Origin of the sequence: Pseudomonas sp. BF-R-30, from assembly GCF_019956175.1 — a bacterium.
Classification (GTDB): Bacteria; Pseudomonadota; Gammaproteobacteria; order Pseudomonadales; family Pseudomonadaceae; genus Aquipseudomonas; species Aquipseudomonas jessenii.
Genome location: NZ_JAHBDE010000076.1, coordinates 1 through 111535 on the forward strand (window position 1 = coordinate 1; position 111535 = coordinate 111535).

The 111535-nt window shown below is 59.3% G+C and carries 111 protein-coding genes and 3 pseudogenes; 58 read left to right on the forward strand and 56 right to left on the reverse strand.

Going from position 1 to position 111535, the window contains the following annotated elements:
* The 8 genes from KGB20_RS27950 to KGB20_RS27985 form a co-directional block, all read left to right on the forward strand.
* On the forward strand, positions 1-143 hold a 143-nt coding region (locus tag KGB20_RS27950; protein WP_151215141.1), incomplete at its 5' end, for an NAD(P)(+) transhydrogenase (Re/Si-specific) subunit beta.
* Between the two features lie 213 nt (positions 144-356).
* Positions 357-1850, forward strand: a complete 1494-nt coding sequence (locus KGB20_RS27955) for an acetyl-CoA hydrolase/transferase family protein (protein WP_154860821.1) — start codon at positions 357-359, stop codon at positions 1848-1850.
* 319 nt (positions 1851-2169) lie between these two features.
* Positions 2170-2385, forward strand: a complete 216-nt coding sequence (locus tag KGB20_RS27960; protein ID WP_008018491.1) for a DUF1127 domain-containing protein — start codon at positions 2170-2172, stop codon at positions 2383-2385.
* Positions 2386-2642: 257 nt separating this feature from the next.
* Positions 2643-2852, forward strand: a complete 210-nt coding sequence (locus tag KGB20_RS27965) for a DUF1127 domain-containing protein (protein ID WP_150812630.1) — start codon at positions 2643-2645, stop codon at positions 2850-2852.
* A 142-nt stretch (positions 2853-2994) separates the two neighbouring features.
* Positions 2995-3315: a DUF2388 domain-containing protein gene (locus tag KGB20_RS27970; RefSeq protein ID WP_057712572.1), complete on the forward strand. Its 321-nt coding sequence runs from the start codon at positions 2995-2997 to the stop codon at positions 3313-3315.
* A 108-nt stretch (positions 3316-3423) separates the two neighbouring features.
* Positions 3424-3741 carry a DUF2388 domain-containing protein gene (locus KGB20_RS27975; protein ID WP_154909701.1) on the forward strand — a complete coding sequence of 106 codons (318 nt, stop codon included), beginning with the start codon at positions 3424-3426 and terminating at the stop codon, positions 3739-3741.
* Positions 3742-3769: 28 nt separating this feature from the next.
* Positions 3770-4090: a DUF2388 domain-containing protein gene (locus KGB20_RS27980; protein ID WP_057712574.1), complete on the forward strand. Its 321-nt coding sequence runs from the start codon at positions 3770-3772 to the stop codon at positions 4088-4090.
* A 32-nt stretch (positions 4091-4122) separates the two neighbouring features.
* On the forward strand, positions 4123-6048 hold the full coding sequence (locus tag KGB20_RS27985) for a DUF4105 domain-containing protein (protein WP_263286688.1): 1926 nt from the start codon (positions 4123-4125) through the stop codon (positions 6046-6048).
* Between the two features lie 153 nt (positions 6049-6201).
* Here the strand turns inward: KGB20_RS27985 and trpA are convergent, their stop codons facing one another.
* Positions 6202-7014, reverse strand: a complete 813-nt coding sequence (gene trpA, locus KGB20_RS27990; RefSeq protein ID WP_015092933.1) for a tryptophan synthase subunit alpha — start codon at positions 7012-7014, stop codon at positions 6202-6204.
* Entirely contained in the window at positions 7014-8234 is a 1221-nt protein-coding gene (gene trpB, locus KGB20_RS27995; RefSeq protein ID WP_008002146.1) for a tryptophan synthase subunit beta, read from the reverse strand. Before trpB ends, trpA begins: the two co-directional genes overlap by 1 nt.
* Before the next feature lie 124 nt (positions 8235-8358).
* Here trpB and KGB20_RS28000 point away from each other — a divergent pair, with 124 nt between their 5' ends.
* Positions 8359-9252 carry a LysR family transcriptional regulator gene (locus KGB20_RS28000; RefSeq protein ID WP_154909705.1) on the forward strand — a complete coding sequence of 298 codons (894 nt, stop codon included), beginning with the start codon at positions 8359-8361 and terminating at the stop codon, positions 9250-9252.
* Here the strand turns inward: KGB20_RS28000 and KGB20_RS28005 are convergent.
* Positions 9249-9572 (reverse strand): YqjD family protein, encoded by a 324-nt coding sequence (locus KGB20_RS28005; RefSeq protein WP_057712578.1) that lies wholly within the window; start codon positions 9570-9572, stop codon positions 9249-9251. The two genes, KGB20_RS28000 and KGB20_RS28005, sit on opposite strands and share 4 nt — an antisense overlap.
* A gap of 157 nt (positions 9573-9729) precedes the next feature.
* On the opposite strand from KGB20_RS28005, the gene KGB20_RS28010 reads away from it, so the two are divergent.
* Together KGB20_RS28010 and KGB20_RS28015 are read left to right on the forward strand one after the other, a co-directional pair.
* Positions 9730-9945 carry a dodecin gene (locus tag KGB20_RS28010; RefSeq protein WP_057712579.1) on the forward strand — a complete coding sequence of 72 codons (216 nt, stop codon included), beginning with the start codon at positions 9730-9732 and terminating at the stop codon, positions 9943-9945.
* A gap of 122 nt (positions 9946-10067) precedes the next feature.
* Positions 10068-10289: a DUF1161 domain-containing protein gene (locus KGB20_RS28015; RefSeq protein ID WP_008045869.1), complete on the forward strand. Its 222-nt coding sequence runs from the start codon at positions 10068-10070 to the stop codon at positions 10287-10289.
* Positions 10290-10355: 66 nt separating this feature from the next.
* Here the strand turns inward: KGB20_RS28015 and KGB20_RS28020 are convergent, their stop codons facing one another.
* On the reverse strand, positions 10356-11357 hold the full coding sequence (locus tag KGB20_RS28020; protein WP_154909707.1) for an LLM class flavin-dependent oxidoreductase: 1002 nt from the start codon (positions 11355-11357) through the stop codon (positions 10356-10358).
* A 239-nt stretch (positions 11358-11596) separates the two neighbouring features.
* Between KGB20_RS28020 and KGB20_RS28025 the strand changes: the two genes are divergently transcribed.
* Both KGB20_RS28025 and KGB20_RS28030 read left to right on the forward strand, forming a co-directional pair.
* Positions 11597-12028 carry an OsmC family protein gene (locus KGB20_RS28025; RefSeq protein ID WP_154909709.1) on the forward strand — a complete coding sequence of 144 codons (432 nt, stop codon included), beginning with the start codon at positions 11597-11599 and terminating at the stop codon, positions 12026-12028.
* A 179-nt stretch (positions 12029-12207) separates the two neighbouring features.
* Entirely contained in the window at positions 12208-12441 is a 234-nt protein-coding gene (locus KGB20_RS28030; protein WP_057712581.1) for a DUF1161 domain-containing protein, read from the forward strand.
* Positions 12442-12445: 4 nt separating this feature from the next.
* On the opposite strand, the gene KGB20_RS28035 is transcribed toward KGB20_RS28030, so the two are convergent.
* Both KGB20_RS28035 and KGB20_RS28040 read right to left on the reverse strand, forming a co-directional pair.
* On the reverse strand, positions 12446-12865 hold the full coding sequence (locus KGB20_RS28035) for a hypothetical protein (RefSeq protein ID WP_057712582.1): 420 nt from the start codon (positions 12863-12865) through the stop codon (positions 12446-12448).
* Positions 12866-12905: 40 nt separating this feature from the next.
* Positions 12906-13328 carry a hypothetical protein gene (locus KGB20_RS28040; protein ID WP_090452343.1) on the reverse strand — a complete coding sequence of 141 codons (423 nt, stop codon included), beginning with the start codon at positions 13326-13328 and terminating at the stop codon, positions 12906-12908.
* Positions 13329-13387: 59 nt separating this feature from the next.
* Here KGB20_RS28040 and KGB20_RS28045 point away from each other — a divergent pair, with 59 nt between their 5' ends.
* Entirely contained in the window at positions 13388-14485 is a 1098-nt protein-coding gene (locus KGB20_RS28045; protein WP_150812636.1) for an aminopeptidase, read from the forward strand.
* On the opposite strand, the gene KGB20_RS28050 is transcribed toward KGB20_RS28045, so the two are convergent.
* The 4 genes from KGB20_RS28050 to KGB20_RS28065 all read right to left on the reverse strand — a co-directional run bounded on the left by KGB20_RS28050 (position 14467) and on the right by KGB20_RS28065 (position 18578).
* Entirely contained in the window at positions 14467-15696 is a 1230-nt protein-coding gene (locus KGB20_RS28050; protein ID WP_057712585.1) for a nucleoside recognition domain-containing protein, read from the reverse strand. The two genes, KGB20_RS28045 and KGB20_RS28050, sit on opposite strands and share 19 nt — an antisense overlap.
* A gap of 189 nt (positions 15697-15885) precedes the next feature.
* Positions 15886-17217: a glutamate/aspartate:proton symporter GltP gene (gene gltP / locus KGB20_RS28055; protein WP_057712586.1), complete on the reverse strand. Its 1332-nt coding sequence runs from the start codon at positions 17215-17217 to the stop codon at positions 15886-15888.
* An 836-nt stretch (positions 17218-18053) separates the two neighbouring features.
* Entirely contained in the window at positions 18054-18218 is a 165-nt protein-coding gene (locus tag KGB20_RS28060) for a DUF1328 domain-containing protein (RefSeq protein ID WP_003177151.1), read from the reverse strand.
* Between the two features lie 72 nt (positions 18219-18290).
* A complete protein-coding gene (locus KGB20_RS28065; protein WP_102669537.1) occupies positions 18291-18578 on the reverse strand; it encodes a hypothetical protein in 288 nt (95 codons plus the stop codon).
* A gap of 438 nt (positions 18579-19016) precedes the next feature.
* Here KGB20_RS28065 and algB point away from each other — a divergent pair, with 438 nt between their 5' ends.
* The gene (algB, locus tag KGB20_RS28070; protein WP_057712588.1) at positions 19017-20363 is read left to right on the forward strand and encodes a sigma-54-dependent response regulator transcription factor AlgB; all 1347 of its coding nucleotides are present in this window, start codon (positions 19017-19019) and stop codon (positions 20361-20363) included.
* A gap of 10 nt (positions 20364-20373) precedes the next feature.
* Positions 20374-22164: a KinB sensor domain-containing domain gene (locus tag KGB20_RS28075; RefSeq protein ID WP_090452335.1), complete on the forward strand. Its 1791-nt coding sequence runs from the start codon at positions 20374-20376 to the stop codon at positions 22162-22164.
* Between the two features lie 7 nt (positions 22165-22171).
* On the opposite strand, the gene KGB20_RS28080 is transcribed toward KGB20_RS28075, so the two are convergent.
* From KGB20_RS28080 to KGB20_RS28110, 7 genes are all read right to left on the reverse strand, one after another.
* Entirely contained in the window at positions 22172-23785 is a 1614-nt protein-coding gene (locus KGB20_RS28080; RefSeq protein ID WP_057712590.1) for an EAL domain-containing protein, read from the reverse strand.
* Positions 23786-23861: 76 nt separating this feature from the next.
* The gene (locus KGB20_RS28085) at positions 23862-24641 is read right to left on the reverse strand and encodes an N-acetylmuramoyl-L-alanine amidase (RefSeq protein ID WP_057716533.1); all 780 of its coding nucleotides are present in this window, start codon (positions 24639-24641) and stop codon (positions 23862-23864) included.
* 103 nt (positions 24642-24744) lie between these two features.
* The gene (locus tag KGB20_RS28090) at positions 24745-26700 is read right to left on the reverse strand and encodes a GGDEF domain-containing protein (RefSeq protein ID WP_154909711.1); all 1956 of its coding nucleotides are present in this window, start codon (positions 26698-26700) and stop codon (positions 24745-24747) included.
* Positions 26697-27575, reverse strand: a complete 879-nt coding sequence (locus KGB20_RS28095; protein ID WP_057712592.1) for an endonuclease/exonuclease/phosphatase family protein — start codon at positions 27573-27575, stop codon at positions 26697-26699. Before KGB20_RS28095 ends, KGB20_RS28090 begins: the two co-directional genes overlap by 4 nt.
* Before the next feature lie 14 nt (positions 27576-27589).
* Positions 27590-28231 carry a thiol:disulfide interchange protein DsbA gene (dsbA, locus tag KGB20_RS28100; protein ID WP_090452332.1) on the reverse strand — a complete coding sequence of 214 codons (642 nt, stop codon included), beginning with the start codon at positions 28229-28231 and terminating at the stop codon, positions 27590-27592.
* A gap of 199 nt (positions 28232-28430) precedes the next feature.
* Entirely contained in the window at positions 28431-29060 is a 630-nt protein-coding gene (locus KGB20_RS28105) for a c-type cytochrome (protein WP_056726709.1), read from the reverse strand.
* A 45-nt stretch (positions 29061-29105) separates the two neighbouring features.
* On the reverse strand, positions 29106-29396 hold the full coding sequence (locus KGB20_RS28110) for a c-type cytochrome (RefSeq protein WP_008002190.1): 291 nt from the start codon (positions 29394-29396) through the stop codon (positions 29106-29108).
* 191 nt (positions 29397-29587) lie between these two features.
* On the opposite strand from KGB20_RS28110, the gene yihA reads away from it, so the two are divergent.
* On the forward strand, positions 29588-30232 hold the full coding sequence (gene yihA / locus KGB20_RS28115; RefSeq protein WP_057712595.1) for a ribosome biogenesis GTP-binding protein YihA/YsxC: 645 nt from the start codon (positions 29588-29590) through the stop codon (positions 30230-30232).
* 502 nt (positions 30233-30734) lie between these two features.
* Here the strand turns inward: yihA and polA are convergent.
* Entirely contained in the window at positions 30735-33539 is a 2805-nt protein-coding gene (gene polA / locus KGB20_RS28120) for a DNA polymerase I (protein ID WP_154909713.1), read from the reverse strand.
* Positions 33540-33613: 74 nt separating this feature from the next.
* Between polA and KGB20_RS28125 the strand changes: the two genes are divergently transcribed.
* Together KGB20_RS28125 and KGB20_RS28130 are read left to right on the forward strand one after the other, a co-directional pair.
* A complete protein-coding gene (locus KGB20_RS28125; RefSeq protein ID WP_057712597.1) occupies positions 33614-33901 on the forward strand; it encodes a DUF2782 domain-containing protein in 288 nt (95 codons plus the stop codon).
* A 60-nt stretch (positions 33902-33961) separates the two neighbouring features.
* Positions 33962-34912 carry a homoserine kinase gene (locus KGB20_RS28130; RefSeq protein WP_154860828.1) on the forward strand — a complete coding sequence of 317 codons (951 nt, stop codon included), beginning with the start codon at positions 33962-33964 and terminating at the stop codon, positions 34910-34912.
* 109 nt (positions 34913-35021) lie between these two features.
* Here KGB20_RS28130 and znuA read toward each other — a convergent pair whose 3' ends face one another.
* Entirely contained in the window at positions 35022-35942 is a 921-nt protein-coding gene (gene znuA / locus KGB20_RS28135; RefSeq protein WP_191628307.1) for a zinc ABC transporter substrate-binding protein ZnuA, read from the reverse strand.
* Positions 35943-36008: 66 nt separating this feature from the next.
* Between znuA and zur the strand changes: the two genes are divergently transcribed.
* The 7 genes from zur (at position 36009) to KGB20_RS28170 (ending at position 41691) form a co-directional block, all read left to right on the forward strand.
* A complete protein-coding gene (gene zur, locus KGB20_RS28140) occupies positions 36009-36491 on the forward strand; it encodes a zinc uptake transcriptional repressor Zur (protein ID WP_008045818.1) in 483 nt (160 codons plus the stop codon).
* Entirely contained in the window at positions 36491-37276 is a 786-nt protein-coding gene (gene znuC / locus KGB20_RS28145; protein WP_007989407.1) for a zinc ABC transporter ATP-binding protein ZnuC, read from the forward strand. Before zur ends, znuC begins: the two co-directional genes overlap by 1 nt.
* Positions 37269-38057, forward strand: a complete 789-nt coding sequence (gene znuB, locus KGB20_RS28150; protein WP_057712600.1) for a zinc ABC transporter permease subunit ZnuB — start codon at positions 37269-37271, stop codon at positions 38055-38057. The genes znuC and znuB overlap by 8 nt, the downstream gene beginning before the upstream one ends.
* A 37-nt stretch (positions 38058-38094) precedes the next feature.
* Positions 38095-38811 (forward strand): PA5502 family lipoprotein, encoded by a 717-nt coding sequence (locus tag KGB20_RS28155; protein ID WP_154909717.1) that lies wholly within the window; start codon positions 38095-38097, stop codon positions 38809-38811.
* 367 nt (positions 38812-39178) lie between these two features.
* Positions 39179-40186 carry a methionine ABC transporter ATP-binding protein gene (locus tag KGB20_RS28160; RefSeq protein ID WP_057712602.1) on the forward strand — a complete coding sequence of 336 codons (1008 nt, stop codon included), beginning with the start codon at positions 39179-39181 and terminating at the stop codon, positions 40184-40186.
* Positions 40186-40860 carry a methionine ABC transporter permease gene (locus KGB20_RS28165; RefSeq protein ID WP_057712603.1) on the forward strand — a complete coding sequence of 225 codons (675 nt, stop codon included), beginning with the start codon at positions 40186-40188 and terminating at the stop codon, positions 40858-40860. The genes KGB20_RS28160 and KGB20_RS28165 overlap by 1 nt, the downstream gene beginning before the upstream one ends.
* Before the next feature lie 60 nt (positions 40861-40920).
* Positions 40921-41691: a MetQ/NlpA family ABC transporter substrate-binding protein gene (locus KGB20_RS28170; RefSeq protein WP_102669524.1), complete on the forward strand. Its 771-nt coding sequence runs from the start codon at positions 40921-40923 to the stop codon at positions 41689-41691.
* Positions 41692-41865: 174 nt separating this feature from the next.
* Here KGB20_RS28170 and KGB20_RS28175 read toward each other — a convergent pair whose 3' ends face one another.
* From KGB20_RS28175 to KGB20_RS28195, 5 genes are read right to left on the reverse strand one after another with little or no spacing between them, the layout of a single operon-like run.
* Positions 41866-42501: an SCO family protein gene (locus tag KGB20_RS28175; protein ID WP_057712605.1), complete on the reverse strand. Its 636-nt coding sequence runs from the start codon at positions 42499-42501 to the stop codon at positions 41866-41868.
* The gene (gene cyoE / locus KGB20_RS28180) at positions 42498-43397 is read right to left on the reverse strand and encodes a heme o synthase (RefSeq protein ID WP_008045805.1); all 900 of its coding nucleotides are present in this window, start codon (positions 43395-43397) and stop codon (positions 42498-42500) included. Before cyoE ends, KGB20_RS28175 begins: the two co-directional genes overlap by 4 nt.
* Complete coding sequence (locus tag KGB20_RS28185; RefSeq protein WP_150812643.1) at positions 43385-44455, reverse strand: COX15/CtaA family protein; 1071 nt, start codon at positions 44453-44455, stop codon at positions 43385-43387. Before KGB20_RS28185 ends, cyoE begins: the two co-directional genes overlap by 13 nt.
* A gap of 10 nt (positions 44456-44465) precedes the next feature.
* Complete coding sequence (locus KGB20_RS28190) at positions 44466-45059, reverse strand: hypothetical protein (RefSeq protein ID WP_154909721.1); 594 nt, start codon at positions 45057-45059, stop codon at positions 44466-44468.
* The gene (locus KGB20_RS28195; RefSeq protein WP_090452326.1) at positions 45025-45765 is read right to left on the reverse strand and encodes an SURF1 family protein; all 741 of its coding nucleotides are present in this window, start codon (positions 45763-45765) and stop codon (positions 45025-45027) included. The genes KGB20_RS28190 and KGB20_RS28195 overlap by 35 nt, the downstream gene beginning before the upstream one ends.
* Before the next feature lie 71 nt (positions 45766-45836).
* On the opposite strand from KGB20_RS28195, the gene KGB20_RS28200 reads away from it, so the two are divergent.
* A complete protein-coding gene (locus tag KGB20_RS28200; RefSeq protein ID WP_154909723.1) occupies positions 45837-46040 on the forward strand; it encodes a twin transmembrane helix small protein in 204 nt (67 codons plus the stop codon).
* An 8-nt stretch (positions 46041-46048) separates the two neighbouring features.
* Here KGB20_RS28200 and KGB20_RS28205 read toward each other — a convergent pair whose 3' ends face one another.
* From KGB20_RS28205 to coxB, 4 genes are all read right to left on the reverse strand, one after another.
* The gene (locus tag KGB20_RS28205) at positions 46049-46936 is read right to left on the reverse strand and encodes a cytochrome c oxidase subunit 3 (RefSeq protein ID WP_090452324.1); all 888 of its coding nucleotides are present in this window, start codon (positions 46934-46936) and stop codon (positions 46049-46051) included.
* A gap of 25 nt (positions 46937-46961) precedes the next feature.
* A complete protein-coding gene (locus KGB20_RS28210) occupies positions 46962-47513 on the reverse strand; it encodes a cytochrome c oxidase assembly protein (protein ID WP_056726726.1) in 552 nt (183 codons plus the stop codon).
* A 129-nt stretch (positions 47514-47642) separates the two neighbouring features.
* Positions 47643-49235 (reverse strand): cytochrome c oxidase subunit I, encoded by a 1593-nt coding sequence (gene ctaD, locus KGB20_RS28215; protein WP_057712611.1) that lies wholly within the window; start codon positions 49233-49235, stop codon positions 47643-47645.
* 82 nt (positions 49236-49317) lie between these two features.
* The gene (gene coxB, locus KGB20_RS28220; protein ID WP_090452322.1) at positions 49318-50445 is read right to left on the reverse strand and encodes a cytochrome c oxidase subunit II; all 1128 of its coding nucleotides are present in this window, start codon (positions 50443-50445) and stop codon (positions 49318-49320) included.
* Between the two features lie 369 nt (positions 50446-50814).
* On the opposite strand from coxB, the gene KGB20_RS28225 reads away from it, so the two are divergent.
* Positions 50815-51465, forward strand: coding sequence for a hypothetical protein (locus KGB20_RS28225; RefSeq protein ID WP_057712613.1), 651 nt, complete (start codon positions 50815-50817; stop codon positions 51463-51465).
* A gap of 119 nt (positions 51466-51584) precedes the next feature.
* Here the strand turns inward: KGB20_RS28225 and KGB20_RS28230 are convergent, their stop codons facing one another.
* The 3 genes from KGB20_RS28230 to KGB20_RS28240 all read right to left on the reverse strand — a co-directional run bounded on the left by KGB20_RS28230 (position 51585) and on the right by KGB20_RS28240 (position 55237).
* Positions 51585-53111 (reverse strand): SulP family inorganic anion transporter, encoded by a 1527-nt coding sequence (locus KGB20_RS28230; RefSeq protein WP_057712614.1) that lies wholly within the window; start codon positions 53109-53111, stop codon positions 51585-51587.
* 91 nt (positions 53112-53202) lie between these two features.
* A complete protein-coding gene (locus tag KGB20_RS28235; protein WP_008045785.1) occupies positions 53203-53934 on the reverse strand; it encodes a carbonic anhydrase in 732 nt (243 codons plus the stop codon).
* A 244-nt stretch (positions 53935-54178) separates the two neighbouring features.
* Entirely contained in the window at positions 54179-55237 is a 1059-nt protein-coding gene (locus KGB20_RS28240) for a PA0069 family radical SAM protein (protein WP_154909725.1), read from the reverse strand.
* Positions 55238-55461: 224 nt separating this feature from the next.
* On the opposite strand from KGB20_RS28240, the gene KGB20_RS28245 reads away from it, so the two are divergent.
* The 3 genes and pseudogenes from KGB20_RS28245 to KGB20_RS28255 all read left to right on the forward strand — a co-directional run bounded on the left by KGB20_RS28245 (position 55462) and on the right by KGB20_RS28255 (position 57152).
* Entirely contained in the window at positions 55462-55764 is a 303-nt protein-coding gene (locus KGB20_RS28245) for a hypothetical protein (RefSeq protein WP_150812647.1), read from the forward strand.
* Positions 55765-55849: 85 nt separating this feature from the next.
* Positions 55850-56398 carry a hypothetical protein gene (locus KGB20_RS28250; RefSeq protein WP_154909727.1) on the forward strand — a complete coding sequence of 183 codons (549 nt, stop codon included), beginning with the start codon at positions 55850-55852 and terminating at the stop codon, positions 56396-56398.
* 109 nt (positions 56399-56507) lie between these two features.
* Positions 56508-57152 (forward strand): annotated as a pseudogene (locus tag KGB20_RS28255) (tyrosine-protein phosphatase).
* Between the two features lie 41 nt (positions 57153-57193).
* Here KGB20_RS28255 and KGB20_RS28260 read toward each other — a convergent pair.
* On the reverse strand, positions 57194-57481 hold the full coding sequence (locus tag KGB20_RS28260; protein ID WP_154909729.1) for a YheV family putative zinc ribbon protein: 288 nt from the start codon (positions 57479-57481) through the stop codon (positions 57194-57196).
* Positions 57478-59529, reverse strand: coding sequence for an oligopeptidase A (gene prlC / locus KGB20_RS28265; RefSeq protein ID WP_150812650.1), 2052 nt, complete (start codon positions 59527-59529; stop codon positions 57478-57480). Before prlC ends, KGB20_RS28260 begins: the two co-directional genes overlap by 4 nt.
* 88 nt (positions 59530-59617) lie before the next feature.
* Between prlC and KGB20_RS28270 the strand changes: the two genes are divergently transcribed.
* Together KGB20_RS28270 and KGB20_RS28275 are read left to right on the forward strand one after the other, a co-directional pair.
* Positions 59618-60163, forward strand: coding sequence for a gamma carbonic anhydrase family protein (locus KGB20_RS28270; RefSeq protein ID WP_150812651.1), 546 nt, complete (start codon positions 59618-59620; stop codon positions 60161-60163).
* Between the two features lie 25 nt (positions 60164-60188).
* Positions 60189-60839: an HAD family hydrolase gene (locus tag KGB20_RS28275; RefSeq protein WP_150812652.1), complete on the forward strand. Its 651-nt coding sequence runs from the start codon at positions 60189-60191 to the stop codon at positions 60837-60839.
* Positions 60840-60966: 127 nt separating this feature from the next.
* On the opposite strand, the gene KGB20_RS28285 is transcribed toward KGB20_RS28275, so the two are convergent.
* From KGB20_RS28285 to KGB20_RS28325, 9 genes are all read right to left on the reverse strand, one after another.
* A complete protein-coding gene (locus KGB20_RS28285) occupies positions 60967-61590 on the reverse strand; it encodes an ABC-type transport auxiliary lipoprotein family protein (protein ID WP_154860833.1) in 624 nt (207 codons plus the stop codon).
* On the reverse strand, positions 61587-62525 hold the full coding sequence (locus tag KGB20_RS28290; RefSeq protein WP_090452304.1) for an MlaD family protein: 939 nt from the start codon (positions 62523-62525) through the stop codon (positions 61587-61589). Before KGB20_RS28290 ends, KGB20_RS28285 begins: the two co-directional genes overlap by 4 nt.
* Before the next feature lies 1 nt (position 62526).
* Positions 62527-63330: an ABC transporter ATP-binding protein gene (locus KGB20_RS28295; protein ID WP_057712625.1), complete on the reverse strand. Its 804-nt coding sequence runs from the start codon at positions 63328-63330 to the stop codon at positions 62527-62529.
* Positions 63327-64475 (reverse strand): ABC transporter permease, encoded by a 1149-nt coding sequence (locus KGB20_RS28300; protein ID WP_150812654.1) that lies wholly within the window; start codon positions 64473-64475, stop codon positions 63327-63329. Before KGB20_RS28300 ends, KGB20_RS28295 begins: the two co-directional genes overlap by 4 nt.
* A gap of 54 nt (positions 64476-64529) precedes the next feature.
* Positions 64530-65558 carry a DUF5924 family protein gene (locus tag KGB20_RS28305; RefSeq protein WP_102669507.1) on the reverse strand — a complete coding sequence of 343 codons (1029 nt, stop codon included), beginning with the start codon at positions 65556-65558 and terminating at the stop codon, positions 64530-64532.
* Between the two features lie 186 nt (positions 65559-65744).
* Positions 65745-67121, reverse strand: coding sequence for a M16 family metallopeptidase (locus KGB20_RS28310; protein WP_154860834.1), 1377 nt, complete (start codon positions 67119-67121; stop codon positions 65745-65747).
* A 56-nt stretch (positions 67122-67177) separates the two neighbouring features.
* Positions 67178-68836 carry a Na/Pi cotransporter family protein gene (locus KGB20_RS28315; protein WP_150812656.1) on the reverse strand — a complete coding sequence of 553 codons (1659 nt, stop codon included), beginning with the start codon at positions 68834-68836 and terminating at the stop codon, positions 67178-67180.
* 286 nt (positions 68837-69122) lie between these two features.
* Positions 69123-69890 (reverse strand): TerC family protein, encoded by a 768-nt coding sequence (locus KGB20_RS28320; protein WP_150812657.1) that lies wholly within the window; start codon positions 69888-69890, stop codon positions 69123-69125.
* Positions 69891-69975: 85 nt separating this feature from the next.
* Positions 69976-71283, reverse strand: coding sequence for a CitMHS family transporter (locus tag KGB20_RS28325; RefSeq protein WP_008045759.1), 1308 nt, complete (start codon positions 71281-71283; stop codon positions 69976-69978).
* Positions 71284-71701: 418 nt separating this feature from the next.
* On the opposite strand from KGB20_RS28325, the gene KGB20_RS28330 reads away from it, so the two are divergent.
* A complete protein-coding gene (locus KGB20_RS28330; RefSeq protein WP_150812658.1) occupies positions 71702-72103 on the forward strand; it encodes a GFA family protein in 402 nt (133 codons plus the stop codon).
* On the opposite strand, the gene KGB20_RS28335 is transcribed toward KGB20_RS28330, so the two are convergent.
* Positions 72104-72430, reverse strand: a complete 327-nt coding sequence (locus KGB20_RS28335) for a DOPA 4,5-dioxygenase family protein (protein WP_154860835.1) — start codon at positions 72428-72430, stop codon at positions 72104-72106.
* Between the two features lie 86 nt (positions 72431-72516).
* Between KGB20_RS28335 and KGB20_RS28340 the strand changes: the two genes are divergently transcribed.
* Positions 72517-73179 carry an NAD(P)-dependent oxidoreductase gene (locus tag KGB20_RS28340; protein WP_154860836.1) on the forward strand — a complete coding sequence of 221 codons (663 nt, stop codon included), beginning with the start codon at positions 72517-72519 and terminating at the stop codon, positions 73177-73179.
* On the opposite strand, the gene KGB20_RS28345 is transcribed toward KGB20_RS28340, so the two are convergent.
* Positions 73176-74126, reverse strand: coding sequence for a choline sulfate utilization transcriptional regulator (locus tag KGB20_RS28345; protein WP_150812660.1), 951 nt, complete (start codon positions 74124-74126; stop codon positions 73176-73178). The two genes, KGB20_RS28340 and KGB20_RS28345, sit on opposite strands and share 4 nt — an antisense overlap.
* Positions 74127-74240: 114 nt before the next feature.
* Between KGB20_RS28345 and betC the strand changes: the two genes are divergently transcribed.
* The 3 genes from betC to KGB20_RS28360 all read left to right on the forward strand — a co-directional run bounded on the left by betC (position 74241) and on the right by KGB20_RS28360 (position 78481).
* The gene (gene betC, locus KGB20_RS28350) at positions 74241-75755 is read left to right on the forward strand and encodes a choline-sulfatase (RefSeq protein ID WP_057712635.1); all 1515 of its coding nucleotides are present in this window, start codon (positions 74241-74243) and stop codon (positions 75753-75755) included.
* A 16-nt stretch (positions 75756-75771) separates the two neighbouring features.
* On the forward strand, positions 75772-76692 hold the full coding sequence (gene choX, locus KGB20_RS28355; protein ID WP_154860837.1) for a choline ABC transporter substrate-binding protein: 921 nt from the start codon (positions 75772-75774) through the stop codon (positions 76690-76692).
* 220 nt (positions 76693-76912) lie between these two features.
* Complete coding sequence (locus KGB20_RS28360) at positions 76913-78481, forward strand: SulP family inorganic anion transporter (RefSeq protein WP_057712637.1); 1569 nt, start codon at positions 76913-76915, stop codon at positions 78479-78481.
* 107 nt (positions 78482-78588) lie between these two features.
* Here the strand turns inward: KGB20_RS28360 and aroE are convergent, their stop codons facing one another.
* Both aroE and hemF read right to left on the reverse strand, forming a co-directional pair.
* Entirely contained in the window at positions 78589-79410 is an 822-nt protein-coding gene (gene aroE, locus KGB20_RS28365; protein ID WP_090452288.1) for a shikimate dehydrogenase, read from the reverse strand.
* A gap of 13 nt (positions 79411-79423) precedes the next feature.
* On the reverse strand, positions 79424-80338 hold the full coding sequence (hemF, locus tag KGB20_RS28370; protein WP_057716534.1) for an oxygen-dependent coproporphyrinogen oxidase: 915 nt from the start codon (positions 80336-80338) through the stop codon (positions 79424-79426).
* A gap of 163 nt (positions 80339-80501) precedes the next feature.
* On the opposite strand from hemF, the gene KGB20_RS28375 reads away from it, so the two are divergent.
* Positions 80502-81479, forward strand: coding sequence for an NADPH:quinone reductase (locus KGB20_RS28375; protein WP_154946667.1), 978 nt, complete (start codon positions 80502-80504; stop codon positions 81477-81479).
* Positions 81480-81577: 98 nt separating this feature from the next.
* On the opposite strand, the gene KGB20_RS28380 is transcribed toward KGB20_RS28375, so the two are convergent.
* The 3 genes and pseudogenes from KGB20_RS28380 to KGB20_RS28390 form a co-directional block, all read right to left on the reverse strand.
* On the reverse strand, positions 81578-82135 hold the full coding sequence (locus KGB20_RS28380) for an L-threonylcarbamoyladenylate synthase (RefSeq protein ID WP_150812662.1): 558 nt from the start codon (positions 82133-82135) through the stop codon (positions 81578-81580).
* A 54-nt stretch (positions 82136-82189) separates the two neighbouring features.
* Positions 82190-83296, reverse strand: coding sequence for a DNA-processing protein DprA (gene dprA / locus KGB20_RS28385; protein WP_154909731.1), 1107 nt, complete (start codon positions 83294-83296; stop codon positions 82190-82192).
* A gap of 81 nt (positions 83297-83377) precedes the next feature.
* Positions 83378-84130, reverse strand: a pseudogene (locus KGB20_RS28390) (peptidoglycan-binding protein); the annotation flags it as partial.
* Positions 84131-84372: 242 nt separating this feature from the next.
* Between KGB20_RS28390 and def the strand changes: the two are divergent.
* The 5 genes from def to KGB20_RS28415 all read left to right on the forward strand — a co-directional run bounded on the left by def (position 84373) and on the right by KGB20_RS28415 (position 89086).
* A complete protein-coding gene (def, locus tag KGB20_RS28395; RefSeq protein ID WP_150812665.1) occupies positions 84373-84879 on the forward strand; it encodes a peptide deformylase in 507 nt (168 codons plus the stop codon).
* Between the two features lie 69 nt (positions 84880-84948).
* Complete coding sequence (gene fmt, locus KGB20_RS28400) at positions 84949-85908, forward strand: methionyl-tRNA formyltransferase (RefSeq protein ID WP_154909735.1); 960 nt, start codon at positions 84949-84951, stop codon at positions 85906-85908.
* Entirely contained in the window at positions 85905-87215 is a 1311-nt protein-coding gene (rsmB, locus tag KGB20_RS28405) for a 16S rRNA (cytosine(967)-C(5))-methyltransferase RsmB (RefSeq protein WP_090452281.1), read from the forward strand. Before fmt ends, rsmB begins: the two co-directional genes overlap by 4 nt.
* 22 nt (positions 87216-87237) lie before the next feature.
* Positions 87238-88614 carry a Trk system potassium transporter TrkA gene (gene trkA, locus KGB20_RS28410; RefSeq protein WP_057712646.1) on the forward strand — a complete coding sequence of 459 codons (1377 nt, stop codon included), beginning with the start codon at positions 87238-87240 and terminating at the stop codon, positions 88612-88614.
* Between the two features lie 157 nt (positions 88615-88771).
* Positions 88772-89086, forward strand: a complete 315-nt coding sequence (locus KGB20_RS28415; protein WP_102669489.1) for a tetratricopeptide repeat protein — start codon at positions 88772-88774, stop codon at positions 89084-89086.
* A 1-nt stretch (position 89087) separates the two neighbouring features.
* Here the strand turns inward: KGB20_RS28415 and KGB20_RS28420 are convergent, their stop codons facing one another.
* The 3 genes from KGB20_RS28420 to tag all read right to left on the reverse strand — a co-directional run bounded on the left by KGB20_RS28420 (position 89088) and on the right by tag (position 90974).
* Positions 89088-89327 (reverse strand): PilZ domain-containing protein, encoded by a 240-nt coding sequence (locus tag KGB20_RS28420; protein WP_154909737.1) that lies wholly within the window; start codon positions 89325-89327, stop codon positions 89088-89090.
* Between the two features lie 161 nt (positions 89328-89488).
* Complete coding sequence (locus tag KGB20_RS28425) at positions 89489-90376, reverse strand: lysophospholipid acyltransferase (protein WP_057712648.1); 888 nt, start codon at positions 90374-90376, stop codon at positions 89489-89491.
* A gap of 40 nt (positions 90377-90416) precedes the next feature.
* A complete protein-coding gene (gene tag, locus KGB20_RS28430) occupies positions 90417-90974 on the reverse strand; it encodes a DNA-3-methyladenine glycosylase I (RefSeq protein WP_057712649.1) in 558 nt (185 codons plus the stop codon).
* Between the two features lie 81 nt (positions 90975-91055).
* Here tag and glyQ point away from each other — a divergent pair, with 81 nt between their 5' ends.
* The 5 genes and pseudogenes from glyQ to KGB20_RS28455 form a co-directional block, all read left to right on the forward strand.
* On the forward strand, positions 91056-92009 hold the full coding sequence (glyQ, locus tag KGB20_RS28435) for a glycine--tRNA ligase subunit alpha (protein WP_003187265.1): 954 nt from the start codon (positions 91056-91058) through the stop codon (positions 92007-92009).
* On the forward strand, positions 92006-94060 hold the full coding sequence (gene glyS, locus KGB20_RS28440) for a glycine--tRNA ligase subunit beta (protein WP_057712650.1): 2055 nt from the start codon (positions 92006-92008) through the stop codon (positions 94058-94060). Before glyQ ends, glyS begins: the two co-directional genes overlap by 4 nt.
* A 4-nt stretch (positions 94061-94064) precedes the next feature.
* Positions 94065-94604, forward strand: a complete 540-nt coding sequence (gene gmhB / locus KGB20_RS28445; RefSeq protein WP_167362881.1) for a D-glycero-beta-D-manno-heptose 1,7-bisphosphate 7-phosphatase — start codon at positions 94065-94067, stop codon at positions 94602-94604.
* 83 nt (positions 94605-94687) lie between these two features.
* Positions 94688-95467, forward strand: coding sequence for a lysophospholipid acyltransferase family protein (locus KGB20_RS28450; RefSeq protein ID WP_057712652.1), 780 nt, complete (start codon positions 94688-94690; stop codon positions 95465-95467).
* Between the two features lie 281 nt (positions 95468-95748).
* Positions 95749-95931 (forward strand): annotated as a pseudogene (locus KGB20_RS28455) (helix-turn-helix domain-containing protein); the annotation flags it as partial.
* A gap of 60 nt (positions 95932-95991) precedes the next feature.
* Here the strand turns inward: KGB20_RS28455 and gyrB are convergent.
* From gyrB to dnaA, 4 genes are read right to left on the reverse strand one after another with little or no spacing between them, the layout of a single operon-like run.
* Positions 95992-98409 carry a DNA topoisomerase (ATP-hydrolyzing) subunit B gene (gyrB, locus tag KGB20_RS28460; RefSeq protein WP_102669486.1) on the reverse strand — a complete coding sequence of 806 codons (2418 nt, stop codon included), beginning with the start codon at positions 98407-98409 and terminating at the stop codon, positions 95992-95994.
* 5 nt (positions 98410-98414) lie between these two features.
* Entirely contained in the window at positions 98415-99518 is a 1104-nt protein-coding gene (gene recF / locus KGB20_RS28465; protein ID WP_007969883.1) for a DNA replication/repair protein RecF, read from the reverse strand.
* A 20-nt stretch (positions 99519-99538) separates the two neighbouring features.
* The gene (dnaN, locus tag KGB20_RS28470) at positions 99539-100642 is read right to left on the reverse strand and encodes a DNA polymerase III subunit beta (RefSeq protein WP_007969885.1); all 1104 of its coding nucleotides are present in this window, start codon (positions 100640-100642) and stop codon (positions 99539-99541) included.
* 39 nt (positions 100643-100681) lie between these two features.
* On the reverse strand, positions 100682-102202 hold the full coding sequence (gene dnaA, locus KGB20_RS28475; protein WP_154909739.1) for a chromosomal replication initiator protein DnaA: 1521 nt from the start codon (positions 102200-102202) through the stop codon (positions 100682-100684).
* Positions 102203-102768: 566 nt separating this feature from the next.
* On the opposite strand from dnaA, the gene rpmH reads away from it, so the two are divergent.
* The 9 genes from rpmH (at position 102769) to KGB20_RS28520 (ending at position 111479) form a co-directional block, all read left to right on the forward strand.
* Complete coding sequence (rpmH, locus tag KGB20_RS28480; RefSeq protein WP_003213577.1) at positions 102769-102903, forward strand: 50S ribosomal protein L34; 135 nt, start codon at positions 102769-102771, stop codon at positions 102901-102903.
* Between the two features lie 16 nt (positions 102904-102919).
* Complete coding sequence (gene rnpA / locus KGB20_RS28485; protein WP_056727027.1) at positions 102920-103321, forward strand: ribonuclease P protein component; 402 nt, start codon at positions 102920-102922, stop codon at positions 103319-103321.
* On the forward strand, positions 103314-103559 hold the full coding sequence (gene yidD, locus KGB20_RS28490; protein WP_010207715.1) for a membrane protein insertion efficiency factor YidD: 246 nt from the start codon (positions 103314-103316) through the stop codon (positions 103557-103559). Before rnpA ends, yidD begins: the two co-directional genes overlap by 8 nt.
* Before the next feature lie 2 nt (positions 103560-103561).
* Positions 103562-105241, forward strand: coding sequence for a membrane protein insertase YidC (gene yidC, locus KGB20_RS28495; protein WP_057712656.1), 1680 nt, complete (start codon positions 103562-103564; stop codon positions 105239-105241).
* A gap of 79 nt (positions 105242-105320) precedes the next feature.
* Positions 105321-106691 (forward strand): tRNA uridine-5-carboxymethylaminomethyl(34) synthesis GTPase MnmE, encoded by a 1371-nt coding sequence (mnmE, locus tag KGB20_RS28500; RefSeq protein WP_057712657.1) that lies wholly within the window; start codon positions 105321-105323, stop codon positions 106689-106691.
* Between the two features lie 550 nt (positions 106692-107241).
* Complete coding sequence (mnmG, locus tag KGB20_RS28505; RefSeq protein WP_150812671.1) at positions 107242-109140, forward strand: tRNA uridine-5-carboxymethylaminomethyl(34) synthesis enzyme MnmG; 1899 nt, start codon at positions 107242-107244, stop codon at positions 109138-109140.
* On the forward strand, positions 109137-109781 hold the full coding sequence (gene rsmG / locus KGB20_RS28510; RefSeq protein WP_150812672.1) for a 16S rRNA (guanine(527)-N(7))-methyltransferase RsmG: 645 nt from the start codon (positions 109137-109139) through the stop codon (positions 109779-109781). Before mnmG ends, rsmG begins: the two co-directional genes overlap by 4 nt.
* 18 nt (positions 109782-109799) lie before the next feature.
* A complete protein-coding gene (locus tag KGB20_RS28515; protein WP_046038783.1) occupies positions 109800-110597 on the forward strand; it encodes a ParA family protein in 798 nt (265 codons plus the stop codon).
* A gap of 9 nt (positions 110598-110606) precedes the next feature.
* Positions 110607-111479 carry a ParB/RepB/Spo0J family partition protein gene (locus KGB20_RS28520; RefSeq protein WP_057712660.1) on the forward strand — a complete coding sequence of 291 codons (873 nt, stop codon included), beginning with the start codon at positions 110607-110609 and terminating at the stop codon, positions 111477-111479.
* Positions 111480-111535 lie beyond the last annotated feature (56 nt).

Consider the following 111535-nt stretch of genomic DNA (forward strand, 5'->3'; position numbering starts at 1 on the left):
CCAAGACCATCATCGTCAACAAGCGCTCGATGGCCAGCGGCTACGCCGGCCTGGACAACGAACTGTTCTACCTGGACAAGACCATGATGGTGTTCGGCGACGCTAAAAAGGTCATCGAAGACATGGTTAAAGCCGTCGAGTAACCCTCTGCGGCACACGGAACGCCCCGACTCGTCGGGGCGTTTTTGTTTGCGCAAATCGTCGGACAAACTATCCTTTTGTTACCGATCCGGTAACGGTGTTTTGCTTGAAAGGCCCGGAATAGACGCCTTGATTGCGACCTTGGTAGCGGGACAGAAGCCGGCACAATTCACTAGACTGCACGTCCTGCTACCTGTTGCCCGAGATAACAATCCATGTACCGTGACCGTATTCGCCTGCCTTCGTTGTTGGACAAAGTGATGAGCGCTGCCGACGCTGCCGCTCTGATTGAGGACGGCATGACCGTCGGCATGAGTGGCTTTACTCGCGCAGGTGAAGCCAAGGCCGTCCCCCAGGCGCTGGCCGAGCGTGCCAAGGTCGCGCCGCTCAAGATCAGCCTGATGACCGGCGCAAGCCTGGGCAACGACCTCGACAAGCAGTTGACCGAAGCTGGCGTGCTGTCGCGACGCATGCCGTTTCAGGTCGACAGCACTCTGCGCAAGGCGATCAATGCCGGCGAAGTCATGTTCATCGACCAGCACTTGTCGGAAACCGTGGAGCAATTGCGCAACCAGCAATTGAAGCTGCCGGACATTGCCGTGATTGAAGCCGTGGCGATCACCGAGCACGGGCATATCGTGCCAACCACCTCGGTCGGCAACTCGGCCAGCTTCGCGATTTTCGCCAAGCACGTGATCGTCGAAATCAACATGGCGCACAACCCGAATCTCGAAGGTCTGCACGACATCTACATTCCGACCTACCGTCCGACCCGTACACCGATTCCGCTGGTCAAGGTCGACGATCGCATTGGCAGCACCGCCATCCCGATTCCACCGGAAAAAATCGTCGCCATCGTGGTCACCAACCAGGCTGACTCGTCCTCCACTGTGCTGGCGCCGGACGTCGAGACCCAAGCCATTGCCGACCACCTGATCGACTTCTTCAAACAGGAAGTGGCAGCCGGGCGCATGACCAACAAGCTCGGCCCGCTACAAGCCGGTATCGGCACCATCGCCAACTCGGTGATGTGTGGCCTGATCGACTCGCCGTTCGAAGACCTGACAATGTATTCCGAGGTGCTGCAGGACTCGACCTTCGACCTGATCGACGCGGGCAAGCTGAGTTTTGCCTCGGGCAGTTCGATCACCCTGTCGAGCCGGCGCAATGCCGACGTGTTCGGCAATCTGGAGCGCTACAAGGACAAACTGGTTCTGCGTCCGCAGGAGATCTCCAACCACCCTGAAGTCGTGCGCCGCCTTGGCATCATCGGCATCAACACGGCACTGGAGTTCGACATCTATGGCAACGTCAACTCCACTCACGTCTGCGGCACGCGGATGATGAACGGCATCGGCGGCTCGGGCGACTTCGCGCGCAACGCACACCTGTCCGTGTTCGTGACCAAGTCGATCGCCAAGGGCGGTGCGATCTCCAGCGTGGTGCCGATGGTCAGCCATGTTGACCACACCGAACATGACGTCGACATCCTCGTGACCGAAGTGGGCCTGGCAGACTTGCGAGGCCTGGCGCCTCGGGAGCGTGCCCGGGTCATCATCGACAAGTGCGTGCACCCGGATTACCGCCAGGCGCTGAATGATTACTTCACCACCGCGTGCGCCATCGGCGGGCACACCCCGCACATCCTGCGTGATGCCCTGAGCTGGCACATCAACCTGGAAGAAACCGGGCAAATGCTGAATAAGTAATTGGTACAGATAGCAGCTGACGCAAACACAGTTTCGTCAGCTTGCTCTTGTTGCTTCACATTATGGAAAAAACTGTACTACTGTACCGGTCATTTCCTAAGGAAAATTCCTACCTCGTCGAGTCAAAACAGCAATTTTGCACCTTAACAGTGCAGACAGGTACAGTTGCCTCAAATTCGACCAGTACACCCCCTATAAACAGTTAACTGAGCTCGCACAATACAGGTGAACTGTATCTACAGAGACTAGGCAAACGAGAGGATCATGGGCACCAGTTAAGCCACTACCTAATCCCGCCATAAGCGGAAGGATGAAAACCATGGAACGTACACTCAGTTCCGAACTGTTCTTCGAAGACACCGCTGCAAAAACCCAGGCTTCCCTGCCTCTGCGCGTTATCGCCAACTTGATGCTGTGGCAGCGCCGCATCACCAGCCGCCATCAACTGGCTCGTCTGGATTCGCGTCTGCTGGCTGATGCCGGGATTAGCGAAGCACAACGCTACGAAGAGCTGAGCAAGCCGTTCTGGCGCTAAGTTAGCGTCGCTGGCTCTGACCTGAAGGTCCACCGCCAGCAACCCGAATTGAAAAAACAAAACCCGTCGTGGGAAGCCACGACGGGTTTTGTCGTTTTGGCCTGTCAAATCCACTTTTACAGTAGGGAACCCTGAGCACCAGTACAGTTTGCAAAAACTACAAACTGGATGAGTACAATATCGTCGCAGTGTGTCTGCAATGGATATTCGACCGGTGTCAGCATGGAGCCTCCACTTATCAGGACAGGGAACGCGCCATGAGTTCTTTACAGGATGTTTCGACCCCATCAATTCGATCAAGACCTTTCTTGCACTGGGTCAGAGATCTGCTGACTGGATTCTTCGCTAGCCTGGAAAGGGCGAGAACACGACGTTTACTGGCTCAACTCGATGATCGTCAGCTATCGGATCTTGGCATCAGCCACGCTGAGCGCATCAATGAATTGGATAAACCGTTCTGGCGCTGACTGCCTGTTTGCATGACGGGCTGTTCGAACTGACACACTCAGGCCTAATATCAAGTCAGAACGTGGCGAGCGCCAAGCGCCTGGCGTCTGACTTTGCAGACACTGCGCCATTTTTCAACTGGTTTACCCAAAGGAGTTACCCATGTCCCGTCTCCGCCTGCTCAGCGCTGCAGCCCTGTTTGCCGTGGCAGCCAATGCCAGCGCAACCAGCTTCATCGTGACCACCGACGCTGTAGTTAACGCGCTCAAAGCCACATCCGATGCGACCTCCGACGTCATATCGTCGTCCTTCAAGGATGACAAGATCGTCCTCGCGGCCCGTGATGACGCTGCCAGCTTCGTCGCCAGCGAAGGTTCCATTCGCGGAGTGAAACTGGAAAGCGCCATCGACCACATTCACCGCCAGGCGCCACAGCTGAACGCAACCGACGCACAACTGGCGCAGGCGATCCTGACGATCTAAACGACTGCACAAGGCATGGGGCACGCCCGACGTGCCCCAATGTTTCGGCGCTGGCTCTAGAACGGGCCTTGCGCTAGCCTTGGGACTCACTCTCAACTGTCGAGTCTCATGCGTTTTCCTTCAAGTTTCTTGATCGCTCCAGCCTTTCTTACCCTTGGTTACTGCGGATCTGCCCACGCTTATGACGCCTTCAACCTGTCCACCCAAGGCATCGTCGCCAGCGTTTACGCCACAAGTTTGGTGACCTCCGCCCCCTTCGACCATAAACTGCTGCTCGCTGCCCATGATGACGCCGCGGCATTCATTGCCAGTGACGGCCAACTGAGAGGCGCACGACTGGAGTCGGCCTTGCGGTATCTGCGTCGAACCCAGGCAAAACTTCATGCCAACGACCTTGAACTGGCACAAGCAATTCTCGTCCAATAGTTATCCCTGTTTTTTCTGGAGTCATTCCATGCGTAACCCGCTGATTGCTGCCACCTTAGGTCTGCTGCTGTTGGCCGATGTGGCCCAGGCACATACTCTGGTTGCCACCAGTAATATTCTGATCCGTGCTACCCAGCGCACCCTCGATTTCACCTCCGACACCACCACGTCCATTCGCGATTCGAAAATCGTGCGCGAAGCCCAGGACGATGCCGCCAGTTTCGTTGCCAGCAATGGCGACATTCGTGGCGCTCACCTGGAATCCGCCTTCGATTTACTGCGTACCCGTGTGCCGGAAGCTCGTGACGCCAGTGACCAGGATCTCGCCGAAGCCATCCTCGCACTGTGAAGCGTCAAGGTGCCTGGCTGCTGGCCGGGGCCATGTTGCTGCTCGGCAACATGGCCCACGCTGGCCTTCAATTACAGCTCAAGACCGAAGGTCTGACTCCCGCGCAACAGCAAGCCAGCCAGGCGTTGCTCGATGAAGCCATGCAGGCACTGCCGCCACGCTTTATCGAGCAACTCGATCGACGCATCGACGTCGACTGGACGGATGACATGCCGGGCAACGCCTACGGTCAGGCGTCACTGGTGTCCGAACTCGATCTGAACCGCAACCTGCTGGCCAGCCTCACCGATGGCAGCGCCGCGACCAAGAAAACCCTTCGCCCCCATGGCACCGTGCGCCGGGAAATGCTGGCCACGGTGGTGCACGAGCTGACTCACATCTACGATCGCTCGCGCCTGTGGCCGGATGCCGAACGCAAGCTGATTCAGCGCTGCACCCAGCGCAACAACAGCTCAGGGCTGGTTGGCATTCCCGACCAATGCCGGGGCCAGTCCGATCGGCGTTTTACCCTCAGTGACGATCCGCGTCTGCTCGACCTCGCCGGCTGGCAGCAATACGTAGGCCGTCGCGGTGAACGCGAACAGCACAATCGCCAGATTGCCCGCAGCCCGGACATCTACGAGACCAGCAGTCCAAAGGAGTTCGTCGCGGTCAACATGGAGTATTTCCTCCTCGACCCGAGCTACGCCTGCCGCCGTCCCTCGCTGTATCGCTACTACCAGGAACATTTCGGCTGGGCGCCTGCCGCCAAAGACACCTGCAGCAAGACCTTCGCGTTCCTCAATGCCGGCAGCGACTTCGCCAAGACACCTTTGGGCCAGGTCGATCCGGAGCGAGTCTATGCCGTTGACTATCTGCTGGCCGAGGCCAACCAGAACCTGTTCAGCCGCTGGGGTCACAGCATGTTGCGCCTGGTGATCTGCGCGCCTGGCCGACCACGCGGACCGGATTGCCGATTGGATCTGGACCAGCATCTGGTGCTGTCTTACCGCGCCTTCGTCGGCGACGTGCAGCTGTCGAGCTGGGATGGCCTGGTCGGTAAATACCCGTCGCGACTGTTTATCCTGCCGCTATCCCAGGTCATCGACGAATACACCAAGACCGAATTGCGCAGCCTGGCCTCCGTGCCCCTGAACCTGTCGCGCAGAGAGATTGAAGACGTGGTCGGACGTGCCGCCGAGATGCACTGGAGCTACGACGGCAACTACTTCTTCCTGTCGAACAACTGCGCGGTAGAAGAGCTGAAGTTACTGCGTGGCGGCACCAATAACCCGCAATTGGTGGGACTCGACAACATCATGCCCAACGGTTTGCTCGAAGTGCTGAAGGGCCGCGGACTGGCGGACGCCAGTGTGCTGGACGACCCACGAGAAGCCTTGCGCCTGGGTTATCGTTTCGACTCCTTCCGCGAGCGTTATCAGGCGATGTTCGAGATCCTGAAAAAGCACTTGCCGATCAAACAGGAAACCGTCGAAGACTGGCTCGAATTGAAAGCGGCAGAGCGTCGGCAATGGTTCGAGCAGGCCGATTTGCGCACCAGCGCGGCATTGCTGCTATTGGAACAGGCCAGCTTCCGTCAGCAGTTGCTGCTGGCCCAGGATGAAGTGAAGCAGCGCTATCTGGGCGCCCGAGAACTAAAGAATGGCGGCATGGACAAGGCCAACGAGACGCTCAAGGACATTCTGGCCAACAGTGGCTTTCTCAGCCGGCCGGCAGAACTGCTGGGCACCAAGGGTTATGGCCTGCCGCAACCGAGCGAGTGGGAGCATCTGGAATCGGAAAGCAGCCAGCGCCAGAAGCAGCTCCTGGCGCTGTCCGGGGATCTGGACAAGGAAGTGAGGGCATTGCTTGAACCGGGCCGCGCCGCCGAAATGGCCGCCAACGAGGCCAACGTGAAGCAGATTGGTGAACACCTGCGCAAACTGCACAAGGCATCAGGCGGGATAGAGTTGCCTTGATACCGCAACCTGTGGGAACGAGCTCGCTCCCACAAGAATTACAGCGTTTAGCCACACATAGCAAAAAGGGCTTCAGAACTCAGTCCTGAAGCCCTTTTTGCTGTTCAGCCTGTGCCGCGCGGCTCTAATTCCACTGTCTCAGGCACTTTACACTCAGCTGACGCGGGCCTTACGCACGCCTTCGGCCAACGCTGAGCACAGGCTCAACACGCCATCCACGGCTTGTTCCGGGGAGGTGGCATTGGCGATGTGATCGATCAACGCCGAGCCCACCACAACACCGTCGGCCAGACGCGCGATGGACGCCGCCTGTTCCGGAGTCCGGATACCGAAACCGATGCTGATCGGCAGGTCGGTATGGCGACGCAGACGGGCGACCGCTTCCTCGACGTGTTCCAGCGTGGCAGCGCCGGCACCGGTCACACCGGCCACCGATACGTAGTAGACGAAGCCGGAGCTGCCGTTGAGAACGGTCGGCAGGCGCACATCGTCGGTGGTTGGCGTGGTCAGGCGAATGAAGTCCAGGCCCGCGGCCTGCGCCGGGTCGCACAGTTCGCCGTTATGCTCTGGCGGCAGGTCGACCACGATCAGGCCGTCAACGCCGGCTTCCTTGGCTTCGGCGATGAAGCGCGGTACGCCGTACATGTGGATCGGGTTGAAGTACCCCATCAGCACCAGCGGTGTTTCGTTGTTGTCCTGGCGGAACTCGCGAACCATTTGCAGAGTTTTCGCCAGATTCTGCTTGGCACCCAACGCACGGATGTTGGCGAGCTGGATTGCCGGGCCGTCAGCCATCGGATCGGTGAAGGGCATGCCCAGTTCGATCACATCGGCGCCAGCCGCCGGCAAGCCCTTGAGGATAGCCAGGGACGTGTCATAGCCCGGGTCGCCGGCTGTCACGAAGGTCACCAGAGCGGCACGGTTCTGTTCCTTGAGTTCGGCAAAACGCGTTTGCAGGCGGCTCATCAGTGTTTCTCCTGCTTAGATTGTTCCATGTGGTGCATCACGGTCTGCATGTCTTTATCGCCACGGCCGGACAGGTTGACCACCATCAGGTGATCCTTTGGCAGGGTCGGGGCGCGCTTGAATACTTCAGCCAGGGCATGGGCGCTTTCCAGGGCAGGGATGATCCCTTCCAGGCGGCAGCACTGGTGGAACGCAGCGAGGGCTTCGTCGTCGGTCACCGAGGTGTACTGAACTCGGCCGATGTCATGCAACCAGGCGTGTTCCGGGCCGATGCCCGGGTAGTCCAGGCCGGCGGAGATCGAGTGGGCATCGATGATCTGGCCATCGTCGTCCTGCAGCAGGAAAGTACGATTGCCGTGCAGGACGCCTGGAACGCCGCCATTGAGGCTGGCCGCATGCTTGCCGGTCTCGATGCCATAGCCGGCGGCTTCAACGCCGATGATTTCGACACTCTTGTCGTCGAGGAACGGGTGGAACAGGCCCATGGCGTTGGAACCACCGCCGATACACGCCACCAGGCTGTCCGGCAGGCGACCTTCCTGGGCTTGCAGCTGCTCGCGGGTTTCCTTGCCGATTACGGCCTGGAAGTCGCGAACCATCGCCGGGTAAGGGTGCGGACCAGCCACGGTACCGATCAGGTAGAAGGTGCTGTCGACGTTGGTCACCCAGTCACGCAGGGCTTCGTTCATCGCGTCTTTCAGCGTGCCGGTACCGGCTACCACCGGGATCACTTCGGCACCCAGCAGCTTCATGCGGAACACGTTGGCCTGCTGACGCTCGATGTCAGTGGTGCCCATGTAGATCACGCAATCCAGACCGAAACGCGCAGCAACAGTGGCCGTGGCCACACCGTGCATGCCGGCGCCGGTCTCGGCGATGATGCGCTTCTTGCCCATGCGTCGCGCCAACAGGATCTGGCCGATGCAGTTGTTGATCTTGTGCGCGCCGGTGTGGTTCAGCTCTTCACGCTTGAGGTAGATCTTCGCGCCGCCGCAGAACTCGGTCAGACGCTCGGCGAAGTACAGCGGGCTTGGACGTCCGACGTAGTCGCGCTGGAAGTAGGCCAGTTCTTCCTTGAATGCAGGATCTTCCTTGGCCAACTCATATTCGCGGGCCAGGTCGAGGATCAACGGCATCAGGGTTTCGGCAACGTAGCGGCCGCCGAACGCGCCAAACAGGCCGTTGGCATCAGGGCCGTTGCGCAGATTAGTCTGGGTCATGGGGCGCTCCAGTTGAATGCATGAAGTGATGCATAAAGAGATAGTGGGCTTCACTCTACCCCTGACGCCTCGGCCTGAAAACCGATAAGATCGCCACAACCTGTCAGGAAAACTCACAGATCAAATGAGCCATGACCTTCCTCCCCTGAACGCGCTTCGCGCCTTCGAAGCCACTGCCCGCTTGAACAGCGTCAGTCAGGCGGCCGAACAGCTGCACGTCACCCACGGCGCAGTCAGTCGGCAACTCAAGTTACTTGAAGAACACCTCGGCGTAAGCCTGTTCATCAAGGACGGTCGCGGCCTGAAACTCACAGATGCCGGGTTACGCCTGCGTGACGCCAGCAGCGAAGCCTTCGAGCGCCTGCGCGGCGTATGCGCCGAACTCACACAAAGCTCCGCCGATGCGCCATTCGTGCTCGGTTGCTCTGGAAGTCTGCTGGCGCGCTGGTTTATTCCAAGACTGGGGAGACTCAATGCCGACCTGCCGGACTTGCGCTTGCACCTGTCGGCCGGAGAAGGCGATCTGGATCCGCGAAGACCGGGGCTGGATGCCTTGCTCGTATTTGCCGAGCCACCCTGGCCGGCGGACATGCAGGTTTTTGAGCTGGCCAGCGAACGTATCGGCCCGGTCATGAGCCCGCGGTTCGCCGGCTATGAACGGCTCAAGCAGGCGCCGGAAACTGCCCTGCTGAACGAACCCTTGCTGCACACCACCTCACGCCCGCAAGCCTGGCCGAACTGGGCGCAACCACGCGGGCTCGACGCCAGGGCGCTGAAGTACGGTCAGGGATTTGAACATTTGTATTACTTGCTGGAAGCCGCCGTCGCAGGTCTGGGCGTGGCGATTGCCCCCGAACCCTTGGTGACGGAGGACTTGAAGGCCGGCCGCCTGGTTGCGCCTTGGGGCTTCAGTGAAACCCCGGCGCAACTGGCGTTGTGGCTACCCAAGCGCGCCGCGGACGGACGCGCCCGGCAACTGGCGCAGTGGCTCAAGAACGAGCTGCGTCGCGCGGATTAATCACGCTTGCACAACAGATAAGCGGCCAGCAAGCCTAATGCACCCACGGCGACACCAGCTGTTGTCCAAGGATGTTCCTGGGCGTAGTCCCGGGTGGCAATCCCGGTTTCACGGGTTTTGACCTTGACCTCTTCATAGGCATCGCCAAGCAAATGGCGCGAGTGCTTCAAGGCATTCTCGGCGTTGCTTTTCAGGGTCTTGAGGGTTTTACGCGACTCGTCCGAGGCGTCGTCCTTCAGGCTTTCCAAAGACTTGAGCAGACTCTCGATCTCGGCTTCCATGCTTTGCAATGAGGCTTTGCGTAACGAGGTGTTGGCCATGGTGGCTCTCCTGCATTGGTGATGAGTGGCGTGTGTTGGTTGGGACTTCATGGGTTCGAGAAAGTGCAGAAAATCTGAACCTCACCCTCAGAACGACCAACAGAAGAAATAGGAAAAATCACTGCTAGTCTGTAATTCACACGCCGAGGAGAACGCCATGTCTGACCATCACACCTACAAGAAAATCGAGCTGATCGGCTCGTCCACCAGCAGTATCGAAGATGCGATCAACAACGCGCTGGCCGAAGCCAGCAAAAGCATCAAATACATGGAATGGTTTGAAGTGACCGAGACCCGTGGGCACATAAGGGACGGCAAGGCTGCGCACTTTCAAGTGACCTTGAAAGTCGGGTTCCGGATTGCCAGCAGCTGACTTTGGGCTAGTCTTCTGAACTTGCACGCCGGTCGAATGCCATAGGGAATGGCAAAGCACTACATGAGTGCGTCCGGCTGACGGCTGGTTACCCCCTATGATCCGACCAGGGAATGCAACCGATGAAGAAGTTTATGTTGGCAGTAGGTTTGTTGAGCCTTGCGGGGAGCGCGTTGGCGGGCGGCAAGCCATGCGAAGAGCTGAAAGCCGAAATCGCAGCGAAACTTGATGCCAAGGGCGTTTCCGGTTACTCGCTGGAGATTGTCGACAAAGGTGCCGCTGCCGGCGGGAAAGTTGTTGGCAAATGCGAAGCGGGTGCCAAAGTGATCGTCTATAAAAAGTAGGCAGAATTCCGCCTGAAAAAAAGCCGACACCACGGTGTCGGCTTTTTTACGCCTGCCGTTTGAGCATCAACCCCGCATGACCTGCGCCAGCAGTTCGTAGGAATGCACGCGATCGGCATGTTCGTACAGGTCACAGGTGAAAATCAGCTCGTCAGCCTGGGTCTGTTCGATCAGGACCTCGAGTTTGGCGCGGATTTTCTGCGGGCTGCCGATCATCGCCAGGCCAAGGAAATCGTGCACGGCATCTCTCTCATGGGGCAGCCACAGGCCGTCCATGGTCTTCACTGGCGGACGCTGTACCAGGCTTTGGCCACGCATCAGGGCGAGAATCCGCTGGAACACCGAGGTCGCCAGGAAATCGGCCTGCTCGTCGGTATCGGCGGCCACCAATGGCACGCCGAGCATCACGTAGGGCTTGTCCAAAACGGCTGACGGCTTGAAGTGATTGCGGTAGACCCGAATCGCTTCATGCATGTAGCGCGGTGCGAAATGCGATGCGAAGGCGTAGGGCAAACCGCGCTCACCGGCCAGTTGCGCACTGAACAGGCTCGATCCCAACAACCAGACCGGCACATTGGTCCCGGTCCCCGGCATGGCGATGATGCGTTGGTCCGGGGTACGTGGCCCAAGGTAGCGCACCAGTTCCGCCACGTCTTCCGGGAAATCGTCGGCGCTTCCGGAGCGTTCGCGGCGCAGCGCACGTGCGGTCATCTGGTCGGAACCGGGGGCACGCCCCAGGCCCAGATCGATCCGGCCCGGATAAAGGCTTTCCAGGGTGCCGAACTGTTCGGCGATCACCAACGGTGCGTGGTTGGGCAACATTACCCCGCCCGAACCGACTCGAATGGTCGACGTGCCACCGGCCAGGTACCCAAGTAGCACCGAAGTCGCGGAACTGGCGATGCCATCCATGTTGTGGTGCTCAGCCACCCAGAAGCGGTTGTAACCGAACTTCTCGACATGCTGCGCCAGGTCCAGCGAGTTGCGCAGCGATTGGGCCGCGCTGCCGTTCTCGCGAACGGGCACCAGATCGAGGGTCGAGAACTTGATATCGGACAGTCGTTTCATAAACCTGCTTCTCCAATTGAGGGCGCAGGTTTGTTCTTGCGAACGCAAACCTGCCGAATCCAAAAGCGTATTCATGCAATGTGGGCATATACCCGAGTTTCAATAGCCCGGTAAAAAATCCCGCGAAAAAAGCAGACTGATCGGACGTGATGAACTTTGCGCCACTGTCTATCCTCACAACCCTGGCAAGTGAAAACCACGAAGGCGCGACGTTTCGCGCCAATCTTGAGGTGACAGGCATGGCTATCGTTAAGAAAGCATCGGCCCATTGGGAAGGTGATCTGAAAACCGGCATCGGCTCGATTTCCACAGAAACCGGCGTGCTCCGGGAAGCTCCCTATGGCTTCAAGGCGCGCTTCGAGGGCGGCCGGGGCACCAACCCGGAAGAGTTGATCGGCGCGGCCCACGCCGGCTGTTTCTCCATGGCGTTTTCCATGATTCTCGGTGATGCCGGCCTGAAGGCCGATAGCATCGACACCCAGGCAGAAGTCACTCTGGATCAAGTGGACGGCGGTTTTTCGATCACCGCAGTGAAATTGATTCTGAAAGCGAAAATCCCCGGGGCAACGCAGGCGCAGTTCGAAGAACTCAGCAACAAGGCCAAAGAGGGCTGCCCGGTATCCAAAGTGCTGAATGCGAAGATCAGCCTGGAGGCAACATTGATCGGCTAGATTTTATTTGAAACGAAAAGATCGCAGCCTTGCGCAACCTGCCGGGATCATTTGGCAAAAGGTGCTCAAGGCTGCGATCTTTTTTGCGTCGCGACAGACTCGCCCGCTAAAACTGTGGTCGAATAAATGACAGCAGCGAAAACCACGATTGTGCGTGCTGCCTCAAAGGAGCTTCAACCATGAAACGTTTTGCCTTGGCGGTTATCTGTTGCGCACTGGCCACTTCGGCCTTGGCGGCACCGAAACCCTGCGAAGAGCTCAAGGCCGAGATCGAAGCCAAGATCCAGGCCAGCGGCGTATCCTCCTACACGCTTGAAATCGTCACCAACGACGAGGTCCATGACCAGAACATGGTTGTGGGCTCGTGCGAAAACGGCACCAAGAAAATCATCTACCAGAAAAACGACCGCTGACCGCTCACATCAGGCAGTAGGATTCCCGGTCTTCAGCAACGATTTCGCGCTTGGCATTGTACAGCCGGGCACCGGGGGTAAAGGCGATGGAGCGGCCTTCGAGCACATAACGCTGACCGGCTTCGAAATGATCGTAATTGATGGTCAGGTAGCACAGCCGTTCCGAGGGGCCTCCCATCATCCCCAATCCGCCACCGGGTACTTCAAAGTCGAAACGCACGATCAGTTCATGGCTTCCCGGCGTGACCTCGAAAAAACGCCCGTCGCGCAGGCGTTGTTTATCCAGTCGTTCGGCCATCAACAACTTGTCGTTAGGGAAGGGCGTCGAGAATTCGACCCAGGCCATCTGTGGATTGGGTGTCGGCATCGGGCTTTGGCAGCCCGCGACAACACCGACGGCGAGTAACAGCATCAACCTGCGCATGATGGATGTCCCAAGGGATATGCATCCAGCATAACGCCGATCAGGTGTGTTGACAGCCTGCCGGTGTGCCTTGGCCAATCACTTTGCGCTGTTGATCGTAGAGTTTCGCCCAAGGCCGAAAACCGATGTTCCCCGCCTGTAGTTGATAACGCTCACCCGCGTTGAAGTCGCTGAATTTCACGCTCAACTGACAATCGCGCCACAACGGCTCGGCGTCCGGGCCGATATTGGTGGGCTGGACTGCGAATTGGTAGCGGACCGTCAACTCATGGCTACCGGGATGAACCTGGAAATAGCGTTTATCGTCAGTGATTTTGTCATCGACCTCCAGCGCCTGCAGCGCCGTATCTTCCTGCTTCGAATCAAGGTCGATCCAGGCTTGCGCAGGATCATGGCGGGGTATTCCGAAACCAGCACAGCCGGCCAGCATCAGCAGGCCTCCTGACAGTATCAACATGCGCATAGCGGAGCTCCAGTCTGGCGGGATAGTCTTGTGGAAAGACTCTCCAAGGAAGAATTATTGTGATCAGGCCGCTTCCTAGCCTTGGGTTACTTGATCGCGTTTTTCGCGTTTTGTTTCCGAGCCTGCTGTTTTTGTTGCTCAACGGCTGCACCAGCACCAGCTATTACAGCCAACTGGCCAGCGGCCAACTGCAGTTGCTGCGGGCGAGGGAGCCTGTTTCCAGCGTGATTGCCGACCCGGCGCGCGATCAAAAACTGCGTACACACCTGGAGCAATCGCAAAAGGCCCGAACCTTCGCCAGCCAGCAATTGCACCTGCCGGACAACCAGAGCTACCGCCTGTACGCGGACATTGGGCGCCCCTTCGTCGTCTGGAATGTCTTCGCCACACCGGAATTTTCCCTCAAGCCCGTAAACCACTGCTTCCCCATCGCCGGTTGTGTTGCTTATCGCGGTTACTACAGCCAGAGCGCAGCCCGCGGCGAAGCGGCCTTGCAACGCTTGCAAGGCATGGACGTGTCGATTGGCGGCGTCGAGGCCTATTCGACACTTGGCTGGTTCAACGACCCGATCATCAGTTCGATGATGGGCTGGGGGGATGAGCGACTGGCCACGCTGATCTTTCACGAGCTCGCCCATCAGCGTTTCTATGTGAAGGACGACACGGAGTTCAACGAATCCTTCGCCACCTTCGTCGAGCAGGAAGGTACTCGCCAATGGCGCGCCTACCGCCACATGCCACCGGATAACAATGCGCAGGCACGTCAGCGCGACCAGTTCACTGAGCTGGTACTCAAGACCCGCACCCGACTGGAAAAGCTCTACACCTTGCCGTTGCCAACCGAACAGATGCGCCAGCGCAAGGCGGCCGAGTTCGAGCGCTTGCGCAGCGAATACCGGCAGTTGCGTGACAGTCAGTGGGCCGCAGACAAACGCTACGACGCGTGGATTCATGCCCCCATGAACAACGCCCGGTTATTGCCGTTTGGTTTGTACGACCAATGGGTGCCGGCTTTTGCCGCGCTGTTCCATCAGGAGGGTGGCGACTGGCTCAGATTTTACACCGCCGTGGAAAAGCTCGGCGCCTTGCCGACGGGCGAGCGCAAGGCCGCGCTGAAAGTGTTGGCTGGCGGGGCCGATCAACCAAAGAACCAGTAGCAAACCCCGATAGCACCCAGCACCCCGGCAAGCTCTGCCAGCAATGCGCAGCCAACCGCATGGCGTGCGCGCTGGATGCCCACGGCACCGAAGTACACCGCCAGCACATAGAACGTCGTTTCGGTACTGCCCTGGATTGTTGCTGCCACCAGCGCCGGGAAGCTGTCCACGCCCGAGGTCTTCATGGTTTCAATCAGCATCGCCCGGGCGGCGCTTCCCGAGAAGGGTTTGACCATCGCCGTCGGCAGCGCATCGACGAAACGCGTGTCCCAACCGGCCCATTCCACCAGATGACGGATCCCGTCCAGACCGAAGTCCAGTGCCCCGGATGCCCGCAGGACACCCACCGCGCAGAGCATCGCCACCAGGTAGGGCAGCAAGTTCTTGGCGACATCGAAACCCTCTTTGGCACCTTCAACGAAGGCCTCGTAGACCTTCACTTGGCGCAGCGCGCCGATCACTAAAAACAGCATGATCAGGCCAAACAGCGTCAAGTTGCCGAGGATCGATGACAGGCCGGCCAGAGCGGTCGCCGAAAGGGTCGCCAGCAACGCCATGAAGCCACCGAGGGCGAGGGCGCCGGGGATCAGGTAGGCCAGCACCACGGGGTCCCAGACGCGCAGGCGCTGCATGAACGCCACCGACAGGAATCCGACAATGGTCGAGCAACTGGTCGCCAGCAGGATCGGCAGGAACACCAGCGTCGGGTCCGGCGCACCTTGCTGGGCGCGATACATGAAGATGGTCACCGGCAGCAGGGTCAGCGAGGAGGCGTTGAGCACCAGGAACAGGATCTGTGCATTGCTGGCGACGGTAGCGCTGGGATTGAGCTCCTGCAGTGCCTTCATGGCCTTGAGGCCGATCGGTGTGGCGGCGTTGTCCAGGCCCAGGCCGTTGGCCGCGAAGTTAAGGGTGATCAGGCCGATGGCTGGATGACCCGGCGGGACTTCAGGCATCAGGCGCAAAAACAGTGGCCCCAGGGCCCTTGCCAGCCATTCGACGATCCCGGCTTTCTCGGCAATGCGCAGAAAACCCAGCCAGAGGGTCAGGGTGCCGAACAGCAGCACCATGACTTCGACCGACAGCTTGGCCATGGCAAAAATGCTTTCCACCATCGCCGCGAATATCCCGGCGTTGCCCCCGATCAGCCACTGGGCCAGCGCCGATACAGCTGCCACGATGAAGAAGCCAAGCCACAGGCCATTGAGCATCAGTCAAATCCCCCCAAAAGATCCGCGAATGATAGCGGGGTAGCCAGAAACGACAAACCCCGGATTTCTCCGGGGTTTGTTGTAGGAGCGAGCTTGCTCGCGATGGACGTCAATGATGATGCGGGCATTCTGGATAAGCCCGGTGCTCCTGCCACCATCGCGAGCAAGCTCGCTCCCACAGGTTTTGCATCAATTGCTGGAGGTTTCACCCGCCGGCAGTTTTTCCTTGCTGCGCCAGTGCGGCAGGGAGTTCCAGTAGCGCTGGCCCTTGGCGTCGTCGTACATGCCTTCCCAACGAGCGATAACCAGAACGGCCAGGGCGTTGCCGATCACGTTCAGTGCGGTACGAGCCATGTCCATGACGCGGTCGACACCAGCGATGAACGCCAGGCCTTCCAGTGGAATACCGACGCTGCCCAGGGTGGCCAGAAGTACCACGAAGGACACGCCCGGTACGCCGGCGATGCCTTTGGAGGTGACCATCAACGTCAGTACCAGCAGCAGTTGCTGGCTGATCGACAGGTCGATGCCATACAGCTGGGCAATGAAGATCGCCGCGATGCTTTGGTACAGGGTCGAACCGTCGAGGTTGAACGAGTAACCGGTCGGCACCACGAAACTGCAAATGGCTTTCGGCGCGCCGTAGGCTTCCATCTTCTCAATCACGCGCGGCAGCACGGTTTCGGAGCTCGCGGTGGAGTAGGCCAGTACCAGCTCATCCTTGAAGATGCGCATCAGCTTGATCACCGAGAAGCCGAACAGGCGAGCGATCAGGCCCAGGATCACGAAAGCGAAGAAGGCGATGGCGACGTAAACCAGGATCACCAGTTTGGCCAGCGGTATCAGCGACGCGAAGCCGAAGTTGGCAACGGTCACCGCAATCAGTGCGAACACGCCGATCGGGGCGTAGTTCATGATCATGTGAGTGACCTTGAACATGCTTTCCGATACGCCCTGGAACATCTTCACCAGCGGCTCGCGAAGGTCCGCCTGCAGGCTCGACAAACCGAGACCGAACAATACAGAGAAGAAGATGATCGGCAGCATTTCGCCGCGAACCATGGCCGCAAAGATGTTCGACGGGATCAGGTTGAGGATGGTTTCGATGAACGCATGTTCATGCTGAACCTCGGCCGCCGTGGCCTGGTACTTGGAAATGTCCACAGTGCCCAGGGTGCTCATGTCGATGCCGGCACCCGGATGGAACAGGTTGGCCAGCAGCAGACCGACCACGATGGCGATGGTGGTGACGATTTCGAAGTAGATGATGGTCTTGAAGCCGATGCGCCCCAGCTTCTTGGCGTCACCGACGCCGGCAATGCCGACGATCAAAGAGGAAATGACGATCGGGATCACGATCATCTTGATCAGACGGATAAAGATATCGCCTGCCGGTTGCAGGACGTTGCTGATCCACCAGGCTTTTTCGGCACTGAAATGGTTGAGCAGCGCACCGATTGCAATCCCCAATACCAGACCGATGAGGATCTGCCAGGCGAGGCTAAGCTTTGCCTTCTTCATATCTTTACCCTTACTTGTTGTTTGACTCAGGGAGATGCGCGAACTGGAACGCTTGTGGCGAAAAAGTCCAGTGCATCTGCCCCCCGTATAAGGTGCCCCGGAGCGCGTGTTTACGGCTCTCTGGCAGGCGAAAAAAGGCGCAACTATTCCGATGCAAGGAAGCGCCGTCTAATGCCGTAAACGCCTACCCTATGCCGAATCGGCATGAGGTTTTTTTACCGAAACGCGCGTCCCAACCGGTTCGAATACGACATTTCGGCAGGCATAAGTGCCGTGAACCGGCCATCACAGAGCAGATTGAGTATTTTTCGAGCAGTGGCCGAGCGTTGATTTTTCAGCAAAATCGCGCAGGACGAAGGGAAAAATCGCGGCCAAAGAAAGGTGATTTTTCTCGATATACGGTCGCAGATGAAACACCGGGAAAAGTATTTTCCGACGTAACACGGACAAGGACGGGATAACACTGATGAAATCGAGACGAGCGCTCTATTTCAATGTGTTGCTTGATCAAGCCCTTGGCAAGTCCGTCGAGCCTTGGCGGTCCGACGAACTTGCGCAGCAGCTTTTCCTGACCCGGCCCTTGCGCAGGTACTCCCTGTACCCGTAGGTCACTCCGCCCCTGAAACAGGCAGAACGTCCCGACCCCTTGGTCATGCGCCGGCCTTCCTCAGGTGGCGCAGGTAGAAAGAGGCGCTGGCCTCCTTCGTGTACAAATTCTGTTCTATCAGCAGGCCCTGAATGGGCCTCAGGCATGTCGGGAAAACGCCAGCCCGCATGCCATGGCACTACCGCCCAACAGCAGGGCGGCTGCCAGTGTCTTGAACAACGCTCTCATATCAGCCTCGACCGCGACGGCCAAAGAAGAAGGAGGCAATGAACATCACCAGGAACACGACAAACAGAATCTTGGCGATACCCGTGGCGGTGCCCGCGATACCACCGAAGCCCAGTACCGCGGCGATGATGGCAATGATCAGGAATGTGATTGCCCAGCTCAACATGGTGATTCTCCTTACGCTTGTGTTTAGAGGTGCTGCGTTTTCCCGGCGCATGGGGTGCGTCGGAAGTTTTGCCTAGAACACCCAACGCTCTTGATGACGTATCTCACCCACAGGCCCGGCCTGGTCGACATCCATCATGCGCATCGGTGGGCTATCGGCCTGACTGCTGCTGACAGCGCTGAAATGGGTTTGGACCGGATGCGGAATCGACAGGAATGGCACTTCCGGCTGCCGGCTCTGCTCCCAGCGCAGAAACTGCTGGCCGCCGATCAGGGTGATCAACAGCGCCAGAACCGCAAACAGTCCTTGCTGGATATACACAGGCGAGAGGTGCAGGTTGGCGACACGTTGACGGTTCATCCTGGATCTCCTGCCACTGGGGGCGGTATTCGATAGCGGGCGCTTGTTTTTGAATGCCTTGGTTAACCAGAAGATTGCAGAGCGCATGCCAGCTTTGATTAGAACTAATTTCCTTTAATATCAATATGTTATTAACTACAAAGAAACCACTTCGCGCGCATCCTGCACGATGTCCCTTGTGCAATCGTGCGTATTGCACGACTGGTTTGAGGGAAGGCGTAAATTTTTTGAATTGAGAGGAGGGTGCGCAGGTCAGAAATTCACGCTGGCCGCTGTCAGAAACCGGGTATCTATTAAAGGACCCGCAAAATCAGGTGGCTAACCAATGCATTGGATGAGAGCTACCCTGCCATGACAGGAATGGCTCAGAATCAATCATGCAACTTGCCCGATTTCTCCGGGACTAAATTAAGATCATTCATTAAGGAGCGTAGGAAAATGGAATCCGCCACTGAGCATCAAGGCCGCATTCTGCTGGTGGATGACGAATCCGCCATCCTGCGTACTTTCCGTTATTGCCTTGAAGACGAAGGCTACAGCGTGGCCACCGCCACCAGCGCCGCGCAGGCAGAAGCCCTGTTGCAACGACAGGTCTTCGACCTGTGCTTCCTCGACTTGCGCCTGGGTGAAGACAACGGCCTCGATGTGCTGGCCCAGATGCGTATCCAGGCGCCCTGGATGCGGGTGGTGATCGTCACTGCGCACTCTGCCGTCGACACGGCGGTGGATGCGATTCAGGCTGGCGCCGCCGACTATCTGGTCAAACCGTGCAGCCCTGATCAATTGCGGCTGGCAACCGCCAAGCAACTGGAAGTGCGGCAATTGTCGGCGCGACTGGAAGCCCTGGAAGGCGAGGTACGCAAGCCCATGGATGGTCTGGACTCCCACAGCCCGGCCATGAAAGTGGTACTCGAAACCGCCCGCCAGGTTGCCACGACCGATGCCAATATCCTGATTCTGGGTGAATCCGGTACCGGCAAGGGCGAACTGTCCCAAGCCATTCACGGCTGGAGCAAACGCGCGAAGAAATCCTGCGTCACGATCAACTGCCCGTCGCTGACCGCCGAGCTCATGGAAAGCGAACTCTTCGGCCACAGCCGCGGCGCCTTCACCGGCGCCAGCGAAAGCACCTTGGGCCGAGTCAACCAAGCTGACGGCGGAACGCTGTTTCTCGACGAGATCGGCGACTTTCCCCTGACATTGCAGCCGAAGTTGCTGCGTTTTATTCAGGACAAGGAATATGAGCGCGTCGGTGATCCGGTGACCCGCCGTGCCGATGTGCGCATCCTTGCGGCCACCAACCTCAACCTTGAGGACATGGTGCGCGACGGTCGTTTCCGTGAAGACCTGCTCTATCGCCTGAATGTCATTACCTTGCACCTGCCACCGCTACGCGAACGCCGCGAAGATATTCTCAACCTGGCCGACCGTTTCCTGGCACGCTTCGTCAAGGAGTACGCCCGTCCCGCGCGCGTCTTCAGCGACGAGGCCCGGGAAGCACTGCTGGGCTATCGCTGGCCGGGCAACATCCGTGAACTGCGCAACGTGATCGAACGGGCGAGCATCATCTGTCCGCAGGAACGGGTCGAGATCAGTCATCTGGGCATGGCTGAAACCCCGGTCAACAATGCACCGCGCATCGGCGCGGCACTGAGCCTGGATGAGCTGGAGAAGGCCCACATCGGCGCGGTCCTCGCCACCGCCGATACCCTGGATCAAGCGGCGAAAACCCTGGGCATCGATGCCTCGACGCTGTACCGCAAACGCAAGCAGTACAACTTGTGAGCAATCGCCGATGAAACTGGCGATGAAATTGCGGACCCGGCTTTTCCTGAGCATCTCCGCACTGATCACCGTCGCGTTGCTCGGGCTCTTGCTCGGGCTGGTCAGCGTGATGCAGATGGCCGGCAGCCAGGAAGCACTGATTCGCAGTAACTTCATCACCCTGGACCTGGGGCTCAAGCTGCGTCAGACCCTGGGTGATCAACTGATCATCATGCTCAGCGAGAAGCCTGACTCCGCCGCTTTCGCTGCCTCGAAGCAGCGTTACTTCGAACTGCTGGAGGAGGGCATCGCCCAGGAACCGGAGGAAACCGCAAGCGAGCACGGTTTCAGAAAAGCCAAGGCCGACTACGAGCGTTTTATCCAGGCTTATGAAGCGTCCCCGGACCCGTCGAAGGTGCTCAGCAGCCACGACAACCTGACGGAAAAATTCAATGCGCTACGCAATGGCCTGATCGCCGAGCACAAGCGCGCGCTTGATAACATCAGCGATACCGAGCGCCAGGCCCGGGAGCAGGCGCTGCTGTTTGCCGGGTTGCTTGGCCTGGTGGGGCTGGCGGTGCTGATCATCGGCTTCGTGACCGCACAAGCCATCGCCCGGCGTTTCGGGGAGCCCATCGAGGCCTTGGCCAAGGCGGCGGACAATATCGGCCAAGGCAATTTCGATGTCACCCTGCCGATTTCTTCGGCGGTGGAACTGAACCAGCTGACCCGGCGTTTCGGGATCATGGCCCAGGCGCTGCGTGAACATCAGGCCACCAACGTAGATGAGCTGCTGGCCGGTCAGCAGCGCTTGCAGGCCGTGCTCGACAGCATCGACGACGGACTGCTGATGATCGACCGTCAGGGCCATCTGGAACACCTTAACCCTGTAGCCCAGCGTCAGTTGGGCTGGGAGTCCGATCGTCTGGGTCAGGGGCTGGGTACGGCGCTGGAGCGCCCCGAGCTCGATGAGCAGCTGCAACTGGTGCTGCGCGGCGGCACGCTGGAGCGGGCGCCGGAAGACTTGAGTGTCGAAGTCGATGGTGAGTCGAGACTGCTCACCTACAGCCTGACCCCGGTCAGCCATACCCAGGGCCATATTCTGGGTGCCGTGATGGTACTGCATGACGTCACGGAGCAACGAGCGTTCGAACGGGTACGCAGCGAATTCGTATTGCGAGCCTCCCATGAATTACGCACACCGGTCACCGGCATGCACATGGCCTTCGGATTGTTCCGTGAGCGCGCTCACTTTGCCCCGGACTCCCGGGAAGCCGACCTGCTCGATACCGTTAACGAAGAGATGCAGCGGCTGATGCAGTTGATCAATGACCTGCTGAATTTCTCCCGTTACCAGAACGGTTTGCAGAAACTCACCCTGACGCCGTGTTCCATCGAGGCGTTGCTGGAACAGGCTCGGTCACGTTTTGCCACATCGGCCGAAGAGAAGGAAATCAATCTGCTGGTGGAAGTGCAGGGGCCTTTGCCGCGGTTGCAGGCCGACCAGCCACAACTGGAGCGGGTACTCGACAATTTGCTCGACAACGCCTTGCGTCACACCGGCTCCGGCGGGCGGATACGCTTGCAGGCCCGGCGTCACGGTGACCGGGTCATCATCAGTGTCGAAGACAACGGCGAAGGTATTGCCTACGGTCAGCAGGGGCGGATCTTCGAGCCCTTCGTGCAGGTTGGACGCAAGAAGGGCGGGGCCGGGCTCGGCCTGGCCTTGTGCAAGGAAATCGTGCAATTGCATGGCGGACGGATGGGTGTCTATTCACGGCCGGGGCAAGGTACTCAGTTCTACATGACGCTGACCGTTTAGGTCACCCTCACGCTTCGTCATCCAGGCGCCGGCCGGCTCGACGCCGTCCCCGGGTAATCAATTCAGTGAACTGCACTGCGCTCAACGCGCGGGCGAACAGCCAGCCCTGGCCGAACTTCACGCCTTCACTGCACAGGAACGCGGCCTGGGCCTCATGTTCGATGCCCTCGGCAATCACCTTCAGGTGCAGCGACTGGGCCATATGAATGATATGCGGCGCCACGCCGCTGCTGGCGGCGTCATGGCCCAGCGCATCAATGAACGCCTTGTCGATTTTCAGACAATCGACCGGCAGGGTTTGCAAATAGGCGAGGCTGCAATAGCCGGTGCCAAAATCATCGATCAACACCTGATGCCCGACATCCCGTAGCGCTTGCAGGTTTTCCCGAGCCACCACCACATCGACCAGCCCGCGCTCGGTGACTTCAAAAGCAATTTGCCGCGCAGCGACGCGATGCAGGGTCAGCAGCCGCGCCATCACCTGGCCAATCCGCGGAACCATCACATCACACGCAGCGAGATTGACCGAGATGTACAGCTGCGGGTTCGCACGCAGCAACTGGCCGAGTTGCTCGAGCAGGCGCTGCAAGACGAAGTCCGTCATCTGGCGAATCTGCCCGGTGTTCTCCGCCATCGGAATGAACAGGTCGGGACTGGTCAGGGTACCGTCCGGCCTGCGCCAGCGCAGCAGTGCTTCTGCCCCGACACAGTTGCGGCTATCAAGGTCGAAGATCGGTTGGTACAGCACCTGCAACTCGCCACGGCGAATCGCGCCGGCCAGCTCGGCGTCCAGCGACTGCCGTTGGCGCACCAGCAAAAACACCAGGAACCCAACGCATATGCCCAGCGCAAGGCTGGCCGGCAGCAACCACCACCAGACCGCCGGGATATGCATGCCGGTGCGCGGGCTGATCAACACCAATTGATATTCCGGGTTGTCGGTGGGCATCCGGTATATCAGGCGTGCCTGGGTGATCTGCAGCGCATCACGGTTTTTTGGTGGCCAGGCCTCGGCCGGCGGCCAGACCTGAGAAGCGCCCAGCACCGGAATCGCGCGCGCGCCATGGTCCAGAACTACCAGCAGGCTGCTGCCCGGCGACAGGTCGACCATATCGGTCAAATGCCCGCGAGAGGTCGCCACCCGGAAATTCCCGCGCCCGAGCATCAGCGCGGCACGGTTTTCATCGGGTTCAGTGGTGGTATTGAGCCAATAGCTGTAAGTCGGGCCTTTGATGTCTGGCGATCGACTCAGCGACAGCCCTTCCTGACGAGGGCGATTGGAGCAGATTCGTGAAGAGTCCATGTAGGCGGCTTCGTAGACGAAGCGATAATTGAACGTAACCTGTTGCAAGGTCGCGATCATTTCAGCATCGCAGCCGCGCAACGGTTGCGCTTCAAGGTCATCAAGGCTTTCACGCAGCTGCCCGAAGAGCTGTTCGAGGCGGGCGAGGAAGCGTTCGCCCTGAGCATTCATTTCTTCGCTTTCGCTTTGCTCGACCTGGTGTATGGCGACGAACAGGCTGCCGGCCATCAATAATGTTGCGCTCAAGACAGTAGACATCAGCCCCAGGAACCAGGGGCGATGGAACCAACTACGGAAGGTCTCTCGAGCAGCAGTCATTGTGCAATATCCGATGTATTACCAATGAGTTATAGCTGCTGATTGGAAAAAAGCCCTGACCGTCGGGCGGGCGTCATTATTTTGTCTGGTTCAACACCCACAGTAGCGCGGCGGTTTGCGCATCCGGAGTGCCATCGAAACGCGCCGGACGGAAATGCATCTGAAATGCCGCTATCACATGTCGTGTCGCGACATCGAGCTCGCCGGTCTGTGGCGAGGCATAACCCAGGCGGGCCAACTGCGCCTGAAACCAACTGATGCTCGGCAACTGCTCGGCGAACAACATTTGCTGGCGCGCCACCGACTGTTCATTCGGCCAGATGCCCAAGCCTTCGGCGGCCAGACGCTTCCAGGGGAACAGCGGCCCCGGGTCCAGCTTGCGCAAGGGAGCAATATCACTATGGCCAATGATCTCGCGAGGTTTTATGCCGTGACGTTTGCTAATGTCCTTGAGCAACACGATCAGCGACTGGACCTGGTCTTCGGTGTAGGGATACCACACGCGTCCGGTCGGGGTGTCCTCGAAGCCCGGGTTGACGATTTCGATACCGATGGAACTGGAGTTCAGCCAGGTGCGGCCATTCCACTCACTCTCCCCGGCGTGCCAGGCCCGCACATTTTCATCCATCAGCTTGTAGATGGTGGCGCCCTTGTCGTCGCCGATCAGGTAATGGCTGCTGACCTCACCGTGGGTCAGCAATTGCAACGAACGCTCCAGCGAAGCATTGGTGTAATGCACCACCACAAATTGCACGCGGCTGTCGTAATTGGCCGAAGAGTGGCTGGTGTTGAAACGGGGGCCGCTGGCGCAGCCGGCAAGCACAATCAGCGATAAGATCAGAGCAAAATATTTCATGGCGAAAGGCAGTACACGCAAGACAATAATGCAACAGTGTAACGTAATGCCTTGCGGGCGGACGGCAATCCCATCGAATTAAACAAAATGGAACAGATCACCGTCAGCTCGGTTCCACTCGGTTGCGGCCGGCATTTTTTGCGCGATACAGCGCCTGATCGGCTCTTTTAAGTACCTGATCGCTATGTTCACCCGGCCTGAACGCCGTCATTCCGATAGACACGGTGATGGTCACCGGCTCTCCCTTGAAGTGGAACGGACAGGCTTCAATGGAGGCCCGCAAGCTTTCCAGCATCTTCAGCCCCGCCGCCGGCACCGTGGATGGCATTAACAGCACAAACTCCTCGCCGCCGAACCGGGCAATGAAATCCGTTCCGCGCAGCCGCTTGCGCAACACGCTGGCGATGATTTTCAGCACTTTGTCACCGGCCAGGTGCCCGTAGTTGTCATTGATGCGCTTGAAATGATCGAGGTCGAGCATGGCCAGCAACAGCGTGTTGCCATGTTGTTGCCATTGTGTGACTTCATGACCCAGGCGCTCGCTCCAGGCCGCGCGGTTGGGCAGCCCGGTCAACGGGTCGACCAATGCCTTCTGTCGTTGCTCTTCAAGGTGCTCGCGGTAACCCTGGGCCTCCTGCTCCATATGGGCGACCCGCTCGGCCAGGCTGTGCAGGCGCGCAGCGACCTCCTGCTCGCGCTCATCGCGCTGTTTCTGGTGCTGGTCCATGGTGCCCAGCAAGCCTTCGAGATGGTTTTCCAGTACGTGCTTGAGGTCTTCCAGGTCCGCGGCTTCCTGCATGCTGCTTTGCAGGCCATCGACCTGTTCGCGGATCTGCGTGTCCATCTGTCGCGCAGCCGAACGGTTGTCGGCGTGTCCCGCGGTGGCGGCCTGCAAGTTGCTCTGGAACGATTCGAGACGCTCGTTCAGTCGTTGCAGATAGGCTTCGAACTCATGCTGGCCACTGTCGGTAATGGCCAGCATCAATGTGGCGAAGTCGTCGAGAATCGGCAGCAATTCGTACCAGTTCAGACCGTTTTTCAGACGATCGCGCATGGATTCGGCTTGTGGACGATGACGCTCGGGCAGTGTCAGGTCGTCGAGCAGCCCCAGCAACGTGTCTTCGATGTGGCTGGCCACCGAGCTGTAGGAGGGCTCGGGGGAATCCGGAAGTGCGTAGAGAATGTCGTGTTCGGATGGCGTCTGATCGACGACGGCGTCCTGCATCGGAATCGGAGGTAAGGGCAAGCTATCGGGCGATGCTTGCGCGGTCAGCTCGTCGGGGTTCGCTTGCGACTCAGGTGATGTCGCGATGGTTTCCGGGATCGGTTTCTCGGCCGATTCGATTTCCGCCGCGGCTGCACTGGGTGGTTGAGGCTCCGCAGCCGGAGGTGCAAAAGCCACGGCTGGCTCGGTTGGCGCGAACTCGTCTTCGACTCGCTCAACAGCGGGTACCTCGCAGCTTGCCGCAGGGCTCTCGGCTACAGGGGCAGCCAGCGCAGGAGCAGCGGCCGTCGATGCCTCCGTCTCCTGCGCTTCACGACCGCCGAACAACCGCTGCAGCAAGCCCGGCCGGCCGTTCTCCGTTGGGGTCTCCAGCTGGCTCAGGGCCTTGCCCTGCAAGCCACTCAGCTCGCTGAGCAGCAAGGGCATCTCGCGCGCCTGACTGACCCGCGCATCCAGGTGCTTGGCGAAATTCTTGAGTGGCCGACTCACATCCCGTGGCAATGGCAATGTTTGCAGTTGCGTGACCAGCGCAGTCAAGGCGGCACTGGTCTGGTTGACTCGGGTTTCCCGACGCTGTTCGGAGTCGAGCACGGCTTTTTCCAGGCGTGGAATCAGCGCAGCCAGGCCGGCGTCCATGTCATCGGTACGCACGACTTCGCGCATTTCCTTCATGCATTGGTCAACGGCGCGGTCCGTACCTTCCGCTGCCAGGGTGCTGCGCACCAGCCCGCGACGCAGCAAGTCGAGCCGCGCGTCCCAACGACGTTCGAGCTTTTCCTGTTGTTCGATGCTTTTGAGGTATTTCTCTTTCCAGCGCTGTGCTTCGTCGCTCATTCATGGGATCCGCGAGGGGCAGGACTCAACGCGGGCAATGCATCGGCCGTGAGCGAACCCGGCAAACGAATCTCTACCGCGACCGGCAGGTGATCGGAAATGGGCTGTGCCAGCACCTCAACCTTTTCCAGGGTCAGGCTCGGGCTCAGCAGGATATGGTCCAGGCAGCGCTGTGGGCGCCAGCTGGGAAACGTCGCTTCCAGTTGCGGCGCGAGCAGGCCGAGATCGCGCAACGGGGAATGTTGCAGCAGGTCACTGGCATGGGTGTTCATGTCGCCCATCAGTACTTGATGCTTGTAGTCGCCGATCAACTCGCGGATGTAGGCCAATTGCAGACTGCGTGCCCGGGCGCCCAACGCCAGGTGCATCATGACCACCACCAGCGCTTCCGGGCCTTCGCCGAACCGTACCAGAATGGCTCCGCGACCCTTTGGTCCCGGCAACGGATGATCCTCAATTGCCCACGGACGCAATCGGCTGAGCACGCCATTGCTGTGCTGGGCCAGGCGACCGAGATTACGATTGAGTTGTTGATACCAGTAGGGAAAGGCGCCGAGCTGGGCCAGGTGTTCGACCTGATTGACGTAGCCTGACCGCAGGCTGCCGCCATCGGCCTCTTGCAAGGCGACCAGATCGAAGTCGCCCAGCAGATTGCCGATTTTCTGCAGGTTATCGGCACGCCCCGTATGCGGCAGCAGGTGCTGCCAGCCCCGGGTCAGGTAATGCCGATAGCGCTCGGTACTGATGCCGACCTGGATATTGAAACTGAGCAAGCGCAGACGACTGTCTGCGGGCAGGCCCGTGGACTCCAGATGATGCTCGTTGACCCGCGGATCATGCAGGCCAACGATGCGTTCAGTACCCCATCGGCGCATGGCAGTGACTGCCCTTAGTTGGCGGCAGCCTTGTTAGCCGCTCGCTCTTTGTCGATCAGTTTGTCGGCCAGTTGCAGGGCCTGTTCGGCACCGCCGGCAGAACCCACGTCGAAGCGATACTTGCCGTTGACGACCAGGGTTGGAACGCCGGAGATTTCATACTTCTTGGCCAGCTCACGGGCTTGAACAACCTGGCCCTTGATAGCAAAGGAGTCGAAGGTGGCCAGGAATTTATCCTTGTCTACGCCCTGGGTAGCCAGGAAGTCAGCCATGTCATTCTTGTCGATCAGCTTCATTTTTTTGTTCTGGATCGCGTCGAATACCGCGGCATGAACCTTATGCTCAACACCCATGGACTCAAGGGTCAAGAACATTTGGCCATGAGCATCCCAAGCTCCGCCGAACATGGCCGGAATACGCTTGAAATTCACATCGGATGGCAGCTTTTCAGCCCAAGGATTGATTGTCGGTTCAAAATGATAGCAATGCGGGCAGCCGTACCAGAACAGCTCCACCACTTCGATCTTGCCAGGCACGGCAACCGGAACCGGATTGGTCAGCTCGACATAAGGGGCGGCTGGGGCGTCGGCGGCCTGGGCAGTCATGCCAAACAGGCTGGCAGCGGCAAAAACGGCACTGATGATCAGATTACGCATGCTTTACTCCTGGACAAATTTTTTCGCCGCGCGCGATTGTTTTCAGACAAATCCTGGCGGGCTTGAGTTCTGTAGTGTAACGGCAGCGGCCACAAAAAAGGGCGGCCAAAGCCACCCTTTTTATACTTGCCGAGACGGATTAATCGAGCGTTAACGTTGCAGGCGATCAGCACGCCGTTCAACGCCCGATCCAGCGGCCTTAGTGCAGGCCTTGAATGTAGCTGGACACCGCGGCGATGTCTTCGTCGCTCAGCTTCTTGGCAATGCTCTGCATCGGTTTGGTATCGCCGTCGTTGGTGCGGCCACCTTCTTCCTTGCGGAAATCGACCAGTTGCTTGCCGACGTATTGAGCGTGCTGGCCACCCAGGTGCGGGAAACCGGCAGCCGCGTTACCTGCGCCATTTGGCGAGTGGCAACCGGTGCAGGCTGGCAGGCCCTTGGCCAGGTCACCACCACGGAACAGGGCCTCACCGCGAGCGACGATCTTCGGATCGGCGGCACCGACGCTGCCTTTCTGGCTGGCGAAGTAGGCGGCGATGTCTGCCAGGTCCTGATCGCTCAGGTTGGTCAGCAGGCCGGTCATTTCCAGAACGGTGCGCTTGCCCGACTTGATGTCGTGCAATTGCTTGGTCAGGTAGCGTTCACCCTGACCTGCCAGTTTCGGAAAGTTTGGCGCCATGCTGTTGCCATCCGGGCCGTGGCAGGCGCCACAGACGGCGGCTTTGGCCTGGCCGGCTTTTGCATCACCCGGTTGTACTGCCTCACCTGCAGCATGGGCCATGCCGGAGATGCCCACGGTCAACAGCAGACTCACGATCAATTTCTTCATCAGCTAATCCAACTACGGCTAAGGGTTAAGAGTTATGGACCGGGCTTACTCGCTCATCCAAAGGATGATGGCTTGGTAATCCTCGGCACTGCAGTCCATGCACAAACCACGCGGCGGCATCGCCTTGAAACCCTGGGTCACGTGTTGCACCAGCGTCTCCATACCTTTCGCCAACCTCGGCGTCCAAGCTTCCTGATCGCCTTTTTTCGGCGCCATGGGGAGTTGGCCGGAATGACAGGCACCACAAACACGGTTGTACACAGCTTCCGGATCCTGTGTAGCCTGAGCGCTGTAAAGCGGCATCAATACACCGGCAGCTAGCAGCCATTTCGTCATAAAACGACCTTTTCAGGGTTGAGAGCGAGCTGCGTTCTAGTGCGCAATCAAGGTCTGTCGCTCTCGTGAACTTCGTCCTACGCTGGGACAAAGCGCACACAAAATCTGCGGCATTATATACTGGCGTCACTGAAACGGAAGCGACACTGCTTGCCGCACCCATTCCTGGCGCCGCCCACATCGGAAATCCCATGCAACTCAAGAATCCCATCCTCGGTCTGTGCCAACAGTCCACCTTCATGCTCAGCGCCGCCAAAGTCGATCAATGTCCAGATGACGAGGGCTTCGAAGTCGCCTTCGCCGGGCGTTCCAACGCCGGCAAGTCGAGTGCCTTGAACACCCTGACCCACGCCAGCCTGGCGCGCACCTCGAAAACCCCGGGACGCACGCAGCTGTTGAACTTCTTCAAGCTAGACGATGAACGCCGTCTGGTCGACCTGCCGGGCTACGGTTATGCAAAAGTACCGATCCCGCTCAAGCAACACTGGCAGCGTCACCTGGAGGCATATCTGGGTGGTCGCGAGAGTTTGAAGGGTCTGATCCTGATGATGGACATCCGCCATCCGATGACCGATTTCGACCTGCTGATGCTCGACTGGGCCGTGGCTGCAGGCATGCCGATGCACATTCTGCTGACCAAAGCGGACAAGCTGACCTATGGCGCGGCCAAGAACACCCTGCTCAAGGTTCAGGCGGAAATCCGCAAGGGTTGGGGCGATCTGGTGACAATCCAGCTGTTTTCGGCCCCCAAACGCATGGGCCTGGAAGATGCCTACACCGTACTGGCTGGCTGGATGGAGCTGGCGGACAAGGGTGCCGAAGCAGAGATTCAATAAATATCAAAAGCTGTTTGTGGTGCGCTCAGGCAAGGCAAAAGCGCGGCTCGAAAGCGGAGTTTAGGGGCCTAAATGAGCATTTCGAGCCGCGCTTTTAACGCAGCCTGAGCGCATCACAGACAGTTTTTCTCGGGGCAAAAAAAACCCCGGGCTTCATATGGGGAGGGAGAAGTTCCGGGGTTGAAGCTCTAGACCGCTAGGGCGGGGTCCAGATATCTGCCAACACTTAACACAACATAGGAGCATCGAAGGGCTTCACCAGCCATTCAGTAACTCTGAGTGGTGGTGCGCAAGATTAGTTCAGATTTTTTTCAGATAGCTTTGAAATTACTCTGATAGCCCTCCGGACCAAGCTGTTTTTTTTGCGCCCTTCTACCGCGGCACTATGCCGCAGCAGAACTCGACAATTTTCTGTAGGAGCGAGCTTGCTCGCGATGGAATTTCAGTCGAAATCGATGTGTCTGACACTCCATCGCGAGCAAGCTCGCTTCTACAAGAAGGCTCAGTGAGCCTCATCCCAGTTATTTCCAACACCCACTTCGACCAGCAACGGCACATCCAGCTTCGCCGCCTCGCTCATGTGTACGCGAATTTCATCGCGAACCTGGTCGACCAGGTCTTCACGCACCTCGAGCACCAGTTCATCGTGCACCTGCAAGATGACTTTGGCGTCGAGGCCCGACGCGGTCAGCCAGTTATCCACCGCGACCATGGCTTTCTTGATGATGTCCGCAGCGGTGCCTTGCATCGGTGCGTTGATTGCCGTGCGTTCGGCAGCGGCGCGCTCTTGCGGCTTGTTGGAGTTGATGTCCGGCAGGTACAGGCGACGGCCGAAGAACGTCTCGACATAACCTTGCTCGGCGGCCTGGGCACGCGTGCGGTCCATGTACTGGCGAACGCCGGGGTACCGGGCGAAGTAGGTATCGATGTAGGCCTTGGCGGTCTTGGTGTCCACGCCGATGTCCTTGCCGAGCTTCTGCGCGCCCATGCCGTAGATCAGGCCGAAGTTGATCGCCTTGGCGCTGCGGCGCTGGTTGGAGGTCACTTCGGCCAGTTCGACCTTGAACACTTCGGCGGCGGTCGCGGTGTGTACATCCAGATTGTGGCGGAAGGCATTCATCAGCCCTTCATCCCGGGACAGGTGCGCCATGATCCGCAGTTCGATCTGCGAATAGTCCGCAGCCAGCAGCTTGTAACCGACCGGGGCCACGAAGGCCTGGCGGATGCGACGCCCTTCGGCGGTGCGCACCGGGATGTTCTGCAGGTTCGGATCGCTGGAGGACAGCCGCCCGGTGGACGCCACCGCCTGGTGATACGAAGTATGGATCCGCCCGGTACGCGGGTTGATCTGCTCCGGCAGACGGTCGGTATAGGTGCTTTTCAGCTTGCTCATGGAGCGATATTCCATGAGCACTTTCGGCAATCGATAGTCGTCTTCTGCCAGTTTGGCCAGCACTTCTTCGGCGGTCGATGGCTGGCCCTTGGCGGTTTTCTTCAGTACCGGCAGGCCGAGCTTCTCGTATAGGATCACACCAAGTTGCTTGGGCGAACCGAGGTTGAATTCCTCGCCGGCAATCTCGAAGGCTTCACGCTCCAGCGCCACCATCTTGTCGCCCAGTTCGATGCTTTGCACGCCCAGCAAGGCGGCGTCGACCAATGCCCCCTGGCGCTCGATACGCGCCAATACCGGCACCAACGGGATTTCGATGTCGGTCAGTACGCCGGCCAGGCTCGGAATAGCCGAGAGTTTTTCGAACAGGGCATGGTGCAGACGCAAGGTGATATCTGCATCTTCGGCGGCGTAAGGCCCGGCCTGCTCCAGGGCGATCTGGTCGAACGTCAGCTGTTTCACGCCTTTGCCGGCGATGTCCTGGAAGCTCACCGTGGTGTGGTCCAGATACTTCTGCGCCAGGCTGTCCATGTCATGGCGGGTGGCCGTGGAGTTGAGCACGTAGGACTCAAGCATGGTGTCGAAGGCGATGCCACGCACGGTAATGCCGTTGTCCTGATCGCCGCCGATGGCGCAGTTGGCCAGGATGTTCATGTCGAACTTGGCGTGTTGGCCGACCTTGAGCTTGTTCGGATCTTCCAGAATCGGCTTGAGCGCACGCAGGACCGTGTCACGATCCAGCTGCTGCGGCACACCGATGTAGGAATGAGTCAACGGGATGTAGGCCGCTTCGTTAGCCTGAACCGCGAACGACAGGCCCACCAGTTGCGCCTGCTGCGCATCGATGCCGGTGGTTTCGGTGTCGAAGGCAAACAGTTTGGCGTTGTTCAGTTTTTCCAGCCAGGCATCGAACCGCGCTTGATCGAGGATGGTTTCATAGGCGGCTTCAGCAGCGACGGCCGGTGCTTCGGCCTCTGGTTCGCTGAACAGATCGGCGGCCGGTGCTGGCTCGGCGGCAGCGCTCAGTTCCAGGCGTTTGGCGTCGCGATCAAGGTCGTTCAGCCAGCTCTTGAACTCCAGCAGGGAGTACAACTCGTAGAGTTTCGCAGGATCTTCCGCGCCCATTTTCAGGTCGTCGAGGCCAACGTCCAGTGGCACGTCAACCTTGATGGTCGCCAGCTGATAGGACAGGAAGGCCATTTCCTTGTGCTCTTCGAGCTTGGCCGGCAGGGTCTTGGCGCCGCGAATCGGCAGGGTCGGCACGATGTCGAGTTGCGCATAGAGCTCGGTCAGACCGCCGTTCACACCGACCAGCAGGCCGGAAGCCGTCTTCGGACCGATGCCTGGAACACCCGGAATGTTGTCGGAAGAATCGCCCATGAGCGCCAGATAATCGATGATCTGCTCCGGAGCGACGCCGAATTTCTCCTTCACGCCCTCCACGTCCATGCTGCTACCGGTCATGGTGTTGACCAAGGTAATGTGACCGTCGACCAGTTGCGCCATGTCCTTGTCACCGGTGGAGATGATCACCGGACGATCCGCCGCCGCACTGCTGCGGGCCAGGGTGCCGATTACGTCATCGGCCTCGACGCCTTCGACGCACAGCAGCGGGAAGCCCAGGGCGATCACGCTCTGGTGCAGCGGCTCGATCTGCACGCGCATATCGTCGGGCATGCTCGGACGGTTGGCCTTGTATTCGGCGAACATCTCATCGCGAAAAGTCCCACCCTTGGCGTCGAACACCACGGCGAACGGACTGTCCGGATATTGCTTGCGCAGGCTCTTGAGCATGTTCAGCACGCCCTTGACCGCACCGGTCGGCAGGCCTTTGGACGTGGTCAGCGGTGGCAGCGCGTGAAAGGCGCGGTACAGGTAAGAAGAACCGTCCACCAGGACGAGGGGGGCTTGGCTCATGAGCAGGATCAACCTTTTCGGCGGGTCCGGCGCTAGAATAGCGGGACCGTTGACGACAAAGGGACAAGGTTATCATGCGCACACTAAATCGCCTGTTGCTGGCTGGCTTGTTTGCAATCGCACCATCGGCCGTGATGGCGGCGGACGATGCGCCATCGGCGGACCCGGATGTCACCATTCGCACGGAAGGGGATAAACTCATTCAGGAATACCGGCAAAACGGCTTTTTGTACGCCATCAAGGTCACCCCAAAGGTTGGCAAACCGTATTTCCTGGTGCGCGCGGATGGCTCGGAGGGAAACTTCGTCCGCTCCGACTACCCGGATATGCTGATTCCGGCGTGGGAAATTTTTAAGTGGTAAGTCGTCCTTAACTTTAATCGGCGCCGGCTCAACAGCGGCGCCCGTACTGGCAGTTTAAACATGTCTGTGTTCACCCCCCTGGCTCGGCCCGAGCTGGAAGCTTTTCTCGCCCCTTATGGCCTCGGCCGCCTGCTTGATTTCCAGGGGATTGCCGCCGGTAGCGAAAACACCAATTTCTTTATCAGCCTGGAGCAGGGCGAATTTGTCCTGACCCTAGTCGAGCGCGGCCCGGTTCAGGAAATGCCATTCTTCATCGAACTGCTCGACGTATTGCACGGCGCCGACCTGCCGGTGCCTTACGCCTTGCGCACCACAGACGGCGTGGCCTTGCGCGAACTGGCGGGCAAACCTGCGTTGCTGCAACCGCGCCTGGCCGGCAAGCACATCAAGCAAGCCAACGCGCAACATTGCGCGCAGGTGGGTGAATTGCTCGGCCATCTGCACCTGGCAACCCAGGCCAATATGATCAAGCGCAAAACCGATCGCGGCCTGGACTGGATGCTGGAGGAGGGCACGCAGTTTTTGTCGCACCTCGATGCCGAACAGAAAGACCTGCTGCAACGGGCGCTGGAAGAAATCACCCGGCAGAAAGAAAAAATCCTGGCACTGCCGCGGGCGAATATTCACGCCGACCTGTTCCGCGACAACGCGATGTTCGAAGGCACGCACCTGACCGGGCTGATCGACTTCTACAACGCCTGCTCCGGGCCGATGCTCTACGACGTGGCGATTGCCTTGAACGACTGGTGCTCGGACGACGATGGCGTAATCGATGGACCGCGAGCGCGGGCCTTGCTGGGCGCTTACGCGGCCTTGCGAGCGTTCACCGCCGCTGAAGCCGAGTTGTGGCCGACCATGCTGCGGGTGGCTTGCGTACGGTTCTGGTTGTCACGCCTGATCGCGGCGGAGTCGTTTGCCGGACAGGATGTGTTGATTCACGATCCGATGGAATTTCAATTGCGATTGGCACAGCGACAGACAGTCAACACGCCTTTGCCTTTCGCCCTTTAAAAAGCTTCGCGAGCAAGCCCGCTCCCACATTAGACCGAGTTCTTCCATTTGGAATGCCGTCGAATGTGGGAGCGGGCTTGCTCGCGAATGGGGCACCGCAAATGTTGAGTTACAGTGACTCCAGGCACCCCGCCAGATCATTCCCCAATTTCTCCAACACCTGCTCATAGCCCTGGGAAGTCGCCGGCGTGTACCCGCCCAGCGCATCCAGTTCAGCCAGTTTCACCGGCAAACCCGCCACCAGAGTTTCCGCCAGACGGGGCCGCAGCGGAGGTTCGCTGAACACGCAGGTCTTGCCGACTTCCTGCAATCGCGCGCGCATCGCCGCGACATGCTGGGCACCGGGTTGCACTTCGGCCGCGACGCTGAACACACCCACGTGCTTGAGGCCGTAGGCGTCTTCGAAGTAGTCGAAGGCTTCGTGGAAAACGAAGTAGGGCTTGCCCTGAACATCGGCCAGACGCTTCTTCAGGCGCGCATCCAGTGCATCGAGACGCTCGTCGAAGGCTTTCAGATTGCTCTGATAGCGCGCGGCATTTGCAGGATCGGCGGCACTCAGGTCAGCCGCCATTTTCGTGGCGATGACCCGGGCGTTGACCGGCGACAGCCACAAGTGCGCATCCAGGCTGCCCGGACGGTGATCGTGGTCGTGTTCGTCGGCTTCTTCAGCGTGGGAGTGGTTATCTTCGGCAAAGTGACGCAGTTTCATGCCCGGCAAATCCTGCACGGCGACGTTGGGCAACGTACGACCATTGAGCACCCGTGGCAGGAAGCCCTCCATGTCCGGGCCGATCCAGTACAGCAGGTCCACCGATTGCACCTTGCGTACGTCGGAAGGGCGCAACGCATAGTTATGCGGTGAGGCACCCGGTGGCAGCAAAACCTCGGGGATCGCCACGCCATCCTGCACCGCCGCGGCGATCAGTTGCAGAGGCTTGATGCTGGTAAGGACCTTGACCTCGGCCTGCGCCGAACCGATCAGCAGAAAACTTGCGATAAATGCGACAAAAACAGAAAAAAGTCGGGACACGATGACCACTCGAAGAGGCGAGAACGGGTAACATAATAACGTCTCTCACAAACCTCGTCGCCGCTCATGCTAAAAACACCGATCGCCAGCCGTCCCCACGACCACTCACATTGCGTTCACAGCGCTTTGTCCGAGGCCGATGCCCTGTGCGCACGTCAAGGTCTGCGCCTGACCGCGTTGCGCCGGCGAGTGCTGGAGCTGGTGTGGCAAAGCCACAAGCCTTTGGGTGCCTACGACATTCTCGCGGTCCTCAGCGAACAGGACGGTCGTCGCGCCGCACCGCCGACGGTGTACCGCGCGCTGGATTTCCTGCTGGAAAACGGCCTGGTCCATCGGATTTCCTCGCTCAACGCCTTCATCGGCTGCAATCACCCGGAACATGCTCACCAGGGTCAGTTCCTGATCTGCCGTGTGTGCCACGCCGCGATCGAACTTGAGCAAAAATCCATCAGCGACGCGATCATCGCCAGCGCCAGGGATGTCGGGTTTGTCGTCGAAGGCCAGACCGTTGAAGTGGTCGGTCTCTGCTCCGGTTGCCAGGGGGCTTGATGAGCAACGCGCTGATCCGTCTTGAGCAGGTTGCCGTCACGTTCGCCGGGCAACCGGTGCTGGACAACATCGAACTGAGCGTCGAGCCGGGGCAGATCGTTACCCTGATCGGCCCCAACGGCGCAGGCAAAACCACCCTGGTGCGTGCCGTGCTCGGCCTGTTGAAACCGGACAGCGGCAGCGTCTGGCGCAAGCCGAAACTGCGGGTCGGTTACATGCCGCAAAAACTCCATGTCGATCCGACCCTCCCGCTGTCGGTCCTGCGTTTCCTGCGCCTGGTACCGGGGGTGGACCGTGCGATGGCCTTGGCTGCACTCAAGGAAGTCGGCGCCGAACAGGTGATCGACAGCCCGGTGCAAAGCGTTTCCGGTGGCGAAATGCAACGTGTGTTGCTGGCCCGTGCCTTGTTGCGCGAACCGGAACTGCTGGTACTCGACGAACCGGTACAGGGCGTCGACGTGGCCGGCCAGGCCGAGCTGTATAGCCTGATCACCCGCCTGCGTGACCGTCATGGTTGCGGTGTGCTGATGGTCTCCCACGATTTGCATCTGGTGATGAGCACCACGGACCAGGTGGTTTGCCTCAATCGTCACGTATGCTGTTCCGGCCATCCCGAGCAGGTCAGCGGCGATCCGGCTTTCGTCGAGCTGTTCGGAAAGAACGCACAAAGCCTGGCGATTTATCACCACCATCACGACCACGCCCACGACTTGCATGGCTCGGTGGTCAAGGCGCCCGCGTCGGGCCAACCCCATGTTCACGGAGATAGCTGCAAGCATGGCTGATTTTCTGCTCTACGCCCTGCTTGCAGGCCTGGCCCTGGCCGTCGTCGCAGGCCCGCTGGGGTCTTTCGTGGTCTGGCGGCGCATGGCCTATTTCGGCGACACCCTGTCCCACGCGGCATTGCTCGGCGTGGCCCTGGGTTTTCTGCTGGATGTCAGCCCGACCGTTGCCGTCACTGTTGGCTGCTTGCTGTTGGCTGTGATGCTGGTGACGTTGCAACAACGCCAGCCGCTGGCATCCGACACACTTTTGGGAATTCTCGCACCCAGCACGCTCTCTCTGGGCCTGGTGGTACTAAGCTTCATGCACGAAGTGCGGATCGACCTGATGGCCTATCTGTTCGGTGACCTGCTGGCGATCAGCCCGACCGATCTGGCCTGGATTCTTGGCGGCAGCGCGGCGGTACTGGTCTTGCTGGTTACGTTGTGGCGCCCATTGCTGGCGATCACGGTGCATGAAGAACTGGCCAGGGTCGAAGGTTTGCCCGTGGCGGGATTGCGCCTGGCGTTAATGCTGTTGATCGCCGTGGTAATTGCCGTGGCGATGAAAATCGTCGGCGTGTTGCTGATCACTTCGTTGCTGATCATCCCGGCGGCTGCGGCACAACGTCATGCTCGCTCGCCGGAACAGATGGCACTGGGCGCGAGCCTGCTGGGCATACTCGCCGTGTGTGGCGGGCTGGCGCTGTCCTGGTTCAAGGACACCCCGGCTGGCCCGTCGATTGTGGTGACGGCCGCCGCGCTATTTCTGCTGAGTTTTGTTCTGCCCCGTCGAGGGGTGTAGACTTGCTCGTTTTTTGCGCAAATAGAGAGTCGCAGGAATGAAGTCGTTCGCCTCCCGTTATCTGCTCCTTGTCGCATTTTCTTTGCTGCTGGGCGCCTGCCAAAGCACGCCACCGGCGGCCACCGAGGCCGCCGATGCGCGGGCCGCGGCCATCGTACAGCTGGAACAAAACATCGCCAGCGATGAACTGGCCATCGCCGAAGACCAATTGGCAGCCTTGCAGGCCGAATCGCCCAACGATGCTTCCCTTGAGCAATACCAGCGGCAGCTGGCCGAAGCCTATCTGCGCCGCAGCCAGATCGTGCTGCAAAAGGGTGACGTGGATGCCGCAGCAACTGCCCTGAGCCGTGCCCGCGCGTTGATGCCCAAGGCTCCGGCACTGACCGGCGGAGTCAACGGCTCGATTGCCCAGGCGCGCAAGGCCGAACTGGAAAGAGCCGAAGCCGCCCTCAAGGCTGCCGAAGCCAAGCCAAAAGCCAAGGTTATCGACCTGACGGCTGAAAGCACCACGGTCGTGCTCAATATCAACGATATGGGCAAACTGCGTCGCCAACTGGATGCCATTGCCGCCGATGTGGTGAGTTTTCAGTGCGACGTGAGCATTCAGGCTCCACGCACTAATGATTACCCTTGGCTGGCCAACTTGCTGACCAAACGGGTGAAGAAACTCGATCCTGAGTTTGATCTGAAGCTGGAGCGGCAGATTTTGCGCAGTGTCCCGGCGCAGATGGTTCTAACGCCTCGTAAATCTTAAAAGCATCGCGAGCACGCTCGCTCCCACAGGGTTTCGGGTTGCCCACACATTTTGTGACCAACACATCTCTACTGTAGGAGCGAGCTTGCTCGCGATGGCGGTCTCCCTGGCTCCGCAGATCTTCAGGCCGGAATCGCCTTGGCCTTCGCCTCCCTGTCCCAAACCCGATGCTGCCCACCATGTCGAAGTTGCCTTCGGCCTTGGGTGAGTTTCTTCAGCCGTTCCTTTTTTCTGACCTTTGATCGCGTTATTGCCAAATGACAGGACAAATACGAAATAAATGCTAAGAACCTCTATACGGACAGGCTAAAATGCGCGCCCGGCTAACCGCTGATCCTTTTCTAACGCGCCCCACAAGGTTCGCTACGTGATCGAGTTTCAAAACGTCCATAAAACCTACCGCGTCGCCGGTAAGGAAATCCCCGCCCTGCATCCGACCAGTCTGACGATTGAGAACGGGCAGGTTTACGGCTTGATCGGTCATTCCGGCGCAGGAAAAAGTACCCTGCTGCGTCTGATCAATCGCCTGGAAAACGCCAGTGGCGGCAAAATCACCGTCGACGGTGAAGAAGTCACTGCACTCGACGCCAACGGCCTGCGCCGCTTCCGTCAGCAGGTCGGGATGATTTTCCAGCACTTCAACCTGCTGGCCTCCAAGACTGTCGCCGACAACGTCGCGCTGCCTCTGACCCTGGCCGGCGAATTGTCGCGCAGCGAGATCGATTCGCGCGTGGCCGAGTTGCTGGCGCGGGTCGGCTTGTCCGACCACGCGAAAAAGTACCCGGCGCAATTGTCCGGCGGGCAGAAGCAGCGTGTCGGCATTGCCCGTGCACTGGCGACCAAGCCAAAAATCCTGCTGTGCGACGAAGCCACCAGCGCCCTCGACCCGCAAACCACCGCATCGGTCCTGCAATTGCTGGCCGAGATCAATCGCGAGCTGAAACTGACCATCGTGTTGATCACCCACGAGATGGACGTGATCCGCCGGGTCTGCGACCAGGTGGCCGTGATGGACGCCGGCGTGATCGTCGAGCAAGGCTCGGTGGCCGAAGTGTTCCTGCATCCGAAGCACCCGACCACCAAGCGCTTCGTGCAGGAAGACGAGCAGATCGACGAAAGCGAACAGCGTGACGACTTCGCTCACGTGCCAGGCCGCATCGTGCGTCTGACCTTTCAGGGCGACGCGACCTACGCGCCGTTGCTGGGCACCGTCGCCCGAGAAACCGGTGTGGACTACAGCATCCTGGCCGGTCGCATCGACCGCATCAAAGACATCCCCTACGGGCAACTGACCCTGGCCGTGACCGGCGGTGACATGGAAGCAGCCTTCGCCCGCTTCACCGCAGCCGACGTCCACATGGAGGTGCTGCGCTAATGGAAGCCCTGACAAGTTTCTTCGCCAATATCGACTGGTTCGAAATCTGGCTGGCCACCGGTGACACCTTGCTGATGCTGGGTGGTTCGCTGTTGTTCACCGTACTGCTTGGCCTGCCGCTGGGTGTGCTGCTGTTCCTGTGCAGCCCGCGCCAGTTGCTGGAAGCCAAAGGCATCTACGCGATGTTGTCGCTGGTGGTGAACATCCTGCGCTCGCTGCCGTTCATCATCCTGCTGATCGTGATGATTCCGTTCACCGTGTTGATCACCGGTACCTCCCTTGGTGTCGCCGGTGCAATTCCGCCGCTGGTAGTGGGTGCCACGCCGTTTTTCGCGCGTCTGGTGGAAACCGCCCTGCGTGAAGTGGATCGCGGCATCATCGAAGCGACCCAGGCCATGGGCGCGACTACACGACAGATCATCACCAATGCCTTGCTGCCTGAGGCTCGTCCGGGCATCTTCGCGGCGATTACGGTGACCGCCATTACACTGGTGTCCTACACGGCGATGGCCGGTGTCGTTGGCGCTGGTGGTCTGGGTGACCTGGCGATCCGTTTCGGTTACCAGCGTTTCCAGACCGATGTGATGGTGGTGACAGTGGTGTTGCTGCTGGTACTGGTCCAGGTACTGCAAACCGTTGGCGACAAATTGGTCGTCCACTTTTCCCGTAAGTAAGACATGAGCCGGCCATTCGCTGGCAGGCGCCAAACGGGCGCCTCACATGGAGTTAGCTGAATGAAAAAACTACTCGTGGCCTTCGCGGCCGTTGCGGCATTCTCTGCCCACGCTGAAACCCTGACCGTCGCGGCCACTCCGGTTCCGCACGCCGAGATCCTCGAATTCGTGAAGCCGGCCCTGGCCAAAGAAGGCGTGGACCTGAAGGTCAAGGTATTTACCGACTACATCCAGCCGAACGTGCAGGTCGCGGAAAAACGCCTGGACGCCAACTTCTTCCAGCACCAGCCGTACCTGGATGAGTTCAACAAGGCCAAAGGCACCCATCTGGTTTCTGTGGCTGGCGTGCATCTGGAGCCCCTGGGCGCTTACTCCAGCAAGTACAAGACCCTCGCTGAACTGCCTGGCGGTGCCAACGTGGTCATCCCGAACGACGCTACCAACGGCGGCCGTGCGCTGTTGCTGATGGCCAAGGCCGGCCTGATCAAGTTGAAGGATTCGAACAACATCCTGTCGACCGTCAAGGACATCACCGAGAACACCAAGGATCTGAAAATCCGCGAACTGGAAGCCGCGACCATCCCGCGCGTGCTGACTCAGGTCGACCTGGCGCTGATCAACACCAACTACGCGCTGGAAGCCAAGCTCGATCCGGCCAAGGATGCGCTGGTGATCGAAGGCAGCGACTCGCCTTACGTGAACATTCTGGTGGCTCGCCCGGACGACAAGGACAGCGATGCGATGAAGAAGCTGGTTACCGCGCTGCACAGCCCGGAAGTGAAAGCCTTCATCCTCGAGAAGTACAAAGGCGCGGTGGTGCCGGCGTTCTGATCAGCTGACGTAAACGAAAAAGGGGATGCCAAGTGCATCCCCTTTTTTGTGCCTGAAAATACGGCCCCTGTGGGAGCGAGCTTGCTCGCGATGGGGCCATTACATTCAACATCCAAGCTGACTGATATACCGCCATCGCGAGCAAGCTCGCTCCCACAGGGTTTGGTGGTGTTTTCAGTTGCGCTTGAGCATCACCGGCAACTGCGCCACCAGCTTCGCATTGTTCAACGGCGCGCGGATGAAGCCGCGCTGGGTGCCGTCCGGCCCGATCACCGCGAGGTTGCCGCTGTGATCAACGGTGTAGTTCGGCTTGCTCGTGTCCGCCGGAATGAACGGAATGCTCACCGCGTTGGCGATCGTTTGCAGTTCATCGGTCGACGCCGGGGTCAGGCCGATGAACTGCGGGTCGAAGTAGCCCAGGTACTGCTTGAGCTGCTTGGGCGTATCGCGGTTCGGGTCGACGCTGACCAGCACAATCTGCAATTTATCCACAGCCTCGGGTGGCAATTCGCTCTTGATCTGCCGCAACTGGGCGAGGGTGGTCGGGCAGATGTCCGGGCAGAAGGTGTAGCCGAAGAACAGCAGGCTCCACTTGCCTTTCAATTCATTGATCGCGACCGGCTGGCCGTCCTGATTGGTCATCATCACGTCCGGCAGATTACGGCTCTGCGGCAGCAAGATGATACCGGCGTCGATCAGCGCCGTCGGATCGCCCTGGTTTTTCCCGGACAGCACCTTGTTGACGGTCAGGCCCAGGATCAGTGCGACCAGGGCGACAAGTATGAAGACGGTTTTCTGGGTTCGAGTCATAGGTTCAACAATAGGTAGTGGTCTACGAGCAGGGCGATAAACAGCAGGAACAAGTAGTAAATAGAGTACTTGAACGTGTTGATCGCCGCGTGCGGCCGAGTGCCACGGTACAGCACCACGGCCCATTGCAGAAACCGCGCGCCCAGCCCGAGCGCGCAGACCAGGTAGAGCGTGCCGCTCATGTGGATCACATAAGGCATCAGGCTGACGGCAAGCAATGCGAAGGTATAAAGCAGGATGTGAATCTTGGTGTAGTGCTCGCCATGGGTGACCGGCAACATCGGGATGTCGGCCTTGGCGTATTCCTCCTTGCGATGGATCGCCAGCGCCCAGAAGTGCGGCGGTGTCCAGGCGAAGATGATCAGCACCAGCAGCAGCGGTTCAGCGCTGACGTGACCGGTGGCGGCGGTCCAGCCGAGCAATGGCGGCGCGGCACCGGCCAGACCACCGATGACGATGTTCTGCGGGGTCGCGCGCTTGAGGAATCCGGTGTAGACCACCGCGTAGCCGAGCAACGAGGCGAGGGTCAGCCACGCGGTCAGCGGGTTGGTGAACGCCAGCAGCATGGCTTGCCCGAGGACCGCCAATACCAGCGCGAACGTCAGCGCGGCGGTCGGCGAAACCCGGCCTTCGGCAAGCGGCCGCTTGTGGGTGCGCGCCATCACTGCGTCGATGCGCCGGTCCACCACATGATTGACCGCCGCCGCGCCACCGGCACACAGGGCGATGCCCAGGTTGCCGAAAATCAGCACCGTCCACGGCACCCCGGCGCGGGTCGCGAGGAACATCCCCACCAGCGAAGTGATGAGCATCAGCACCACGACTTTGGGCTTGGTCAGTTCCAGGTAGTCACGCCAGATCGCCTGACTGGGACGTTCGCCGATCAGAATCGCCATGGCATTTCTCCTTTTATTGTTATGGGCCCGGCTGAGTGTTTACGCGGGCTGAAGTGCCAGCGCGCTTGCTTGACCCGGACCAGACTGGTTCGGGCGTGGTAATTGACCAGCACCATGGTCAGCAACAGCGCCGCGCCGCCCGCGTTATGCGCGACGGCCACCGGCAGCGGCAGATGGAACAACACGTTGCTGATGCCCAGGGTGATTTGTGCGCCGAGGGCGATCAGCACCAGGCCTGCCAGGCGCGTCATGCCAACCGCCTTCAGTTGCCAGGCCAGACCGAGCAATACCAGGGTGACCAGTAACGCGCCGATGCGATGAGTCAGGTGAATGGCCGTCCGGGCATCGCTGTCCAGTTGCCCGCCGAGGTAGTTCGGGCCGATGTGCTGGGTCAGGTGAAAGCCGTTGGCGAAGTCCGCCGCTGGCAACCACTGGCCGTGACAGGTCGGAAAGTCGATGCAGGCCACGGCGGCGTAATTGGAACTGACCCAGCCCCCGAGGGCGATTTGCCCGATCACCAGCAACAGCCCTGCCGTCGCCCAGTGCTGCAAACGTCGTGGCACGGTCAGCGCCGGCAGTACGCCGGACAGGCGCAAGGTCAGCAGAAACAACAGGCTCAAGGTCGCGAAGCCGCCCAGCAAATGCCCGGTGACCACCTGCGGCCAGAGCTTGAGCGTTACCGTCCACATGCCGAACGCGGCCTGGCCAAAAACCACCGCCAACAGGAACAACGGCAGCTTCACCGGCTGTCCGGGATGGCGGCGATGCACCCACGCACGACCGGCCAACACCGCGATCAACAGCCCCAGCGTGCCGGCGGAGTAGCGGTGGATCATCTCGTTCCAGCCCTTGTGGGCCTCGACCGGAGCGTCCGGGAAATGCAATTCGGCATGGGCCAGTTGGGCTTCGCTTTTCGGCACGCTGATGAAGCCATAGCAGCCGGGCCAGTCCGGGCAGCCGAGGCCGGCGTGGGTCAGGCGGGTGTAGGCGCCGAGCAACACCACAATCAGTGCCAGCAAGGTGGCAAACAACGCGAGGCGAAATCCAGGCTTGGCCATGACGATGCCCTTATCCGATGTTCGACAGTTTCAGCAGATGGCGCAGATCGTTGAGTAAGTCCTTACCCTTCACCGACGGGTCGTAGCGCAGCACCAGATTGCCGTGGGGGTCGATGATCCACAGGTGCGGCGCGTCATTGCTCTGAGCGCCTTTTGTGTAGGCAGGCAAGTCCAGTGAATAACGTTGCAACTGCGGGTACTCGCGTTGAAGTTTAGTCTCGTAATCGCTGTTCAGCGTCTGCGCGGTGGCCAATGCATGGCTGGCGCGGGACGCATCGCGGCCCAGGCCGATCTGGATTTGCCGCGCCAGATACACCAGTTGCTGGCAGTCCACCGCGCAATCCTTGGGCGCGGTCACCAGTATCTGCCAACGCTCTTCCTGGGTCTGCACGCCGATGTCCGCCCGGGTCTGACCGTTGCCGATCAGTTCGCCGTGATAACTGCGGCCCTCGGGCACCCAGAAATTCAGCTTGTACATGCCGGTGGCAAGGATCATCGGACCGATCACCCCGAGCAGGATCAGCAGCAGTTGCATACGGCCCTTGCGCCGGTTCACCAACGGTTTCGTCTCAGACATGCTGGGTGGATTCATGGCCGCTCCCATGGTGTTTCTCCTTTGCGTTGTGCCAGCCGAGATAGAGATAAAGACCGAACAGGACGATCGCCATGGCGAACCACTGCACGGCATAAGCGATGTGTTTTTCCGGGCCCATGGCGACTACGGGCCAGTCGGCCTGATAGGTGGCGGGGCCGGTTTCGGCCCGCAGTTCGTAGGCAAAGCCTTCGCGATTCAGCGCTGTCCAGAGCTTGTCTGGTTCAACGGCCGTAATCAGCTTCGGCCATGTCAACGTTGTGGGATCTGCGTGCAATTGGAACGTCGCCCCAGGGGAGACGTAGACCCACGCGTCAAGACTTACCGCCTCGGTGGGTGTCTTGAATTGCGGTGGTGTGCGGCGCTCCGGCCAAGGCAACCAGCCGCGATTGACCAGCAGCCAAAGCCCGGTGGCCTGATCGTGAAAGGGTTGCAACAGCTCGACGCCAACCCTGCCGTTGCGTTGACTGTTATCCAGCAGCAGGCTGTGTTCGGCATCGAACTGGCCGTACAGGTGAACCCGACGGAAGGCCGGGTCTGTCGTGTGTTGCAGTTCGGTGCTGGCCATCGGCTCGGCGGCCCGCCGCTCGGTGTAGCTTTGCAGCAGCACGCTTTTCTCCGCGCCCCGGCTCAACTGCCAGAGCCCCAGGGACACCAGTAGCGGCAGCAACAACGCCACCACCAGCGTTGGCACGATACCTGGCCGAAAGCACTTCATGGCATTGCCAGAAAATCGGTCATCGCGATAGCTATACTCAAGTACATCGCTTGTCCCCCCGGAGTCTCACCATGCTCAAAGCAGCCATCGTCCTGATGCTGATTGCCACGGTTGTCAGCCTGTTCAGCGGCCTGTTTTTTCTGGTCAAGGACGACAGCCGCTCAAACCGCCTCGTCATTGCCTTGAGTGTTCGTGTGACCCTGGCCGCCCTTACCCTTGGCTTGATTGCCTGGGGCTTTTTCAGCGGCCAGTTGGTTTCCAATGTCCCCTGGTAACTGCTGCTTTAAAGCACATAGACGAAAACAAACAGCCCGATCCACACCACGTCCACGAAGTGCCAGTACCAAGTCGCCGCTTCGAAACCGAACTGGTGCTCGTTGTCGAAATGCCCGCGCATGATCCGCACCAGCATCACGAACAGGATGATGGTGCCGATGGTGACGTGGGCGCCGTGGAACCCGGTGAGCATGAAGAAGGTCGCGCCGTAGATGCCCGAGCCCAGGGTCAGGCCCAGTTCGCGGTAGGCGTGCATGTACTCTTCGGCCTGGAAGATGAGGAACGCACTGCCGAGCAATACAGTGAGCGCCAGCCAGAGTTTCAGTGCGCCGCGATGGCCCTTTTTCAAGGCATGGTGGGCGATGGTCACGGTCACGCTGGAACTGACCAGCAACACGGTATTGAGTAGCGGCAGGCCCCAGGGGCTAATGACTTCCTTGGGCGGAGGAAACAGTTTCGAGTCGGGGTTGCTCAGCAACGGCCAGGTGAACTGGAAGTTCGGCCACAGCATGTGCGCCATGCCTTTGGCACCCTCACCACCGAGCGCCGGTCCGGAGATTTGACGCACATAAAACAGCGCGCCAAAAAAGGCGATGAAGAACATCACCTCCGAGAAGATGAACCAGCTCATGCCCCAGCGGAACGAGCGATCCATCTGTGCGCTGTACAAGCCGCCGCGACTTTCCTTGATCACCGTGCCGAACCAGCCAAACAGCATGTAGGCCAGCAACAGGCCACCGACGAAAAAGATCAGCGGCCCGTGGGATTCCGGACGCGCTGCTTTCAGATCATTGAACCAGGTGGCCAGGCCAAACACCGTGACGAACATCCCGACCGTGGCGATGATCGGCCATTTGCTCTGAGCCGGGACGTAATAATGTTCATGAGTTGCCATTTATTGTTCTCCTTATCGGGCACGCTCAGCCGCCAGTGTTTACAGCTACCGGTGGATGTCGGGCGGTGATATCGAACAGCGTGTAGGACAGCGTCAGGTGCTTCACATCCTTGGGCATGTCACGATCAACGATGAAACGTACCGGCATTTCGATCCGCTGACCGGGCTGCAGCACTTGCTGGGTAAAGCAGAAACATTCGGTCTTGTGGAAGTACGCCGCCGCATTGCTGGGCGCGATGCTCGGCACGGCTTGGGCGCTCATCGGTTTATCGGTGGGGTTGTGGGCGATGAAGATCATCTCGTTCACCGCCCCCGGGTTCGCGGTCAATTCGTCATGTTTGGGATAAAAGTCCCACGGCATGTCGGCGGTGTTGGTCGACAGAAACTGCACGCGTACCTGCCGCGAAGTGTCGACCGTTTGCTCACCCTCGTACTGCCCGCCGGTCTTGCCATTAATGCCGAAGGCCTTGCACATCACGTCGTAGATCGGCACCAGGGCAAAGCCGAACACAAACATTGCCACCACCACGGTCAGCAGGCGCGTGACCAGTTTCTTCATCGAAATCGAGTCAGCCATGATTTCCGCACAACCCTGCAGGAGCGAGCTTGCTCGCGAAAAACTTGGGAGCGCCGTGGTGTGTCAGGCTTCCAGCGTCATCGTTGACGACCATCGCGAGCGAGCTCGCTCCTACAAAGGGCCAGGCGTTCATTTCACTTCCGGCGGCGTGGTGAAGGTGTGATACGGCGCCGGCGACGGGATGCTCCACTCCAGACCTTCAGCCCCATCCCACGGCTTGGCCGGTGCCGGCGCGCCGCCGCGAATGGTCTTGATCACGATGAACAGGAAGAAGATCTGCGTGGCGCCGAACATGAATGCGCCGATCGACGACACCATGTTGAAGTCGGCGAACTGCAGGTTGTAGTCCGGAATCCGTCGTGGCATGCCCGCCAGCCCCACAAAGTGCATCGGGAAGAAGGCCAGGTTCATGCCGATGAACGACAGCCAGAAATGCAGCTTGCCGAGGGTTTCGTCGTACATGTGGCCGGTCCATTTCGGCAGCCAGTAGTAGGCCGAGGCGAAGATCCCGAAGATCGCCCCCGGCACCAGCACGTAATGGAAGTGCGCGACCACGAAGTAGGTGTCCTGGTACTGGAAGTCCGCCGGGGCGATGGCCAACATCAACCCGGAGAAACCGCCGATGGAGAACAGGATCACGAACGCCACGGCAAACAGCATCGGCGTCTCGAACGTCAACGAACCCTGCCACATGGTGCTGGCCCAGTTGAACACCTTCACGCCCGTCGGCACCGCAATCAGCAACGTGGCGTACATGAAGAACAACTCGCCCACCAGCGGAATGCCGACCACGAACATGTGGTGCGCCCAGACGATGAACGACAGGAACGCGATACTCGCCGTGGCGTAGACCATCGAGGTGTAGCCGAACAGTGGCTTGCGCGAAAAGGCCGGAATGATCGAGCTGACGGCGCCGAACGCCGGCAGGATCATGATGTACACCTCGGGGTGACCGAAGAACCAGAACACATGCTGGAACAGCACCGGGTCTCCGCCACCGGCGGCACTGAAGAAACTGGTGCCGAAGTGGATGTCCATCAGCATCATCGTCACACAACCGGCCAGTACCGGCATCACCGCAATCAGCAGGAACGCGGTGATCAGCCAGGTCCAGACGAACAACGGCATTTTCATCAGCGTCATGCCGGGGGCGCGCAGGTTGAGGATGGTGGCGATCACGTTGATCGCGCCCATGATCGAACTGATCCCCATCAAGTGGATGGCGAAAATGAAGAAGGTCACGCTTTCCGGCGCGTAGGTCGTCGACAGCGGCGCATAGAACGTCCAGCCGAAGTTCGGCCCGCCACCGGCAGTGAACAGGGTCGACACCAGCATCAGGAACGCCGCCGGCAACAGCCAGAAACTGAAGTTGTTCATGCGCGGCAGGGCCATGTCCGGCGCGCCGATCATCAGCGGAATCATCCAGTTGGCGAGGCCGACGAAGGCCGGCATCACCGCACCGAAGACCATCACCAGACCGTGCATGGTGGTCATCTGGTTGAAAAATTCCGGCTGGACGATCTGCAGCCCCGGCTGGAACAGCTCGGCGCGAATCACCATCGCGAACGAACCGCCAAGCAGGAACATGGAGAACGCAAACCACAGGTACAACGTACCGATGTCCTTGTGGTTGGTGGTCAGCACCCAGCGCATCAGGCCTTTTGCGGGGCCATGGGCGTGGTCGGTGGCGGTATGAACATGTTCATCGATTACAGCAGTCATGTCCTGTCTCCTGCAAACAGATGGACTGGGCGGGCCGGGGTGCGTAGCCCCGACCGGTTCCTTACGTGCGCAATAGACCGGGTCATTTGCTTTCCGCCTGTTTCAGCTCCAGCACTTCTTTAGGCGTGACCATGTCGCCCTTGTTGTTGCCCCAGGCGTTACGTTCATAGGTCACGACCGCCGCGATATCGACCTCCGAGAGTTGCTTGCCGAATGCGGCCATGGAAGTGCCAGGCTTGCCGTGGAAGACAATGCCCAGGTGAGCGTCTTTCGGTCCGGTGGCGATTTTCGAGCCCTTGAGTGCCGGGAACATCGGCGGCAGACCCTGGCCTTCGGCCTGGTGACAGGCCACGCAGGTGGTGTGATAGACCTTGTCGCCGCGTTCCTTGAGCTCCTCGAGCGTCCATTCCTTGCTGGTCAGCTCTTTGAGCTGCGCGGCCTCGGCCTTGCGATCGGCCAGCCATTTTTCGTAATCGGCCTTTTCCTTGACCTCGACCACGGTCGGCATGAAGCCGTGATCCTTGCCGCACAACTCGGCGCACTGGCCACGGTAGATGCCGGGCTTGTCGATACGGGTCCAGGCTTCATTGACGAACCCGGGAATCGCATCGCGCTTGACCGCGAAAGCCGGCACCCACCAGGAGTGGATCACGTCGGCGGAGGTCACCAGGAAGCGCACCTTGGCACCGACCGGCAGCACCAATGGCTTGTCGACTTCGAGCAGATAGTGCTCGCCCTTGGTTTCCTTGTTGTGGATCTGATCCTGGGGGGTGGTCAGGTTGCTGAAGAACTCGACGTCCTGGCCCAGGTATTTGTAGTGCCACTTCCACTGGTAACCGGTGATCTGGATGTCGATTTCCGGCTCACTGGCGTCGTACATCTTGATCAGGGTCGCGGTAGCGGGAACCGCCATGGCCACCAGGATCAGGAAGGGCACGATGGTCCAGAGAATTTCGACGGTGGTGCTTTCATGAAATTTGGCGGCCACCTGCCCGGTCGAGCGGCGGTGGAGAATCATCGACCAGAACATGGCACCAAATACGATGATGCCGATCACCACACAGATCCAGAAAATGATCATGTGCAGGTCGAATACTGCGTGACTGATTTCAGTCGCTCCAGGCGCCATATTCACAGTCCAGGCCGCTTGCGCCTGACTGAAAATCGACCACAACAGGAGGCCCATCCAGACATGTGGATGTCGCATCATTGCGGGTTCCCCTTATCGTTCTTGTTATCCCGCCGGCTTTCACCTGCGGCAAGGGAGCGGCTGCATCAGACTACGAACTTGAGCACCGGGCCTTGCTGCATATGCAGTCGGGCGTCATCAGCTAACTCCATTCCACCCCGAGTATAGACAGCGACTCTCACCTCGCAATGCGAAGGCGTAAATGATCTGAAACAGCATTAACTTGCGTTGCAGGGCACGAATGGAGAAGGATGCAGACGAGTGGTGGCAAATCGATATAACGGGACCGTCTCAAGGATGAAATAATTATGACAAATGCGTCTTAGCATTTTTCGTAAGCCAGCTAAGTTATGTCTTCCCTATTTCATTGCCTTGTTTCCTGGAGTTTTCATGAACACCGCCGCATTGCGCGAGCAGATCCAAACAGCCCAACAACACGAAGCCGAGACCGGTCTGCTGACGCGTCAACTGGAAAGCAAACTGGCTCATCTGCACCCGGCGATCCAATTGCCGGAGGCCGATACCAAAGGCGTACTGACGCGATTTGTCGCCGCCTACATCGAAGAAGTGCCTGATCTGCTGGATGCAGCCAATGAAGTCGCCAGGGAAGCGGGCATTGAGTCACAGATCAAACCGGTGCTGAAAATCGCCGAGCAATACTTCCTCCAGCCGCCAGCCATCATGGCCGGCCATGCCGGGCTCGACAGTCTGCTGGATGAAGCCTATCTGGCGCACCGGTTTGTCGAAGAGGTCAACGACCTGTACATCAAGCATCTTGGCCAGCCACTGATCCCCTTGGACATGACTGTCGCCAACCTGATTGCTCACCAATTGATCGGTGAGACGTTCGCCAACCAACTGGACGAAGTGGTGCATCACGCCATCGACGAGATGCTCAACGACGAAACCTTCGCACTGGAGTCCGTGGAAGCCTACCGCGAGAAGCTCAACAGCCCGGACACCGGCGCCGCGTGGAAACGCTGGCCGTGCATGTCCCGCCGTTTGGGCGTAGGCCTGGAACTGGATCAGCCGGCGGCTTGATCCACCGGTAAACACAATCCCCTGTGGGAGCGGGCTTGCTCGCGAATGCGGTTAACCATTCAGCAAATATATTGGCTGATCCACCGCCTTCGCGAGCAAGCCCGCTCCCACACTGTTATCTACCCGGCCGCCCCTATGCCGGTATTCGTTCGCACCCGCCCCTCGAGCCTGCGCTTCAGCCCCCGTGATTCAATCAACAGCTTCGAACCCTTGGCCGCATTCGCCCGGCCCCACTCCTCCAGAAGCTCCAGACACGAGTGATCGATGTAGCTCAGGTTGTTAAGCGGCACATGCACCGTCGCGCCTGGTGGAATACTACCCAGCACCTGGGTCAGCGCCGGCACTTTGAGGAAGGTCGCCGCACCCACCAGGCGCAATTCCATTTCCCCTTCCTGAGGCAGGTCGATCAGGCTGATTTTCAACCGCGAAGCTTTCAGCGCCAGTTTCACCAGCGTCAGGCCGAAGCCAATCAATACGCCAGTCAGCAGGTCCGTGAAAACGATGGCGAGCGCGGTTGCCGCATAGGTGAACATCGGCGCCCGACCATACCGGCCCAAACCACGGAATACCTTGAGATCCACCAGCTTGAAACCGGTGTACACCAGCACGCCCGCCAGGCTCGCCACCGGAATGCTTTGCAGCACGCTGGACAGCAACAGTACGAACGCCAACAACCACAGGCCGTGGAAAATGGTCGAAAACCGCGTGGTTGCGCCAGCCTGAACATTCGCCGAACTGCGTACGATAACGCCGGTCATCGGCAACGCTCCAAGCAGGCCACACAGCATGTTGCCGATACCTTGCGCCGACAATTCCCGGTCGAAGTCCGAGCGCTGACCGCTGTGCATACGATCAACCGCGGCGGCTGAGAGCAAGGTTTCGGCGCTCGCGATGAAAGCCACGGCAAACGCCGCGATCAGCAAGGTCGGATCAGCCAGGTTGAGCAGATCCGCTGGCTTCAGCCAGTCGATGGCCTCCGTCAGGTTGGCCGGAACCTCAACCCGTTTGACCTGCAACGCCAGCATCAGGCTGGCAAGCGTGGCCAGACCGACGCCAAGTAGCGCGCCAGGAACGAAGCGCAGGGATTGCGGACGGAATTTATCCCACAGCCACATGACGGCGATTGTCGACAAACCAAGCAACCCGGCTTGCCAGCCAAACGTGGGCAACGCCAGAGACAGCGCCGCCGGGAAGGCTGCCAGGTTATCCAGACCCGAAGGTTTGGGCACGGCATCCAGCATCACATGCACCTGAGACAGGATGATCAGCACGCCAATCCCGGCCAGCATGCCGTACACCACCGCGGGTGCCGTCACTCGAAACCAGCAGCCCAGCTTCAATCGGCCAGCCACCAGTTGCAGCAAACCCGCCAACAACAGTATCGGCCCGAGCATGGCGATGCCGTGCTGGCGGACCAACTCGAATACCAGAACGGCCAGGCCCGCCGCCGGGCCGCTGACTTGCAGTGGCGAACCGGCCAACCAGCCGACCACCAGACCACCGATGATGCCGGTGATCAGGCCTTTGGCCGGCGGCAGCCCCGAAGCAATCGCGATGCCCATGCACAGAGGCAGGGCGACCAGAAACACAACCACCGAAGCCAGCAGCTCCCGTGGCAGAACAGCTTTGAGTCGAGCAGCACGCATGGTGAGTCTCCCGAAATTTTTCTTCAGGCATGGCAAAGCCAGGCTGCCTGAACGGCAGCCTCGGCTGAACCACACAACGATTTAGGAGGATTTAGAAGCGCGCTTTGGGCGTCGCCACGGGAATTGGCAGGCTGCCATTGAGCGGCAGGAAACAGCCTTGATCAGCGTCGTACGCTTTGATTTCGCTGGTTTCGATGTTGTAGACCCAGCCGTGAATAAATAGCTGACCGTTGGCCATGCGCGAAGCCACCGACGGATGGGTGCGCAGATGCTGCAACTGGGCGATCACATTCTCTTCAGTGAGGATGTGCATGCTTTCGCTTTCGCTAGAGCAGTTGCAGTTCTCTTGCACCATGGTTTTGGCCACTTCGGCATGACGCAGCCAGGCTTTGACCGTGGGCATTTTTTCCAGACTGTCCGGGTTGAGCACCGCGCGCATGGCGCCGCAGTCGGAATGCCCGCAAATGATGATGTGATGCACCCCCAGAGCCAGTACGGCGTACTCGATGGCCGTGGAAACACCACCGTTCATTTGCCCGTAAGGCGGCACGACGTTGCCGACGTTACGGGTCACGAACAGGTCGCCGGGGGAGCTCTGGGTAATCAACTCGGGAACGATGCGCGAATCGGCGCAGGCGATGAACATCGCTCGTGGCCGCTGGGCCGTGGCGAGTTTCTTGAAGAGTTCTTCCTGTTGAGGAAAGATCTCATGATGAAAATGCAAAAAGCCGTCAACGATATGCTGCAACGCTGCATCGGCGGTTTCGGCCTCGGGTTGGGCTGAAGCCGACGCAGCCAACGGCTGTTTATCCTTGTCACTCATCAATTCATCCTCATTGGCGGGCTCAGGGAGTCATCCCGTGTGGTCCGGTGTGAAGCCAGTGGCTGGTTAAAAAACATCCAGGCCAAACATCTCGACCCATCAGTCACTCGATGAACAAGGTAGCGGCCGAATCTTAATTGAAACTGAATAAAACGCTCTAGAATGCGTGTTACAGGTCACAAAAAACGTGACCAGCCTAAGACGCGAGCGCGATCTTCAGTACTCAACCATAGGCCAATTGTCCTCAAATCAACGACATTTGGCGACCAGGCGGACAAAAGGCATTGCAGTCCAGGTCAAAGCCTTCCCGGCGATTGAGCCCCAGGCGCTTGATGGCTTTGGCAAAACGCTGTGCCAGCAGGTCGGCGAAAGGACCTTCGCCGCGCATTCGAGCACCAAAGCGGCTGTCGTAGAGTTCACCGCCACGGCTCTGGCGAATCAGGCTCAGCACATGCGCCGCCCGTTGCGGATAGTGGGCGCCCAGCCATTCTTCGAACAGCGGCGCCACTTCCAGCGGCAGACGCAGCATCATGTAGGCGGCGCTTTGTGCTCCGGCGCCGTGAGCCTCGGCGAGCAGGCTTTCGAGTTCGCTGTCGTTGATCATCGGAATCATCGGTGAACACAGGACGCCCACCGGAATGCCCGCCTCGCGCATGACCCTGATCGCCCGCAACCGGGCCTTGGGCGCCGCGGCGCGGGGTTCAAGTATGCGTTTGAGTTCGTCGTCCAGGGTGGTCAGGCTGATCATCACCGCCACCAGGTTTTGCTGTGCAAGTTCGGTCAGCAGGTCCAAATCGCGAAGGATCAGCGAGCCTTTGGTGACGATGGTCACGGGATGACGATATCGCAGCAGTACTTCGAGGGTTTGCCGGGTGATCCTGTATTCACGCTCGATCGGCTGATAGGGGTCGGTGTTGGAGCCGAGGTTGATCGGCGCACATTGATAGCCGCGTTTGGACAGTTGTTGCTCCAACACATCCACTGCGTTGGTCTTGGCGATCAGCTTTGTCTCGAAATCCAGCCCGGGCGACATGTCCCAATAGGCATGGCTTGGCCGCGCGTAGCAGTAGATGCAGCCATGCTCGCAACCGCGATAGGGATTGATCGATCGATCGAAGGGCAAGTCCGGCGACGTGTTGCGGGTAATGATGGTTTTCGCCGTTTCAATGCTTACCTCGGTACCCTGGGTGAGCGGTACTTCCTGATACCAGCCGTCGTCCTCAACCACCGAATGGCTGGGGGCAAAGCGGTTGTGCGGGTTGGTTGCGGTGCCGCGGCCGCGGGGAGGCAGAGAGCTGACCATCGGCGGACTCCTTGATCTGTATATCCATACAGTAACCGACCCACTGCCTGTCGACCAGTACCGCTCAGCCCTTCATCTGACAAAGGGGCATCATGATGCTCACTTGTTCATTGATAATCAGAAAACTCAGGAAACATATAGTCAGTGGTTGGATTCAATACCCAACCGTATATTCAACCCAACAGGCAATACCCTCAACAGCAATCAAATAAAAGGATTTATTAATGTCTTTCTTTAATCAGCGCGGTATTTTCCTTCAACTCATGCGACCAAATCCTTCGGAACCCAACACCTTGGTTTCTTTGCAACTGGCTCGCAAAGAGTTGAGTTGGGATGCGGAAAATGAAATGCAAATTGAGAAGCTGGTCGACTCAACTTACTACACAGCCACTTCCACCGACCTTGGCAACTCTTTCAGCATCCGGACCGTGGGCAAGGATGTCGATGGAGACGGGACCATCGATGCCGACGACAAAGCCAAGTTACAGGCGCTGGCAAAGGCTTATGCCAGTATCGTCAATCCCTGAGCCCTGACTTTCCGATCACTTGAAAGTGCTATTGCCGAATGCATGCGGGCTCCCGCATGCATTCCAGACAGCCTGGAGGATAAAAATGTCAATGCTCATAAAAACCGGTGTTTATCTACAACAAATAGAAACGACGAAAGATGTGCAGGTAATTATCAAGCTCATAAGGGCAGGCGAGTATCCGAACAAAACAATGGAGCAATTCGCTGATATTCTCGCAAGCGCTCCATCAGTGACACTCCATATAAAAGACGAAGGCAAGACTTCAAGGCTCGATTTTGATCCTTGGTCCGATATCAATGTCACTCCAGACAATAGCATCGACGAAAATGACATTGCCGCCCTTACACAACTTGCACTCGCTTTTTATCATCAACAAATAATTGCTCCAGAGGGCATAGCGTACCTTTATCGTCTTCCCGCTGAATCACCCGAGCTTCGAGTAGACGTTGAGGAATTTGAAATTGACGAAGATGATCATCAACTGTATAGCCTCGGCGTGTACGAGACTAAATCTGCGAATGCCGGCTCGTCTTTTGAAGGTCGCAAGCGCAACCCTTTAACTGGACAGGTGTTTAACTATGGGGTCGGACTGAACGAGCTGCTCAAATCCTTCATCAAACTGAAACTATAACCTGAGCGCGGACTTCACGATTCTTTGACAGTCAGCTCACGGGCCTTTGACCGTGCATGGCTGATCCTTGCCACCATCTTCCCGTCCTTTTCTGAACGGTCGCTCAAGCATGCTTTTTCCACGTTTTTTATCTGCAATATGCTTGTCGCTGGTTGTGCTCGCTAACCTGACACCGGCACTTGCTGACGACAGTGTGATGCAGCGTCCAGCAGACTGGGCTCAACAAATAGAGAAGTAATACAACCTCTTCCAGATGTCGCCGACGCTCTATCGCAGCGCCTTGCCGGACAAGGGCGCGGTGCCGCTGCTGGAGAAACTCAAGGTGGGCACTGTGATCAATTTCCTGCCCGAAGCAGACTCCAGTTGGTTGTCCGTGCCAGGCATCACGCAAGTACAACTGCCTTATCGCACCAACCATGTGGATGACGCCGATGTGCTCAAGGCCTTGCGCGCCATTCGGTCCGCCGAAGCCAAAGGCCCGGTGCTGATGCACTGCAAACACGGTTCCGACCGCACCGGCCTGATGGCCGCCATGTACCGGGCTGTCATCCAGGGCTGGACCAAGGAGGAGGCCCTGAACGAAATGACCCAGGGCGGCTTTGGCGACAGCACCCACTTCAAGGACGGAATTCGCTACATGATGCAGGCCGACGTGGAAAAACTGCGCACGGCCCTGGCCAATGGCGATTGCAGCACCAGCCCATTCGCTGCGTGTTCAATGAAGAGCTGGTTCAAGTCCGCTCACATCGAATAAAAAAAGCCCCCGCTGCATTACGCAACGGGGGCTTTTTTCACTCAACTTTGTTCGTCAGGCTTTTTCTTCAGCTTCGGATTCGGGAAGAACTGAACCGGCTGAACCTTGGTGTCGGCAGGTTTTGGGGCGCTGGTGTTCACCCGCGTACCCAACTCCTTGGGCACCGACAGCCCTTGCTCATTGAGTGTGTCGGAGTAACCGCAGGCCACGCACTCTCGGTGCGGGACCTGGTCTTCATTCCACATCATCAATTTGTCCGGCTCGCTGCATGCCGGGCAGACCGCCCCGGCGATAAAGCGTTTTTTCGTAATCACAGGTCCCTCACTCATGCTGCCGCGCCCTCACTCAGGCCGCTGTGGCGCAAGAGTGCGTCAATTGATGGCTCACGACCACGGAAGTCGACGAACAGCACCATCGGCTCCTGGGAGCCGCCACGGGCCAGGATTGCTTCGCGGAACGCACGACCGGTGTCGGCGTTGAGCACGCCTTCTTCTTCGAACTTCGAGAACGCATCGGCCGACAGCACTTCAGCCCACTTATAGCTGTAGTAACCCGCGGCGTAACCGCCAGCGAAGATGTGCGCAAAACTGTTGGGGAAGCGGTTGTAGGCCGGCGGACGCATCACCGAAACCTCGTCACGCACGCCTTCAAGCACTTGCAGCACGCTGCGGCCGTCGCCGTGGGTAGCGTGCAGTTCGAAGTCGAACAGCGAGAACTCCAGTTGGCGCACCATCATCAGGCCGGACTGGAAGTTTTTCGCCGCAAGCATCTTTCCGAGCAGGTCCTGAGGCAGCGGTTCGCCGGTTTCATAATGACCGGAAATCAGCGCCAGGCCTTCCGGCTCCCAGCACCAGTTTTCCATGAACTGGCTCGGCAGCTCGACCGCATCCCAAGCCACGCCGTTGATGCCGGACACGCCAGCATGCTCGACGCGGGTCAGCAGGTGATGCAGGCCGTGACCGAACTCGTGGAACAGGGTGGTGACTTCGTCGTGGGTCAGCAGTGCTGGCTTGCCGCTGTCGGCCGGGGTGAAGTTGCACACCAGGTTGGCTACCGGGCTTTGCAATACACCACCAGCGGTGCGACGACGGTCGCGGGCGCCATCCATCCAGGCGCCGCCACGCTTGTTGGCGCGAGCATAGAGGTCGAAGAAGAAGCGGCCGACGTGCTGGCCGTTTTCCTTGATTTCAAACAGGCGGACATCCGGGTGCCAGGTGTCGAAGCCTTTCTGCTCGGCAATCTCGATGCCGTACAGGCGCTGGACGATGGCGAACAGACCGCTGAGTACCTTGTCGATCGGGAAGTAGGCGCGCAGGGCTTCCTGGGCGACGCTGTAACGCTGTTCACGGAGTTTTTCGCCGTAGAAACCACTGTCCCAGCTTTGCAGATCCGGGCAGCCCTGTTCGGCGGCATAAGCCTTGAGCTGTTCCAGATCCTGGGCAGCGAACGGTTTGCTGCGCTTGGCCAGGTCGCGCAGGAAACTCAGCACCTGATCGCTGGACTCGGCCATTTTGGTCGCCAGGCTCAACTCGGAGAAACTGCTGAACCCCAAGAGTTTTGCCAGTTCCTGACGCAGGTCGAGGATTTCTTCCATGACCGGGCCGTTGTCGTTCTGGCCGGCATTCGGCCCCTGGTCCGACGCCCGGGTGCAGTACGCGGCATAGACTTCTTCACGCAGCGCGCGGTCCTGGGCGTAGGTCATCACCGCGTAATAGCTCGGGAATTCCAGGGTGATCAGCCAGCCGTCCAGATCCTTGGCCTGAGCCGCGGCGGCCATTTGCGCTTTGGCCGAATCGGTCAGGCCGGCGAGGGCGGCCTCATCGGTGATGTGCTTGGTCCAGGCCTGAGTGGCATCGAGCAACTGGTTGGAAAAACGGCTGCCCAATTCGGACAGCTTGCTCTGCACTTCGGCGTAACGCTTTTGTTCGGCTTCCGGCAGGTCGATACCCGACAGACGGAAGTCACGCAGGGAGTGTTCCAGGATAGTTTTCTGCGCCACGTCGAAACCGGCGGCCTCCGGGCTGCTGGCCAGGGCTTCGAAAGCCTGGAACAGTTCGCGGTTCTGACCCATTTCAGTGGAATAGGCGCTCAAGGCCGGCAGGCACGACTCGTAGGCTTCACGCAGTTCGGCGCTGTTGCACACGGCATTGAGGTGGCTGACCGGGCTCCAGGCGGCGCCCAGACGGTCGTTGAGTTCATCCATCGCCAGCACCAGGCCGGCCCACGTTGGCTGTTCGGCCTGGGTCTTGAGGATCTCGACGATAGCGGCACGGTTGTCAGCCAGGATCTGTTCAATGGCCGGTTGTACGTGTTCGGCGCGGATGGCGGAGAACGGCGGCAGGTCATAGGACTGCAAAAGAGGGTTGTTCACGCTCACGGTTGATACCTTGGCTGGAGAAACATGCAGCCATCTTAATTACAATCGACGTTCACCGCAGCTATCAGCAATAGAGAGAAACCCTATCGTGAACCTTCGCAAGTATCAGAACCACACGCCGCTGCTGGGTAAAGGCGCTTTTGTCGACGGCTCGGCGGTGGTGATCGGCGACGTTGAAATCGGCGAAGACAGCTCGGTCTGGCCGCTGACAGTGATCCGTGGCGACATGCACCGAATCCGCATCGGCGCGCGAACCAGCGTGCAGGATGGCTGCGTGTTGCACATCACCCACGCCGGGCCGTTCAACCCGGACGGCTTTCCGTTGCTGATCGGCGATGACGTGACCATCGCCCACAAGGTCATGCTGCATGGCTGTTCGGTGGGCAGCCGGGTGTTGATCGGCATGGGCAGCATCGTCATGGACGGTGCGGTGGTCGACGATGAGGTGATCATCGGTGCCGGCAGCCTGGTGCCGCCGGGCAAGCATCTGCAAAGCGGCTTCCTGTATGTGGGCAGCCCGGTGAAGCAGATCCGCCCGCTGACTGACAAGGAACGCGCGTTTTTCACCTACAGCGCGGCGAACTACGTGAAGCTCAAGGACCTGCATCTGGCCGAAGGCTACGACCAGCTTTGACCCGGCCCCTTATTCAGGATTCGACATGCATTACCAAACCGTTTTGTTCGACCTCGATGGCACCCTGACCGACCCACGTGAGGGCATTACTCGTTCGATCCAGTTCGCCCTGAGCAAACTGGGTATCGATGAGCCGGACCTGGCCAGACTCGAACACTTCATCGGCCCGCCGTTGTTGCAGGCATTCATGCAGTTCTACGACTTCGATGAAGCCAGGGCCTGGGAAGCGGTGAATTTCTACCGCGAGCGCTTCAAGGTCACCGGCCTCTACGAAAACCGGGTGTTCGATGGTGTCACGCCACTACTGGAAGCCCTGAGCGGGCAAGGCCGACAGCTGTACATCGCAACCTCTAAACCGTGGGTGTTCGCCCGGGAAATCGCCCGGCATTTCGATTTTGCCAAACACTTCAAGGTGATTTACGGCAGCGAACTGGACGGCACCCGGACCAACAAGGTAGAGCTGATCGCTCACCTGATGGCCGAAGAAAACCTGGACCCGGCCAACACTTTGATGATCGGCGACCGCAAGCACGACCTGATCGGCGCGCGCAGCAATGGCCTGGACGCGGCGGCGGTAGGTTACGGGTTCGGCAGCCATGAAGAGTTGAGCGCCGAAGCGCCGACGTATCACTTTGAGACGCTGGAAGAGTTGCATCAGGCGTTTTTACAGCGTTGACAGGATCGACACAAATCAACTGTGGGAGCGGGCTTGCTCGCGAAGGCGGTGTATCAGGCAACATTGTTGTCGACTGACACTCCCTCTTCGCGAGCAAGCCCGCTCCCACAGGGGACGGTGTACTTCCTCAAGGTCTGGGCGGCGGGGCGAGTTTCTGTCCTTGCTCAACCGCCCAGCTCACCACCTGCACGGTCAACTGATCGCTCGCCTGACCGAACCCGGCCACCACCGCCGGGACTTGCACATTGCTCAACGGCTGGCGCACTTCAAAGCGGCGGCTGGCGAGGATGCGCTGGTCGTAACTGCGCACCAGCAATGCATCCAGACGCACGACCGCGCTGGCATTCGTGCCCTGGTATTCAGTCTGGAACGCCTGCAGGCTGCCGCCCAATTCAAGATCGGTCTGGAAAATGCTGTCATCGGTGCTCAGCAGCGGCACCCGCCCGTCATGCTGGAAACCTTCCAGCAGGCGATTGCGCACCAGCACCGGCGCCGGGTCGCTCCAGCGTGAACCCTTGTAGTGGCTGATCACATCGCCCTGGGGAATTACGGCAATGTTCGGACTGTTCAACGCTTCGCTGGACTGGAGTTTGCTCAGGCGCAGCGACCAGCGCTGCGGCGTGCCATGGCTGGCCGATGCGCTCTGGGCCGACGGCAATCGATAGACCTCGAAGGGCTCGGGCTTGGGCAGGATCGAGCACGAACTGATCAATGTGAAGCCAGCGAGGAGGGCAATCCGAATCAGCTTCATGGCGTAAATTCCTTGGTCTTGTCACTGCCCAGCAGGTAACCGCTGGGGTTGGCTTCCAGGCGTGTGGTGATGGTGCGCAACGAACTCAGGGTTTCGCGCATCTCACGGACCGCCGGGCCCAGGCCATTAAGGCCTTGCATGCCGCTGTTGAGCGAATCCTGATTGGCGGTGATCAGTTTGTTGAGGGTGGCGCTGCTCTCCTGCAGCGACTTCATCGCCTGCTCGGCGCTGCCCAGCGCTTCCTTGCCATGCTCGTTGAGCAGCCCGTTGGCATTGCGCATCAACGCCGTCGTCTGCTCCAGCATGGTGTTGGCCTGCTTACCCACCGAGGCCAGTTGCTGCATGGTCTGGCGGATATCGCCGCGCTGATCGGCAATGGCCCCGGTGGTTTGCTCCAGGTGCTCCAGGGTGTTGCTGATGCGCTCGATGTTTTCCGTGGAGAACATCAGATTGGCGTTATGCATCAGCGTACTCACCCCGGCCATCAGGTCTTCGCTGTCATTGAGCAGCCGGGCGATGGGCGAGGGCGAGGCGACGATGGTCGGCAGGTTACCGTCCTTGCCCTTGAGCGTCGGACTCTGTGGTGTGCCGCCGCTGAGTTGGATGATCGAAGTCCCGGTGACGCCGGTCAGGGCCAGTTTGGCCTGGGTGTCCTCCTTGACCGGGGTATCGCCGGCCAAGCGAATTCGCGCCAGCACCCGGCGCGGGTCTTTCGGGTCCAGGCGCAGCGAGATCACGTCGCCGACCTTGATCCCGCTGTACTGTACCGAGCTACCTTGGGACAAACCGCTGACCGCCTCGTTGAACACGACTTCGTAGTCCTTGAACTCGGTGTCGACACTGGACTTGGCCAGCCACAGGCCGAACAGCAGCGCGGCCGTCACCACAATCACGGTGAACAGGCCGATCAATACATGATGGGCTCGGGTTTCCATGTCAGACCTCGTTGAGCTGTTGGGCGGCCGTCAATGCCGCGCGGCCACGAGGGCCATGGAAGTATTCGTGAATCCACGCATCGTTGGTTTCCGAAACCTTGTCGATGGCGTCCGCCACCAGCACTTTTTTCTGCGCCAGCACCGCCACCCGGTCAGTGATGGTGTAGAGCGTGTCGAGATCGTGGGTCACCAGAAAGACACTCAGGCCCAAAGCATCGCGCAGGGTCAGGATCAATTGGTCGAACGCGGCGGCGCCGATCGGGTCGAGACCGGCGGTGGGTTCGTCGAGAAACAGGATGTCCGGGTCCAGTGCCAATGCCCGGGCCAGCGCGGCGCGCTTGATCATGCCGCCGGACAGCGACGAGGGGTACTTCTCTGCGGCCGACAGCGGTAACCCGGCCAAGGCCATTTTCACCGCCGCCAGGTGCTCGGCGTCGTTGCGGCTCAAGCCGGCGTGTTCGATCAGCGGCAGGGCGACGTTCTCGGTCACCGTCAGTGAAGAGAACAGCGCGCCTTTCTGGAACAGCACGCCGAATCGCCGCTCCACCAGCGAACGCTCGTGCTCGGACAAGGTCGGCAGGTTTTTCCCGAAAACTTTCACCACGCCTTCGCTGGGCTGGCGCAACCCGACAATGCTGCGCAGCAGCACCGACTTGCCGCTGCCGGAGCCGCCGACCACGGCGAGGATCTCGCCCTTGTACAAGTCCAGGTCGAGGTTCTCGTGCACGCTCTGGCTTCCAAAACGGTTGCACAACCCACGGACTTCGATCACCGCCTCGGAGGGCGCTCTGGGGATACGACTCACCAACCCATCTCCATGAAAAACATCGCGGCGATCGCATCCATCACGATCACCACGAAAATCGACTGCACCACACTCGACGTGGTGTGCGCGCCCACAGACTCAGCGCTGCCACTGACCTTGAAGCCTTCGAGGCAACCGATGGCGGCGATGAGGAAGGCGAACACCGGCGCTTTGACGATCCCCACCAGAAAGTGCTGAACGCCGATGTCCGTTTGCAGCAGCGACAGGAACATCGCTGGCGAGATATCCAGCGCCACCGCGCAGACCACGGCACCGCCGATAATCCCTGACAGCATCGCCAGGAAGGTCAGCATCGGAAGGGCGATCAGCAACGCCAGGACCCGCGGCACCACCAGCAACTCCACGGGATCGAGGCCCAGGGTGCGGATGGCGTCGATTTCTTCGTTGGCCTTCATCGAACCGATTTGCGCCGTGAACGCACTGGCGGTGCGCCCGGCCATCAGGATCGCGGTCAGCAGCACACCGAATTCGCGCAGGAAGGCAAACCCCACCAGGTCCACGGTGAAGACGGTGGCGCCGAAAGTGGCCAGCACCGTCGACCCGAGAAACGCCACCACGGCGCCCACCAGAAAAGTCAGCAACGCAACGATGGGGGCGGCGTCGAGACCGGTCTGTTCGATATGGGCGATCATCGGCGTGACGCGCCAGCGCTTGGGACGGAACAGGCCGCGGACGATGGTTTCGATGATCAGGCCGACGAAACCCAGCAGTTGCAGGGTGTCCTGCCAGACAGTGTCCACCGCGCGGCCAATGCGGGTCAGCAACTGAATGGAAACGCTGACTTCCGGTTCCTTGATCGGTACGCAGAAATCGGTCAACGAGCAGTAGACGGTTTGCAGCAACGCCCGATCCGCAGCAGAGAGTGTGCAATCAGGATGTTCGGCAGAACGACCGAGGCGCTCGGAGCCGAGCAGCTCGACCAACAGCGAGGCACCGGCGGTGTCGAGGGCGCCGAGACCATTGAGGTCGATGGGGGTGTTGGCGTCGTACTGGCCGTGGAGTTTTTCGCTCAACAGCTTGAGGTCAGCGTAATGGGCAAGCGTCCAGTCGCCCGTCACCCGCAACCGCGCAGGGGTAATCGAGGAGTCCAATCGGGCGTTGCCGGCCATCGTGCTGCTGATCATAAGCTCCGTGCTTGTTCAGTGATTACGCAGCTCTACGTAATAGCACGAACCGGACTACTTTTCTTTGATCGCTGTGCTGTCCGTGACCTTGAAGCGAAGCACGCCAATGACCTGGCCATCTTCGGTCAGGACCCGAACCTGCCATTTACCGGCCGGGTTGCCCGGGAAGTTCTGCTTGTGGGTCCAGGCCCGGTAACCTTCCTTGCGCCCGCCACGAATATCCAGGGGAATGCGGTCGACCTCTTTACCGTTGAACTTCCAGACGTGATAAATCCGTTCGTCCAGGCCACGCGGGGCGTTGATCGCGGTGTACGCGTAAAGCCCGCCATTACGGATCTGTTCGGCGCTGACTTCGTCGAGGCTGGCACCGGGTGTGCGATCCTGCATTTGCGTACTGATGGCCACGTCGGTCATCCACAGCGTCGCCGGCGGCACCCACGAGCGCAGCTCCCAACCAACGGCGCCGATGCCCAGGGTGATACTCAAGATCGCCAGCGCATTGCGCAGGGTACGAATCGGGAAGATCGACGCCAGGCTCGGGAACGACAGCAGCACCGAGATACCCAGTGCCCATTTGAAACTTTGCGCGGTGGTCAGGTGCATGATCACCGGCAATGCGGTGAGCAGCGCGGCGAACAGGGTCAGGGTGTGCAGGGCCAGAAACGCCCAGCGCCGTGGAGCCAGCCACTTGTAGTAAAGCGGGTCGACGATCGAAATCAGCGCCGCCACGCCCAGCAACCCGGTGAAAAACAACTGGCCGCTGTTCCACGTCGTGGTGATGAAGAAGAACGGCAGGACAAAGAACAGGCTTTCCTGATGGATCATCTGCGTTGCGTAACGCAACAACGGTTCCGGTATTTCGCGCTTGAAGATGCGCGTGAACAGCTTGGTCAGGCTGTTTTCCAGCATCAGCCAGATCCAGCTGATCAGCATGATGGTGGTGATCCAGCTCGCCAGGCCTTGCTGGCGATCGACCAGAATGAAACTGCCCACCCCGGAGATGAAACCAAAGAGCGCAATGACCCCAGGGTACCGCTTCATCAAATCAAGGATGCGCTGTACGAAAAGGGATAGGTTTTGCATTCGTTGGTTTCACAGTCGTCGTAGGAAAAAACCTCGACAGGGTACCGCTGGTGCGGCGCTGTGGCGAGGGTTCGCGATGAGGCCGGCACATCCAACATTTTCGGCGGCTGACAATCCGCTATCGCGAGCAAGCTCGCTCCCACAGGGAACCGGCAAGGCCTCTCAGTCCGTTGTCACATGGAATGGTTACTTCCTGCGGTGCAAACGCCAGCCCACCAACATCAACACGATCAAGCCCACCCCACCGACCACCAGCCACATCAACTGGTCATAACTGAACAAAGGCTTCTCGATCCGCAAATACCCTGGTTGCAGGAGCAATTCGCGCACGGCCTTGTTCGCTTCTTCCAGGGTCACCCCTTGCAGCTCCCGGGCCGGGTTGGTGAAGTGACCGTCCTCGTAGTTACCGATCGCGCTCCAGTAGTAGTCGGCCAACGCGCTGTTGCCTTGTACGGCCCAGGCCTGGCGGGCAATCGCGGCCTGCTTGAGGCGGTTGAAGGTGTCGGCATTGAGGCCGTCCTTGAGCAGGCCGGCCTTCAGGTCCTCGAGTACTTGTTCGGCATCGGCCACGGCGTCGCGCTCAAGGTCGGCGTTGAGGCTCATGAAACCTACGCCGCCGAACACCTCGCGCTCCGCCCACGGGCCGTAGGACAAACCGTGAGCCAGGCGTAACTGGCGATAAAGCGCCCAATCCAGATAGTCCTTGAGCAAATCGAAGGTTTCATCGTGCCCATCCTCCAGTACCGGCTCCGGCACCAGCCAGTGCAACTTGGCGCCGTTGCCGACCAGACTGTGGGTCAAGGTGCGCTCATGGGTGGCGCTGGCCTGGATTTGCGGCAGCGGCGGATGCTCGCCAGGGGTGATCGCTTCCAGCGCGCCATACGCCCGCTCCAGATAGGATGGCAGCAACTTGTCGAGGTCGCCGACCACGATCAGGGTCATGTTGTTCGGCGCATACCAGTCCTTGCGCACCTGCTCCAGTTGTTCACGGGTCAGGTCATCGACTTGCGCACGCTCCGGGCATTTGAGGCCCAATTCCACGGCCAGTTGTTTGCTGGCCGTGTGGCCGAGGTCCTGACGATCGAGCCAGCGTTGCAGGTGCGAGTAATGGCCGCCGTCTTCACGCTCGACCACTTGCTTGGCCGCGTTGATGGCACTGTCGTCGAAGCGGGTCTGGGTCAGCAGCGCCAGCAACAGGTCGAGAACCTTGCGCTGGTTTTTCGCCGGGGCTTCGATGACGAAAGTCGTATCGGCATTACTGGTGAACGCGTTCCACTCGCCGCCCAGAGCCTGCATGCTTTCTTCCAGGCCGCCTTCGCCGCTGGCGTCGATACCGCTGAACAACAAGTGTTCCAGCAGATGCGGCAACTCCTTTTCTTCGCACTTGAAATCGTCCAGGCCAACGCCGACCACCAGCCGGATCGCCACATGCCCGTGGTCAGTGCCGGGCTTGAGCAGCAACTGCAAACCGTTGCGCAGGGTGTAGCCCTCGACCTGGAAGCGATCCAGGGCGAATGACGGGAATGAACCAAGCAACAGGCAGGCGAACAACAGACAACGCATAACGAGCTTCCGTACGGCTAGCGTAAGTTCAACAGACTTCAGGCAACTGTGGACGTTCAGGGTGAATGAGTGATGTCACTCAAATCGTCGACCACCAGCGCACCTGTGTCCGATGTTTCCAGCACCACGTAGGCACTGCTGCAAAACAGCGAATTAAGACGCTTCATGTCGGCGATCAGCTCCAGGTGCAACGAACTGGTTTCGATACTTTGCACGATTTTACGTTGCAAGCGGCTGACATGAGCGTGAGCCAGGCGCCGTTCCTGTGCGCGGAAACGACGTTTTTCACGCACCAGCTGGCGGGCACTTTCCGGGTCGCCACTGAGAAACACCGACATCCCGAGCCGCAGGTTGGAAATCAACTGAGTTTGCAGCCCGGTCAATTCGTCCAGCCCCACTTCGGAAAACGACCGGCGCTGCGAGGTTTTCTGCTGCTGGACCTTGCGCAGCATGCGTTCGATCAAGTCGCTGGCCAGTTTCAGGTTGATCGCCAGTTCGATGATTTCCGCCCAACGCCGGCTGTCCTGATCGCTGAGATCTTCCCGGGGCATTTGCGCCAGATACAACTTGATCGCGCTGTAGAGCGCTTCGACATCATCGGTCAGGCGCCGCATTTCCTGGGTGACGGCGGTTTGCTTTCCGCGCAACACGTCGAGCATGGCTTCGAGCATGTTGTCGATCAGGTCGCCCATGCGCAGGGTTTCCCGGGCTGCGTTGGCCAGCGCCAAACCGGGGGTGACCAACGCCGTGGGGTCAAGGTGTCGGGGCTTGGCCGTACCGTTGACTAGCGGGCGCTCCGGCAGCACCCAGGCACAAAACCTGGCCATCGGCCCAACACTGGGCAGCAAGATCAGGCAACGCGCGATGTTGTAGAGCAGGTGAAAGCCAATGACCATTTCCTGAGGGCTGAAATCCAGGCCATCGAGCCAGTGCACCAGCGGATCGAGCACTGGAATGATCAGTAAAAGACCAATCAGTTTGTACAGCAGGCTGCCCAGCGCCACTTGGCGCCCGGCGGCGTTCTGCATGCTGGTGCTGAGGAACGCGAGTATGCCGCTGCCGATATTGGCGCCGATCACGAGCCCGATGGCCACCGGCAGGCTGATCACGTTGGCGCCCGCCAGGGTCGCGGTGAGCAATACAGCGGCCAGGCTGGAATAGGAAAGCATCGCGAACAGCGCGCCGACCAGGGCGTCGAGCAGGATATCGCCGGTGAGCGAGGCGAAAATCACCTTCACCCCTTTGGCATGGGTAATCGGGTGCGCGGCTTCAACAATCAGTTGCAGCGCCAGAATGATCAACCCCAAGCCAATGGCGACACGGCCCATCTGTCCGAGTCGGGTCTGCTTGCGCGACAGAAAGAAGATCACCCCGGCAAAAATCAGCAACGGCGACAACCACGACAGATCGAACGTCAGCACCCGCGCCATCAGGGCCGTACCGACATCGGCACCGAGCATGGTGACCAACGCTGGCGTAAGCGCCATCAGGCCCTGGCCGACAAAGGAGGTGACCAGCATGGCGGTGGCGTTGCTGCTCTGGACCATCGCCGTCACGGCGATCCCGGAGAGGAAAGCCAGCCAGCGGTTGGACATGTTATGGCTGATGACATGGCGCAAGTTGGTGCCGTAGACCCGCAGGATGCCGGTTCGGACGATGTGCGTGCCCCAGATCAGCAGGGCCACGGCAGAAAGCAAATTGAGCAGGGTGAGCATAATGACCCCCTGTGGTGTAGCGCCCCAAAGGAGCAAGTTGACGGTACCGCGCGACGTTCTACGTTCTGTACTTAAGCTGTAGTTGGCTAACGGTCTGCGCGCCAGCATCGCATAGCCAAAGACGCGATTGAAACAAAACTGTCATGAAATCCGGTTTAAGCAACCCGCAAAAACAAAGTGGGAGCGGGCTTGCTCGCGAAGGCGTCGTGTCAGTCGACATTAATGTTGTCTGACACACCGCTTTCGCGAGCAAGCCCGCTCCCACAGGGTGTTGCGTACTACCGGGTTACTGGCCCGGGATGTCCTTGCGCAGCCTTACCGGATCCTGCTGTTTCTTCTTTTTCGCGATGGCAGTGCGCATCTTGATGTTGATCGCTTCCACCGCCAGCGAGAACGCCATGGCGAAGTAGACGTAGCCTTTTGGCACGTGCACGTCCAGGGATTCGGCAATCAGCACCGTACCGACGATCAGCAGGAACGACAGCGCCAGCATTTTCAGCGACGGGTGCTTGTCGATGAACTCACTGATGGTGCCAGATGCCCACATCATCACCAGTACGGCCACGATGATTGCCGCAACCATGACCGGTACGTGGGAGACCATGCCGACTGCGGTGATCACCGAGTCCAGGGAGAACACGATGTCGATGATCGCGATCTGGATGATGGTGTAGAGGAAGTTGCCGCCCTTGCCCGAAGGCTCTTCGTTGGTTTCGTCTTCACCTTCCAGCGCGTGGTACATCTCTTGCGAGCTCTTCCACAACAGGAACAGACCACCGAAGAACAGGATCAGGTCGCGTCCGGAAATACCCTGGTCGAATACTACGAACAGGTCCGCCGTCAGGCGCATGACCCAGGTGATCGACAGCAGAAGCAGGATTCGCGTGATCATGGCCAGCGCCAGACCGAAAATCCGGGTGCGCGCCTGCATGTGTTTGGGCATGCGGCTGACCAGGATCGAAATCATGATGATGTTATCGATACCCAGGACGATTTCCAGGGCGGTCAGGGTGAAGAAGGCAACCCAGATTTCAGGGTTGGTCAGCCATTCCATGTGTATTCCTTTGAGCGATTGTTAAACCAAAACGGGCCCGGGCTTCAAACAGCGAAGCCTGGACCCGAAGTGGTGAGTCTTGGGCTTATAGAGTGCTGAACACCGGGAAAGTCCCCAACAGCAGTGCAGCAATCAGTATGCAGATACAAACCAGCACTGCCCACTTGAGAGTGAAGCGCTGGTGGTCACCGAAGTCGATGCCAGCCAGGGCCACCAACAGGTAGGTCGATGGAACCAGCGGGCTCAACAGGTGGACGGGCTGACCGACGATCGAGGCACGTGCCATTTCCACTGCGGTTATACCGTAATGGCTGGCGGCTTCGGCAAGTACCGGTAACACGCCGTAATAAAATGCATCGTTCGACATGAAGAAAGTGAACGGCATGCTTACCAGTGCCGTGATCACTGCCAGGTACGGGCCGAGGAAATCCGGAATCACCGCCAACAGGCTCTTCGACATGGCGTCGACCATCCCGGTGCCGGTCAGGATACCGGTGAAGATACCGGCCGCAAAGATCAACCCGACCACCGCCAGTACGCTACCGGCGTGAGCCGCGACGCGATCCTTCTGCTGTTGCAGGCAAGGGTAGTTGACGATCATGGCGATACTGAACGCCACCATGAACAGTACCGGCAACGGCAGCAGGCCGGCGATCAGGGTGCACATCAGGGCCAGGGTCAGGGCGCCGTTGAACCAGATCAGCTTCGGACGACGGGCATCCGGGAACTGCGAAACGCTGATTTCACTGTGGTCGATTTCATCGCCCACCAGGTGCAGTTCACCCAGACGCGCACGTTCACGCTTGCCGTAGAAGTAGGCAATGACCAGGATCGCCACCACACCAGCCAGCATCGCAGGAATCATCGGTACGAAGATGTCGGACGGATCCACATGCAACGCACTGGCGGCGCGAGCGGTCGGGCCACCCCATGGGGTCATGTTCATCACGCCACCGGCGAGGATGATCAGGCCGGCCATGATTCGCGGGCTCATGCCGATACGGCTGTAGAGCGGCAGCATGGCGGCCACGCAGATCATATAAGTGGTCGCGCCGTCACCATCGAGGGAGACAACGAGCGCCAGAACGGCGGTGCCGACCGAAACTTTCAGCGGGTCGCCCTTGACCAGTTTGAGGATCTTGCGCACGGCCGGGTCGAACAGGCCGGAGTCGATCATCAGGGCGAAGTACAAGATAGCGAACATCAACATCACGCCGGTTGGCGCAAGCTTGGTAATGCCTTCGAGCATCATCGGACCGATCTTCGGCGAAAAACCGCCGAACAGGGCAAAGATGATTGGAATGATGATCAGGGCGATCAGCGCAGACAGGCGCTTGGTCATGATCAGGAACATGAACGTGATGACCATGGCGAAGCCAAGGAAAGTCAGCATGGGAATACTCCAGGCGTAGCGCGGCTAGGGAATGGGCGGATCAGGCGGGATCAGCGCAGAACGGGAAGCACGAGACGTACGGGCGGAGTTGCAGCGAAGCGGCGGATGGAAGAGGACATCAGAATCACCATTGTTGTTGTTAAATGGGCTGTGCGAGCGATAAAACGCTGGCATTGGCCAACCGGTCTGTTGCCGGTAGTGGGGGCGATCCTAATCGGGGAAGCTTTCAGCCAGCTTTCGGCGATGAACGCGTTGACCGGAAGTACAACCGGTCGTCGGACTGGGGCATGAAGGTGAACCGAGTTACGGCCTTCGCGAGCAAGCCCGCTCCCACACTGGATCTGTGTCGTACACAAAGCCAATGTGGGAGCGGGCTTGCTCGCGAAGGCGTCGGTAATTACGCATCGGGAGGAATGCCATGAACAAAATTCACACCGGCGGCTGCCATTGCGGGCAACTGCGCTATCAATTCAGCGGGCCGCTGCACGATATCGCCCACTGTCATTGTTCGATTTGCCGACGGGTCAGCGGCGGCATCGTGACTACCTGGATAACCGTGCCGGCATCCGCCTTTCAATGGCTGGCCGGGACGCCGTCGCGGTACGATTCTTCATCCACCTGTGCGCGATATTTCTGCGGCCACTGTGGGGCGCAACTGGCACTAGCGACGCAACTAAGCCCGGAAAGCATCGACTTGACCATCGCCACCCTCGACCATCCTGAGCAAGCACCAGCCGAGCGGCACATCTGGACCGACAGCCGCTTGCCGTGGCTGCATCTGGACGAACATTTGCCCGGCGAGGCTGAAGAAACACTCTGATCAAAAAACAGACAGGTTCAGCGGCCGAATCGCGCCCATCCAGATCGCGTGCTCGGTGTGGTCAAGCAAATCGTCGCCGGTGTCCGGGTGCAGGAACACCACCAGCCCCTTGCGGTTCAGCGCCAGCCACGGCAGAACGTCGCCCAGCACCTGCGGTTCGAACGCCAACTGGCAGCTCCAGTCCGGGTGTGGACCGACCGGGCGCTCGTGCACGCGGCCCATTTTCAATGGAAACAATTGCGCCGCCCGTTCACATAAGGCTCGCGCCTGCGAGATCGTGTTGGCATCGAAATAAACGTGGGCGTGGTAGCCCGTTATCTGCTGCATCTGAATCCCTCTGAAAGTTGTTCGAACCCTCGCCGTTTCCTGCGGGTCAAACGTTATACAGACGCTGGAAAACAGGAAGCCCAGCCATGAAAAATGCCGAAACCCCCGTCGTGAAAGTGGTGCTTTATGGTGCCATGAGTAGCCTGGGCAGTGCGCTGATGGCTGAAATGCTGCGACGCCAGCATGAAGTGATCGCGATTCTCGATGACCTGACGGCGCTGGCACCCCGCCCGGGGCTGCGCACCAAGACTGGCGACCTGTTCGACGCGCAACGGGTCAAGCAGAGTGTGGCCGGCAGTTCAGTGGTTATCTGCTTACTGGACGCACCAGGGTTACCGTTCAATAGCGAACACGTGGAAAAAACCATCGTGCCCGGCCCGGTCGAGCAGGTGCTGGCAGTGGATGCGCTCATCGATGGCATGCAGGCAGCAAACATCGCCCGATTGTTTCTGGTGGGTGATTTCGACGTGCTGGACGACCCGGAAACCGAGGATAGCTTGCAACGTCACGCCGCCGAGGAAATCCGCGAGGCACTGCAAAGCAGTCCTTTGAAGTGGACGCTGGTTAACGAACCGCGCGGGGTACCAGGGCTGACCATAGAACACTTTGCCAACATCGGTGGCAACCCCGAACCGGGGTTGGTTGAACCGCTCAAACGGCTGGCCCGCACTGCCGTGGGCATTGCCGATGAATTGCACCTGAACCTGCACATCGGCGAGCACGTCAACTTCATCGCAACCGACAGTTAAACCGCAATGGACGGCAGCGTCAGGCCGTTGAGCGATTGCGCACTGCTGGCCTGTTCCGCCATCAACCAATCCACAAACTGCTGGATCAATGCTCCGCGTCTTTTGCGCTGGGGCAGAACCACGTAGTAACCCAGCCTCGACATCACCGTTTCGCCGATCGGTCGACACAACAACCCTTGCGCCAGCAAGTTATCCACAAGGTGGCGCCAGCCGATGGCCACGCCCTGGCCGCCAATCGCCGCCTGAATCAGCAAGGTGTAATTATCGAAGCGCAACTGCCCGGGCGCCGGGGGCGAGGTGATGCCCAGCTCGCGGAACACACCACTCCAGTCGAACCAGTTACTGCTGTGTTCCCCACGCAGGTGCAACAAAGGGAACTCCAGCAATGCCTGGGCTGGCAAGGGCAGTGGACGCTCGCTCAACAGCTGCGGGCTGCACACCGGAAACACTTCCTCGCTGAACAGCCAATGGCTTTCACCCTGCTTGAAGCGGCCATCGCCGAACAGCACCGCCACATCGATATCGGTACGTAGCATGTTATGGCTGCGTTCACTGGTGACCAGGCTGACATCCACCTGCGGATTGGCCGCGTGAAAGCGGTGCAGACGCGGCATCAACCAATAGGCGGCGAAGGCAAAATCCGTGGCCACCTGCAGCACTTCATGCTGTTGCTGCGCGCTGATTGCGCTCAATCCTGCGTCGATATTCTGCAAACCGAGCTGAACCTGCTCAAATAGAATCTGCCCAGCCTCTGTCAGTTCGATTCCGCGATAAATGCGGTCGAACAGGCGTGTTGCCAGTTGTTGTTCCAGGCGCTTGATCTGCTGGCTGATGGCCGGTTGCGTGGTGCCCAGTTCAACCGCCGCCGCTGTGAAGCTGCGCTGACGGGCCGCCGCTTCGAAGGCGCGAAGCAGATCCAGTGACAGGTCACCAAGGGCGTCATACATAAGCTGTGCTTATCCTAGTCATTGCCGCGTATGGGCTTTACCGCAAGGTGCGAGGGTTTCATTCTCAACGCCAGCACTCTCGCATAAACATCCACTATGGAATGCCGCGATCACATGAAGCGCAAGAACATTCTTTTCATCATGGCCGATCAAATGGCCGCGCCAATGTTGCCGTTCTACGGCCCATCGCCCATCAAACTGCCCAATCTCAGTCGCCTCGCCGCACAAGGCGTGGTGTTTGACTCAGCCTATTGCAACAGCCCATTGTGCGCGCCATCGCGTTTCACACTGGTTAGCGGCCAGTTGCCGAGCAAGATCGGCGCCTACGACAACGCCGCCGATTTCCCCGCTGACGTACCGACCTACGCCCATTACCTGCGCCGTCTCGGATACCGCACCGCCCTGTCGGGCAAGATGCATTTCTGCGGGCCAGACCAGTTGCACGGCTACGAAGAACGCCTGACCAGTGACATTTACCCGGCCGACTATGGCTGGGCGGTAAACTGGGATGAACCGGACGTGCGCCCGACCTGGTATCACAACATGTCATCGGTGCTGCAAGCCGGCCCGTGCGTACGCACCAATCAACTGGATTTCGACGAAGAGGTGGTGTTCAAGGCCCAGCAGTACCTGTTCGACCATATCCGCGAGGATGGCGACCAGCCGTTCTGCCTGACCGTTTCGATGACTCACCCGCACGATCCGTACACCATTCCCAAAGCTTTCTGGGATTTGTACGACGATGCCGATATCCCGCTGCCTACAACCCCTGACCCGCATGACCTCGATCCGCATTCGCAACGTCTGCTCAAGGTCTACGACCTGTGGGACAAGCCGCTGCCTGTGGATAAGATCCGCGATGCCCGTCGCGCCTATTTCGGCGCGTGCAGCTATATCGACAGCAACGTCGGCAAACTCCTGCAAACCCTCGAAGATACCGGGCTGATCGATGACACCATCATCGTGTTTTCCGGTGACCACGGCGACATGCTCGGCGAGCGCGGCCTCTGGTACAAAATGCACTGGTATGAAATGGCCGCACGGGTGCCGCTGTTGGTCAGCGCACCGGGGCAGTTCGGCGCCGGCCGGGTCAGCGCCAGTGTTTCCACGGCGGACCTGTTGCCGACATTCGTCGAACTGGCCGGCGGCTCGCTGGAACCGGGCTTGCCGCTGGACGGCCGCTCGCTGGTTCCGCACCTGCAAGGGCAGGGCGGCCACGATGAAGTGTTCGGTGAATACATGGCCGAAGGCACCGTCAGCCCGTTGATGATGATCCGTCGCGGTGCCTACAAATTCATCTATAGCGAAGACGACCCTTGCCTACTCTTCGACGTACAGAATGACCCTCGCGAACTGGAAGAACTCAGTCATTCGCCGCAACATCGCCAGTTGTTCGACGATTTTCTCGCCGAAGCGCGGGCCAAATGGAACATTCCGGCGATTCACCAGCAGGTGCTCGCCAGCCAGCGGCGCCGACGCTTCGTGGCCGAGGCGCTGACCCTCGGCAAGCTCAAGAGCTGGGATCACCAGCCGCTGGTGGACGCCAGTCAGCAGTACATGCGTAACCACATCGACCTCGACGATCTGGAACGTAAAGCACGTTATCCACAACCCTGCCAAAACCAATAATGTTAAGGGGAAGTCCATGCAAAGGTTATCCACAGTACTGACGGTCGGGCTCCTGGCTCTGGGCAGTGCCTCGGCGTTTGCCGATCAGAGTTGCGAGACGGTGAAGATGGCCGACCCGGGCTGGAGCGACATCGCCGCGACCAACGCCATCACCGGGTTTCTGCTGGACGGCATGGGCTACAAGGCCAAGGTCGACACCCTCGCGGTGCCGATCACCTTTGGCGGGTTGAAGGACGGCCAGGTCGATGTGTTCCTGGGTAACTGGATGCCGGCGCAGCAGGGCTTCTACGACAAATTCGTCGCAAGCGGCGATGTCACGCAACTGGCGAAGAACCTCGACGGCACCGAATTCACCCTCGCTGTCCCGGACTACGTGTGGGACGCGGGTGTGCATAACTTTGCCGACCTGAACAAGTACGCCGACAAGTTCGACCACAAGATCTATGGCATCGGCTCCGGTGCACCGGCGAATATCTCACTGCAAGAGATCATCAAGAAAAACGATTTCGACATGGGCCAGTGGAAACTGGTCGAGTCCAGCGAGCAGGCGATGCTGGCGGAAGTGTCCCGCGCGGTGAAAAAACAGAAATTCGTGACCTTCCTCGGCTGGACCCCGCACCCGATGAACGTGCAGCTGAAAATGCACTATCTGAAGGGTGGCGAGAAATACTTCGGTGACACCGGCAGCGTGCATACCCTGACCCGAAAAGGTTATGCACAGGCCTGCCCGAACGTCGGCAAACTGCTGACCAACCTGAGTTTCACTCAGGAGATGGAAAACAGCATCATGGCCGAGGTGGTGAACAAGAAGGTCAGCAATGCCGACGCGGCCAAGGCGTGGATCAAGGCCAACCCGGCCGTGCTGGATAAATGGCTCGATGGGGTGAAGACAGTGGATGGCAAGGATGCTTTGCCAGCGGTCAAAGCCAAACTCTAAACCAGAGGCGATATGGTCTTTGTGGCGAGGGGGCTTGTCGGACCGCCGCACCGCCCCGTTCGATTGCGAAGCGATCGTAAAACCATTGAATGCGGTCTACCTGATAAACCACATTCAATGGTTTTGGGACGGCTGCGCCGTCCAACGGGGGCGAGCCCCCTCGCCACAATGATCGCCTTGTCCTGCTACCCTTGCGCAAAATCCCCACCCGAGAGGACCCATGGCCCTTCCCAGCCGCCATTCACTCTTCCCTTTCCTCACCTGGCTACCCCGGCAAACCCGCGCCAGTGTCGGGCGCGACCTGATCGTCGGCCTCAGCGGCGCGATCCTCGCGTTGCCGCAATCCATTGCCTACGCACTGATCGCCGGCCTGCCACCGGAATACGGCCTGTACGCCGCAATCATCCCCGTTCTGATCGCCTGCCTCTGGGGTTCGTCGTGGCATTTGATCTGCGGTCCTACGGCCGCCATCTCCATTGTCCTGTATGCCAGTGTCAGTCCTCTGGCCGTTCCAGCGTCGCAGGACTACGTCATGCTGATCCTGTTGCTGACGTTTCTTGCCGGCATCTTTCAGTGGCTGCTGGGTTTGCTGCGGTTCGGCGCGCTGGTGAATTTCGTCTCGCACTCGGTGGTACTCGGCTTCACCCTGGGTGCTGCCGTTGTGATTGCCATCGGTCAATTGCCTAACCTGCTGGGGCTGGACTTGCCCAGCCAGGCCACCGCGCTGGATAGTTTCATCACGTTGTTGCGCCATCTCGGCGAAATGGACAAACCTTCGCTGGCGCTGGGTCTGGCGACCGTGGTGGTCGGCGTGATCCTCAAACTGCTGCTGCCACGCTGGCCGACGCTCTTGATCACCCTGATTCTCGGCGGCTTGCTGGTTTGGCTCTGGCCATCAATGTTCGGCCATGTGCAACTGGTAAGCGCCTTCACCGGCAAACTGCCGCCCTTCAGTCCGTTGCCCCTGGACCTTGATCTGATCCTGCGCCTGCTGCCCAGCGCGGTGGCGGTCGGTATGCTCGGGCTAGTAACCAGCCTGTCGATCGCCCGCTCGATCTCGGCACGTTCGCAGCAATTACTCGACGCGAATCAGGAAGTCCGCGCCCAGGGCTTGTCGAACATCGTCGGTGCGTTTTTTTCCGGATCGCTGTCGGCCGGCTCCTTCACTCGCTCAGGCCTGAGCTACGAAGCGGGGGCCTGTTCGCCGCTGGCCGGGATTTTTTCGGCATTGTGGGTGGCGCTGTTTGCGATATTCGGCGCTAGCCTGATCGCGCACATCCCGATTCCAGCCATGGCCGGCAGCATTCTGTTGATCGCCTGGGGACTGGTGGACCATCGCGGCATTCGCGCGTTGTTGCGGGTCAGCCGCGCCGAATTTGTGGTCATGGCGCTGACCTGCGTCGCCACGCTGCTGCTGGAGTTGCAGACGGCGATCTACGCCGGCGTGTTGGCCTCGCTTTTTTTCTACCTCAAACGCACATCGCAACCACGGGTGCAGCATGTGCGAGATGGCGAGGAAGACATTCTGCGGGTGGGGGGCTCGATTTTTTTCGGCGCCAGCCATTACCTGCAAGTACGCCTGCAACGCATGCACGGCGCGCGCGTGGTGATCGAGGCGCAGCAGATCAACTTCATCGATTACTCTGGGGTGGAAATGCTGCACCAGGAAGCGCGGCGGCTACTGCGTCAAGATCGCAGCCTCACCTTGCGCCGGGCCCGACCGCAGGTGGTGGAAGAGTTGAGGAAGCTGGAAGGGGCGGAGAAATGCCCGATCCGGTTTGAGGACTGAAATACCACTCACTGTAGGAGCGAGCTAGCTCGCGAAGGTCGTGAACGATTACGCGCAAAAACAGATGCCCTCAGGTTTTTCGCGAGCAAGCTCGCTCCTACAGTAGGTTACAAGGCCAACTGTCGACGCAACTCAGCCAGCACCGGCGCCGTATCCGGGCGCACGCCGCGCCACAGGAAGAATGCTTCCGCCGCTTGCTCGGCTAGCATGCCCAAACCATCCATCGACACCGCCGCCCCGTGTTCGCTGGCCCAGCGGCAGAACGAGGTCGGTTCCTTGCCGTACATCATGTCGTAGCACACCGTTTTGCCAGGCTCAATCAAACTGGGGGCAATAGGCGGCACATCACCGGTCAGGCTCGCCGAGGTCGCGTTGATGATCAAGTCCACCGACTCCTGCAACCAGTCGTAGCCGCTGGCCGAGATCGGCCCCAGATCGCAGAACAGTTCCGCCAGCAGCTCGGCCTTGTCCACCGTGCGGTTGGCGATGATCACCGATGCCGGTTGCTCGGCCAGCAATGGCTCCAAAGCACCGCGCACCGCACCGCCAGCACCGAGCAGCAGGATGCGTTTGCCCTTGAGGCTGAACCCGGCGTTGACCGTCAGGTCCCGCACCAGCCCGGCACCGTCGGTGTTGTCGCCCAGCAGACTGCCATCGGCCAGTTTGCTCAGGGTGTTCACCGCTCCGGCCCGTTGTGCCCGCGCCGTCAGGCTGTTCGCCAGCCGATAGGCTTCTTCCTTGAACGGCACCGTCACGTTGGCGCCGCGTCCTTCGAGGAAAAACCGCCGGGCACAGGTGGAAAAGTCGTCGAGTGGCGCCAGCAGCGTGTTGTAATCCAGTTTCTGCGCGGTCTGCTCGGCGAACAGCCGATGGATCAGCGGCGACTTGCTGTGGCCAATCGGGTTACCGAATACGACATAACGGTCCATCAGGATTCCTCGTTCAGGCTTCGGCCAACCAATCGCGGTCTTGCAGGAAGTACTCGGTCAGACGCGCTTCTTCACTGCCAGGCTCGGCTTTCCAGTCGTAGCCCCAGCGCACTTGCGGCGGCAGCGACATCAAGATCGACTCGGTACGCCCACCCGATTGCAGGCCGAACAACGTGCCACGGTCGTAGACCAGGTTGAATTCAACGTAGCGGCCACGGCGGAACTCCTGGAACTCACGCTGCTTGGCGGTGAACGCATCGTTCTTGCGGCGCTGCACGATGGGCAGGTAAGCGTCGATGTACGCGTCACCGATAGCACGCATGAAGGCGAAGCTGGTGTCGAAGTCCCACTCGTTCAGGTCGTCGAAAAACAGGCCGCCGATGCCACGCGGCTCGTGACGATGCTTGATGTGGAAGTAGCTGTCGCACCAGGCCTTGTAACGCGGGTAGACGTCCGGGCCGAACGGCGCGCAGGCCTGCTCGGCCACGCGGTGCCAGTGGATGCAGTCTTCTTCGTTGCCGTAATACGGGGTCAGGTCGAAGCCGCCACCGAACCACCAGACCGGCTCTTCACCTTCTTTTTCGGCGATGAAAAAACGCACGTTGGCGTGGGAAGTCGGCACATGCGGGTTGTGCGGGTGGATGACCAGCGACACGCCGAGGGCTTCGAAGCCGCGGCCGGCCAGTTCCGGTCGATGGGCGCTGGCAGACGGTGGAAGACCACTGCCGAAGACATGGGAAAAGTTGACGCCACCCTTTTCAATCACCGCGCCGTTTTCTATCACACGGGTGCGACCGCCACCGCCCGCCGGCCTGGTCCAGGCGTCTTCGACGAATTGCGTGCCACCGTCTTCGGCTTCCAGGGCGGCGCAAATACGGTCTTGCAGGTCGAGCAGGTAGGCTTTTACGGCCTCGGTGCGGGTCGTCATGTCATCACCTTGAATCGGGCAAAACAACGCGGCGCTCCATTGGAGCTCAGCCTGCGCAAATGGGCGCGTAGCATACCATCGCAAGTCACCCCGCCGCAGTTGACGAAGATCAAGCTTAGGAGTCCGATAGGGAGCTTGGTAAAACGACCTATGGAGAGTTCTGATGGCAAAGCGTATCCAGTTCCGCGCCCATGGCGGCCCCGAAGTGCTCGAATATGTGGATTACCAACCCGCCGAGCCAGGTCCGAAGGAAGTACGCGTGACCAACAAGGCCATCGGCCTGAACTTCATCGACACCTACTACCGCAGCGGTTTGTATCCACCGCCGTCCCTGCCGTCGGGCGTCGGTTCAGAGGGTGCGGGCGTGGTCGAGGCAGTGGGCAGCGACGTGATCCGCTTCAAGATCGGCGATCGCGTGGCCTATGGCAGCGGGCCGCTGGGCGCCTACAGCGATATTCACGTCTTACCCGAAGCCAATCTGGTGAAACTGCCGGACGCCATCAGCTTCGAACAGGCCGCTGGCGTCATGCTCAAGGGCCTGACCGTGCAATACCTGCTGCGTCAGACTTATGAACTCAAGGGTGGCGAAACCATCCTGTTCCATGCCGCGGCCGGTGGGGTCGGTTCCCTGGCCTGCCAATGGGCCAAGGCCTTGGGCGTGAAGCTGATCGGCACTGTCAGCTCGGCGGAGAAAGCCGCGCTGGCCAAGGCCAACGGTGCCTGGGCGACCATCGATTACAGCCATGAAAATGTCGCGCAACGTGTGCTGGAATTGACCGACGGCAAAAAAGTCCCGGTGGTGTACGACGGCGTTGGCAAGGACACCTGGCTGACTTCACTCGACAGCGTCGCGCCGCGTGGGCTGGTGGTGAGTTTCGGCAATGCGTCCGGCGCGGTCGACGGCGTGAACCTGGGGATCCTGGCGGGGAAAGGCTCGCTGTACGTGACCCGGCCAACCCTGGGCACTTATGCGAACAACGCCGAAAACCTGCAACGCATGGCCGATGAATTGTTCGAGATGATCATCGGCGGCAAGCTGACCGTGGACATCAGCCAGCGTTATCCACTGGCTGACGCGGCGAAGGCGCAGACCGAGTTGTCGGCGCGGCGCACGACGGGCTCGGTTGTTTTGTTGCCCTGACTGACGCCATCGCGAGCAAGCTCGCTCCCACAGGGTTTCTGTGTCGAATACAAATCCCCTGTGGGAGCGGGCTTGCTCGCGAAGGGGTCAACTCGGTCTCAATCGGGGCGCACAACCTTTCCGGTCGCCAGATCGCGAATCACGCTGGGGTTCTTGCGTCCGCCCAGGTTTCCGCCCAGCACCAGATCCACCTGGCCACGGAAATACTGTTCGACGCGAATCCGCGTACGTGCCGCCGGGCGCCCCTGCGGATTGGCCGACGTCGACACCAGCGGCCCGACCAGCGCGCACAAATCCCGCACCAGCGGGTGATCGCTGACCCGCAGCGCCACGGTTTCATGCACGCCGGTAATCCACTCCGGCAGCAGGTTCTGGTGCGGCACCAACCAGGTGTTCGGACCCGGCCAGGTACTGGCCATGCGGTCCATCCACAACTCGGGGAAGTCTTCGAAGAGGAAATCGAACTGACGGATGTTGTCGGCGACCAGAATCAGCCCCTTTTCCACAGAGCGGCCCTTGATCAGCAGCAGACGTTCCACCGCATCGATGTCCCACGGGTCGCAACCCAGGCCCCAGACTGCTTCGGTTGGGTAGGCAATCACCGCCCCGGCGCGAATTGCTTGCGCGGCTTGTTGCACACGCCAACTGTTGACCATGAAAAACACTCCAGACTAAGGCTCTGCGCAGTTTACCGATCTTGTTTATAAAACCTAGCTCACCCGTGCAAACCAGCGCCCGTTTTCGCACACGGCGCGGCCATCCATTTCCAGTTCCGTCAACGCCGCCAGCACTTTCGGCAAGGCCCAGCCGCTTGCGTCGGCCAGCGCTTCACTGGTGTGAGGCGCGGCATGCAGCAGTTTCAGCAGTGGGTGAGTCGTCGCAGGGGGGCAGGTTTCTGTGGATAACGACAGTCGTTGCCAACCGCGCAAGGCTTCGAGGATATGTTCGATGGTTTCCACCAGCACCGCACCGTCCCGAATCAACTGATGACAGCCGCGGGCGCCAGGGTGATGGATCGACCCGGGCATCGCAAACACCTCGCGCCCCTGTTCCGCCGCCAGCCTCGCGGTGATCAGTGAACCGCTGGCGACACTGGCTTCGACCACCAGCACTCCGAGGGACAAACCACTGATAATGCGATTGCGCCGTGGGAAGTTGCTGGCGCTGGGACCTGCATCCAGCGGAAACTCCGAAAGCACTGCGCTGCCCGAAGCGATCATGGCGTCCGCCAGGCGTCTATTTCGCTGTGGATAAAACTTCTCGAGCCCCGTGCCGAGCACACCGACCGTTTGCCCGCCGACGTCGAGCGCGGCCTGGTGCGCGGCGGCGTCAATACCCAGGGCCAGGCCGCTGGTAATGACAAAACCGGCACCCGCCAGGCTGCGGGAAAACGCGGCAGCGGTGTCCATTCCTGGCCGGGAAGCGCGACGGCTGCCGACCATCGCCAGTTGTGGTTTTTCCAGAATGCCCGGATCGCCCGCGACAAATAACAGCGGTGGCGCATCGCTGATTTGTGCCAGCAGTGCCGGGTAGTCCGGTTGGTCCCACATCAGTAAATGCTGGGCCGGGCGCTCCAGCCAGGCCAATGCATGACTGGCGCCGTCACGGATCTCAGTGCTACGCCTGGTCTCGGAACAGGCCAGTGGCAAACCCAGCGCGCGCCAGGCACTGGCTGGCGCGCTGATGGCTTTGGATGCCGAACCGAAGGCTTCGAGCAGTTTCTTGAAACGCGCAGGACCGAGTTCCGGCAAACGGTGCAGACGTAATCGAGCTTCCAGTTCCGCGGGGGAAACCGGTGTAACAGTAGGCATCGACATGGATCATCCTTGATCGTTATGAGCACCCGTACAAACGGGAATAAGCTGTGGATAACTCTGTTGGTAACTTGTGAAGCACTCTTACGGATTTCGTACCTTGTCCATCACCGACAGTGAGCGCGAGGCGCTGAGCACCAGCCCATAACTGAGTTTGTCGTAGGTACGGAAAACCATCAGCAAACCGGCGCGCTCATCAGGAATTTTCAATGGCTGGCCAGTGATCCGGTCCCTTACGGTTTCACCGGTTTTCATTACCGCCAGCAGATTGCCTTCGGCCAGACCGTCGCGCTGACCCTTGTTCAGCGTTACCACATCCAACTCGCCAATCTGCGTGACCCCACGCGGTACATCGATGATCAAACCGTTGATTTCGTGGCTCGGTGCGCTGGGCGTGAAGGTCGAGTTGATCGCGCGCTCTTCACCGCTGAACAAGCGATCGCCGAGGCGGACCTCCTGAGTCGTGCGCAGCAACTCCAGGGTGGCAACGTCACCTTCGATGGCCACGACATCGCCGCCGCCGATATCGTCGGCGTTGATCCCCAGAATTTCCTTGCTCTGCGGATCGGTGTAGACCTTGCCTTGGCGGAAGATACCGTACGCCGGTTGCGCCGGATCGAAATGGCCGCGGGCAAAGATGCGGTCACCCGCGCCGCTGAGCACCCGTTCGGAATCACCAGCGACGATGTAAGGCGCCTTGTCGAATTCCTCGGCCTTGTCGACGATGCGGTTGCTCAGCAGAAAGCTGTTGATCGACTTCAGAGCAATGCTGGGGATAGCCTCGGTCACCGGGCTGCTGCGAACCTGAGGCGACAGCTTTATGGTGGGAATCTCTTCCCGAAGCTGCCCTTGCCCGTACGCCCAACCTACCGAAGCCAGGAGCAGCAGGGCGAGTAGTGATTTCCTCATGCGGTGAATCCCTTTATTATGTGCATTCGCGTGAAACGCCAGAGCCGTCAGTGGCTCGCTCCCGGCTTGCTTGTCAACAAAAGGGAGCTACGTTTTACAACGGTAGCCTGCCTCTTCGGACCGCCAGGCCATCGACCCGACCTTACTTCACACGTGCACTTATCAAGCTTATGGCCATTTTAAACATCCTCGAATTCCCTGATCCGCGTCTGCGCACTATCGCCAAGCCAGTGGCCGTAGTGGACGACGAAGTGCGTCAGTTGGTCGACGACATGTTTGAAACAATGTATGAAGCGCCTGGCATCGGCCTCGCCGCTACCCAGGTCAACGTGCACAAACGTATCGTCGTGATGGACCTCTCCGAAGACCGCACCGAACCGCGAGTGTTCATCAACCCCGAGTTCGAACCCCTGACCGACGAGATGGAGCAATACCAGGAAGGCTGCCTTTCGGTACCCGGCTTCTATGAAAACGTCGATCGCCCGCAAAGGGTCAAGGTCAAGGCGCTGGACCGCGATGGCCAACCCTACGAACTGATCGCCGAAGGCCTGCTCGCGGTGTGCATCCAGCATGAATGCGACCACCTCAACGGCAAATTGTTCGTCGATTACCTGTCGACGCTCAAACGCGACCGCATCAAGAAGAAGCTGGAAAAACAGCATCGCCAAAACGCTTGATGCCCTCCTTCAAAGGCTTGCCGCGGCAAGCCTTTTTCTTTTCAAGATGCTTTGCAATAGAGAACACCCATGACTGAGCCACTGCGCATCGTCTTTGCCGGCACCCCCGAATTCGCCGCCGAACATCTCAAGGCCCTGCTCGACAGCCCTTACGAGATCGTTGCGGTCTACACCCAACCGGATCGTCCGGCCGGTCGCGGGCAAAAACTGATGCCGAGCCCGGTCAAGCAGCTTGCTCTGGAGAACAATATCCCGGTGCTGCAACCGCCCACTCTGCGCAACGAAGATGCTCAGGCTGAACTGGCTGCACTGAAGCCGGACTTGATGGTGGTGGTCGCCTACGGCCTGATCCTGCCGCAAGTGGTGCTGGATATTCCGCGCCTGGGTTGCATCAACAGCCACGCCTCACTGCTGCCACGCTGGCGTGGTGCGGCACCGATCCAGCGCGCCGTGGAGGCGGGCGACGCCGAAAGTGGCGTGACCGTGATGCGCATGGAAGCCGGCCTCGACACCGGGCCGATGTTGCTGAAAGTCGCCACGCCGATCAGCGCCGAAGATACCGGCGGCAGCCTGCACGATCGCCTGGCCGAAATGGGCCCGCCGGCTGTAGTCCAGGCGATTGCCGGCCTCGCCGACGGAACCCTGGAGGGCGAAGTGCAGGACGACAGCCTCGCTACCTATGCGCACAAATTGAACAAGGACGAAGCACGCATCGACTGGAGTCGCCCGGCGGTTGAGCTGGAGCGTCTGGTCCGTGCCTTCAACCCGTGGCCCATTACCCACAGCACCTTGAACGGCGAAGCCCTGAAAGTACTGGCCGCAAACCTCGCCGAAGGCAAAGGCGCCCCGGGTGAAATCCTCGGCGCCAGCAAGGACGGTCTTATCGTCGCGTGCGGCGAGCAGGCCTTGTGCCTGACCCGTCTGCAATTGCCCGGTGGCAAGGCGCTGAACTTCAGCGATCTGTTCAACAGCCGTCGCGAGAAATTCGCCACCGGCACTGTCCTCGGCCAAGTGGCGGACGCTCAATGAATCCGCGTCTGGCCGCCGCCAAGGCACTCGCTGCCGTCCTGAACGGAAAAGCCTCGCTCAACAGTTCGCTGCCTACGCAGTTGGACAAGGTCGAGGACCGTGATCGCGGCTTTACCCAGGACCTGGCGTTCGGCACCGCGCGCTGGCAGCCACGTTTGTCGGCGTTGGCGGCCAAGCTGCTGCAGAAGCCGTTCAAGGCTGCCGACGCCGATGTCGAGGCGCTGTTGCTGGTAGGTCTCTATCAGTTGCTCTACACCCGTGTCCCGGCCCATGCCGCCATTGGTGAAACCGTCGGTTGCGCCGACAAGCTGAAAAAACCCTGGGCCAAGGCGCTGCTCAACGCTGTGCTGCGTAATGCTCAGCGCGAAAGCGAAACGATTTTCGCCGAGTTGGAACGTGATCCGGTGGTGCGCACCGCTCACCCACGCTGGCTGCAGAAATCTTTGAAAGCGTTCTGGCCAGATCAATGGGAAGCCATTTGCGCGGCGAACAATGCGCATCCGCCTATGATCCTGCGGGTCAACCGTCGCCATCACACCCGTGATGCCTACCTCGGTTTGCTGACTGACGCGGGAATTGCCGCCACGCCGTGTGTCTACAGCCGCGACGGCATCGTGCTCGACGCCGCCGCCGATGTGCGCAGCCTGCCGGGTTTCGCCGAGGGCTGGATCAGCGTGCAGGACGAAGCCGCGCAACTGGCTGCCGATCTGCTCGACCTCGCGCCGGGCCAACGGGTGCTCGACGCTTGCTGTGCACCAGGTGGCAAGACCTGCCACATCCTCGAAGCCGAGCCAAAACTGGCCGGCGTCGTGGCGGTAGACCTGGAAGCCAAGCGGCTGGTGCGGGTGCGGGAAAACCTCGAACGCCTGAAACTGAGCGCCGAACTGATTGCCGCCGACGGCCGCGACACTCAGGCGTGGTGGGACGGCAAGCCGTTCCAACGCATCCTGCTGGACGCGCCATGTTCGGCCACCGGTGTGATTCGTCGTCACCCGGATATCAAACTGACCCGCCAACCCGACGACATCGTCGCGCTGGCGCTGCTGCAGGGCGAGTTGCTCGATGCCATGTGGAAAACCCTGGAGGTCGGCGGCATCCTGCTGTACGCCACCTGTTCCACGCTGCCGACCGAGAACACCGAGGTCATCGAAGCCTTCCTCGCCCGCACGCCGGGTGCCCGGGAACTGGACCTCGCCACGGCGGCTGGCATCAAGCAGCCCCATGGTCGCCAGTTGCTGGCCCAGGAAGGTGGCCACGATGGCTTCTACTACGCCAAGCTGATCAAGATCGCCGCCGCGCGCGGTTAAATGGATTCAATGGAGTGACTGGATGAAAATCATCATCCTCGGTGCAGGGCAAGTCGGCGGTTCGCTGGCGGAACACCTGGCCAGCGAAGCCAACGATATTACTGTGGTCGACACCGATGGCGAACGCCTGCGCGACCTTGGTGACCGCCTGGACATCCGCACGGTACAAGGTCGTGGCTCATTCCCGACCGTGTTGCGCCAGGCTGGAGCCGATGACGCCGACATGCTGGTCGCGGTGACCAACAGCGACGAAACCAACATGGTCGCCTGTCAGGTCGCCCATACCCTGTTCCACACCCCGACCAAGATCGCCCGGGTTCGCGAAGCCGCGTACCTGACCCGCGAAGAGCAGTTGTTCCAGAACGAAGCGATTCCGGTGGACGTGCTGATCAGCCCGGAACAAGTGGTCACCAACTACATCAAGCGCCTGATCCAGCACCCCGGTGCCTTGCAGGTGATCGACTTCGCCGAAGGCAAGGCGCAATTGGTGGCGGTGCGGGCGTACTACGGCGGGCCGCTGGTGGGCCAGCAACTGCGGCAGTTGCGTGAACACATGCCGAACGTGGAAACCCGCGTTGCGGCGATTTTCCGTCGTGACCGGCCGATCCTGCCCCAGGGCGACACGGTGATCGAAGCCGACGACGAAGTATTTTTTATCGCCGCCAAGGCGAACATTCGTGCGGTGATGAGCGAAATGCGCCGTCTCGACGAAACCTATAAACGCATCGTCATCGCCGGTGGCGGGCAGATTGGCGAGCGTCTGGCCGAGGCCATCGAAAGCCGTTATCAGGTGAAAATCATCGAGATGAACCCTGTACGCTGCCGTCATCTCTCCGACACACTGGACAGCACGGTGGTGTTGCAGGGCAGCGCTTCGGACCGCGACCTGCTGATGGAAGAGAACATCGCCGACGCTGACCTTTTCCTGGCCCTGACCAACGACGACGAAGCCAATATCATGTCGTCGCTGCTGGCCAAGCGCCTGGGCGCGAAGAAGGTGATGTCCATCATCAACAACCCGGCTTATGTCGATCTGATCCAGGGCGGCGACATCGACATCGCCATCAGCCCGCAACTGGCGACCATCGGCACATTGCTGGCCCACGTGCGCCGGGGCGACATCGTCAGCGTGCATTCACTGCGCCGGGGTGCGGCGGAGGCCATCGAGGCGATTGCCCATGGCGATGCGAAATCGAGCAAGGTGATCGGCAAGGCCATCGAGAACATTGGCCTGCCGCCGGGCACCACCATCGGTGCGATTATCCGCGACGAAGAGGTGATCATCGCCCACGACGACACCGTGATCGAAGCGGGGGACCATGTGATTCTGTTCCTTGTGGATAAAAAACATATTCGCGATGTAGAGAAGTTGTTCCATGTGGGGCTGAGCTTCTTCTGATCCGGGGCCTGCCTTTGCAGGAGCGAGCCCTGCTCGCGATGGTCGTCAACGATAATGCTGGAAACCAGACACCCCGCGTCGCTTTCAGGTTCATCGCGAGCAAGCTCGCCCCTACAGTAAATCAACCCCTGACATGCCTCAGGCAAGGAATCCACCGATGATCGAATCCCTGGAAAAAATGCTCGCCAAGGGTGTGGATAACTCATTGCTACGCTTCGGTCTGGGCAAGGGCTATCTGGATCTGGGGGAAAACGCCAAGGCGGCGGAGCATTTCCAGCGCTGCGTCGAATTCGATCCGAAGTATTCGGCGGCGTGGAAACTACTGGGCAAGGCCCATCTGGCACTGGCGGACGTTACGGCCGCGCGCCAAGCCTGGGAGCAAGGCCTGGAAGCCGCTCGCGCCCATGGCGACAAGCAGGCCGAGAAGGAAATGACGGTGTTCCTGAAGAAGCTCGAGCGTCAGGCGCACTGACTCAGAGATAACGCAAACCGATGCCCTCGGCGTCCACCTGCACCACTTCCATGCGCACCCGCGGCGCGCCTGTGGGTAAGCCCTGCACCTGACCGTAAACCACCGCGCCTTTGGGCAGAGTCGACAGTTTCGGATGCTTGACGTAGACGCCGGTGGTCGACAGGTTGCGCGTCTGGCCCAGGCAATCGCCGATGCTTTCGTGGCTGATCTTGATGCGAAATGATTTGCGGTGTTCGGACATCTTTTTGCGCCCTTGATGAACGGTTGTGGATACGTGCAGGAGCGAGCTTGCTCGCGATGGATGCCAGGGTGCCGCGTTCAACCTGGCAGCCCACATCATCGTTAACGTCCATCGCGAGCAAGCTCGCTCCTACAGGTTATCCACAGAGCGTGCCAAGTCAGTCAGTACCAACGCTCTTCACCCGGTGGGCGCTTCTTGAAGCGCTTCATGCTCCACATGTACTGGCTCGGGTACGCCCGCACATAGCGCTCGACCACTTGGCTCATGGCCGCACAGGATTCTGCCGTATCGGTGCTGTACATGGCCTCTGGCGCGGCTTCAAGGATCACTTTATAGCCCGAACCGTCCGGCAGGCGCAGGGCGTGCAGGAATACGCCAACTGCTTTGCCGCCAGCCAGCATGTTCGGTACGAACTTGCTGGTCAGTGCCTGAGTGGCGAAGAACGGCACGAAGATCCCAGCGGATTCGGACGGTTCCGGGTCAGCGGGAATGCCCACTGCACCACCTTTGCGCACTTCCTTGATGACACTGAGGATGCCTTCCTTGGTGGAAGCGGCGACCTTGTTACCCAATTGCACCCGCTGCTTTTGCAGCAACTCATCCACTGCCTTCAATTTCGGCGGGCGGTAGAAAATGATCGGTTTGCACTGGCTGCAATAGAAGTGATTGAGCACCTCCCAGTTGCCCAGGTGGCTGGTGATGCCGACCACGCCTTTGCCGGAGGCAAGGGCGTCCTTCAATACGTCGAGGCCTTCGACTTCGCGCACCAGGTCGATGGAGCGCTGGGCCGGCCAGATCCAGGCGCAGGCACTCTCGGTCAGGGACTTGCCGATGTCTTTCAGGCTCTGGCCCACCAGGCGTTCACGCTCGGCGGGGTCCATGTCCGGAAAGCACTTGGACAGATTGATCCGTACCACGTCGCGGGAACGGTTCGGGGTTTTCCACATAACCCAGCCAATCGCCGAGCCCACGGCCTGCACGGCCCACCACGGAAGCAGGGCAAACAGCCGCAGAGCGCCTACCAGCAAGGCGCCTTTAAACTTATCCACAGGTCACTCCTGATCTTGTGCTGTGCGCGAGGCGGCCATTCTAACCGCCGTTCGCCAGCTGCGCGTAGCGGTCGCAATCGCGGGTGTGATCCATGACCATGCCCGAGGCCTGCATCAGCGCGTAGCAGATGGTCGGCCCGACGAACGTGAAACCGGCCTTTTTCAAGCCTTTGCTCATTTCCACGGCAGTCGGCGTCACGGCCGGGACTTCGCTGCGATCCTTGAAATGATTGATCACAGGCGTGCCGCCGACGAATGACCATAGAAACGCCACCGGATCCTCCAGCGCCAGCCAGGCCTGGGCATTGCGCCGGGCCGCGTTGAGCTTGAGTCGGTTGCGGATGATGCCGGGATCGAGCATCAGCTCGTCGATTTCGGCATCGCTCATCTGCGCCACGCGCTGCACGTCGAAGCCGAACAAAACTTCGCGATAACGCTCGCGCTTGCGCAGCACGGTGATCCAGGAAAGCCCGGCCTGGAACCCTTCGAGCAAAAGCAACTCGAACAATCCCTGCGCATCCCGTAGCGGCGTGCCCCACTCCTGATCGTGATAAGCCATGTACAGCGGATCTTCGGAACACCAAAAGCAGCGTGGCATAAGGCTCCAGGGGGCGTGCGCAGCAATGAATCGGGTATACTCCCGCTCTTTAAATCGCAGCCCAAGAAACAGGTGAATTTCGTGAGCCAGCCTACGCCAGCCGTGCGTACCTTCCAAGACTTGATCCTCGCCCTCCAGCAATACTGGGCCGAGCAAGGTTGTGTGGTACTTCAGCCCTACGATATGGAAGTAGGCGCCGGCACTTTCCACACCGCAACATTCCTGCGCGCCATCGGCCCGGAAACCTGGAACGCCGCCTACGTGCAGCCAAGCCGCCGTCCGACTGACGGCCGTTACGGTGAAAACCCGAACCGTCTGCAGCACTACTACCAGTTCCAGGTGGTCCTGAAGCCGAACCCGGACAACTTCCAGGAACTGTACCTGGGCTCTCTCAAGCACGTTGGCCTGGACCCGCTGGTCCACGACATTCGCTTCGTCGAAGACAACTGGGAATCGCCGACCCTCGGCGCCTGGGGTCTGGGCTGGGAAGTCTGGCTCAACGGCATGGAAGTGACCCAGTTCACCTACTTCCAGCAAGCGGGCGGCATCGAGTGCTACCCGGTGACCGGCGAGATCACCTACGGTCTCGAACGTCTGGCCATGTACCTGCAAGGCGTGGACTCGGTCTACGACCTGGTGTGGGCTGACGGTCCGTTCGGCAAAGTGACCTACGGCGACGTGTTCCACCAGAACGAAGTGGAGCAGTCCACTTACAACTTCGAACACGCCAATGTCGACAAGCTGTTCGAACTGTTCGATTTCTACGAAAGCGAAGCCAAGCGCCTGATCGAACTCGACCAGCCGCTGCCGTTGCCGAGCTACGAAATGGTGTTGAAGGCTTCCCACACCTTCAACCTGCTGGATGCGCGCCGGGCGATCTCGGTGACCGCGCGTCAGCAATACATCCTGCGTGTACGCACCCTGGCGCGTTCCGTTGCGCAAGCCTACCTGCTGGCTCGCGCCAAGCTGGGCTTCCCGATGGCGACCCCGGACCTGCGTGATGAAGTACTGGCCAAGCTGGAGGCTGCACAATGAGTGCTCTGGATTTTCTGGTTGAACTGGGCACTGAAGAACTGCCACCCAAAGCCCTGAACACCCTGGCCGAGGCGTTCCTCGCCGGTATCGACAAGGGCCTGCAAGCTGCCGGCCTGAACTACGAGAGCAAAACCGTTTATGCCGCTCCGCGCCGCCTGGCCGTGCTGATCACCGCACTGGCCACCCAGCAGCCGGATCGCAGCATCAACCTCGACGGCCCGCCGCGTCAGGCCGCGTTCGATGCTGAAGGCAACCCGACCCAGGCAGCATTGGGCTTCGCCAAGAAGTGCGGCGTCGAGCTGAGCGAAATCGATCAGAGCGGCCCGAAACTGCGCTACAGCCAGAGCATCGCCGGCAAGGCGACTGCGAGCCTGCTGCCGACCATCGTCGAAGATTCGCTGAACGACCTGCCGATCCCGAAACGCATGCGTTGGGGCGCGCGCAAGGAAGAATTCGTTCGTCCGACCCAGTGGCTGGTGATGCTGCTCGGTGACCAGGTCATCGACTGCACCATCCTCGCCCAGAAGGCCGGCCGCGATTCCCGTGGCCACCGCTTCCATCACCCGGAAAACGTGCGCATCGGTTCGCCGTCCAGCTACCTGGCCGACCTGCGTGCCGCCTACGTTTTGGCCGACGCCAACGAGCGTCGCGAGATCATCAGCAAGCGCACCGAAGAGCTGGCCACCCGTCAGGAAGGCACGGCAATCGTTCCTCCAGCGCTGCTCGATGAAGTGACCGCGCTGGTCGAATGGCCGGTGCCGCTGGTGTGCTCGTTCGAGGAGCGCTTCCTCGACGTGCCGCAGGAAGCCCTGATCACCACCATGCAGGACAACCAGAAGTACTTCTGCCTGCTGGACGCCGACGGCAAGTTGCTGCCACGTTTCATTACCGTGGCCAACATCGAGAGCAAGGACCCACAGCAGATCATCGCCGGTAACGAGAAAGTGGTTCGCCCACGCCTGACCGACGCAGAGTTCTTCTTCAAGCAAGACAAGAAGCAAAAGCTCGAAGACTTCAACCTGCGCCTGCAAAACGTGGTGTTCCAGGAAAAACTCGGCAGCGTCTACGACAAGGCCGAACGCGTATCCAGGCTGGCCGCGTTCATCGCTCCACACATTGGTGGTAACGCTCAATGGGCGGCGCGTGCCGGCCTGCTGTCCAAGTGTGATCTGGCGACCGAGATGGTCGGTGAGTTCCCGGAGATGCAAGGTGTCGCCGGTTACTACTACGCCCTCAACGATGGCGAGCCGGAAGATGTCGCGCTGGCGCTGAATGAGCAATACATGCCGCGCGGTGCCGGCGCTGAACTGCCGACCACCCTGACCGGTGCGGCCGTGGCGATCGCCGACAAGCTCGACACCCTGGTCGGGATCTTCGGTGTCGGCATGCTGCCCACCGGTAGCAAAGACCCGTATGCTCTGCGCCGTGCCGCGCTCGGCGTGCTGCGGATCCTGATCGACAAGAAGCTCGACCTCGACCTGACCGACGCCGTGGCCTTCGCCGTCAACTCGTTCGGCAGCAAGGTCAAGGCTGCCGGCCTGGCTGATTCGGTGCTGGAGTTCATCTTCGACCGTCTGCGTGCCCGTTACGAAGACGAAGGCGTGGATGTTGCCACCTACCTGTCGGTACGTGCCCTGAAACCGGGTTCGGCCCTGGATTTCGATCAGCGCGTACAAGCGGTGGAAGCGTTCCGCAAATTGCCGGAAGCCGCTGCACTGGCCGCGGTGAACAAGCGCGTATCGAACCTGCTGAGCAAACTCGAAGGCAGCATGCCGACCACCGTCGAAGCCAAGTACTTCGACAACGCCGCCGAGTTCTCCCTGTACTCGGCGATCCAGCAAGCGGATCAAGCGGTGCAGCCAATGGCTGCGACCCGTCAGTACAGCGAATCGCTGGCGCGTCTGGCCGCCTTGCGCGAGCCGGTGGATGCGTTCTTCGAAGCCGTGATGGTCAATGCGGAGGACGCAAAGGTCCGCGCCAACCGTTATGCGTTGCTGGCACGTCTGCGTGGGTTGTTCCTCGGCGTCGCCGACATTTCGCTGCTGGGTTGAGGGACTGCTGTTGAAACTGCTGATTCTCGATCGGGACGGAGTGATCAATTACGACTCCGACGCTTACATCAAGTCGGTGGAGGAGTGGATTCCACTCCCCGGATCGATCGAAGCCATCGCGCAGTTGAGCAAGGCTGGCTGGACGGTAGCCGTCGCTACCAACCAGTCGGGCATCGCTCGCGGCTATTACGACCTTGCCACCCTCAATGCCATGCACGAGCGCTTGCGCGCGTTGGTGGCGGAGCAGGGTGGTGAAGTCGGCCTGATCGTCTACTGCCCGCATGGGCCGGACGAAGGCTGCGATTGCCGCAAGCCGAAACCCGGGATGTTGAAAACCATCGCCGCTCATTACAACGTGTCGCTGACCGATCTCTGGTTCGTCGGCGACAGCCTTGGTGACCTGGAAGCCGCCAAAGCCGTCGATTCACAGCCAGTTTTGGTAAAGACCGGGAAAGGCGAAAAGACTTTGGGCAAGACCCTTCCGGTTGGCACATTGATTTTTGACGATCTGGCGGCGATTGCCGCAGAACTTATCCACAATTAGAGTGCTTCTGAAATTCCTGATAAAGGACCCATCAGGAGTGCGCTTTATACAGGCGGGCAATTCCCGCAACGGTAAACGTCACCATGTCGATATTGCAGGCCATCAGAACCTTCCTCTTTTACCTGCTGCTGGGCACCAGCTCATTGCTGTGGTGCAGCCTGAGTTTTTTTATCGCGCCGTTTCTGCCCTTCAAGGCACGTTATCGCTTCATCAACGTGTATTGGTGCCGTTGTGCCCTGTGGCTGAGCAAAGTGTTCCTTGGTATTCGCTACGAAGTGAAGGGTGCCGAGAACGTACCTGAACGGCCGTGCGTGATTCAATCGAACCATCAGAGTACCTGGGAGACGTTTTTTCTCTCCGCCTACTTCTCACCGCTGAGCCAGGTGCTCAAACGTGAGTTGCTCTATGTGCCGTTCTTCGGTTGGGCCATGGCCATGCTGCGACCGATCGCCATCGATCGCGACAACCCGAAAGCAGCACTCAAGCATGTGGCTCAAAAAGGTGATGAGTTGCTCAAGGACAATGTCTGGGTGCTGATCTTCCCCGAAGGCACGCGCGTTCCTTTCGGCACCGTCGGAAAGTTCTCGCGCGGTGGCAGTGCCTTGGCGGTCAACGCCGAATTGCCGGTGCTGCCGATTGCGCACAACGCAGGCAAGTTCTGGCCGAAAACCGGTTGGGCGAAGAAGCAGGGCGTCATCACTGTGATCATTGGCGAGCCTATGTATGCCGCAGGCACCGGACCACGAGCCATTGCTGAATTGAACGACCGGGTCCAGGCGTGGAACGAGCAGATGCAACGGGAAATGGGCTCACTGCCACCGGCTCCACAAGCGCCGGTTTCAAACGATCAGGTGGTTGTCTGAGATTCTGTGGATAACCTGTGTACCGTTTCATTGAAAAGCGTCGTTTCTTGTACGTAACATTATGATTTTTTTACATATTTCTTAGAATGATAAAAACCATAAAAACGTGCATAAGTTTTTTTTGGACGTAAAAAAACCGGCGGATATAGCCGGTTTTTTTATACCCATCCACAACGGCTTTGACCATCGATAATCCCAACCCCACGCCATCGATACCTTGGGCGGAAGAAAAGCGTCGGTATTGGCTGAACAGTTCGATCTTCAGTTGCGCGATGGGCAGCGCCTGGTCGCGGGATTACCTGTACGAACGATTCTGGCCCCATGAAGAAGTGTCCTCGTCCCGGCCGCTCGATACTCACGTCTATCGCCTGCGCAACAAGCTTGGGCTGACGGCGGATCGCGGTTGGCAGTTGCTGACGATTTATGGGTATCGGTTGGAGAGTGTGGCACCGGCGAGCGAGTAAAACGCAGGCAAAAAAAGGCCAATGCAAATGCATTGGCCTTTTCGTTGATGTCGACCGGGATCAGAAGTCCAGGTTGGACACCGCCAGGGCATTGCTTTCGATGAAGTCACGACGTGGTTCGACCGCATCACCCATCAGGGTGTTGAAGATCTGGTCCGCGCCAATGGCGTCTTCGATAGTCACTTTCAGCATGCGACGCACGCTTGGGTCCATGGTGGTTTCCCACAGCTGGTCCGGGTTCATCTCGCCCAGACCTTTGTATCGCTGAATGGTGTGGCGTTTGGTGCTTTCGGCCATCAGCCAGTCCAGGGCTTCCTTGAACTCGGTGACCGACTTACGGCGTTCGCCACGCTGGATGTACGCGCCATCGTCGAGCAGGGTGCTCAGTTGAGCGCCCAGGGAAACGACGGTCTTGTAGTCGTTGCTGCCGAAGAAGTCGCGGTTGAAGGTGACGTAGTTCGACAGGCCGTGGGAGATCAGTTCAACCTCTGGCAGCCACACGCCACGCTCACGGTCTTCACGCAGGCTCGCCTTGTAGACCAGACCCGACTTCTCGACAGTACGCAGACGCACTTCGTACTGGGCCAGCCAGTCCTGCATCGCTGCATGATCGGACAACTGATCCATGCTGACAGCCGGCAGGTAGATGAAGTGCTCAGTCAGTTCCTGTGGGTACAGGCGCGACAGACGCTTGAGGGTCTTCATCACCAGACGGAAGTCATTCACCAGACGCTCGAGGGCTTCACCGGAGATACCCGGTGCCTCCTCGTTCAGGTGCAGGCTCGCATCTTCCAGGGCCGACTGCGTCATGTACTCTTCCATGGCGTCGTCGTCTTTGATGTATTGCTCTTGCTTGCCTTTCTTCACTTTGTACAGCGGCGGCTGAGCGATGTAGATGTAGCCACGCTCGATCAGCTCCGGCAGCTGACGGAAGAAGAAGGTCAGCAGCAGGGTACGGATGTGCGAACCGTCGACGTCAGCATCGGTCATGATGATGATGTTGTGATAGCGCAACTTGTCGATGTTGTACTCTTCGCGACCGATGCCGCAGCCCAGCGCAGTGATCAAGGTGCCCACTTCCTGGGAAGAGATCATCTTGTCGAAGCGTGCCTTCTCGACGTTCAGGATTTTACCCTTGAGGGGTAGAATCGCCTGGGTCTTGCGGTTACGCCCCTGCTTGGCAGAGCCGCCCGCGGAGTCACCTTCCACGAGGTACAGTTCGGACAGGGCAGGGTCCTTTTCCTGGCAGTCGGCCAGTTTGCCCGGCAGGCCTGCGATGTCCAGCGCACCTTTGCGGCGGGTCATCTCACGGGCTTTACGTGCCGCTTCACGGGCACGGGCCGCGTCGATCATCTTGCCGACGACCAGCTTGGCTTCGTTCGGGTTTTCCAGCAGGAAGTCGGAGAAGTACTTGCCCATTTCCTGTTCGACCGCGGTCTTCACTTCGGAAGACACCAACTTGTCTTTGGTCTGGGAGCTGAACTTCGGATCCGGCACTTTTACCGAAATGATCGCGGTCAGGCCTTCACGGGCATCGTCACCGGTAGTGGCGACTTTGTGCTTCTTCGCCAGGCCTTCTGCTTCGATGTAGGTGTTCAGGTTACGCGTCAGTGCGGAACGGAAACCCACCAAGTGAGTACCGCCGTCGCGCTGTGGAATGTTGTTGGTGAAGCACAACAGGTTCTCGTTGAAGCTGTCGTTCCACTGCAGGGCAATTTCCACGCCGATGCCGTCTTCACGCTGGACGTTGAAGTGGAACACCTGGTTGACCGGGGTCTTGTTGGTGTTCAGATATTCAACGAACGCACGCAGGCCGCCTTCGTATTTGAACAGTTCTTCCTTGCCGCTGCGCTCGTCCTTGAGGACGATACCGACACCGGAGTTGAGGAAGGACAGTTCACGAATCCGCTTGGCCAGGATGTCCCAGCTGAAGTGGATGTTCTTGAAGGTTTCGCTGGAAGCCTTGAAGTGGATCTGTGTACCGGTGGTTTCGCTGTCGCCAACGATTTTCATCGGCTCTTGCGGAACACCGTGGACGTAAGTCTGTTCCCAGATCTTGCCGCTACGGCGAACGGTCAGGACGAGCTCTTCCGACAGGGCGTTAACTACCGACACACCCACACCGTGCAGACCGCCGGAAACCTTGTAGGAGTTGTCGTCGAATTTACCGCCGGCGTGCAGCACGGTCATGATGACCTCGGCTGCCGAAACGCCTTCTTCTTTGTGTACGTCTACCGGGATGCCACGGCCGTTGTCGCGAACGGTGATGGACTCATCCGGGTGGATGATGATGCTGATGTCGTCGCAGTAGCCGGCGAGCGCTTCGTCGATCGAGTTGTCGACCACCTCGAACACCATGTGGTGCAGACCGCTGCCATCGTCGGTGTCGCCAATATACATACCGGGACGTTTGCGTACGGCATCCAGGCCTTTCAGCACTTTAATGCTCGTTGAGTCGTACGTATTTTCTTCGCTCAATGCCTTCACTCCCGATGGTCGTGGGTCTGGGTGATACGGCCCTGTTCCACGTGGAACAGAGCGACTGGCGTTTCCGTCTGCCAGCCTTCCCTCAATAATTCGTGATCTACACAGGTGATAAATACCTGGCAGCGTAAGTCTTCCAACAAGCGGCAAAGGGCGCGACGGTGGTGCTCGTCCAGTTCGGACGGCAAGTCATCCACCAGATAAATACACTGACCGCGTCGAGCCTGGCTGACCAAGTGCCCTTGGGCAATCCGTAATGCGCAAACCACCAACTTCTGCTGGCCTCGGGACAAGATGTCCGCGGCGTTGTGCGCGCCCAGTCTGAGCCGCAAATCAGCGCGTTGTGGTCCGGCCTGGGTATGTCCCATTTGCTGGTCCCGTTGAAGAGACCCGGCGAGCACAGCACTCAGTTCACGGTCCTTGTCCCAGCCGCGGTAATAGCTGAGCGTCAAGCCTTCAAGCTCAACCAGTTCGCTCAAGGTTTGTTCAAAGACTGGTTTCAAGGCTTTGATATAAGCGCGGCGGTATTCATCGATTTCAGCGCTGGCCTGGCACAGTTCCCTGTCCCAAACCGCTTGCGAAACGGCGTCAAGTGTACCATGCCGCAGCCAAGAGTTTCTCTGGCGCAGGGCCTTCTGCAAGCGCTGCCAGGTTGACATGAAGCGCGGTTCCACGTGGAACACACCCCAGTCGAGAAACTGTCGGCGAATCTTCGGCGCGCCTTCCAACAATCGAAAGCTATCCGGATTGATCAGTTGCAGTGGCAAGATCTCGGCCAGTTGCGCGGCGCTGCGAGCATTCTGCCCATCGATACGGATCTGGAATTCCCCTTGGCGATCCCGTGAGATGCCCAAGGCGCTATGCCCACCCTCCGCCAGCTCAACCTGGCCAAAAACCGTACAGGCAAGCTGTTCGTATTGAATGACCGGCAACAGACGGGTGCTGCGAAACGAACGGGCAAGCCCCAGCAGATGGATGGCTTCCAGAACACTGGTTTTGCCGCTGCCGTTGGCGCCGTAAAGAATATTGATGCGGGGGGAGGGAGAGAAGGTCACCGGGTGCAGATTGCGCACCGCGGTGACCGAGACGCGACTTAAGGACATCTAGCTTCTGCTGAACATGATTACAGACGCATCGGCATGACAACGTAGGCCGAGTCGTCGTTATCCGATTCCTGCACCAGCGCGCTGCTGTTGGAGTCGGACAGGATCAGACGAACCTGCTCCGTGGTCATCACGCCCAGTACGTCGAGCAGGTAGCTCACGTTGAAGCCGATTTCCAGAGAGCCGCCGTTGTATTCAACGCCCACTTCTTCTTCCGCTTCTTCCTGCTCCGGGTTGTTCGCCTGGATCTTCAGCTGACCGCTGGCCAGTTGCAGACGGATACCACGGTACTTCTCGTTGGACAGAATGGCGGTACGGCTGAACGCTTCGCGCAGAGCCTGACGATCACCAAGAACCAGCTTGTCGCCGCCTTTAGGCAGAACTCGCTCGTAGTCCGGGAATTTTCCATCAACCAGCTTCGAGGTGAAGGTGAACTCACCGGTGGTGGCGCGGATGTGATGCTGACCCAGCACGATGCTGACATTGCCGTCCGGCTCGGTGAGCAGGCGAGCCAGTTCGAGGATACCTTTGCGCGGCACGATGACCTGGTGACGATCCGGCTGGCCGATGTCGGCCTGCATCGAGCACATGGCCAGACGGTGACCGTCGGTGGCTACGGCGCGGATGACGCCAGCAGAGACTTCCAGCAGCATGCCGTTGAGGTAGTAACGCACGTCCTGCTGGGCCATGGCGAAGCTGGTGCGTTCGATCAGACGACGCAGCTTGCTTTGCTCCAGGCTGCAGGTCAGCGAACCCGGGCCTTCTTCCACGGTAGGGAAGTCGTTGGCCGGCAGTGTCGACAGGGTGAAGCGGCTACGGCCAGCCTTGACCACAAGCTTCTGCTCGTCGACCTTGATGTCGATCAGCGCATCGTTCGGCAGGCTTTTGCAGATGTCCATCAGCTTGCGCGCCGGCACGGTGATGGAACCCGGATCCGCCGGCTCTTCGAGTTGAACACGACCGACCAGCTCGACTTCCAGGTCGGTACCGGTCAGCGACAATTGCTGGCCTTCGACAACCAGCAGCACGTTGGAAAGTACCGGCAAGGTCTGTCGGCGTTCGACGACGCCTGCGACCAGTTGCAGGGGTTTCAACAGGGCTTCGCGTTGAATGGTGAAATGCATGGTCTAGTCCCTTGCCTTAATTAGCTGCGCTGGTGTTCATCAAGTGGTCAGTGTACGCAGCAGGTTCTTGTAGTCCTCGCGGATGTCCGCGTCGGATTCCTTAAGTTCGTTGATCTTGCGGCACGCGTGCAAGACCGTCGTATGGTCGCGGCCGCCAAACACATCGCCGATTTCCGGCAGGCTGTGGTTGGTCAGTTCCTTGGACAACGCCATGGCGACCTGACGCGGACGAGCGACCGAACGCGAACGGCGTTTGGACAGCAAGTCGGAGATCTTGATCTTGTAGTACTCGGCGACAGTGCGCTGAATGTTATCCACAGAGACCAGTTTATCCTGCAACGCCAACAAGTCCTTAAGGGATTCGCGAATCAGCTCGATGGTGATATCGCGGCCCATGAAGTGCGAGTGGGCGATCACGCGCTTGAGCGCGCCTTCCAGCTCACGGACGTTGGAGCGAATACGTTGGGCAATGAAGAACGCGGCGTCGTGAGGCAACTCGACTTTGGCCTGATCGGCCTTCTTCATCAGGATCGCCACGCGGGTTTCCAGCTCCGGCGGCTCGACCGCTACGGTCAGGCCCCAGCCAAAACGGGATTTGAGGCGTTCTTCAAGGCCTTCGATTTCCTTCGGGTAGCGGTCACTGGTGAGAATGACCTGCTGCCCACCTTCGAGCAAGGCGTTGAAGGTGTGGAAAAACTCTTCCTGGGAACGCTCCTTGCGGGCGAAGAACTGAATGTCATCGATCAGCAACGCATCCACCGAACGGTAGAAGCGTTTGAACTCGTTGATCGCGTTCAGTTGCAGGGCCTTGACCATGTCCGCCACGAAACGCTCGGAATGCAGGTACACCACCTTGGCATTCGGGTTCTTCTTTAATAGATGGTTACCCACAGCGTGCATCAAGTGGGTTTTACCCAGGCCGACGCCACCATAAAGGAAGAGTGGGTTGTAACCGTGCTTGGGGTTGTCTGCCACCTGCCAGGCAGCGGCGCGCGCCAGCTGGTTGGATTTACCTTCAACGAAATTCTCGAAGGTAAAGGTGCGGTTCAGGTAACTGGTGTGCTTGAGCGCACCTTCGACCTGCACGGTACGTTGCTCGGCGCGCACAGGTGCCTGTTGCGAACTGGCTCCGGCCATCGGGTCGAAGCTGTCACGGGAAGGTTCTTCCTCGGAGACTTCAGCCACTTTTTGCGTCGCACGCTTGGTCGACACGGCGGCAGGTGTCGGCGGCGGACTGACGGGTGCTTGAGCAGCCTGGGCCTGGGAAGCCGCAGCAGCCAGGGGAGCGTTTGGCGCGGCACGGGGTGCCGAACTGCGTTTGCTGCCTATTAATAAGGAAAGCGCAGGCGCCATGCCATTGCCGTGCTCATCGAGCAATTCGAGAACACGCCCCAGGTACTTTTCGTTGACCCAGTCCAGAACAAAACGATTGGGTGCATACACACGCAACTCGTCGCCTTCGGCTTCGACCTGTAGTGGACGGATCCAAGTGTTGAATTGTTGGGCAGGCAGCTCATCGCGCAGAAGCTCCACGCACTGCTGCCAAAGTTCCACTGACACGGATATCCCCTAAGTTGAAAGCCGGTGAGGCAAAAACAAGCGGCCATTGTAGCGACCAGACGCCGACTTATCCACACGAAGGTGGTTCATCGACCAAGAAGAATCACCGTTTCATAAGCAAAAAAGGCGACCAGTGGTCTGTGCATAAGCTCTGTGGATAACCAGGGTTAAGGTCATTGCACAAGTGGGGGCGAAACTCGGTGGACAACCGGCCTGTGGATAAAGCGGTCTTTCACACACAGGTTATCCGACAGCGCAGCACAGGCTGAACACTGTTTTCCACCGTAGTTGTCATTCTCTGTACAGCAGGTAAAACAAGGGCTGAATCGAGTTATCCACAGAAGGTGACGAGCCTAGCTTTTATAAGCTTTACAGAAAAGCTTTAAATACTTTCCTTTCTTATTTTTATATCTACGCAAGGTGCAAGTGCTGAAAAACCTCTGGAGATCTATTTATAAGGAAACGTTGGTTGGAAATTGACCTGAAGGCTTGCTTTCTCTAGAATCCCCGGTCTCTTAAAACGGGGGCCATTCCGGCCCGTTGTGGACGAACCAGGTAACACGACAATGAAACGTACTTTCCAACCAAGCACTATCAAACGCGCTCGTACCCACGGTTTCCGTGCTCGCATGGCTACCAAGAACGGTCGTGCCGTCCTGTCGCGTCGTCGCGCCAAAGGTCGTGCGCGTCTGGCAGTTTGATAATCCGGCACTGGAGGTGAGTCAGGACTTCAGTCGGGAAAAGCGTCTGCTTACCCCCCGGCAATTCAAGGCAGTCTTTGACTCCCCTACCGGCAAGGTTCCGGGGAAAAATCTCCTGCTCCTTGCGCGCAACAACGATCTTGATCACCCCCGTCTCGGGTTGGTAATCGGGAAAAAGAGCGTAAAGCTCTCCGTCGAGCGCAATCGCCTCAAACGTCTGATGCGCGAATCGTTTCGCCTGAACCAGGATTCCCTGGTCGGCTGGGACATTGTTATCGTCGCGCGCAAAGGTTTGGGCGACGTAGAAAACCCCGAATTGATTCAGCATTTCGGCAAACTCTGGAAACGACTGGCTCGCAGTTCGCCAGTACCAGCAGTCAAAACCGAAACTGTAGGGGTAGACAGTCCAGATGCGTAAACTGGCACTCGTTCCGATCCAGTTTTATCGCTATGCCATTAGTCCCCTGATGGCCAGTCACTGTCGTTTCTACCCCAGTTGTTCCTGCTACGCGTTAGAAGCCATCGAAAATCATGGCCTTCTTCGCGGTGGCTGGCTGACCTTTCGTCGTTTAGGTCGCTGTCATCCGTGGAATCCCGGTGGTTATGACCCGGTTCCACCTATCCCTACCTCCCGTTCTTCTTCGATGGCCGAGTAATCATGGATATCAAACGCACGATCCTGATCGTCGCCCTGGCAATCGTGTCCTACGTTATGGTTCTTAAATGGAACCAGGACTATGGCCAGGCTGCCCTGCCGACTCAGAATGTTGCCACCAATACGACTGCATCGGGCCTGCCGGATACGGCATCTGGCTCCAACGCTTCTGCCAGTGACGACATTCCACGTGCTGCAAGCGACACCAGTGCACCTGCCGAAACGCCGGTGGCTGTGAGCAAGGACCTCATCCAGATCAAAACGGATGTACTGGACCTGGCTGTCGACCCACAAGGTGGCGATGTTGCCCAGTTGACCCTGCCGCTGTATCCGCGTCGTCAGGATCACCCGGAAATTCCGTTCCAGCTGTTCGATAACGGCGGCGAACGTACTTATCTGGCGCAAAGCGGTCTGATCGGCACCAACGGTCCGGATGCAAATCCGGCCGGTCGTCCGGTTTATTCCTCGGAGAAGAAGATTTATCAGCTGGCTGACGGTCAGGACCAATTGGTCGTGGACCTGAAGTTCAGCAAAGACGGCGTCAACTACATCAAGCGTTTCACCCTGAAACGCGGCCTGTATGACGTAACCGTTTCCTACCTGGTCGACAACCAGAGCGCCCAGCCCTGGAATGGTGCGATGTTCGCCCAGTTGAAGCGCGACGCCAGCGCCGATCCTTCATCGACTACGGCTACCGGCACCGCGACTTACCTGGGCGCTGCCCTGTGGACAAGTTCCGAGCCGTACAAGAAAGTGTCCATGAAGGACATGGACAAGGCGCCGCTGAAAGAAACCGTCACTGGCGGTTGGGTTGCCTGGTTGCAGCACTACTTCGTGACCGCATGGATTCCGGCCAAGGGCGAAAACAACGTCGTCCAGACCCGTAAAGACAGCAAAGGCAACTACATCATCGGCTACACCGGCCCATCGATGAGTGTTGCGCCGGGTGCCAAGGCCGAGACCAGCGCTGTTCTGTACGCCGGTCCGAAAAGCCAGGCTGTGCTGAAAGAGTTGTCCCCAGGTCTGGAACTGACGGTCGACTACGGCATTCTGTGGTTCATCGCCCAACCGATCTTCTGGTTGCTGCAACACATCCACGCCATTGTGGGTAACTGGGGCTGGTCGATCATCTTCCTGACCATGCTGATCAAAGGGATCTTCTTCCCGCTGTCGGCTGCCAGCTACAAATCCATGGCGCGCATGCGTGCAGTAGCACCGAAACTGGCCGCGCTGAAAGAGCAACATGGCGATGACCGGCAGAAAATGTCGCAAGCCATGATGGAACTGTACAAGAAAGAGAAGATCAATCCGCTGGGTGGTTGCTTGCCAATCCTCGTGCAGATGCCGGTTTTCCTCTCGCTGTACTGGGTTCTGCTGGAAAGCGTTGAAATGCGCCAAGCGCCGTTCATGCTGTGGATTACTGACCTGTCGATCAAGGATCCGTTCTTCATTCTGCCGATCATCATGGGCGCAACCATGTTCATCCAGCAGCAGTTGAACCCGACTCCTCCGGATCCGATGCAGGCCAAGGTGATGAAGCTGATGCCAATCATCTTCACCTTCTTCTTCCTGTGGTTCCCGGCCGGTCTGGTGCTGTACTGGGTTGTAAACAACGTGCTGTCCATCGCACAACAGTGGTACATCACGCGTAAAATCGAAGCGGCCGCTAAAGCAGCTGCCTGATTTACACTGTGGATAACCACTCAAAACGCCCCCTAGTGGGGCGTTTTGCTATCTGTCACTTTTGTCTGGATACCGGTTTATGAGCGTTCCTCGCGAAACCATCGCAGCCGTCGCCACCGCTCAAGGTCGCGGCGGTGTAGGCATCGTGCGTATTTCCGGGCCGTTGGCCAGCGTTGCGGCCAAGGCCTTCAGCGGTCGCGAGCTCAAGCCGCGATTTGCCCACTACGGTCCGTTTTTCAGTGAAAACGACGAGGTGCTGGACCAGGGCATTGCCTTGTATTTCCCCGGCCCGAACTCGTTCACAGGCGAAGATGTGCTGGAGCTGCAAGGCCATGGCGGTCCGATTGTTCTGGATATGTTGCTCAAGCGCTGCCTGGAACTGGGTTGCCGCCTAGCCCGGCCGGGGGAATTCAGTGAGCGCGCCTTCCTCAACGACAAACTGGACCTCGCCCAGGCCGAAGCCATTGCCGACCTGATTGAAGCCAGTTCTGCCCAGGCTGCGCGAAACGCGTTGCGCTCCCTGCAGGGTGCTTTTTCGTCACGTGTGCATAACCTCACCGAGCAACTGATCGGCCTGCGAATCTATGTAGAAGCGGCCATCGATTTCCCGGAAGAGGAAATCGACTTCCTCGCCGATGGCCACGTCCTGAGCATGCTCGACAAAGTGCGCGACGAGTTATCCACCGTCATGCGCGAAGCCGGGCAGGGTGCCTTGCTGCGTGACGGTATGACCGTGGTCATTGCCGGTCGTCCGAATGCTGGTAAATCCAGCCTGCTCAATGCCCTGGCCGGGCGTGAAGCAGCAATCGTGACCGAGATTGCCGGCACCACCCGTGACGTGCTTCGCGAACATATCCACATCGATGGCATGCCGCTGCACGTCGTGGATACCGCCGGTCTGCGCGATACCGATGATCATGTGGAAAAAATCGGCGTCGAGCGTGCCTTGAAAGCTATCGGCGAAGCCGATCGGGTACTGTTGGTGGTTGATGCCACTGCTCCGGAAGCCCTCGATCCTTTCGCACTCTGGCCGGAGTTTCTCGAAATCCGTCCCGATCCCGCGAAAGTCACCCTGATCCGCAACAAAGCCGATCTTACGGGCGAAGCCATTGCGCTGGAGGTCAGCCAGGACGGCCATGTCACCATCAGCCTGAGCGCCAGGTCGGGTGGTGTCGGGCTGGAGCTGCTGCGTGATCACCTCAAGGCCTGCATGGGCTATGAACAAACGTCCGAAAGCAGCTTCAGCGCTCGCCGGCGACACCTTGAGGCGCTACGTCATGCCAGTGCGGCCCTCGAGCATGGCCGTGCCCAATTGACCCTGGCCGGTGCTGGTGAGTTGTTGGCCGAGGATTTGCGCCAGGCTCAGCAGTCGCTGGGTGAAATCACCGGTGCTTTCAGTTCCGATGACCTGCTGGGGCGGATTTTTTCCAGCTTCTGTATCGGTAAGTAGCCCTCCTGTTATTCACAGACAGGCCATTCGTGCCTGTCTGTTCTCTCCTTTTCTGAAAAAAACTTCCAGTGCCGAGCGGACTTCGTCTGCTTGAGCGGAATTCCTGCACCCGAATTTCGAGCGAACGGCACTTTTCTGTGGATTAAGCCCTGTGAATAACCGCGGCTAAGGTCAGTTGATAACAGGGCTCGAAAACTGGACATAACCGCCTCTGTGGATAACCATCCCTTTCATCCACAGGCTTAAACCGGTTATCCAAGGGCCTCATTGGCACATGAACACAGGGTTTTGAATCTCTGTACACATTGAAAATAAAGGGCTATAGCAATCTATCCACAGAAAGGTAGGTGCATAGAAATAAACATAAAAACAAAGATTTAATAAATTTCTTTCTTTTTAATTTCTATAACTCCGACTTTTCCACAGCTGGTTAAATTTTGTGCAAAGGGTTCTTTAGGAAGGGCGAAGTCCCTATACTTGTCGACCAGGTCCAAAAACCTGAGCTCAAACTATTCCTGAATTACCTACTTAAGCAGGCACGAGGTGCGTGGTGGATTTCCCTTCCCGTTTTGAAGTGATCGTCATCGGCGGCGGTCATGCCGGTACCGAGGCAGCACTGGCCTCAGCACGTATGGGGGTTAAAACCCTATTGCTGACGCATAACGTGGAAACCCTCGGTGCCATGAGTTGCAATCCGGCCATTGGCGGGATCGGCAAAAGCCACCTGGTCAAGGAAATCGACGCCCTTGGCGGCGCGATGGCCATGGCTACCGATAAAGGCGGTATCCAGTTTCGCGTGTTGAACAGCCGCAAAGGCCCGGCCGTGCGAGCAACCCGCGCGCAGGCAGACCGGGTTCTGTACAAGGCAGCTGTCCGCGAAATCCTGGAGAACCAGCCGAACCTGTGGATATTTCAACAGGCCGCTGACGATCTGATCGTCGAGCAGGAACAAGTCCGTGGTGTTGTCACCCAAATGGGCCTGCGTTTCTTCGCTGATTCCGTGGTGTTGACCACCGGTACGTTCCTCGGTGGACTTATCCACATCGGTTTGCAGAATTTTTCCGGCGGTCGCGCCGGTGATCCGCCATCGATCGCGCTGGCTCACCGTCTGCGTGAACTGCCATTGCGCGTGGGTCGTTTGAAAACCGGTACTCCGCCACGTATCGACGGTCGGTCTGTGGATTTCTCGGTGATGTCCGAGCAACCGGGTGATACGCCGATCCCGGTGATGTCGTTCATGGGGTCAAAAGAGCAGCATCCGAAGCAAGTCAGCTGCTGGATTACCCACACGAATGCGCGCACCCACGAAATCATTGCCGCGAACCTCGACCGTTCGCCGATGTATTCCGCTGCCGGTGAGATCGAAGGGATCGGCCCGCGTTATTGCCCGTCGATCGAAGACAAGATCCATCGCTTCGCCGACAAGGAAAGCCATCAGGTGTTTATCGAACCGGAAGGTTTGACCACCCATGAGCTGTATCCGAACGGTATATCCACAAGCTTGCCGTTCGACGTGCAATTGCAGATCGTGCAATCGATCCGCGGCATGGAAAACGCGCACATCGTGCGTCCGGGCTACGCGATCGAGTACGACTACTTCGATCCACGTGATTTGAAATACAGCCTGGAAACCAAAGTCATCGGCGGCTTGTTCTTCGCCGGGCAAATCAACGGCACAACCGGTTACGAAGAAGCCGGTGCCCAGGGTTTGCTCGCCGGGACCAACGCTGCACTGCGTGCGCAAGGCAAAGAGGCCTGGTGCCCGCGTCGCGACGAGGCCTATATCGGCGTGTTGGTCGACGACCTGATAACCCTCGGTACCCAAGAGCCGTACCGGATGTTCACCTCACGTGCCGAATATCGCTTGATCCTGCGCGAAGACAACGCCGACCTGCGCTTGACCGAAAAAGGTCGCGAACTGGGTCTGGTGGATGACGTGCGCTGGGCGGCTTTCTGCAAAAAACGCGAAAGCATCGAACTGGAAGAGCAGCGCCTGAAAAGTACCTGGGTACGCCCTGGTACCGAACAGGGCGATGCCATTGCCGAAAAATTCGGCACGCCACTGACTCACGAATACAACCTGCTCAACCTCTTGAGCCGTCCGGAAATCGACTACGCTGGTCTCATCGCCGTGACCGGTGGGGGCGCGGAAGATCCACAGGTTGCCGAGCAGGTCGAGATCAAGACCAAATACGCCGGCTACATTGATCGTCAACAGGATGAAATCGCCCGCCTGCGAGCCAGCGAAGACACCAAATTGCCTGTGGATATCGATTACACGAATATTTCCGGTCTCTCCAAGGAGATCCAGAGCAAGCTCGGCACGACCCGTCCAGAAACCTTGGGCCAGGCCTCGCGCATACCGGGCGTTACGCCGGCAGCCATTTCGCTGTTGATGATTCATTTGAAAAAACGCGGCGCGGGCCGTCAGTTGGAGCAAAGCGCTTGAGTTCGTTGGTCACCTCGCAACACGCAGAAGAGTTATCCACAGGTGCTCGCCAGCTCGGTGTCACGCTGACAGAAACCCAGCACGCGCAGCTGCTGGGTTATCTGGCCCTGTTGATAAAATGGAACAAGGCTTACAACCTGACCGCGGTACGCGATCCGGACGAGATGGTCTCCCGCCACTTGCTCGATAGTTTGAGCGTGATGTCGTTCGTCGAAAACGGCCGGTGGCTGGACGTCGGCAGCGGCGGTGGTATGCCTGGCATTCCGCTGGCGATCCTGTTTCCCGAGTCCCAGGTGACCTGCCTGGACAGCAACGGCAAGAAAACCCGCTTCCTGACCCAGGTCAAACTCGAACTAAAACTGGATAACCTGCAAGTTATCCACAGTCGCGTCGAAGCCTTCCAGCCTGTACAGCCCTTCAACGGAATCATTTCCCGGGCGTTCAGCAGCATGGAGAACTTCAGCAACTGGACGCGCCACCTCGGCGATAGCGAAACACGCTGGCTGGCAATGAAGGGCGTTCATCCGGCCGATGAGCTGGTAGCATTGCCGGCAGACTTCCACCTCGATAGCGAACACGCCCTGGCCGTACCTGGTTGCCAAGGCCAACGCCATCTGCTGATACTGCGCCGCACGGCATGATTGGGAACACAAGCAAGAATGGCTAAGGTATTCGCGATTGCGAACCAAAAGGGTGGCGTGGGCAAAACCACCACCTGCATCAACCTCGCAGCATCCCTGGTCGCGACCAAGCGCCGGGTGCTGTTGATCGATCTTGATCCACAGGGCAACGCCACCATGGGTAGCGGTGTGGATAAACATGGCCTGGAAAACTCGGTCTACGACCTGCTGATCGGAGAATGTGATCTGGCCCAGGCCATGCACTTCTCCGAACACGGTGGCTACCAGCTGTTGCCGGCCAACCGCGATCTCACCGCGGCCGAAGTGGTGCTGCTGGAAATGCAGATGAAGGAAAGCCGTCTGCGCAGCGCGCTGGCGCCGATCCGGGAAAACTACGATTACATCCTGATCGACTGCCCGCCGTCGCTGTCGATGCTGACCTTGAACGCACTGGTTGCCGCTGACGGGGTCATTATCCCCATGCAGTGCGAGTACTTCGCACTCGAAGGCTTGAGCGACCTTGTGGATAACATCAAGCGTATCTCTGAACTGCTGAACCCGAACCTCAAGGTCGAAGGCCTGCTGCGTACGATGTACGACCCACGCCTGAGCCTGATGAACGATGTCTCGGCGCAGCTCAAGGAACACTTCGGCGAGCAGCTCTACGACACCGTCATACCGCGCAATATCCGTCTGGCCGAAGCGCCAAGCTACGGCATGCCGGCGCTGGCGTACGACAAAGCTTCGCGAGGCGCCGTTGCCTACCTGGCATTGGCGGGCGAAATGGTTCGTCGTCAACGCAAAAACTCACGCATCGCCGCTGCTCAGGCAACTTAAGGAATCCCCATGGCCGTCAAGAAACGAGGTCTCGGACGTGGACTGGATGCTCTGTTGAGTGGTCCGACTGTCAGCTCGCTGGAAGAACAAGCGGCGCAAGCCGATCAGCGTGAGCTGCAACATCTCCCCCTGGATCTGCTCCAGCGCGGCAAGTACCAGCCGCGTCGTGACATGGATCCGCAGGCGCTCGAAGAGCTGGCGCAATCGATCAAGGCCCAGGGCGTCATGCAGCCCATCGTGGTTCGCCCGATCGGCAGCGGCCGCTTTGAAATCATTGCCGGCGAACGCCGCTGGCGCGCCAGCCAGCAAGCCGGGCAGGAAACCATCCCGGCAATGGTTCGCGATGTACCCGATGAAACCGCGATCGCCATCGCGCTGATCGAGAACATTCAGCGCGAAGACCTGAACCCGATTGAAGAAGCGGTGGCCCTGCAGCGGTTGCAGCAGGAGTTCCAGCTGACCCAGCAACAGGTGGCCGAGGCTGTGGGCAAGTCCCGGGTGACAGTGGCCAACCTGTTGCGCCTGATTTCCTTGCCGGAAGTCATCAAGACCATGTTGTCCCACGGCGACCTGGAAATGGGTCATGCCCGTGCTTTGCTCGGTTTGCCGGAAATTCAACAGGTTGAAGGGGCGCGACATGTTGTCGCACGCGGGCTGACCGTGCGCCAAACCGAGGCACTGGTTCGCCAGTGGTTGAGTGGTAAACCGGAGCCTGTGGAAGCGGCAAAACCGGACCCGGATATTGCCCGTCTCGAACAGCGTCTGGCCGAGCGCCTAGGCTCTGCGGTGCAGATCCGCCACGGTAAGAAGGGTAAAGGACAGTTGGTGATTGGCTACAACTCACTGGATGAGCTTCAAGGCGTACTTGCACATATCCGCTGAAACATTTCCTCATGTAGCGCGCAGTCGGAAATCACTACCTGACAGTTGAATAGGGG

What these genes read in the sequence shown, in the direction of transcription:
- KGB20_RS27955 (WP_154860821.1), top strand. Translation starts at nt 357, where the DNA reads ATGTACCGTGACCGTATTCGCCTGCCTTCGTTGTTGGACAAAGTGATG.
- KGB20_RS27960 (WP_008018491.1), top strand. Translation starts at nt 2,170, where the DNA reads ATGGAACGTACACTCAGTTCCGAACTGTTCTTCGAAGACACCGCTGCA.
- KGB20_RS27965 (WP_150812630.1), top strand. Translation starts at nt 2,643, where the DNA reads ATGAGTTCTTTACAGGATGTTTCGACCCCATCAATTCGATCAAGACCT.
- KGB20_RS27970 (WP_057712572.1), top strand. Translation starts at nt 2,995, where the DNA reads ATGTCCCGTCTCCGCCTGCTCAGCGCTGCAGCCCTGTTTGCCGTGGCA.
- KGB20_RS27975 (WP_154909701.1), top strand. Translation starts at nt 3,424, where the DNA reads ATGCGTTTTCCTTCAAGTTTCTTGATCGCTCCAGCCTTTCTTACCCTT.
- KGB20_RS27980 (WP_057712574.1), top strand. Translation starts at nt 3,770, where the DNA reads ATGCGTAACCCGCTGATTGCTGCCACCTTAGGTCTGCTGCTGTTGGCC.
- KGB20_RS27985 (WP_263286688.1), top strand. Translation starts at nt 4,123, where the DNA reads ATGTTGCTGCTCGGCAACATGGCCCACGCTGGCCTTCAATTACAGCTC.
- trpA (WP_015092933.1), bottom strand. Translation starts at nt 7,014, where the DNA reads ATGAGCCGCCTGCAAACGCGTTTTGCCGAACTCAAGGAACAGAACCGT.
- trpB (WP_008002146.1), bottom strand. Translation starts at nt 8,234, where the DNA reads ATGACCCAGACTAATCTGCGCAACGGCCCTGATGCCAACGGCCTGTTT.
- KGB20_RS28000 (WP_154909705.1), top strand. Translation starts at nt 8,359, where the DNA reads ATGAGCCATGACCTTCCTCCCCTGAACGCGCTTCGCGCCTTCGAAGCC.
- KGB20_RS28005 (WP_057712578.1), bottom strand. Translation starts at nt 9,572, where the DNA reads ATGGCCAACACCTCGTTACGCAAAGCCTCATTGCAAAGCATGGAAGCC.
- KGB20_RS28010 (WP_057712579.1), top strand. Translation starts at nt 9,730, where the DNA reads ATGTCTGACCATCACACCTACAAGAAAATCGAGCTGATCGGCTCGTCC.
- KGB20_RS28015 (WP_008045869.1), top strand. Translation starts at nt 10,068, where the DNA reads ATGAAGAAGTTTATGTTGGCAGTAGGTTTGTTGAGCCTTGCGGGGAGC.
- KGB20_RS28020 (WP_154909707.1), bottom strand. Translation starts at nt 11,357, where the DNA reads ATGAAACGACTGTCCGATATCAAGTTCTCGACCCTCGATCTGGTGCCC.
- KGB20_RS28025 (WP_154909709.1), top strand. Translation starts at nt 11,597, where the DNA reads ATGGCTATCGTTAAGAAAGCATCGGCCCATTGGGAAGGTGATCTGAAA.
- KGB20_RS28030 (WP_057712581.1), top strand. Translation starts at nt 12,208, where the DNA reads ATGAAACGTTTTGCCTTGGCGGTTATCTGTTGCGCACTGGCCACTTCG.
- KGB20_RS28035 (WP_057712582.1), bottom strand. Translation starts at nt 12,865, where the DNA reads ATGCGCAGGTTGATGCTGTTACTCGCCGTCGGTGTTGTCGCGGGCTGC.
- KGB20_RS28040 (WP_090452343.1), bottom strand. Translation starts at nt 13,328, where the DNA reads ATGCGCATGTTGATACTGTCAGGAGGCCTGCTGATGCTGGCCGGCTGT.
- KGB20_RS28050 (WP_057712585.1), bottom strand. Translation starts at nt 15,696, where the DNA reads ATGCTCAATGGCCTGTGGCTTGGCTTCTTCATCGTGGCAGCTGTATCG.
- gltP (WP_057712586.1), bottom strand. Translation starts at nt 17,217, where the DNA reads ATGAAGAAGGCAAAGCTTAGCCTCGCCTGGCAGATCCTCATCGGTCTG.
- KGB20_RS28060 (WP_003177151.1), bottom strand. Translation starts at nt 18,218, where the DNA reads ATGTTGAGCTGGGCAATCACATTCCTGATCATTGCCATCATCGCCGCG.
- KGB20_RS28065 (WP_102669537.1), bottom strand. Translation starts at nt 18,578, where the DNA reads ATGAACCGTCAACGTGTCGCCAACCTGCACCTCTCGCCTGTGTATATC.
- algB (WP_057712588.1), top strand. Translation starts at nt 19,017, where the DNA reads ATGGAATCCGCCACTGAGCATCAAGGCCGCATTCTGCTGGTGGATGAC.
- KGB20_RS28075 (WP_090452335.1), top strand. Translation starts at nt 20,374, where the DNA reads ATGAAACTGGCGATGAAATTGCGGACCCGGCTTTTCCTGAGCATCTCC.
- KGB20_RS28080 (WP_057712590.1), bottom strand. Translation starts at nt 23,785, where the DNA reads ATGACTGCTGCTCGAGAGACCTTCCGTAGTTGGTTCCATCGCCCCTGG.
- KGB20_RS28085 (WP_057716533.1), bottom strand. Translation starts at nt 24,641, where the DNA reads ATGAAATATTTTGCTCTGATCTTATCGCTGATTGTGCTTGCCGGCTGC.
- KGB20_RS28090 (WP_154909711.1), bottom strand. Translation starts at nt 26,700, where the DNA reads ATGAGCGACGAAGCACAGCGCTGGAAAGAGAAATACCTCAAAAGCATC.
- KGB20_RS28095 (WP_057712592.1), bottom strand. Translation starts at nt 27,575, where the DNA reads ATGCGCCGATGGGGTACTGAACGCATCGTTGGCCTGCATGATCCGCGG.
- dsbA (WP_090452332.1), bottom strand. Translation starts at nt 28,231, where the DNA reads ATGCGTAATCTGATCATCAGTGCCGTTTTTGCCGCTGCCAGCCTGTTT.
- KGB20_RS28105 (WP_056726709.1), bottom strand. Translation starts at nt 29,060, where the DNA reads ATGAAGAAATTGATCGTGAGTCTGCTGTTGACCGTGGGCATCTCCGGC.
- KGB20_RS28110 (WP_008002190.1), bottom strand. Translation starts at nt 29,396, where the DNA reads ATGACGAAATGGCTGCTAGCTGCCGGTGTATTGATGCCGCTTTACAGC.
- yihA (WP_057712595.1), top strand. Translation starts at nt 29,588, where the DNA reads ATGCAACTCAAGAATCCCATCCTCGGTCTGTGCCAACAGTCCACCTTC.
- polA (WP_154909713.1), bottom strand. Translation starts at nt 33,539, where the DNA reads ATGAGCCAAGCCCCCCTCGTCCTGGTGGACGGTTCTTCTTACCTGTAC.
- KGB20_RS28125 (WP_057712597.1), top strand. Translation starts at nt 33,614, where the DNA reads ATGCGCACACTAAATCGCCTGTTGCTGGCTGGCTTGTTTGCAATCGCA.
- KGB20_RS28130 (WP_154860828.1), top strand. Translation starts at nt 33,962, where the DNA reads ATGTCTGTGTTCACCCCCCTGGCTCGGCCCGAGCTGGAAGCTTTTCTC.
- zur (WP_008045818.1), top strand. Translation starts at nt 36,009, where the DNA reads ATGCTAAAAACACCGATCGCCAGCCGTCCCCACGACCACTCACATTGC.
- znuC (WP_007989407.1), top strand. Translation starts at nt 36,491, where the DNA reads ATGAGCAACGCGCTGATCCGTCTTGAGCAGGTTGCCGTCACGTTCGCC.
- znuB (WP_057712600.1), top strand. Translation starts at nt 37,269, where the DNA reads ATGGCTGATTTTCTGCTCTACGCCCTGCTTGCAGGCCTGGCCCTGGCC.
- KGB20_RS28155 (WP_154909717.1), top strand. Translation starts at nt 38,095, where the DNA reads ATGAAGTCGTTCGCCTCCCGTTATCTGCTCCTTGTCGCATTTTCTTTG.
- KGB20_RS28165 (WP_057712603.1), top strand. Translation starts at nt 40,186, where the DNA reads ATGGAAGCCCTGACAAGTTTCTTCGCCAATATCGACTGGTTCGAAATC.
- KGB20_RS28170 (WP_102669524.1), top strand. Translation starts at nt 40,921, where the DNA reads ATGAAAAAACTACTCGTGGCCTTCGCGGCCGTTGCGGCATTCTCTGCC.
- KGB20_RS28175 (WP_057712605.1), bottom strand. Translation starts at nt 42,501, where the DNA reads ATGACTCGAACCCAGAAAACCGTCTTCATACTTGTCGCCCTGGTCGCA.
- cyoE (WP_008045805.1), bottom strand. Translation starts at nt 43,397, where the DNA reads ATGGCGATTCTGATCGGCGAACGTCCCAGTCAGGCGATCTGGCGTGAC.
- KGB20_RS28185 (WP_150812643.1), bottom strand. Translation starts at nt 44,455, where the DNA reads ATGGCCAAGCCTGGATTTCGCCTCGCGTTGTTTGCCACCTTGCTGGCA.
- KGB20_RS28190 (WP_154909721.1), bottom strand. Translation starts at nt 45,059, where the DNA reads ATGGGAGCGGCCATGAATCCACCCAGCATGTCTGAGACGAAACCGTTG.
- KGB20_RS28195 (WP_090452326.1), bottom strand. Translation starts at nt 45,765, where the DNA reads ATGAAGTGCTTTCGGCCAGGTATCGTGCCAACGCTGGTGGTGGCGTTG.
- KGB20_RS28200 (WP_154909723.1), top strand. Translation starts at nt 45,837, where the DNA reads ATGCTCAAAGCAGCCATCGTCCTGATGCTGATTGCCACGGTTGTCAGC.
- KGB20_RS28205 (WP_090452324.1), bottom strand. Translation starts at nt 46,936, where the DNA reads ATGGCAACTCATGAACATTATTACGTCCCGGCTCAGAGCAAATGGCCG.
- KGB20_RS28210 (WP_056726726.1), bottom strand. Translation starts at nt 47,513, where the DNA reads ATGGCTGACTCGATTTCGATGAAGAAACTGGTCACGCGCCTGCTGACC.
- ctaD (WP_057712611.1), bottom strand. Translation starts at nt 49,235, where the DNA reads ATGACTGCTGTAATCGATGAACATGTTCATACCGCCACCGACCACGCC.
- coxB (WP_090452322.1), bottom strand. Translation starts at nt 50,445, where the DNA reads ATGATGCGACATCCACATGTCTGGATGGGCCTCCTGTTGTGGTCGATT.
- KGB20_RS28225 (WP_057712613.1), top strand. Translation starts at nt 50,815, where the DNA reads ATGAACACCGCCGCATTGCGCGAGCAGATCCAAACAGCCCAACAACAC.
- KGB20_RS28230 (WP_057712614.1), bottom strand. Translation starts at nt 53,111, where the DNA reads ATGCGTGCTGCTCGACTCAAAGCTGTTCTGCCACGGGAGCTGCTGGCT.
- KGB20_RS28235 (WP_008045785.1), bottom strand. Translation starts at nt 53,934, where the DNA reads ATGAGTGACAAGGATAAACAGCCGTTGGCTGCGTCGGCTTCAGCCCAA.
- KGB20_RS28240 (WP_154909725.1), bottom strand. Translation starts at nt 55,237, where the DNA reads ATGGTCAGCTCTCTGCCTCCCCGCGGCCGCGGCACCGCAACCAACCCG.
- KGB20_RS28245 (WP_150812647.1), top strand. Translation starts at nt 55,462, where the DNA reads ATGTCTTTCTTTAATCAGCGCGGTATTTTCCTTCAACTCATGCGACCA.
- KGB20_RS28250 (WP_154909727.1), top strand. Translation starts at nt 55,850, where the DNA reads ATGTCAATGCTCATAAAAACCGGTGTTTATCTACAACAAATAGAAACG.
- KGB20_RS28260 (WP_154909729.1), bottom strand. Translation starts at nt 57,481, where the DNA reads ATGAGTGAGGGACCTGTGATTACGAAAAAACGCTTTATCGCCGGGGCG.
- KGB20_RS28275 (WP_150812652.1), top strand. Translation starts at nt 60,189, where the DNA reads ATGCATTACCAAACCGTTTTGTTCGACCTCGATGGCACCCTGACCGAC.
- KGB20_RS28285 (WP_154860833.1), bottom strand. Translation starts at nt 61,590, where the DNA reads ATGAAGCTGATTCGGATTGCCCTCCTCGCTGGCTTCACATTGATCAGT.
- KGB20_RS28290 (WP_090452304.1), bottom strand. Translation starts at nt 62,525, where the DNA reads ATGGAAACCCGAGCCCATCATGTATTGATCGGCCTGTTCACCGTGATT.
- KGB20_RS28300 (WP_150812654.1), bottom strand. Translation starts at nt 64,475, where the DNA reads ATGATCAGCAGCACGATGGCCGGCAACGCCCGATTGGACTCCTCGATT.
- KGB20_RS28305 (WP_102669507.1), bottom strand. Translation starts at nt 65,558, where the DNA reads ATGCAAAACCTATCCCTTTTCGTACAGCGCATCCTTGATTTGATGAAG.
- KGB20_RS28310 (WP_154860834.1), bottom strand. Translation starts at nt 67,121, where the DNA reads ATGCGTTGTCTGTTGTTCGCCTGCCTGTTGCTTGGTTCATTCCCGTCA.
- KGB20_RS28315 (WP_150812656.1), bottom strand. Translation starts at nt 68,836, where the DNA reads ATGCTCACCCTGCTCAATTTGCTTTCTGCCGTGGCCCTGCTGATCTGG.
- KGB20_RS28320 (WP_150812657.1), bottom strand. Translation starts at nt 69,890, where the DNA reads ATGGAATGGCTGACCAACCCTGAAATCTGGGTTGCCTTCTTCACCCTG.
- KGB20_RS28325 (WP_008045759.1), bottom strand. Translation starts at nt 71,283, where the DNA reads ATGCTGACTTTCCTTGGCTTCGCCATGGTCATCACGTTCATGTTCCTG.
- KGB20_RS28330 (WP_150812658.1), top strand. Translation starts at nt 71,702, where the DNA reads ATGAACAAAATTCACACCGGCGGCTGCCATTGCGGGCAACTGCGCTAT.
- KGB20_RS28335 (WP_154860835.1), bottom strand. Translation starts at nt 72,430, where the DNA reads ATGCAGCAGATAACGGGCTACCACGCCCACGTTTATTTCGATGCCAAC.
- KGB20_RS28340 (WP_154860836.1), top strand. Translation starts at nt 72,517, where the DNA reads ATGAAAAATGCCGAAACCCCCGTCGTGAAAGTGGTGCTTTATGGTGCC.
- KGB20_RS28345 (WP_150812660.1), bottom strand. Translation starts at nt 74,126, where the DNA reads ATGTATGACGCCCTTGGTGACCTGTCACTGGATCTGCTTCGCGCCTTC.
- betC (WP_057712635.1), top strand. Translation starts at nt 74,241, where the DNA reads ATGAAGCGCAAGAACATTCTTTTCATCATGGCCGATCAAATGGCCGCG.
- choX (WP_154860837.1), top strand. Translation starts at nt 75,772, where the DNA reads ATGCAAAGGTTATCCACAGTACTGACGGTCGGGCTCCTGGCTCTGGGC.
- KGB20_RS28360 (WP_057712637.1), top strand. Translation starts at nt 76,913, where the DNA reads ATGGCCCTTCCCAGCCGCCATTCACTCTTCCCTTTCCTCACCTGGCTA.
- aroE (WP_090452288.1), bottom strand. Translation starts at nt 79,410, where the DNA reads ATGGACCGTTATGTCGTATTCGGTAACCCGATTGGCCACAGCAAGTCG.
- hemF (WP_057716534.1), bottom strand. Translation starts at nt 80,338, where the DNA reads ATGACGACCCGCACCGAGGCCGTAAAAGCCTACCTGCTCGACCTGCAA.
- KGB20_RS28375 (WP_154946667.1), top strand. Translation starts at nt 80,502, where the DNA reads ATGGCAAAGCGTATCCAGTTCCGCGCCCATGGCGGCCCCGAAGTGCTC.
- KGB20_RS28380 (WP_150812662.1), bottom strand. Translation starts at nt 82,135, where the DNA reads ATGGTCAACAGTTGGCGTGTGCAACAAGCCGCGCAAGCAATTCGCGCC.
- dprA (WP_154909731.1), bottom strand. Translation starts at nt 83,296, where the DNA reads ATGTCGATGCCTACTGTTACACCGGTTTCCCCCGCGGAACTGGAAGCT.
- def (WP_150812665.1), top strand. Translation starts at nt 84,373, where the DNA reads ATGGCCATTTTAAACATCCTCGAATTCCCTGATCCGCGTCTGCGCACT.
- fmt (WP_154909735.1), top strand. Translation starts at nt 84,949, where the DNA reads ATGACTGAGCCACTGCGCATCGTCTTTGCCGGCACCCCCGAATTCGCC.
- rsmB (WP_090452281.1), top strand. Translation starts at nt 85,905, where the DNA reads ATGAATCCGCGTCTGGCCGCCGCCAAGGCACTCGCTGCCGTCCTGAAC.
- trkA (WP_057712646.1), top strand. Translation starts at nt 87,238, where the DNA reads ATGAAAATCATCATCCTCGGTGCAGGGCAAGTCGGCGGTTCGCTGGCG.
- KGB20_RS28415 (WP_102669489.1), top strand. Translation starts at nt 88,772, where the DNA reads ATGATCGAATCCCTGGAAAAAATGCTCGCCAAGGGTGTGGATAACTCA.
- KGB20_RS28420 (WP_154909737.1), bottom strand. Translation starts at nt 89,327, where the DNA reads ATGTCCGAACACCGCAAATCATTTCGCATCAAGATCAGCCACGAAAGC.
- tag (WP_057712649.1), bottom strand. Translation starts at nt 90,974, where the DNA reads ATGCCACGCTGCTTTTGGTGTTCCGAAGATCCGCTGTACATGGCTTAT.
- glyS (WP_057712650.1), top strand. Translation starts at nt 92,006, where the DNA reads ATGAGTGCTCTGGATTTTCTGGTTGAACTGGGCACTGAAGAACTGCCA.
- KGB20_RS28450 (WP_057712652.1), top strand. Translation starts at nt 94,688, where the DNA reads ATGTCGATATTGCAGGCCATCAGAACCTTCCTCTTTTACCTGCTGCTG.
- recF (WP_007969883.1), bottom strand. Translation starts at nt 99,518, where the DNA reads ATGTCCTTAAGTCGCGTCTCGGTCACCGCGGTGCGCAATCTGCACCCG.
- dnaN (WP_007969885.1), bottom strand. Translation starts at nt 100,642, where the DNA reads ATGCATTTCACCATTCAACGCGAAGCCCTGTTGAAACCCCTGCAACTG.
- rpmH (WP_003213577.1), top strand. Translation starts at nt 102,769, where the DNA reads ATGAAACGTACTTTCCAACCAAGCACTATCAAACGCGCTCGTACCCAC.
- yidD (WP_010207715.1), top strand. Translation starts at nt 103,314, where the DNA reads ATGCGTAAACTGGCACTCGTTCCGATCCAGTTTTATCGCTATGCCATT.
- yidC (WP_057712656.1), top strand. Translation starts at nt 103,562, where the DNA reads ATGGATATCAAACGCACGATCCTGATCGTCGCCCTGGCAATCGTGTCC.
- mnmE (WP_057712657.1), top strand. Translation starts at nt 105,321, where the DNA reads ATGAGCGTTCCTCGCGAAACCATCGCAGCCGTCGCCACCGCTCAAGGT.
- KGB20_RS28515 (WP_046038783.1), top strand. Translation starts at nt 109,800, where the DNA reads ATGGCTAAGGTATTCGCGATTGCGAACCAAAAGGGTGGCGTGGGCAAA.
- KGB20_RS28520 (WP_057712660.1), top strand. Translation starts at nt 110,607, where the DNA reads ATGGCCGTCAAGAAACGAGGTCTCGGACGTGGACTGGATGCTCTGTTG.